Origin of the sequence: Pseudomonas protegens (genome assembly GCF_003363755.1) — a bacterium.
In the GTDB taxonomy this organism is placed as follows: Bacteria; Pseudomonadota; Gammaproteobacteria; order Pseudomonadales; family Pseudomonadaceae; genus Aquipseudomonas; species Aquipseudomonas danubii.
Genome location: NZ_CP031396.1, coordinates 4,066,721 through 4,182,063, shown reverse-complemented (window position 1 = coordinate 4,182,063; position 115,343 = coordinate 4,066,721). Strand labels below are relative to the sequence as shown.

The window sequence follows — 115,343 nt, the reverse complement described above, 5'->3', positions numbered from 1 at the left end:
GGTCGGTTTCCAACTGAGTCTCACCCGGACCACGCAGACCAATACCGCCTTTCTGCCGTTCAAGGTGAGTCCAGCCACGAACCAATCGCGTGCTCATGTGCTCAAGCTGTGCCAGTTCTACCTGGAGCTTGCCCTCATGAGTGCGTGCGCGCTGAGCGAAGATATCGAGAATCAGACCCGTGCGATCAATCACGCGACACTCGAATACACGTTCGAGGTTACGTTCCTGACTGGGCGTGAGGATGTGATTGAAAATCACCAAGTCTACCTGTTCGGCTTTGACCAGATCGCGCAATTCCTCGACCTTGCCGCTGCCAACCAGGTATTTGGCGGTTGGCCGATGACGCGGCACGCTAACAAACGCGACGGTCTCGGCGCCGGCCGATAATGCCAGCTCCTGAAACTCCTGCGGATCTTCGCGCGCCTCAGGGTCCTGACCATCCAAGTGAACGAGAATGGCCCGTTCACCACCACCGTGGCGCTCAAAGAACAAAGGAGACTCCTATCAGGCGTTACCTGGCTCAGCGTCACCCTGTTCGGATTCGGATGCGCTAGGCAGACGAATTGGGCGAACTGGAACCACTGTAGAGATAGCGTGTTTGTAAACCATTTGGCTGACGGTGTTTTTCAGCAGGATAACGAACTGGTCGAAGGACTCGATCGTGCCTTGCAGTTTGATTCCGTTAACCAGATAGATGGAAACCCCAACTTTCTCTTTACGCAATGTATTCAAGTAAGGGTCTTGTAGCGAATGCCCTTTTGACATGTGCCGCACTCCTTTAAGGATCAATAATAAAAATCGGAAAACAGATAGCTCAAACCGTCACACCCCCAAGGATAGACGGCAATTGCAAGGACTCAGCTCAATATGGAGATCGTCCCTAGGTATTTCAAGGCGCGTGGCAGATTGTCGCAATCCAGGCTGTCCAACCATTGCAGGTCAGCCCAACTGCGTAACCAGGTGAACTGCCGTTTCGCCAATTGGCGCGTGGCAATGATGCCCCGCTCCTGCATTTCGGCTGACGTCAGCTTGCCATCCAGATGATCCCAGACTTGGCGGTAACCCACTGCACGTATAGACGGCAACCCGGCATGCAGGTCACTTCTTGAGCGCAGAGCTACGACCTCGTCAATGAATCCCTGTTCCAACATTTGTGTGAATCTTTGTGCAATACGCTGGTGCAGTACCTGACGATTCGCCGGAGCGATGGCCAGATTGGCGACAGTATAGGGCAATTGACCGCGTCCCGATGCGCCTGCCTCAGCACTTTGCGCCAATTGACGCTGACGATGAGCGGTCATTGTCAGACCGCTGACCCGATAGACTTCCAGCGCTCGGGTCAGGCGTTGAGGGTCATTGGGATGAATCCTCGCCGCAGACTCGGGGTCCACAGCCGCCAGTTGATCATGCAGAGCCTGCCAACCAAGGCGTTGAGCCTCGTCTTCGAGTTCGGCGCGGACCTGCGGGTCTGCTGGCGGCATATCCGCCAGGCCTTCAAGCAGCGCCTTGTAATACAGCATGGTGCCCCCCACCAGCAGCGGAATTTTGCCCCGAGCGGTGATATCGGCCATGGCCGCGAGGGCATCGGTGCGAAAATCTGCCGCCGAGTAGCTTTCGGCAGGGTCGAGAATATCGATCAGGCGATGGGGAAACTGCGCCAATAACTCCTTGGAGGGCTTGGCGGTGCCAATATCCATGCCGCGATACACCAGCGCCGAATCGACACTGATCAACTCGCAAGGCAGCACCTTGGTCAGCTCGATGGCCAGGTCGGTCTTGCCCGCAGCGGTCGGGCCCATCAGGAAAATCGCTGGAGGAAGCTGAGTCATCAACGGCCGCGCAAAAAGAGTTTGTCCAGATCGTCCAGACCCAATTGGGTCCAGGTCGGTCGACCGTGGTTGCACTGGCCGCTGCGCTCGGTGTTTTCCATATCCCGCAACAGGCCATTCATTTCCGCCAGGGCCAGGCGCCGGTTGGCGCGAATCGCGCCGTGGCAGGCCATGGTGCCGAGCAGTTCATTGAGATGAGCCTGAATTCGGTCGCTGTTGCCGTATTCCATCAAATCAGCAAGCACATCATGCACCAGTCGATTGGCTTCAGCCTGCTTCAACAGCGCCGGAATCTGCCGGATCGCCAGAGACTCAGGTCCCAGGCGTTGCAACTCGAAGCCCAGACGCTGGAACCAGGCGACATGCTCTTCCGCGCAATCGGCTTCACGCTGGCTGACGGCAATCGATTCCGGCACCAGCAACGGCTGGCCACTCAAGCCTTCGCTGGCCATGGCCACCTTCAAACGCTCGTACATGATCCGCTCATGAGCAGCGTGCATATCCACCAGCACCAGGCCCAGAGCGTTTTCCGCAAGGATATAGATGCCCTTGAGCTGTGCCAGGGCATAGCCCAAAGGCGGAATATCCTCCTGCCCCTCCGGCAGGGCTGTGGCCGCAGCCCCAGGCAAGGGCGCAAAGAACTCGCGATAGACTCCCTGGGACTCCGCAGCCGGCAGCACTGGCTGGGGCCGTGGTGTGTACTGATACTGATAGCCACTACCAGCACCGGTGCCCGGCGCATTGAAGCTCGGCTGGGACTGCGGCTGCTCCAGGGCCAGGTTCGCGGCCAGACGCATTTCACCCTGGGGTCCGAACTCACCGGCTTCGATACCGCTTGGCCGCACAATCCCTGCTACCGCCGCCGGCGCCGCCAACTGGTCCTCGGGGCGCACGTCGCCCAAAGCCCTGTGCAAGGTGCCATAAAGGAAGTCATGCACCATGCGCCCATCACGGAAGCGCACTTCATGCTTGGTCGGGTGCACATTGACGTCGACCACCGAGGGATCGACCTCGAAAAACAGCACAAAAGTCGGATGCCGGCCGTTGAACAGCACATCGCGATAGGCCTGACGCACCGCGTGGGCCACCAGCTTGTCCCGTACCGCACGACCGTTGACATAGAAATACTGCAAGTCCGCCTGGCTGCGGGAGAAGGTTGGCAAGCCCACCCAGCCCCAAAGATGGAGACCGTTGCGCTCGACCTCAATGGGCAGCGCCTGCTCCAAAAAGCCCGAGCCACAGACCGCCGCCACGCGCCGGGCGCGAGCTGCATCATCCTTGGCTTCATGCAGACTGAGGATGCTCTTGCCGTTGTGGCGCAAATGGAAGGCCACGTCGAAACGCGCCAGAGCCAAACGCTTGATCACCTCCTGCAGGTGATCGAACTCGGTTTTCTCCGCCTTGAGAAACTTGCGTCGGGCTGGAGTATTGAAGAACAAGTCACGCACTTCCACCGAGGTGCCTACCGGGTGGGCCGCCGGCTGCACTCGCGGCGCCATGTCGCGACCTTCGGTTTCGACCTGCCAGGCCTGATCGGCATCACGGGTACGGGAGGTCAGGGTCAAGCGCGCCACGGAACTGATGGAGGCCAGGGCTTCACCGCGAAACCCCAGGCTCATCACCCGCTCGAGGTCTTCCAGGTCGCGGATCTTGCTGGTGGCGTGCCGCGCCAGCGCCAGAGGCAGATCGTCGGAGGAAATGCCACTGCCATCATCACGGACCCGCAGCAGCTTGACTCCAGCCTGCTCGACATCCACATCAATGCGCTTGGCGCCAGAGTCCAGGCTGTTTTCCAGCAGCTCCTTGATCACCGAAGCCGGGCGCTCAACCACTTCACCCGCGGCAATCTGGTTAGCCAGGCGCGGACTGAGCAGCTCGATGCGCGCGCCACTGATTACCGAGTCACTCATTCCTTGGCCGCCAATTCAGTGCCGGGGATGGTCAGAACCTGCCCCACTTTCAATTCATCGCTTTTCAGATTGTTGGCACTGCGCAGGGCAGGCGCCGATACCTGGTAGCGCACCGCGATCATCGCCAGGGTTTCCCCCGGGTTGACCCGGTGATCGCGAGGCCCCTGGGCAATCTTCCCGGAATCTCGCAGCCAGGCGATATAGGTGCCCGGTGGCGGGTTCTGCTGGAAGAACTGCCGCACGCCGCTGCTGATGGAGCGAGCCAAGGCCTGCTGATGGCTGACAGTAGCCAGCTTCGAGGCTTCGTTGGAGTTGGAGATAAAGCCTGTTTCCACCAGGATCGATGGAATATCCGGGGACTTGAGCACCATGAACCCAGCCTGTTCCACACGCTGCTTGTGCAACGGTGTGACCCGGCCGATGTTGTTCAGGACTTTCTGCCCGACATTGAGGCTGGAGGTCAGGGATGCGGTCATCGACAGATCCAGCAGCACCCCGGCCAGCATCCGGTCCTTGTCATCCAGGCTGACGTTGCCGGCACCACCGATCAGGTCAGAGCGGTTTTCACTGTCCGCCAGCCAGCGGGCAGTTTCCGATGTGGCGCCGCGCTCGGACAGGGCGAATACCGAGGCGCCAAAGGCTGCGGTCGAAGGCGCGGCATCGGCGTGGATCGAAACGAACAGGTCAGCGCCCTTCTTCCGAGCGATCTCGGTACGACCGCGCAACGGAATGAAGTAGTCGCCAGTACGGGTCAACTCGGCGCGGAACCCCTTGATGCCATTAATCTGGCGCTGCAGTTCACGGGCGATGGCCAGCACCACATCTTTCTCATGCTGGCCACGGGAGCCGGAGGCACCCGGGTCTTCACCGCCGTGACCGGCGTCGATCACCACGATGATGTCGCGCTTGCCCGCCGGGGCCGGCGGCAGCTTGATCGCGGGCTCCGCAGGCGTGACTGGCACGGCGGGAACGGTGGCCACAGCTGGGGGCGGAGCAGCAGGCGGTGCGGCATCAGCAGGGTTGTCGAACAGGTCGACTACCAGGCGATTGCCGTACTGGGCGTTGGGCGCCAGGGTAAAACTCTTGGGGGTGACGGCCTTTTTCAGGTCGATGACCACTCGCAGGTCACTGGGGGTACGCTGCGCCGAGCGCATGGCGGTGATCGGCGTATTGGCCGTGGCGACATTCAGTGGACCGCCGAGGGTTGCGCCATTGATATCGATCACCAGACGATCCGGGGCCGTCAGGGTAAAGACGCTGTGCTGAACCGGACCGGACAGGTCGAAGACCAGTCGCGTGTTATCCGGTGCCCGCCACAGGCGGACGCTGCGAACCTGTGTAGCGGCCACAGCATCGACGGCCAATGCCGTAAGCAACAGTCCTACGACAGCAACCAACGCGCGAATGCGCATACCTAACCCCATCAATTATTTGAATTCCAACGCCAAAGCGGCACACCAGGACTCGCCTCGCGAGCCTTGAGACAATAGATGCACAGAACGCCCATTGTTATGCGGGGTAATGGTAATGGTCAGGTCGGGCTTTGGCAAAAAGCCTGCACCACGCTGGGGCCACTCCAACAGACACAGTGCATCGCCTTCGAAGTAGTCACGAATCCCCAGAAACTCCAGCTCCTCCGGGTCCACAAGACGATACAAGTCGAAGTGAAAAGCCCGCACCGGACCTATCTCGTAGGGCTCCACCAGGGTAAAGGTCGGACTTTTTACCGCCCCGTCATGCCCGAGGCCACGGATGATCCCCCGGGACAGGGTGGTTTTGCCCGCCCCCAGATCGCCCTCAAGAAAAATCACCCCCACGCCTTGAGTGACGCGAGCAATGCGTGCACCAAATTCCACCATGGCCTGCTCGTCGGCCAGATAAAGGGTTAACTCAGACACGGTGACTGCTCCTCCAACAACTGACGAATGGCTGGAATCAGATCACTGGCCGCCAGCCCTCGGCCCAATTTGCCTTGCTGCTCGCCAGCGCGGGCGTGTACCCAGACCGCCAGGCAAGCCGCATCGAACGTCGACAGTCCCTGCGCCAGCAACGCACCGATCAATCCTGCGAGCACGTCCCCCAGCCCCGCCGTGGCCATCGCCGGATGCCCTCCATCACAGCGGGCCACTTGCCCCTCGGGGCTGGCGATCAGGCTGCCAGCCCCCTTGAGCACGGCAACCGCCGAGTATTTTGCGCTCAAGGCCCGGGCCGCCGCCGGACGATCACCCTGAACCTCGGCGATGGAGATCCCCAGCAGACGAGCCGCCTCCCCGGGATGGGGGGTGATCACGCTGGCCGCCGGCAGGTGTAGACCGCCCAGGGCCAGGAGATTCAAGGCATCGGCATCCCATACCTGAGGCAAAGGCGCGTTGGCCGCTGCCGACAACAGGCTGCGCCCCCAGGCGCCCTGCCCCAGTCCGGGACCAACCACCAGTACCGTGGCCCGCACCAACAGCCCCATCAGTTGATTGGCCGAATGGGTGCCCTGGGTCATGACTTCCGGCAGCCGCGCAGCGGCCGCCGCGACGTGCTCATTGCGAGTTGCCAGGGACACCAGCCCCGCACCACTGCGCAAGGCACTTTCCGCACTCAATAACGCGGCGCCAGCAAAGCCGCGGTCGCCACCGATCAGCAACAAATGACCGAATTGCCCCTTATGAGCGTCCAGAGGACGAGCTTCCAATCGCGGCAAATGAGCGTCAGTCAGCAGCTGAACGTCGAGTAAAGGGTGTTTTGTCTGCGGCATGCGTCTTCGGGCTCCGATGTCTGGCAGAATTATACGCACCTCAGCTCCGGTTTCTCTCGCCTCATGCCCGCTATTACCCAGGATCTCCCCGCTCTCGCCCAATCGATCAAGGACTGGGGCCGCGAACTGGGCTTTCAACAAGTCGGTATCAGCGGCCTGGACCTGGCCGAGCATGAGCAGCATCTGGAGCGCTGGCTCGCCGCCGGCTACCACGGCGAAATGGAATACATGGGCGCCCATGGCAGCAAACGCTCCCATCCCGATCAGTTGGTGCCCGGCACGCTACGGGTGGTATCGCTGCGCATGGACTACCTGCCCGGCGACACCCAGATGGCCCAGCGCCTGGCCGAACCGTCCAAGGCTTATGTCTCGCGCTACGCCTTGGGCCGCGACTATCACAAGCTCATCCGCAAACGTGTGCAGCAGTTGGCCGAACGCATCCAGCAAGCCATTGGCCCCTTTGGCTACCGCGCGTTCGTCGACAGCGCACCGGTACTTGAAAAAGCCATCGCCGAGCAGGCCGGGCTCGGCTGGATCGGCAAGAACACCCTGGTGCTCAACCGCAAGGCCGGCAGCTACTTCTTCCTCAGCGAGCTGTTCGTCGACCTGCCGCTGCCCGTGGACGAACCCCACGCCACCGAACATTGCGGACGCTGCACCGCCTGCCTGGACATCTGCCCGACCAATGCCTTCGTCGGCCCCTATGTACTGGATGCCCGGCGCTGTATTTCCTACCTGACCATCGAGCTGAAAAACGCCATTCCCGAAGACCTGCGCCCACTGATCGGCAATCGGGTATTCGGCTGCGATGACTGCCAGATCGTCTGCCCCTGGAACCGCTTCGCCCGCCCCTCGGCAGAAGGCGACTTCAAACCCCGGCACAACCTGGACAATGCCGAACTGGCGGAACTGTTCATGTGGGACGAGGACAAGTTCCTCAGCAGCACCGAAGGCTCGCCCCTGCGCCGTGCCGGCTATGAGCGCTGGCTGCGCAACCTGGCGGTGGGCCTGGGCAACGCGCCCTCAAGCATTCCGGTGCTGGAAGCGCTCAAGGCCCGCCAGGACTATCCCTCGGAACTGGTCCGCGAACACGTGGAATGGGCCCTGGCGCAGCACGCCAACCGTCAATGCTCGTCGTTGTAGACGAACTTGGGCATTTCCCAGTGAAAACGGATCGCCAGCAGGCGCAATAGAAAGCCACCGAACAGGGTGACCAGGATCGACTGCTCGCTGGGCAGCTGCAAATAGATGCACAGCATGTAGCACCAGGCCGCGGCGAAGGACACGCTGGCGTACAGCTCACGGCGGAAGATCAGGGGAATGTCGTTGCAGAAAATATCCCGGAGGATGCCGCCAAAGACCCCGGTGATCACCCCGCTGACCGACGCCACCAGCATGCCGTGGCCCATTTCCAGGGCGGTCATGCAGCCGATCAGGGTAAAGGCCACCAGACCCACGGCGTCGAGCACCAGAAACAGCGAACGCAGGTGACGCATCAGGGGCGCGATAAAGATCGTCACCAACGCCGCCACCGAGGTCAGTACCAGGTATTCCGGGTGCTTGACCCAGGTCAGCGGGTAGTGCCCCAACAGCACATCACGCACCGAACCACCGCCGAGCGCAGTGACACAGGCGATCAGCACCACGCCAAACCAGTCCATGCCACGCCGGCCGGCAGACAGGGCGCCGGTCATGGCTTCGGCGGTAATGGCGATCAGATAAAGCATCAACAGCATGATGGCGGTCCTTACAGGAAGGCGCGCAGTCTACTCAGTTGAGGCGAGCACCAAAAGAGGGCGGGTACGGGCGCCGCTTGCAGCGTGCGCCCGTTCGCCGGCAAGCCGGCTCCTGCAGGTCAGAATTTGATGAAGTGCTTGCGGTAGTGCTGCAGCTCGGCGATGGACTCGCGGATGTCGTCCAGGGCCAGATGGGTGCTGCCTTTCTTGAAGCTGTCGCGCACGTCAGGAGCCCAGCGGGCGGCTAGTTCCTTGAGGGTCGAAACGTCCAGGTTGCGGTAATGGAAGTAGCTTTCCAGAGCCTTCATGTGGCGATAGAGAAAGCGCCGATCCTGGCAGATGCTGTTGCCACAGATGGGCGACTTGCCCTTGGGTACCCACTGTTCCAGAAAGGCAATGGTCTGGGCTTCGGCTTCGGCCATGCTGATGCGGCTTTCGCGAACCCGCTGGGTCAGGCCGGAACCACCGTGCTGGCGAGTGTTCCACTCGTCCATGCCGGCAAGGATCTCGTCGCTCTGGTGGATAGCGATGACCGGCCCTTCAGCCAAGGTGTTCAGATTGCTGTCAGTGACAATGGTCGCCATCTCGATGATGACGTCGGTGTCGGGGTTCAGACCGGTCATTTCCAGATCGATCCAAATCAGGTTCTGTGGGTTTTGCATGGGGGGCTCCTCGGCGTAGTTGCGCAGTTTAGCCTAGAGGGCCTGCCCGGCGTGCTAAACTCGCCGCCGTTTTACCTATCCGCCGTAATTATCAACACGGAACACCAATGGCCAAACGCCAGCTCAATCGTCGCCAAAACTGGCGCATCGAAAAGATTCAGGGTGAGCGCGCTGCCCGCGCCGCCAAACGCGAGTCCTCCGCCGTAGAGGCGCTGGAGGGTGGCGACCTTGGCCCGGAACAGACCGGCCTGGTCATTGCTCACTTCGGCGTGCAGGTCGAGGTTGAAGCCCGGGAAGGTGAGCTGGCCGGCCAGGTGTTCCGCTGCTACCTGCGAGCCAACCTGCCAGCGCTGGTGACCGGCGATCAGGTGGTCTGGCGCGCCGGCAATCAGGGCATCGGGGTGATCGTCGCGCAATTGCCGCGCAGCACCGAGCTGTGCCGACCGGACAGCCGTGGCCAGCTCAAGCCGGTGGCCGCCAACGTCGACATGATCGTGATCGTGTTTGCCCCCATGCCCGAACCCCACGCCAATCTTATCGACCGCTACCTGGTTGCCGCCGAGCACGCTGGGATTCGGCCGCTGCTGCTGCTGAACAAGGCCGACCTGATCGACGAGCAGAACGCTCCGGCACTCAACGCCTTGCTGGCGGTCTATCGCCAACTGGGCTATCCGCTGCTGGAAGTCTCGGCCCACCACGGCGACGGCATGGAGCAACTGCAAGGCTTGCTGGACGGACGCATCAGCGTATTCGTGGGGCAATCGGGGGTGGGCAAGTCATCCTTGGTGAACAGCCTGCTGCCAGAAGTCGAAACCCGAGTCGGCCCGCTGTCGGAGTACTCCGGACAGGGCACCCACACCACCACGACAGCGCGACTGTTCCACTTCCCGGGCGGCGGTGAACTGATCGACTCCCCCGGCATCCGCGAATTCGGCCTGGGGCATGTCAGCCGCGCCGATGTCGAAGCTGGCTTCATCGAGTTCAACGACTTGCTGGGTACCTGCCGCTTCCGTGACTGCAAGCATGATCGCGAGCCGGGCTGTGCATTGCTCAAGGCTTTGGAAGACGGGCGCATCCAGCAGCAACGGATGAACAGCTACCGCTCGATCCTCGCCAGCCTGCCAGACAGCGGCTACTGAGCCGAGCACCGTAGAAACAACAAGGCCGCGATCTTCGCGGCCTTGTTGTTTGTCACCTGACGGTTCCCGGCTTGGGAGCCGGCGCCTGGCCGGCCGATCCCTGCTCATCCATCTTCAATACGCCATCCTCGAAGATGTTCATGCGCTGGCGCACTTCATGAGCGGGCAACGGCTCGCTACCCGGCGGCAAGGCATTCGGGTCCGCCGCCGCACCCGGCACTTCACCTGGCGCCCCAGTGCCCTGGTTGGGCGCAGGAGCGTTTGGATCGGTCTGCTCGCCTTCGATTGCGCGCTGGGCCTTCTTGGTCAGCACCACAATATCGATCCGCCGGTTGACCGGGTTGAGCGGATTCTTGCGGTCGAACAGCGCAGAGGAGGCAAAGCCCACCACCCGCGCCACTTGCGGATCGGGATAACCGCCAGCCACCAGAGCCCGACGCGCAGCGTTGGCACGGTTGGCGGACAGTTCCCAGTTGCCGAACTCACCACTGCCGGCATAAGGCGTGGCATCGGTATGACCGCTGATGCTGATCTTGTTCGGCACCGCCTTGATGGTGTCGGCCATGGCCAGCAGGATGTCTTCGAAATACGGCTTCAGACGTGCGCTGCCAGAGTCGAACATCGGCCGGTTCTCGGCATCCATGATCTGGATCCGCAAGCCGTCCGGAGTGATTTCGAAGAGGATCTGGTCCTTGAACTTCTGCAGTTGGGGATTCTCTTCAACCTTGTTCTGCAACTCTTGTAGCAGCAGTTCGAGACGCTCGCGCTCCACCTGCTCGGCCATGCCCTCCACCTGATCGGCATCCACCGTGACCTTGTCCGGTTGCGGCTGGGACTTGATCTCGGGGTTTAGGGTGTTATCCGGCGCCAGTTCGGGAGAGCCACCCAGATCAATGATGTAGGGTGTGCCGCTTTCCGAGAAGCCGATCGGGTCCTTGAAGTAACCGGCGATGGCGATCTTCTGTTCCGGGGTTGCGGTGGACAAGAGCCACAGCACCAGGAAGAACGCCATCATCGCCGTGGCGAAGTCGGCGAAGGCGATTTTCCAAGCGCCCCCGTGATGCCCGCCAGCGAAGCGCTTGACGCGCTTGATGATAATCGGCTGATTATTTTCCATGACTTAACGACCGCGAACCGCTTGTTCCAGCTCGGCGAAGCTAGGACGGTGCGCTGGGTACAGAACCTTGCGCCCGAACTCCACCGCCAGCGAAGGCGGCATGCCGGAAGCCGAAGCGACCAGGGACGCCTTGATGGCTTCGTAGACGTTCAGCTCTTCCTTCGCATCGTGCGCCAGGGAAGTGGCCAACGGACCAAAGAAACCATAGGCCGCGAGGATACCGAAGAAGGTCCCGACCAACGCCGCACCTACGTGCAAGCCAATGGACGCCTGGTCGCCATCCCCCAGGGACGCCATGGTTACCACGATCCCCAATACCGCCGCCACGATACCGAAACCGGGCATGCCATCGGCGATCCCGGTAACTGCATGGGAGGGATGCTCAAGGTCTTCCTTGAGACTGAACAGTTCCATGTCGAACAACCCTTCCAGCTCGTGAGGAGCCATGTTGCCGGAGGACATGATGCGCAGGTAGTCACAGACAAATGCGGTCATGCGCTCATCTTTGAGCACCGCAGGATACTTGGCGAAAATCGGACTGGCCGCAGCGTCCTCGATGTCACCCTCGATGGCCATCATGCCCTCGCGACGACTTTTGTTGAGGATCTCGTAGATCAGCCCCAGCACTTCCAGATAGAAGGTGTGAGTGAAGCGCGAACCGAACATACCCAGCGACTTTTTGATGACATGCATCGTCATATAGCCTGGGTTGGCCTGGAGGAATGCGCCAAAGGCAGCACCACCAATGATCAAAACCTCGAAAGGCTGGATCAGTGCCGCGATTTTGCCGTGTGAAAGCACGTATCCGCCGAGCACGCTCGCGAATACGACGATGATGCCGATAATTTTAGCCATAGGTAGGAGAGTACTTACTGAGTCGGGTTCAAGGTCATATTCGGAAGTTCTTAAAACTCTTCTTCTACTTATCGGCAAAACTGCGCCAGACTATAGCCAGTTAAGGCGAAAAGCCAGTTTGGCCCGCTCTGGGCGTGTTCACAGCAGACGATGATTGCGCCCGACCATGTCTAATGAAACCAACGTCCCACATTCCCCGCCCACCTCTCTCGACGCCTGGGTAAAGCTCCTCAATGGCGTGCGCTTGCCCGTGCCGCAAGCCAGCCATGATCGAGTGTGCAAAGCCATCGCCAACAATCGCAGTTCGCTGCGGGACATTGCCGAACTGATGCAAAACAGCCCGGCGCTGGCCCTGAGCGTGATCCGCGAAGCCAACCGGCACTCCCACGGCAGCATGAGCGAACCGGCAGAAAACCTGGAGGTCGCGGTCAACCGCCTGGGACTCAAGCGCACCGAAGAACTGCTCGAACAACTGCCCACCCTGCCAGAGGAACAGATTCCGCAGGCTCTGCGTCAGTTGCAACTGATCAGCCAGCACGCCACCCAGCAAGCCAACGGTTTTTTCGCCGGGCGCCTGGCCCGACTGTGGCAGGACATTCACTGGGGCAGCCTGCTGTTCCTCTCGCCACTGTGGGCCATGGCCCTGGTCTACCCCAAGCTCGTGGAAGAATGGGAACTGCGAGTCATCTATAAGCACGAGTCGGCTCGTCAGGTAGAAATGCAACTGTTCGGCGTTCGGCTGATGGAATTGTGCCAGGCCCTGGTCCATGCCTGGCACCTGCCAATCTGGGTTCGGCAGGGTTATCGCCTGCTGACCCAGGAGCAGCGTCAACTGGCCAAGGTCATGCTGATCGCCCGCGACAGCGAACATCCGCTGCGCCAGCAACAGCGCCTGGATGCCGATCCGGACCTGCAGCGCTGGCTGAACCAGCCAGCCAACTGCGTCCTGCTGGCCAACGGCCTGGCCTTGGCGGCGCAGCACTCCTGGAACAACGCTCATGGCCGACGCTGGCAAAACCTTACCGGCCTGTATCTACAAATGCCGGTCGCCCAGGTCCAGCAACAGCTACACCAGCAGGCCGTAACCAGCGCTCGCAATGACAGCCAACCCGATCTCTGGCACCCGGCCCAGGCCCTGATCTGGCCCTGGGATGTCCGGCGCCTGCACAACGGTGAACAGCCGGTACCGGCTCCGACAGCCGAGGAGTTGGCCAAATGGCGCAAGCTCTGCAGCGAACTTCTACTGGAACCCAGCCCCTTCACCAATGCCGTGCACCTCACCAGCTTTGCCCGAGATGCCCTGGTGGCCTGCGGCATGCGTCGAGTGCTGTTACTGATGGTGGACCGCAGCCAGAGCCACCTGCGGGTACAGCAACTCTATGGTCTGCCCAAGGAAACAGCAGGGCTGACACTGCAGGCCAAACAGAGCACGGTCCTGCAACGCCTGCTGGAGAAATCTGCCCAGGTGCGCCTGACGCCGGCCAACAATGGGCAGTTCTCCGCCCACCTGCCAACCTCCTTGCGCCAGTTGTTTCGGGGCGAGCACCTGCTGATGCGTTCCCTATCGTGCAACGGCCGGGTACTGATGCTGGCCGTGGCCGATCAGGGCGGCGTTCCGTTCTCGGAAATCAGCGTCCAGGCGTTCGGCAAGACCGCTCAGTGCATCGAAAAAGCCTTGCATAGCTTTACCAACCGCAGCCAATGACGCTTGCGCTACAATCCTTCCCTTTGTGCCCTGGGGACCTGACATGTCTGACTTCTCTGGCTTGCCGCTGGTCATCGAACCGAGCGACTTGCTCGCCCGCCTCGACGCCCGCGAACTGATCCTGGTCGACCTGACCAGCGCTGCCCGCTATGCAACCGGGCATATTCCCGGGGCGCGCTTCGTCGACCCCAAGCGCACCCAGCTCGGCCAGCCCCCCGCTCCCGGACTGCTACCGCCACAGAACGCACTTGAAGCGCTCTTCGGCGAGCTCGGGCACAACCCGGACGCGGTCTACGTGGTCTATGACGACGAAGGCGGAGGCTGGGCCGGCCGCTTCATCTGGCTGTTGGACGTGATCGGCCACAGTCGCTACCACTATCTGGACGGCGGCCTCACGGCCTGGCTGGCACAAAGCCTGCCAGTGACCACCGAAGTCCCGGCCCCGGCAGGCGGCCCAGTGCCCCTGATCCTGCATGACGAACCCACCGCCACCCGCGAATACCTGCAAAGCCGTCTCGGTGCAGCTGACCTGGCCATCTGGGACGCTCGCGGCCCGCTGGAATACTCCGGGGAGAAAGTCCTGGCCGCCAAGGGCGGACACATTCCCGGTGCGGTGAACTTCGAGTGGACCGCCGGCATGGACCAGGCGCGCCATCTGCGCATCCGCCGCGACATGCCGCAGATCCTCGCGGACCTGGGCATCAGCAAAGACAAAGAAGTGATCACCCACTGCCAGACCCACCACCGCTCGGGCTTCACCTATCTGGTGGCCAAGGCGCTGGGCTACCCACGGGTCAAGGGCTACGCCGGCTCCTGGGGCGAATGGGGCAATCATCCCGATACGCCCGTAGAGATTTAAGGTTTTTAAGGACCCCCAATGAAAAAGCGTTTGTTCATCCTCAGTCAGTACCTGCTGCCTCATCACCTGCTGTCACGCCTGGCCGGCTGCATTGCCGAGTGCCGTGTGCGCTGGTTCAAGAATGCATTCACCAGCTGGTTCGCCAAGCAGTACCAAGTGAACATGTCCGAAGCCCAAGTGGAGGATGTGACGGCCTACGAACATTTCAATGCCTTCTTCACCCGCGCCCTGAAAGAGGGCGCACGCCCGCTGGACCCAACCCCAGGCGCAATCCTCAGCCCCGCCGACGGTGCCATCAGCCAACTGGGGCCGATCGAACACGGCCGGGTATTCCAGGCCAAGGGCCACAGCTACAGCGTGCTGGAACTGCTGGGTGGCGATCCGGCCCTGGCCGCGCCTTTCATGGGCGGTGACTTCGCCACCGTCTACCTGTCGCCCAAGGACTATCACCGAGTGCACATGCCCCTGGCCGGCACCCTACGGGAAATGGTCTACGTGCCCGGGCGGATCTTCTCGGTCAACCAGACCACCGCCGAGAATGTCCCGGAATTGTTCGCCCGCAACGAACGCGTGGTGTGCATTTTCGACACCGAGCGCGGCCCGATGGCGCTGGTACTGGTCGGCGCAATGATCGTCGCTTCGATTGAAACCGTCTGGGCCGGTCTGGTAACGCCACCCAAACGCGAGCTCAAGACCGTGCGCTACGACGAAGCAGCCCGCGCGCCTATCCATCTGGAAAAAGGCGCAGAGATGGGGCGCTTCAAACTGGGCTCCACGGCCATCGTGCTGTTTGGCCCGGATCAGGTGCAGTGGGCTGAAGAACTGGCCGCCGGCTCGCCAGTGCGGATGGGCCAGGGTATGGGTCTGCCCAAGGCTTGAGACCTGAATGCCGGACACAAAAAACGCCGCTGATCAGCGGCGTTTTTTATGGGCGGGGATTTTTCCCGGGACTCAGAGCTGCCCGTCGCGGTCGCGGAAACCCAGCAGATACAGCACGCCGTCCAGACCCAGGGTCGAGATCGCCTGCTTGGCCGATTGCTTGACCAGCGGCTTGGCACGGAACGCCACGCCCAAGCCGGCAATTCCCAGCATCGGCAAATCGTTGGCGCCATCACCCACAGCGATGGTCTGCTCCAGGCGCAGGCCTTCCTTGTGGGCCAGCTCGCGCAGCAGATCGGCCTTGCGCTGAGCGTCGACAATCGGCTCGATGGCGACGCCGGTGACCTTGCCGTCCACCACCTCCAGCTCGTTGGCGAACACGTAATCGATACCCAGCTTGGCCTGCAACTGCTTGGCAAAGTAGGTGAAGCCGCCGGAGAGAATCGCGGTCTTGTAGCCCAGGCGCTTGAGCTCGGCAAACAGGGTTTCGGCGCCCTCGGTCAGGCGCAGGGACGCGCCGATGGAATCCAGCACGCTGACGTCCAGCCCCTTGAGCAACGCCAGGCGCTCCTTGAAACTGGCACGAAAATCCAGCTCGCCGGCCATGGCCCGCTCGGTGATTTCTGCCACCCGCTCACCCACGCCTGCCGCCTTGGCCAGCTCGTCGATGACCTCGGCCTCGATCAGCGTCGAGTCCATGTCAAACACCGCCAGGCGGCGGTTGCGGCGGAACAGCGAATCTTCCTGGAAGGCGATGTCGACGTTCAGCTCCTGGGCCACACTGAGGAATTCGGCTCGCAGGGCTTGCGGATCGGCGGCTTCGCCACGCACCGAAAACTCGATGCAGCCTTTGCCCTGATCGGCTGGCATATCCAGGGGCATGCGCCCGGACAGGCGATCGATGTGATCGATGTTCAGACCATACTTGGCAGTGATCGAACTCACACGCTGCAACTGCTCGGCGGTGACCTTGCGCGTCAGCAGGGTGACGATGTGGCGTTGCTTGCCCTGCCCGTCGACCCACTGCTGGTAGTCCTCCTCGGACACCGGTGTGAAACGCACCTGCTGATCGAGCTTGTAGGCGGTGAACAGAATGTCCTTGAGCACCGACGAACTCTGCTCGTTGCTGGGAATTTCAACCAGGATGCCGAACGACAAGGTGTCGTGGATCACCGCCTGACCGATGTCGAGAATGTTCACACCACCCTGGGCCAGAACACCCGTAATGGCCGCAGTCAGACCGGGACGATCTTCACCGGTGATGTTTATCAGGACAATTTCGCGCAAGGCGCACCCCCGAGGTGGAAAAAAAGCGCATTCTACCCACTTTCGGTGACCATCGGGCACAGCCAGCGCTTTGCCGGTCTAGGGCCTGTCGCTATACTGCGCGTCAACTTCACGGACAAAAGAGCCGAGCTCAGTGAACCGGCCCACGCCAGTTAAAACCGATAATTTCTTCCTGCTGATCTTCCGTGCACTGCGCCACCGCCGTGTGCCGATTGCATTGCGCATTGCCAGCCATAACGTGATCCTGGTCGCCCTGGCCCTGGTGATCTATGCCGGTGTGATGGGCCTGCAGTTCAAGCAAGCCATGCACGAACAAGCCGACGCCCTGGGTCAGAGCCTGACCACCCAGACCGCCACTTCGGCCACCGAGCTGCTGGTGTCCAATGACATCCTCAGCCTCAACGTCCTGCTCAACAACCTGACCAAGAACCCGCTGGTGGCCCATGCGGCGATCTACAGCGTCGACAACCGCATCCTCGCCGAAGCCGGGCAACGCCCCAAGAGCAGCCTGCTGGGTGAAACCGAGGGCGTCTACCAGACCAAGATCACCTTCCAGGACGTGACCGCCGGCAACCTGCGGATCAGCCTGGACATGGCGCAGTTCCAGCAGCCGATGACCATCAGCCTGCAGAGCATGGGCATTCTCAGCGCCATCCTGCTGGCCCTGGCTCTGGCCCTGAGCCTGCGCCTGGGTCGCCACATCTCCACCCCGCTGCTGCAACTGCGGGTCTGGCTGCGGGACCTGGATGAGCACACCCCGGCGACCCAGCGCCAGGACGAAATTGGTGATCTGGCGCGCCAACTGCACGCTCGCCTGGTACCGGAAAAGCCCGAGCCAGAGCCGCAGCCAGAGCTCGAAGAGCAGGATGACGAGGAACACGAAGCCGCATTCGAAGTGCGTAACCTGCGTGACCCAAGCTTTGATGAAAGCACCCCGCTCGCCGGTCTGAAGCCTGCGCCACGGCATCTGGTCAGCGCCGAGGAGGACGAACTGGACGAAGAAGATCCGTTCGCCGACCTGCGTGATCACTCGTCGACTCCCGCCCCCAAACCTGCGCTGCAACCCCAGGTCCCGGCACAGCCTCAGCACAGCGCAGTACTCGCAGTGCAGTTGGGAGCCCAGGAGCAACTGCGCCGCCTGCCCCGCGCGCGGCTGATGGAACTGCTGGAGCGCTATCGTGATTGCCTCGACCAGGCGGCCTCGCTGTACCAGAGCGAACTGCACACCCTGAACGATGGCAGCACGCTGATGCTGTTCCATAGCGAAGACAGCGGCGACGACTACCTCACCAACGCCATTTGCTGCGGCGAGCTGTTGCGTGCTCTGGGCCATGCCCTGCAGATCGAAGTGGCGGACAGCGGCATCACCCTGCAACTGCAATTGGGCCTGACGCTGGGCGAAGGACTGTTCGGCCTGAGCCAGATCGACCTGCTGCTGACCGAAACCGCCCAGGACGCCCTGGCGCTATCCCAGCACAGCCGCAATCTGCTGCTGGTGGAGCGCCAGATCAATGACGACGCGCTGATCCGTCAGCGCGCGCGTATCCGCCCTATCGCCAGCCCGGAAGGAGCTTGCTGTGTCGAACGGCTGATGGAGCCCTATCCGTCAATGCTGGAACGGCAATTGGCGCGCATGCATGAGACACGGGCCAAGCTGTAAGGCTGGCACCGTGCAAGAAACAGCCCGCCAAGTGCGGGCTTTTTTGTGGCCTTCGTGTAGCCACTAACGCAGCTTGCGACAAGCCCCGAAGGAGCTTCAGCGCGAGGCATGATTGCGGCCTGCTCGCAGACCACAAGGATGGTGCTGGCCATATGAAACACCTGCCACAGCCAGTAACGAAAAGGCCCGCGGATTAGGCGGGCCTTGTCTTGCAGCGGCTCAACTCAGAATCTGAACACTTCCATATCCGTACGGATTGGCGTGGCCATTGGGATCTTCGGCTGCTTCTCATGCTCGGCAGGCTTGGGCGCAGGTGCCGGCGGCGCCTTGCGTGGCACTTCTGCCACCGCTGGCTGATTGGCCAAGGGTTTGAGGGCGACCGACAATTGCTCGGCCAGACGCTGCAACAACACGCCCTGGGCCTGGACCTGAGACGCCGTGGTACCCGCATGCTGCTCCTGCAGGTGAACAATGCGGTTGTCCCGCACCTGACCACGACGATCGATCAGGCGCCACTGAGCATCCAGTACCGCCGGTTGCGACTTGCCGGAATCCAGGCGAGTGATCGACAGCAGTACCTGGACATCCGGAGTGAAGCCGCTGGTGGCCGGCGCCAGTACCACGCGCTGGCTGTCCAGATGGCCGGCCACCTGGCGCAGCAGCAACTGGTCGATGTCCGAAGACAAGCTACCGGCCCAACGGCCATCGGTGGAGGCTTGCAGGCTGCCATCGTCCTGGCGTTGCAAGAGGGTTTCCCGTTGCAGGTAGTCAGCGATCAACACCGGCCCCAACAATACCGACATGCCGGCACTGGCCGGCTGGGCTGGACTTCCGCTGTCCAGCTGATACAGCGACACCGGCTGGTGTACGCTGCAACCCGCCAGGCCAAAAACGCCCGCGAGCAAGAAAACAAGAGGAAGGCGCAGAGCAGTCATCATCCCATCCAAGTGGCGGCCACAAGGCTGGCCACAGTGTAAATACTCAAAAAAATTGAATAACGCCCGGCCACGCCAGCGTTTGAAACGCGCATATCATCCGTGAATATGCGCCATGACTCCAGTGTTCTAGCGTTGATCTGGCGCTTAAGTCCAAGATCGAACGCTCTAGCCCGCCCTTAACTGAGCGGCTCTACCAACAACGCATCGACCCGCTGGAAACCGCGAGGCAGTTTGTTGCCACGACGCCCGCGCTCGCCCTTGTAGTGTTCAAGGTCATCGGCCTTCAACGACAAGGTGCGCTTGCCCGCCTGCAACACCAGGGTCGCGCCATCGGGCAGTACCGCGATGTCGGTGACGTACTCTTCGCGGCTGGCCACACGCTCACCGGGAATGCCGATGATCTTGTTGCCCTTGCCTTTGCCCAACTGCGGCAGGTCGCTGATCTTGAACACCAGCAGACGCCCCTCGGTGGTCACCGAGGCCAGCCAGTTCTGCTCGCGGTCGGCCACCGGCCGCGGCGCCAGGACCTTGGCGTTGTTCGGCAGGCTCAACAGCGCCTTGCCCGCCTTGTTCTTGGCCTGCAGATCTTCGCCCTTGACCACGAAGCCATAGCCCGCGTCGGAAGCGATCACATACAAGGCATCGTCATCGGGCAACAGTACGCACTCGAACGTCGCACCCGGTGGCGGCGTCAGACGACCGGTCAACGGCTCGCCCTGACCACGGGCCGATGGCAGCGTGTGGGCCGCCACCGAGTAACTGCGGCCGGTGGAGTCGATGAACACCGCGAACTGGTTGGAACGCCCCGCAGCAGCAGTCTTGTAACCGTCACCGGCCTTGTAGGACAAACCAGTGGCGTCAATATCATGCCCCTTGGCACAGCGAACCCAGCCTTTTTCCGACAGAACGATGGTCACCGGCTCGGTGGGCATCAGCTCGTTTTCCGACAGTGCCTTGGCTTCCGCACGGGCGACGATCGGGGAACGACGGTCGTCGCCGTAGGTTTGTGCGTCTTGCAGCAATTCGGTACGTACCAGCTTCTTGAGCTTGCTCTCGCTGTTGAGCAGGGCTTGCAGCTTGGCCTGCTCCTTGAGCAATTCATCCTGCTCGGCCCGCAGCTTCATCTCTTCCAGACGCGCCAACTGCCGCAGGCGGGTATCGAGGATATAGTCGGCCTGGATTTCGCTGAGGGCGAAACGCTCGATCAGCTTGGCCCGCGGATGCTCCTCGGTACGGATGATGTGAATCACCTCATCCAGGTTGAGGTAAGCGATCAGCAAACCGTCCAACAGATGCAGGCGACGCTCGACCTTGTCCAGGCGGAACTGCAGGCGCCGGCGCACGGTGGCCACCCGGAACTCCAGCCATTCCACCAGCAACGCCCGCAGGTTCTTCAACTGCGGCTTGCCGTCCAGACCGATGATGTTGATGTTGACCCGGTAGGTCGATTCCAGCTCGGTGGTGGCGAACAGGTGCTGCATCAGCTCATCGGGATCGACCCGGTTGGAGCGCGGGATGATCACGATGCGGCAGGGGTTCTCATGGTCCGACTCGTCCCGCAGATCGGCCACCATCGGCAATTTCTTGGCCTGCATCTGCGCGGCAATCTGCTCCAGCACCTTGGCCCCGGAGACCTGGTGCGGCAGCGCGGTGACAATAATGTCGCCATCCTCGATCCGATACACGGCGCGCATGCGCACCGAGCCACGGCCGGTTTCATAGATCTTCAGCAGGTCGGCGCGCGGGGTGATGATTTCCGCTTCGGTGGGGTAATCCGGCCCCTGGATATGCTCGCAGAGCTGCTCCACCGTGGCCTTGGGTTCGTCCAGCAGACGCACGCAGGCCGAAGCCACTTCCCGCAGGTTGTGCGGCGGCACGTCGGTGGCCATGCCCACGGCGATACCGGTGGTGCCGTTGAGCAGGATATTCGGCAGACGCGCCGGCAATACCAGAGGTTCCTGCAAGGTGCCGTCGAAGTTCGGCCCCCAGTCCGCAGTGCCCTGGCCCAGCTCGCTGAGCAGCACTTCGGAATAGCGCGACAGACGCGCCTCGGTGTAACGCATGGCCGCAAAGGACTTGGGATCGTCCGGCGCACCCCAGTTGCCCTGGCCGTCCACCAGCGTGTAGCGATAGCTGAAGGGCTGTGCCATCAGCACCATGGCTTCGTAGCAGGCGGAATCCCCGTGAGGGTGGAACTTACCGAGCACATCACCCACGGTACGCGCGGATTTCTTGTGCTTGGAATCGGCATCCAGCCCCAGCTCACTCATGGCGTAGACGATACGCCGCTGTACCGGTTTCAGGCCGTCGCCGATATGCGGCAAAGCACGGTCCATGATCACGTACATGGAGTAGTTGAGGTAGGCACTTTCGGTGAAGTCAGCCAGTGACCGGCGTTCTACGCCATCCAGGCTGAGATCAAGGGAGTCGCTCATGCGGGCCTCATTGGTTCGTTGTCTGGCGCAGCAGCATAGTGCCGCCGCGCTGAGTAAATTCAAGTTTCTTCAAAGCGCTCATGCCCAGCAAAATCTGGTCGCCGTCGAGCCCCGGGGCCACCAGGGCCCTGACGTCCTGGAGAACGATATCCCCCAGTTGCAAACGCTCTATACGGGTCCGATAACCCTCGCTGCGCCCGTTGGCCGTGCTCAGGGTGACCGGCACCCCGCGCTCCAGGCCCAGGCGCTCGGCCAGCCCGGAAGGAATCGACACCTCGGTGGCGCCGGTATCGAGCATGAATTGCACCGGCTGCCCGTTGATATGGCCGCTGGCGACGAAATGCCCCTGGCCGTTGCCGACCAGTTTCACTTCGATATAACCCTCATGTTGTTGCGAACTGACGACCGTGTTCGGGTTCTCCTGACGGGCCTCCCAATCAGCGAAGAACCGCGTGGCCAGAAACAGCGCAGCGGCCCAGGCCATGATCAGCATCACGCGCCCGGCACTCTTGCCCGGTTGCTGGCTCATGACTTGCTACTCCAGCCACCTTCAGGCGCCGCAAAACGCCAGACGATGGGACGGGCCTCGCCATCGGCGCGGGCTCCATTGTTGTTGTCCACACCGATCCAGGCCCCCTTGGCATCCACCACCAAGGCTTCCGCCAACCCATAGGGCTGTGGATAACGTCGATGCTCCACCAGCGCCTCGGCGGCATAGGACCAGCACTGCTCGACCTTCGCGGTCTGCGCATCCCGGCGACAGATCTGATAGGCGTTACGCTCCAGGGTGAACAACTTGCCGTCGAACAGCGACACGTCGGCAAAATCCCGGGACACCGCCTTGGCATTGGGCACCTGCTCCGGCTGCATTTCCGAGCCTGCCTCACTGAGCAGCACGCAACCACCATCACAGTCCCAAGTGGTCTGCCCGCGCTTGACCAGCAACAGCCCGCGCCGCTCACGCTCCGCCGCCAACCAGATCCGGTCGCCGGCAGGGTTCACCGCCAGGCCTTCGAACAAGGCGTTGAAATGCAGGAGCATGCCACTGGCCCGCGCTTCACGGACCATGATCGGGGAGATCTTCAACCAGGCCGGCGCGCCTTGCGCCGGCACTTGTAGCACCGCGGCATGAGCCTCGCTGATCACATACTTGTTGCCGGCGGCGTCGCAGGAGATGCCTTCGAAATCCAGGTCGCCACCACGCACGAAGGACGCCGCCCAGGTCCGTGACTTCAAGCCCCAGGGCAAGCCGGTATCGGGTACTGCAGGCACCTCCAGCTTGACGGCATCGGCCTGCCAGGCACTGTCGCGGGTATCGAGCTTGTAGATCTGATCGTCATCGCGGTCGGAAACCGTCCACAAATCCTGGCCACAGAGTGCCAGCCCGGACAGATTGCCGCCGCGCATGCCTTCCACAGGATGCTCGGACAACAAGGTCAGTTCGGGCACTGGCGCGGCCACCACCGAGGTTGCCAATAGCGCTAGGGCCAGGGCAAAACCTCTGTGCATCAGGCCAGCACCTCGGCCAGGTTGCCCTTGGACTCCAGCCAGGACTTGCGATCACCGGCGCGCTTCTTCGCCAGCAGCATGTCCATGATTTCTGCGGTGGCCTCGACGTCGTCCAGGGTCAACTGCACCAGGCGCCGAGTGTTCGGGTCCATGGTGGTTTCACGCAGTTGCGGCGGGTTCATCTCACCCAGCCCCTTGAATCGGGTGACCTGGGGCTTGCCGCGCTTCTTCTCGGCCACCAGGCGATCGAGAATGCCGTCGCGCTCGGCATCATCGAGGGCGTAGAAGATGTCCTTGCCCAGGTCGATGCGGTACAGCGGCGGCATGGCCACATAGACGTGACCGGCATTCACCAACGGGCGGAAATGCTGGACGAACAAGGCACAGAGCAAGGTGGCGATGTGCAAACCGTCGGAGTCGGCGTCGGCGAGGATGCAGATCTTGCCGTAGCGCAGTTGGCTCATGTCCTCGGCGCCGGGATCGACGCCGATGGCCACGGCAATGTTGTGCACTTCCTGGCTGGCCAGGACTTCGCTGCCGTCCACTTCCCAGGTGTTGAGGATCTTGCCGCGCAACGGCAGGATCGCCTGGAATTCCTTGTCCCGTGCCTGCTTGGCCGAACCACCCGCGGAATCACCCTCCACCAGGAACAGCTCGGAACGCATCGGGTCCTGGCCAGCGCAGTCCGCCAGCTTGCCGGGCAGCGCCGGGCCCTGGGTAATGCGCTTGCGCTCGACCTTCTTGCTGGCCTTCAAGCGGCGACCGGCGTTGCTGATGGCCAACTCCGCCAGTTGCATGCCCAGCTCGGGATTGGCATTGAGCCACAGGCTGAAGGCGTCCTTGACCACACCGGAAACGAAAGCCGCCGCCTCACGGGACGACAAACGCTCTTTGGTCTGGCCGGAGAACTGGGCGTCTTGCATCTTCATCGACAGGACGAAGGCGATCCGTTCCCAGACGTCTTCCGGAGCCAGCTTCAGGCCACGGGGCAGCAGGTTGCGGAATTCACAGAACTCGCGCATGGCATCCAGCAGGCCCTGGCGCAGGCCGTTGACGTGGGTACCGCCCTGGGCCGTGGGGATCAGGTTGACGTAGCTTTCCTGAACACTGTCGCCACCTTCCGGTAGCCACAGCAGGGCCCAGTCCACCGCTTCCTTGTTACCGGCCAGGCTGCCGCAGAACGGCTCGCTGGGCAGGCGTTCGAATTCGCTGACCGCATCCACCAGATAGGAGCGCAAGCCGTCTTCGTAATGCCACTCCACCTTCTCACCGCTGGACTTGTCCTCGAAGCTCACCAGCAGCCCCGGGCACAGTACCGCCTTGGCCTTGAGCACATGCTTGAGGCGGCTGACGGAGAATTTCGGCGAATCGAAGTATTTCGGGTCCGGGGCAAAGTACACACTGGTACCAGTGTTGCGCTTGCCCACGGTGCCGACCACTTCCAGCTCGGTGGCCTTGTAGCCGTCGGCGAAGGTCATCTGGTATTCGTTGCCGTCGCGCTTGACCCGAACCCGCACCTGGTGCGACAGGGCGTTGACCACGGAAATACCCACCCCGTGCAGACCGCCGGAGAACTGGTAGTTCTTGTTGGAAAACTTGCCGCCGGCATGGAGCTTGGTGAGGATCAGCTCGATCCCGGACACGCCCTCTTCCGGGTGGATGTCCACGGGCATGCCGCGGCCGTCGTCGCAGACTTCCAGGGAATGGTCGGCGTGCAGGATGACCTGTATCGACTTCGCATGGCCGGCCAGGGCTTCGTCGACACTGTTGTCGATGACTTCCTGGGCCAAATGGTTGGGCCGCGTGGTGTCGGTGTACATGCCCGGGCGTTTGCGCACCGGGTCGAGTCCCGAGAGGACTTCGATGGCGTCTGCGTTATAAGAGCTAGCGCTGGGAGTGGCCATGGGTTCTCGTCGTTAGTCGTTCAATGAATATGGGGCGAGGCCTTCACAGTGCCGTGAAGTCGATCGCCTGGTACTGATCGGCAGTGATGCCGGCAAAATTCAACATCGCCGGCAATTGTCCGGCAAAACCTTGGAAACTATGATCGCCGCCGGCCTGAATGCGCAAGGCGCAGGCACGGTAATAGCGCTCGGCGCTGCGATAGTCCAGCGTCTCGTCCCCAGTCTGCAACCACACCTGATAACGCTGTGGGTCCTGAGGCGGCGCGACTTCCAGCGCTGCCAGGGCCGCCACATGGTCATGGGTCAGCTCCCAGGTTTCATCGGTATACAGGTTTTTCTGCGTGCCCAGATAACCGTCGAACATCCGGTGCGGGCTGACAGCAGGGTTGATCAGCAGGGCTTTGAGCCCGTAGCGCTCGGCAAGGTGAGTCGCATAGTAGCCGCCGAGCGAGCTGCCGACCAGCAATGGTCGACCGAGCTCGGCAATCGCCTGCTCCAGCTGGCCAATGGCCTGTCGCGGATGATGATGCAGGGCCGGTACCCGCAATTGTTCAGCCAGCCCCAGCTGCTCCATGACACGCCGCAACTGAGAGGCCTTGGTCGACGCGGGAGCACTGTTGAAGCCGTGGATATAAAGGATCGAACCGGACATGCGAACTCCCTGTGCACCTGGGCAAAAGCCGCAGTTTACAGGGATGACGACAGGTTACGAAGCCGCTTCAGTAGCCGTTGCTACCGTAGTCGATGGTGAATTCGTAGCCCAGGACCCGTTCCACACCGGTTTCCAACCGTCCATCGGGCCACAACCGCAGCCAGCGATAGCCAGGCACCTGCTCCTCGACCTTGAAGTCGTCGCTGCCGGGCTCGAACTGGATGCAGGTCGAGGGTGAGGCCAATAGCCGCATGGCGCCGCGCTGGCGATCGATTTCCTGATGCACATGCCCCCAGAGCAAGGCACGGACCTGAGGGAAAGCATCGAGCACGGCGAACAGTGCCTCGGCGTTGCGCAGGCCAATGGGCTCCATCCAGGTACAGTCAATGGATACCGGGTGATGGTGCAGGCAGATCAGGTGATGGCGCTCAGGCGCCTCGCTCAGGGAGTGAGCCAGCAATTGCAGTTGGTCGTCCTGCAGGTAACCCGGCACCGAGCCGGGCACCGCCGAGTCCAGCAAGGTGATGCGCCAGTTGCCGATATCCATTACCGGCTCCAGCAAGTCACTGTCCTGCGTCGCCAGTTGCATGACCTGCGGCTCGTCATGGTTGCCCGGCAGCCAGCGGCCCGGTGCCGGAATCTGTCGGGTCAACTGACGAAAGCGCTGATAGGACTCCAGGGAACCGTCCTGGGACAGATCACCGGTGGCCAGCATCAGGTCGATCCGCGGCTGCTGCGCCAGCACCTGCTCGATGACTCGCTGCAGACTGTCGGCGGTGTTCATGCCCAGCAAGGTGCCATCAGCGTCGGCAAACAGGTGGCTGTCAGATAGTTGCACCAGCAGTACGGAATCGTCGGCAGTCAGTGCGGATACGCTTGGCACGGCGTTCTCCCGGAGCAAGGGCACAAAGCATGATGAAGGCGGCAATTATGCTGGGGGAAATGCAAAAGAGGAAACCTGGGAAACGGACCCAGTTCACATCTATCGCACGGCTTCGAACTCGTGGCCGCAGGCCAGGCAATGACTCAGCCACTCCCCAAGAAAGACATTCAACTGAGCCTTTTCATCCGGCTGATGCATGAAGGCATTGGGATAGGGATAGATGCTGCGAAAACGCCGGGCATGCTCGGCACTGATGACCTCCGCCATCCGCGCATCGTGATAGACCTGCACTTCCAGTTGCGGCACGGGCAGCCACGGCAAGCTGTGCTCCTGACGCACCTGCAAGGTGGTGGTGTAGGGACAGGCCAGCACCACTTCCAGGGCCAGTACGCCGAGCATCTGGTCGCCCTGGGTCACGGCAATGCGCCGTGCCACAGGCTGATTGCGCATGTCAGGCAACAGGCGCATCAGCCGAGCGTAGTTGGCCTCGCAGGACGCTTGCAGCCCCGCGAGATCAACCCGATAGCGGTCGCGTACCTTGTTTACGACCATAACCCCCTCACTTCAGCGCGATTGAGCGCCAGCCACTGCAAGGCAATGATGCTGGCGGCATTGCAGATCCGCCCGTCACGCATGGCCTGCAACGCATCCTCATAAGCCATCACCGAAACCCGGATGTCTTCCGCCTCCTCTTCCAGCCCATGCAGCCCGCCGGCAGCGCTGCTGTCGCAACGGCCCAGGAACAGGTGGACGAACTCGGTGCTGCCCCCCGGCGACGGAAAATACTGGGTCATCGGCCACAGCGCAGAGATGTCCAGGCCAGCTTCCTCCTGTGCCTCACGCCGAGCAACCTGTTCCGGTTGCTCGTCCTTGTCGATCAGCCCGGCCACCAGTTCCACCAGCCAGGGCGTAGCGGTCTTGCCCATGGCGCCAACGCGGAACTGTTCGATCAGCACCACTTCATCGCGTTGCGGATCGTACGGCAGTACGCAGACCGCATCGTGACGGACAAAGACTTCACGATTGATTTCCCGCCCCATGCCACCGGCGAACAACTCGTGGCGCAATTGCAAGCGATCGAGCCGGTAGAACCCCTGGAAGCAGTTTTCACGCCGGATGATCTCAACGGCACTTGGCGTGGAGTTGGCAAAGTCAGTCATAACAATCCTCGTGTACAGCGTATTCGACCCGAGGATCCCCCTCGACTTCGCGCCATCCTAACGCGCCCGCGGCTGCCGATGCAGCCCCTTTACCCTCAGCGGGATAGACGGCGAGGGGCTAAACCTACTCTAATTGCTTCTATTGAGCTTAGTGGCGAACCGACTGCCTCGCAGACAGTCGAAGCCGGTAACTTTTGCCTCCCCCCTGGTTTATGAAGGACGCCCATGTCGCTTGTCAAAATCGCCTCCGTGGCCTGTATCGCCCTGACCCTGGGCGCCTGCCAAAGCCTGTTTCAGCCAAGCTACAACACCCCACTGGAAACCAAGCGCGAGAAATCCGAACAACTCAAGCCCGGCTGCAGTGGTGCCGACTGCCCACTGGTCAACCTTGACACCGTGCACTTTCCCGCCGAGCCGCAACTGGACGCCATCGTCGAAAAACGCTTGCTGCAAATGACCCGCACCAGCCCCGACGCCCCACTGCCGGCCAGCCTCAGCGCCTACCGCGAACAGTTCCTGCGCAGCGCAGCAGACCGCCACGGCATGTACCTGCAATCCAAGGTACGCGAGCAGCATGACGGACTGGTGATCATCGAACTGGCCAGCTACCTGGACACCGGCGCCGCCAATGGCACCCCGGGACGGGGCTTCGTCAACTACTCGCGCCAGCAACACAAGGCCCTGAACCTGGCAGACATGCTCCTGCCCGGCCAGGAGGACATGTTCTGGAAGGCTGCGCGGGTTGCCCACAACAACTGGCTGATCAGCACCCACCTGGATCGCGAAGCCGAATTCGTCAAGACCTGGCCGTTCCAGAAAACCCCGAACGTGGCCCTGACCCAGAAAGCCGTGACCCTCAAGTACGACGTCACCACCATCGCGCCCTCAGTTCTGGGTCATATCGAATTGCAGATTCCCTACGACCGCCTCAAGGGCGTGCTCAAGCCCGAGCTGTTTCCCGAGAACTGAACGCCCGCCCCAGCAGCCACTGCAACAGCCCTGCCAGTACCAGTGACGGCAGGGTTGCACCGACATCCGGATACAAATTGGCCAGCAGGTGACAGGTGCTCACCCCACCCAACCGGGCCGGCAGCGCCGTCCAGCGCAGGGCTGAGTGCGGGATCTGCCCGCTGCGGCGACGCAGGATGAAGTGATCCACCAGCACCACGCCAAACAACAGCGCAAATGCCGAGCCGATCAACAGCAGGAAGTTCTGGTATCGGGCCAATGGCGCCAAACACGCGCTGGTCGGCCGGCTCCGCGAGATCGGGATAGCAGGTACTTGCCCTGCTCAAGGGATCTATCTCAGAAAGAACAGGAGCAAGCTGCAAGCCTCAAGCATCAAGAAAAAGCACTTCGGCCTTTGCTTTCCGCTTGCAGCTTGCAGCTTGCAGCTTGCAGCTCGTGGCTTAGACCTTCTTGTACAGCTGGCTGCCTTCCTGCTTGAAGCGCGCGGCCTGCTCGGCCAGTCCCTTGGCGACATCCACATCCACCGCTTCGATGCGCTGGTTGGCCGCGTATTCGCGCACTTCCTGGGTGATCTTCATCGAGCAGAACTTCGGCCCGCACATGGAACAGAAATGTGCCACCTTGGCCGAATCCTTAGGCAGGGTTTCGTCGTGGTAGGAACGTGCGGTGTCCGGGTCCAGGCCCAGATTGAACTGGTCTTCCCAACGGAACTCGAAACGCGCCTTGGACAAGGCGTTGTCGCGGATCTGCGCGCCAGGGTGACCTTTGGCCAGGTCGGCAGCATGGGCCGCGATCTTGTAGGTGATGATCCCGGTCTTCACGTCATCCTTGTTCGGCAGGCCCAGGTGCTCCTTGGGCGTGACGTAGCAGAGCATGGCGCAGCCGAACCAGCCGATCATCGCCGCGCCAATACCAGAAGTGATGTGGTCGTAGCCCGGAGCGATGTCGGTGGTCAGCGGGCCCAGGGTGTAGAACGGTGCCTCGTCGCAGCACTCCAGCTGCTTGTCCATGTTCTCCTTGATCAACTGCATCGGCACGTGGCCCGGGCCTTCGATCATGCACTGCACGTCGTGCCTCCAGGCGATCTTGGTCAGCTCGCCGAGGGTTTCCAGCTCACCGAATTGGGCTTCGTCGTTGGCGTCGGCAATCGACCCCGGACGCAGACCATCTCCCAGGGAGAAGCTGACGTCGTAGGCCTTCATGATTTCGCAGATTTCGTCGAAATGGGTGTAGAGGAAGTTCTCTTTATGGTGCGCCAGGCACCACTTGGCCATGATCGAACCGCCCCGGGAGACGATGCCGGTGACGCGCTTGGCGGTCAGCGGTACATAGCGCAGCAACACGCCGGCGTGGATAGTGAAGTAGTCCACGCCCTGCTCGGCCTGCTCGATCAGGGTGTCGCGGAACAGCTCCCAGGTCAGGTCCTCGGCCACGCCGTTGACCTTTTCCAGGGCCTGGTAGATCGGCACGGTACCGATCGGCACCGGCGAGTTGCGGATGATCCACTCGCGGGTTTCATGGATGTGCTTGCCGGTGGACAGGTCCATCACCGTGTCCGAACCCCAGCGGATGCCCCAGGTCAGTTTCGCCACTTCTTCCTCGATGGAAGAACCCAGGGCGCTGTTGCCGATATTGCCGTTGATCTTCACCAGGAAGTTGCGGCCGATGATCATCGGCTCCAGCTCAACGTGGTTGATGTTGGCCGGGATGATGGCGCGGCCGCGGGCGATTTCCTCGCGGACGAACTCTGGGGTGATTTCTTTCGGAATGCTGGCGCCGAAGCTGTGGCCGGCGTGTTGCTGCTTCAGCAGGCCGGCGGCGCGGGCCTCCTGCAGCTTCATGTTTTCGCGGATGGCGACGTATTCCATCTCGGCGGTGATGATGCCTTTGCGCGCGTAGTGCATCTGGCTGACGTTGGCCCCGGCCTTGGCTCGGCGCGGGTTGTTGACGTGGGCAAAACGCAGCTTGGTCAATTCCGGGTCCGCCAGACGCTGCTGACCGAAGTTGGAGCTCAGGCCCGCCAGGCGCTCGGTGTCGCCACGGTCTTCGATCCACGCCGAACGTACATCGCCCAGGCCCTTGCGCACATCGATCACCACGTTCGGATCGGTGTAAGGACCGGAGGTGTCGTACACAGTGACCGGCGCGTTGATCTCGCCGCCGAAATCGGTGGGGGTCACGTCCAGGGTAATTTCGCGCATGGGCACGCGGATGTCCGGGCGGGAACCCTGGACATAGACTTTTTGCGAGCGGGTAAAGGGCTGCACCGATTGTTGGTCGACTTGGGCCGACTCACTGAGGTTGCTAGCGTTTTTTAGTTTTGTCGTCATCACGGGCTCTCCAGACAGCATCCAGGCAGTGGGATTTTGTCGGAGCGAACCTGTAACGGACGGACGCACCCTGTCTAAGCAACTAGTGAGTGCAGTGCTTGGTACTCGAGGGGTGTTCGATTGTCGAACAACATCCCGGACGAAGCACAAGAGGACTCGCCGGGTGACGAGAAATCTTGTTCCCTACGCAGGCGCTAACCTGATCAGGTTCAACGGGATCCGGATTATCCGATCTCAGCCTCATAGCAAGGCACCCCGACAAGAACCGGACCAGTCTAGACAAAGCCGGGACAGAACGCCAACCCCCGTGCAATAAGCAGGATGAATGGCGTAATTAGCGGATTGTTGCGACCTGCCAGCGGCTCTACACTCCTTGCCCTGTGTCGAACCTTGACGCTATATGGGTCGCGCCTTAGCCTTGGCGCCTGGATTATCTCCGTAATATCAACTCTAGGGATCGCCGAATGCTGCGCAAACTCTCACTGGCTGTTGCCGTGTCTTGTGCGTCCAATGGAATGGCCTGGGCAGCAGAAGCGCCTTTGACCACCAAGACCGACCTGGTCAGCGTCTACCAGGAAGCGGTGGACAACAATGCCGATCTGGCCGCTGCACGCGCCCAGTACGGCGCCCAGAAGGAAGTGGTGCCCCAGGCTCGCGCCGGGCTTTTGCCCAACCTCTCTGCCGGCGCGGACATGAGCAATACCCGCACCAGGTTCGATGAGCCTTCCATGACCTCGACCCGCAGCGGCAACGTCTACCAGGCGACCCTGGCCCAGCCGTTATTCCGCGCCGATCGCTGGTTCCAGTTGCAAGCCGCCAAGGACATCAACGAACAGGCCTCGCTGCAACTTTCGGCCACCGAACAGAACCTGATCCTGCAAAGCGCGGAGAACTACTTCGCGGTGCTGCGCGCCCAGGACAACCTGGCCTCGACCAAGGCCGAGGAAGCCGCCTTCAAACGCCAGCTGGATCAGTCCAACGAACGCTTCGATGTGGGCCTGTCGGACAAGACCGACGTACTGCAATCCCAGGCCAGTTACGACACCGCCCGGGCCAACCGCATCCTTGCCCAGCGCCAGGTGGACGACGCCTTCGAGGCCCTGATCACCCTGACCAACCGCGAGTACAACGCGATCCAGGGCATCGTCCATACCCTGCCGGTGCTGGCGCCGACCCCCAACGATGCCAAGGCTTGGGTCGACACCGCCGCCAAGCAGAACCTCAACCTGCTGGCCAGCAACTACGCGGTCAGCGCCGCCGAGGAAACCCTCAAGCAGCGCAAGGCCGGGCACGCCCCGACCCTGGACGCCGTGGCGCAGTACAAGAAAGGCGACAACGACGCCCTGGGCTTCAGCAACCCCAATCCGTTGACGCGCTACGGCAGCGATGTCGAACAGCGCTCCATCGGCCTGCAGTTGAACATCCCGATCTACAGCGGCGGGCTGACCAGCTCCCAGGTTCGCGAGTCCTATTCGCGCCTGAGCCAGACCGAACAGCAGCGTGAATCCCTGCGCCGCCAGGTGGTGGAGAACACCCGCAACCTGCACCGCGCAGTGAATACCGATGTCGAGCAGGTCCAGGCCCGACGCCAGTCGATCATCTCCAACCAGAGCGCGGTGGAAGCCACGGAAATCGGCTATCAGGTGGGGACGCGCAATATCGTCGACGTGCTCGATGCCCAGCGCCAGCTGTACACCTCGGTGCGCAACTACAACAACAGCCGCTACGACTACATCCTCGACAACCTGCGCCTGAAGCAGGCCGCCGGCACCCTCAACCCCGGTGATCTGCAAGACCTGTCGCGCTACCTCAAGGCCGACTACAACCCGGACCGTGACTTCCTGCCGCCCGACCTGGCCAAGGCCGCACAAGAGCAACTCAAGGCTCGCCCCTGAAGCTTGAAGCCATGAAAAAGGCCACCTTTGCGGGTGGCCTTTTTTTGCGGCCGCTACGCAGCCGAACGCAGCCTGCGGCAGCGGCTACAGACGGACGATCAGTGCCTGTTCAAGAGACGATCAAGGCCATCCAATAACCGCTGCAAGGCCCCCTGGTTGGCCTTGAGCACCTTGAGCCCGGCCTCGGCCATCTTCTGCGCATCCCGGGGCAACTCGAACAGGCGCTGCACCGCCACCGCCAGTCCCTCAGCGTCATCCACCTCCTGCAAGGCACCGGCCTCGCGCAGCATCGCGGCGATTTCCAGGAAGTTGAACAGGTGCGGCCCGCTGATCACCGGTTTGGCCAGGGCCGCCGGCTCCAGCAGGTTGTGCCCGCCATTGGCGACCAGACTGCCGCCGACAAAAGCGCTGTCGGCCAGGGCGTAGAGGAACAGCAACTCGCCCATGGTGTCCCCCAGCAACACCGAGGTGGTGGCGCCCACCGGTTCCCCAGCGGAGCGGCGAACCGTCGCGAATCCCTGTTGCTGGCACAACTCGAACACCGAGTTGAAGCGCTCCGGGTGCCGTGGCACCAGGATCAGCAGGGCATTCGGGTAGCTGGCCAGCAGTTGCCGATGGGCGTCGAGCACCACGGCATCTTCACCTTCGTGGGTACTGGCGGCGATCCACACCGGGCGCTCCATGGCCTGCCATTGCTGGCGCAGATCCCGGGCACGCTCCAGCAGTTGCGGGTCAATGCTCAGGTCGAACTTGATCGAGCCTGTGACTTCCACCGTATCGGGACGTGCACCCAATTGACGGAAACGCTCGGCTTCGGCTTCGGTCTGCACCGCGAACAGGCTCATTTGCCCCAGCATGGGCGCGGTCAGGCGGGCAAAACGCCCATAGCCCTTGGCCGAGCGCTCGGACAACCGGGCATTGGCCAGGGCCACCGGAATCCCGCGCCGAGCGCACTGGTCAATGTGATTGGGCCACAGCTCGGTCTCCATGATCACCGCCAGCTTGGGCTGCACCCGATCCAGAAACCGCGCCGCGGCGCAGGGCAGATCGTAAGGCAGGTAGCAATGCTGGATTCGTGGCTCATTGGCGAACAACGCCTGGATACGCTCGGAGCCGGTGGGCGTCATGCAGGTCACGGTGATCGGCAACTGGGGATAACGGGCCAACAGGGCACGAATCATCGGCGCGGCGGCGATGCTCTCGCCCACAGACACCGCATGCACCCAAATGCCGCCAGTCTGCATGGCCGGCAAGCCAAGGGAGAAACGCTCGCCAATGCGCTTGGCATAAGCCGGAGCCTTGCGCGAACGCAGCCACAGGCGAATCGCTACCAATGGCAGCCCCAGGTAAAACAGTGCGGTATAGAGAGTTCTATTCATGGCGGCGGAGTTTATCGGTTTTTTAGCCGATCGCCTTCAGGTGCACGGCAAAACGTTCCGCCAGCCAACGCGCCGCCGGCCCCAGAGGTTCGTCGCGGCGCCAGGCCAACTCCACCACCAGCGCCGGCGGGGTCCATTCGCTGACCAATTCGACCATCTGGTGCTGGTAAGCCGGGTACTGCACCACATGCCGCGGCAGCCAGGCCCAGCCCAGGCCGCGCATCAGCCATTCAGCCATGACATAGAAGCTGTCAGCCCGCCAGACCTGGGGGCTGACCTGCTCGCCACCGGGATAACCGCTGAGTTGAGGAGCGATCAGCAACTGCCGGTGCCGGGCCAGCAGTTGGCGATTGACCCGTTTCTCATGGGCCAGCGGATGCCCCACGGCGCAGACGGTGACCATCTCGACGCTGCCCAGGGCTTGGCGCTCCAGGGTTTCCGGCATCTGCTCATGGTGAAACAGCAGCCCCAAGTCGGCCCGACGCTCCACCAGTTTGCGCGCCACGTCCCCCTGAGCACCGCTGGCCAGTTGCACTTCCAGGCTGGGAAAGCGCTCGGCCAGTGCCTCCAGGCTGTCGAGCACCGGCTGATAGGGCATCGCCTCATCCTGGGCCAGGCGCAACCGCGCCTCCTGGCCCCGCATCAAGGCCAGCGCCCGGCCATTGAGGCGATCACACTGGCGGAGGATTTCCCGGGCCTCCTGCAACAAGGCACTGCCGGCTTCGGTGAGTTTTGGCTGACGGCCGCTGCTGCGCTCGAACAGGCTCACTCCCAGGTCCTCTTCCAGCAGGGCAATGGCGCTGCTGATGGCGGACTGAGCCTTGCGTTGCTGGCGGGCTACTGCAGAAAACGAGCGCAGCTCGGCAACACTGACAAACAGCCGCAACTGCTCCAGGTTCCATTGCATGTTCATAGGGTAACCTATCTCCATAACAGATAGGTAATGACTTTACCCCATCTGAACACTCTCTAGAATGCCGACCTCAGAAAAGCAGTCCCAGACACGAGGAACCCTCCCATGAACGCTTACTACTACCTGGCCATCGCCATCTGCGCGGAAGTAATTGCCACTGTTTCAATGAAAGCGGTCAAGGGCTTGAGCACACCACTGCCCCTGGCGCTGATCATCGTCGGCTACGGCGTGGCGTTCTGGATGCTGACCCTGGTAGTGCGCACCGTCCCGGTAGGCGTGGCCTACGCAGTGTGGGCAGGCATGGGCATCGTCATGGTCAGCATCGCCGCCCTGTTTCTCTACGGCCAGAAGTTGGATATCCCGGCCATGCTGGGCATGGCGCTGATCGTCCTCGGCGTGGTGGTGATCCAGCTGTTCTCTAAAACCGCCGGGCACTGACCCTCTGCTCATGCAGGAGCCGGCTTGCCGGCGAGCAGCCCACCCCGTGACAACCTGTCACGGGGTTCGCCTGGCCGCTCCTACAGATTCACGAGCCTGTATACTGCGCCTCTCGTTTTGAACACTGAGGTCGCTGCATGCCATCCGCTATTTCTACCGATGTGCTGATTGTCGGCGCAGGCGTCGCCGGTCTCTGGCTCAACGCCCGTCTGCGGCGCCAGGGCTTTTCCACTGTACTGGTGGAAAGCGCCAGCCTCGGTGGCGGACAGAGCGTGAAATCCCAGGGGATCATCCACGGCGGCGCCAAATACGCCCTGCACGGCGCCCTCACCGGTGCCTCGGAAGCCATCGCCGACATGCCGCGGCGTTGGCGCGAAGCCCTGGCCGGCACCGGCGAGCTGGACCTGTCCGGCGTGCGCCTGCTGTCCGACGCCCATTACCTCTGGTCTCCCGGCACCCTGGCCGGCAACCTCACCAGCTTCTTTGCCAGTAAGGCCGTGCGCGGCCGGGTCGATCAGGTCAAGGGCGAACAATTGCCCCCGGCCCTGCAAGACAAACGCTTCAAAGGCAAGGTCTATCGCCTGGCCGAGCTGGTGGTGGATGTGCCTAGCGTCATCCAGCGTCTGGCAGACCTCGGCGGCGATAGCCTGCTGGCCGGACAGAAGATCGAACCCCTACTGGAGAATGATCATCTGGTGGGCCTGCGGATCGATGGACGCGAGATCCGCGCGCAACGCATCGTCCTCAGCGCCGGTGCCGGCAATGCCGACCTGCTCAAAGCTATCGGCCTGAGCCAGCCGGCCATGCAGCAACGTCCGCTGCACATGGTGCTGGTCAAGGGGCCAACCCTTAAACCCCTGTACGCCCATTGCCTGGGCGGCGGCCCCAAACCCCGGATCACCGTCACTACTCACCCGGCTGCCGACGGCCAATGGGTCTGGTACCTGGGAGGCGATCTCGCCGAAGCCGAAGGCGTGGCCCGGGAACCGGCGGCGCAGATCGCCGCTGCCCAAAAGGAACTGGGACAGTTGCTGCCTTGGGTCGACCTGAGCCAGGCGCAGTGGGCCACCTTGCGAGTGGATCGGGCCGAGCCGGCGCAATCGGGCCTGACCCGGCCGGATAACGCCTTCCTCGCCGAGCAGGATCGCCTGCTGGTGGGTTGGCCGACCAAACTGGCCCTGGCGCCGGACTTCGCCGACCGCGTTCTCGCGGCTCTGGAGCGCGACGGCATTCGTCCAGGCCACAGTGATCCACTTCCCGCCCTGCCCAAGCCGCCCCTGGCACAACCGGCCTGGGAGCAACTGCTGCCATGAGCCAGCCGTCCCTGCATAACCTGCATCGCCCCATCGGCAGCACCGGCCTGATGGTTTCGCCTCTGGGCCTGGGCACGGTCAAGCTGGGCCGTGATCAGGGGGTGAAGTACCCCAGTGGCTTCCAGATCCCAGATGACCAGGAAGCCCGCATGCTGCTCAAGCTGACCCGCGACCTGGGCATCAACCTGATCGACACCGCCCCCGCCTACGGCCGCAGCGAAGAGCGCCTGGGCCCCCTATTGCGCGGCCAGCGCCAGGAATGGGTGATCGTCAGCAAGGTCGGCGAAGAGTTTGCCGACGGCGTGTCCCGCCACGACTTCAGTGCCGCTCACACCCGACTGTCCGTGGAGCGCAGCCTGCAACGCCTGGAAACCGACTTCATCGACCTGGTGCTGGTGCATTCCGACGGCAACGATCTGGCGATCCTTGAGCAGTACGAGGTCTACCAGACCCTCGCGCAGCTCAAGCAGGAGGGCAAGATCCGTGGCTTCGGCTTCTCCGGCAAGACCGTCGACGGCGGTCTGAAGGCTCTGGAGCAAGGCGATTGCGCCATGGTTACCTACAATCTGAACGAACAGGCCGAGCGGGCGGTCATTGACTATGCCGCCGACCACCACAAGGGCATCCTGGTGAAAAAGGCCCTGGCCAGCGGCCATGTCTGCCTGAGTCCGGGCATCGACCCGGTGCGGGCCAGCTTCGAACTGCTGTTTGAGCGGCCCGGCGTTGCCAGTGCTATCGTCGGGACCATCAACCCGTTGCACCTGGCCCATAACGTGGCGACCGTGGCACAGGTTCTAGGGTCTGTTCCCGCTTGGTGACAGGCCGCGACGGCGGCTCACTGGGCACAGGGCAAGGCGCGAGGAGCGCTGTTTGGTTGTTCCAAATAAGCTCCGAGCAACGCCGCCCTGTGCCCAGTGAGCCCCGTCCCTTCGGGTTGCATGCCAAACGGGAACAGACCCTAGGTACCAACTGATGCCGCCGACGCGGCCGACCCCGACGCAAGAAGGAGCCGAGATGTCGCGACCGCTCATTAGAAAGAACCCCAGCAACTTCAAGACCCTGCCGCTGTTCGTCGAGGCGACTCCCGAAGGCCTCTGCTACCAGAGTGTCGGGAGGCCGCTGAACTTCGCTCAGACCCTGCAGCGCCGACGCGCGGTGACGGTGGCAGACCACGAAAGGTTTGCCTTGGAACTGGCCAACCTCGGGGTTTCTGTACGCCTGACCTTGCACTGGCAGAACCGTGACTACTGGGTGCTGGTGCGCCAGCGACGCCAGGACCGCGGCGACGTGGTGCTCAAGCTGATCTCCGGCTACGTACCCGCCCATGAACTGAACCTGCCGCTGCACACGGCCATCCAGGAAATCGCCGAGGAATGCCTGCTGGAAACCCCGGAAGGCTGGCTCGGCGGACGCTTCAACGACACTTGGCTACCTGCCCCTTACGCCGGGGCCCTGCATTATCGCGAGGCCCTGCCCTTTCGCCTGACTCCACTGTCCGGAGCCGCGCGACCGGTACGCTGCGCCAACCTGCAATTGCTGGAGCGACCCCGAGCCTACGTGCACCTGCCCACCGCCTCGTTGCAACTGATCTACGACCTGCGCCTGGACGTCCCCAAGGAAGCCAAGTCGCTGAGCCTGTTCCACGTCGACGAGCGCCTGGAAGGCGACCAGTTGGTGGCGCGCCTGGACCGCAAGCGGCCGGATCTGTACCTGATGCCCCTGGACAATGGCCAGCCCTGTGCCGAGCTGTACACCTTGAAGAAGGATCAACTGCACCCAGCCAGCACCCGCGGCCTTTACCTGGCCGAAAGCTTCGCCCAGCAGGAAGGCTGGGTGGTGCGTGAGGAGCGGATTCGCTGGAAGGACTGGCTCAGGCAACGAGGCCTGAGCGAACCGGAAAAGGACTCGAAGCTTTCGCGCCTGACCGGCAAGGCCCGGCAGATCCTGCGCAAGATGGTTCCCGCCAAGGCCAGGCGCCAAGGCTGAGGCAAAAAAAACGGCGCCTGGAGCAAGCGCCGTTTTTTCAGACTGCAACCGTTACTGGGCCTTGTCGGTCTTGCGGATCTTCTCGACGATGGCGGTGGTCGAGCTGTTCTCCACCAATCCCAGCACCTTCACCGTGCCGCCATACGCCGTGACGATATCGGCGCCCACCACCTGATCGATGCCGTAGTCGCCACCCTTGACCAGCACGTCCGGGCGGACCTGGGACAGCAGGTTTTCCGGAGTGCCTTCAGAAAAGCTGATCACCCAGTCCACGGCCCCCAGCCCCGCCAGCACCGCCATGCGCCGGTCGACACTGTTGATCGGACGTCCAGGCCCCTTGAGGCGGCTGACCGAAGCATCGTCGTTGATCGCCACGATCAATCGGTCCCCTTGAGCCCGGGCCTGTTCAAGGTAGGTCACATGCCCAGCGTGAAGGATGTCGAAGCAGCCATTGGTGAACACGATCTTCTCGTTGTGCGCCCGGGCATCATCGATGGCCAGCAACAGCTGATCGAGGCTCAGAACACCGCGCTCGGAACCTTCCTCGCGCTGGATCGCCCGACGCAGCTCCGGTGCACTGATGGCCGCCGTCCCCAGCTTGCCGACCACAATGCCCGCGGCCAGATTGGCCAGGCCCACCGCGTGGGGCAGCTCTTCACCGGCGGCAATCGCTGCCGCCAAGGTCGAAATCACGGTATCACCGGCCCCAGTGACGTCGAACACTTCACGGGCACGGGCCGGCAGATGCAGGGCCGGATGATCCGGACGCAACAGGGTCATGCCGTGCTCGCCACGGGTCACCAGCAGCGCCCCCAGCTCCAGATCGTGCATGAGCTTGGCGCCCTTGCTCACCAGTTCGTGCTCGTCGGCGCAGCCGCCGACTATGGTTTCGAACTCGCTGAGGTTCGGCGTGATCAGGCTGGCACCACGGTAGATGGAGAAATCCTTGCCCTTGGGGTCCGCCAGCACCGGAATGCCACGGGCCCGCGCGGCCGCGATCAGCACCTGATGGTTGCGCAGAGCACCTTTGCCATAGTCGGACAGCACCAGCACCTTGATGCCGTCGAGCAAAGCGTCGACCTCGGCCGCCAGGGCCAGGGCGTCGGTGGCAAAGGGTTCTTCAAAGTCGATGCGCAGCAGCTGTTGGTGACGGCTCATGACCCGCAGCTTGACGATGGTCGGCTGGTGGGCAATGCGCTGGAACAGTGCACGTACGCCGGCACCTTGCAGGCTGTTGGCCAGGCTGTCGGCAGCCTCATCGTCACCGGTCACCCCGACCAGGGAGGCGGGCGCACCGAGGGCGGCGATGTTCAGGGCAACGTTGGCGGCACCACCCGGGCGGTCCTCGATCTGCTCGACCTTGACCACCGGCACCGGCGCCTCAGGGGAAATCCGTGAGGTACCACCATGCCAGTAACGGTCGAGCATGACATCGCCGACCACCAAGACAGGGGCTTGATCGAATCGCGGCATGGACAACTTCATGGAGCATCCCACATACAAAATGAACAGGGGCGCGATATTAACACAGGGTTGGCGCCGCCTAGTTCTATGCCTTGAGTGAGGCCGGCGAAGATTTTCTACGATTCATTTGCACGCCAGCAGTTGCAGCAGCCGGCGGATCGCCTCCGGCAACTCCACGCAGGACGTATCGATCTCGCAATCGGCTTGCAACGGCGCTTCATACGGACTGTCGAGCCCGGTGAAATCCTTGATACGGCCCTCCAGGGCCGCCTGATACAGGCCCTTGGGGTCACGCTGGGCACAGGCCTGGAACGGCGTGCTGATGTACACCTCAATAAACTGTCCAGCCCCGAACAGCGCCCGGGCAGCATCACGATCGGCGCGAAACGGTGAAATCGCCGACACGATCACCAACAGCCCAGCCTCCACCATCAGCCGCGCCACCTCGGCCATGCGGCGGATATTTTCCTTGCGTGCCTCGGCCCCCATTCCCAGGTCACGGCACAGCCCACTGCGCACATTGTCGCCATCAAGGACGAAGGTATGCATGCCCAACTCGTTGAGGCGCAGTTCCAGCAGGTTGGCCAGGGTCGACTTACCGCCCCCCGACAGGCCCGTCAGCCATAGACAACAGGGCTTCTGCCGCTTGAGGGCGGCCCGGGCCTCGATGGACAGCGACAGGCTGTAGGGGCGGATCTGCAGTTGCTCCAAAGGCGCACAAGCGAGCTTATTCATAACCCAGCATCTCGTAGTCGCGTTGATAGACACGGCGCACCAGGCGACGGGTGCGTACCGAGCAGAATTCCCTGACAGGGGTAGTGCGGCGTTGAGCAGTGCCGTTGACATGGGGCAGTTGGGCATCGACCCCCAACTGCTGGCACAGCAGCTGGAAGTCACGTTGCAGGTATTCCTGATAGCCGATGAAGTCCAGGGCCAGGCGCCCCAGGGAGTCGGTGAGGAAGTCGCTCTGGGGCGCGAAATGCATCTGCCTGTGGATGTTCTCCGAGCGCAGCCAGCGGCCGACAAAGTCGTCGAAGTCCCGGTAGTGCGTCACCAGGCTCTGGGCCGCCTGATCCCGCCGCCCCAGGCGGTTGCCCCGCAAAAAGGCATAGGCCGAATAGGCGCGTTCCAGGGGATCGCGGACGAAGGCGAACTTGAAGCTGCTGGAAAACGCCCGGGGGAACTGTTGCTCATACCAGTACAACGGCAGGTGCCCCGGCATCCACCCGTCGAACAGGGCCGAACAGACGCTGCTGCCGGCACACTTGGGAACATGGATAAACAGACAGGAATGACGGGCAAAAGCATCAGGGAACCGCACATTGGCGGACATGGACTTGTTCACCACCTGACGATCCACCACCGACAGGCGACCCAACAGGAAATGACGCTGGGTCTTGGGTAATAACTTCCACACAAAACGTTGCAGCATTGCGGTACCCACGCGAGAAGGATGGCCCTCTCGATCCATTCGAAGATTCAGGCGGGAACCATAACAAGCGTGAAACGCAGAATTATTTAGCCTTGGTCAAGACTGTAAGACGGGTCATACAAATGATGCCAAGGTGCCTTGCACACCCTGGAGGCTCCGGGGAACGAGCGGGCTCGCTCCCCGGAAAGACTCAGGCGATCCCGGTGGGTGCGGGCTCTTCCAGCCCCATGGCATGCAACCGCGAGTAGTAGCCATTCTGGGCCAGCAACTGGGCATGAGTGCCGCGCTCGACAATCCGTCCCTGATCCATGACCAGGATCATGTCCGCCTTCTCGATAGTGGACAGACGGTGCGCAATCACCAGGGTGGTACGTCCCTTCATGACCTTGTCCAGGGCAGCCTGGATATGCCGCTCGGACTCGGTGTCCAGGGCCGAGGTGGCCTCGTCGAGAATCAGCAGCGGAGCGTTCTTCAGCAAAGCCCTGGCAATCGCCAGGCGCTGACGCTGGCCACCCGAAAGCAGCACGCCGTTCTCCCCCACCTGAGTGTCGAGGCCTTCTGGCAACTGGGCGATGAAGTCCATGGCGTAGGCGTCGGCCGCGGCCTTTTCGATGTCAGCCCGCGGTGCCCCGGCCAGGTCGCCATAGGCAATGTTGTTGGCCACGGTGTCGCTGAACAGGGTGACGTGCTGGGTAACCTGGGCGATATGCCGACGCAGGTTCAGCAGGCGGTAATCTTCAACCTCGGTGCCGTCCAGAAGGATCTGGCCCTTGTCATGGTGATAGAAGCGCGGGATCAGGTTGGCCAGGGTCGACTTGCCGCTGCCGGAACGCCCCACCAGGGCGACCATTTTTCCGGGCTCGACGCTGAAGCTGATGTCGTCCAGCACCTGACGCTCGGTACCTGGATAGGTGAAGCTCAGGTTACGCACTTCCAGGTGTCCGCTGATGCTGGCGTGTTCCACCGTGCCATGATCGACCTCGGGCTCGACGTCCAACTGTTCGAAGATGCTTTCCGCGCCGGCCACGCCTTTCTGGATGGTGGAACTGACTTCCGACAGCTGACGAATGGGCTTGGGCAGCAACCCGGCCATGGTGATGTAGGCCACCATTTCCCCCGCCGACGCATCGCCACGCAGGTACAGGACCAGGAACATCAGCACCGCCATGGCGCTGTAGATCACCAGTTGCAGCAGCGGCGTGTAGATCGCGCCGGTGCGGGTCATGCGCAGTTGCTTGTCGGTGTTGCCCTGGCTGGCCGCCAGAAAGCGCTGCTGCTCATAGGTCTCGCCGCCAAAGCTGCGCACCACGCGATAGCCCTGGATGGTTTCCGAGGCAACGTGAGTCACGTCGCCCATGGCCACCTGGATCTTCTTGCTTTGCTTGCGGAATTTCTTGCTGGCGGTACGCACCATGATCGCAATCAGCGGCAGGATGGCAATCATCACCAGGGTCAGGCGCCAGTTCATCCACAACAACGAGGCAAACAGGAAGATCACCGTCATGCCTTCGCGGATCACCACCTTGATCGCATCGGTCGCGGCCCCCGTCACCATGGTCACGTTGAACGTGATGCGCGAGATCAGGTGTCCCGAGTTGTGCTTGTCGAAGTAGCGGTTGGGCAAGGTCAACAGGTTGTTGAACAACTGCACCCGCAGGTCATGCACCAAGCCCAGGGAAACCTTGGCCAGGAAGTAGTTGCCCAGGTAGGAACCCAGGCCCTGCCAGGCAGCGATCAGCACGATCAACAGTGGCACCGCCTGCAGCAGCCGCATGTCTCGCAGGTAGGGCACAGTGGGAAACAGCGCAGCCTCGGGATTGGACAGGCCATCGACGAAATACTTGAGGATGTAGCCGAGCATGGGCTGGGTCGAAGCGAAGATCAGGAACCCGACGATGCTGATGAGAAACAGACCAATATAGGGCCGCACATAGCCAAGCAGACGGAAGTAGATTTTCAAGCTCGAAGGGCTTGCGCTGGGACTGGAGTCGGTCATATCACGGGAATGTCGTCAAAAAGGAGGCTGACTTTAGCACAGCTTGTTCGAGGTACCGGCACTCCCAAGGGACCGAGATTGTTCAGCTGACCAACGACACCACTCGGTATTAATCGCTATGATTGCCGGCTTAACTTCCGGGATGAACGTCTAAGCATGCAACCCAACGCTCTTCGCAACACGTCGAATCGAGTATTCGATTTCATTTGCCTGTGGATTCTGCCGCTAGGGTATCTATTGCTGCTCTGCGCGCTGTTTTTCCTCCCCGGCCGCAGTCAGTTGCACAAGCTGTACTACGGCCTGTTCAGCATCCCGACGCTGATTGCCCTGTGTGCACGCCCCAGCGAACTGAAAGGACTGCTGCGCGAACCTATCTTCATCGCCATGCTGCTGTTCTGTACCTGGGCCATCGTCAGTCTGGCCTGGAGCCCGGCTGTCGACAGCGTGATGGGAGAGATCAAGACCCCTTTGCATACGCTGATGCTGTTCGCCGGCTGTACCCTGCTGGTGCGCTATCGCAATGACATAGTGCAGCCACTGATCTTCTGCGCGGCGATCGTTGCCCTGCTCGCCTCGATCTTCAATCTGTACGTCTTCGTTCGCTACCACACCCCCGATCTGCGCATGGTGGGTGCCGGAGCCTTTGACAATCCGCTGCTGAGCTCCCACGTCTTCGGTTTCTTCTGCGTCTACTGGCTGAGCCTGAGCATGACCTGTCGCCGCTACCAGATGCTCTGGCTGAGCATTCCGGCAATGGCCATCATGTTTGCCGCACTGATTGCCACCGGCTCCAGGACGCCCTTGGTGGCGCTGACCCTGGCCGCTCTCTGGCTGAGCCTCATCAGCTGGAACCGCCGCTCGTTGATGTTGCTTGCGGGCATGGCAGTAGGCGGCGCGGCGGTCCTGCTCCTGTTCTCGCAGATGCTTCTGGAGCGTGGCAGCTCTTCGCGCTTCGACCTCTGGCGCCTGGCGCTGGAGCAGATCGTCAATCATCCCTGGATCGGTCATGGCTATAACGCCAGCCTGTCCCTGGACCCGGGTATCGGCTTCCTCCTGGAAGAGCCACACAACTTCGCCCTGGGGGTTCTCTACTATGTGGGCATCTTCGGCCTGCTGCCGTGGCTGTTCATGCAGGTCTGGGCCCTGCTCAAGAGCTGGCAGCTTCGCACCACACCCTTGCTGATCCTGGCTTCCAGCTGGTTGGTCTTTGGCATTGGCGCCGGCCTGACAGAAGGCGGCGGGATTCTTTCGCGTCCAAAGGAGCACTGGTTCCTGCTGTGGATCCCCCTGGCCATGATCGCCGCCCTGTGCATTCACCAGCGCGCCAGACGTTCGCCGCCCCTGCAGGTAGCCTCGCTGACCCCGGCCGCAGCCGAACAACTGCTCGCCAATGCCCAGGTCATCGAAGCCGATGGCCTGGGGCCCAAGGTCCTGCGTCTGGAGGATGGCAGTTTCTTCAAGCTGTTCCGCCCTCGTCGCTGGTACACCTCGGGAGGGTTCAACCCCTACTCCGAGCGCTTTGCCGCAAACAGCGAGCAACTGCGTGATCTGGGCATTACCACCCCGGTCATCCTGGGCCTGTACCGACTTGCCGACGGCAGCAACGCCGTGCGCTACCAGCCACTGCCTGGGCAGACCCTACGCCAGCGCCTGCAATTGGCAGGCTCGGCAGAAGAGCGTGCCCAACTGATCAAGGACTTCGGTACGTTCATGGCTCGACTGCATGAACAGGGGGTGTACTTTCGCTCGCTTCACCTGGCCAATGTGCTGGTCCTGGAGAACGGCGAATTCGGCCTGATCGATCTTGCCGATCTGCGGGTTTACCCCTCCTCGCTGAGAACTTCACTGCGCCAGCGCAATCTGCGGCACATGCAGCGCTATAGCGAAGACAGTAACTGGCTGTTCCAGGAGCACCTGAATGCACTACAGGCGGGGTATGCGCTGCCTACCTCGATGTCCCGTGCAACCGGCCTGCTGAAGCAACTGCCTGCGAGCGACGAGCGCCAAGGCGCTCACTGAAACCCTGCACCCACATCTGCACCCTGACAGTCGCACAAGGCTGTCAGGGAATCAGGTCACAGGGAATTGAGCCGCTGAACGTCAGGCCTGACGCTGCCGGGCATAAGCCAGGAAGCCTTCGATATCATCACTGCACAGCTTGTCGGCAAGCCCGTGCAACTCGGCTTCCGGCCAGTCCCACCAGGCACTCTGCAACAACTGCTGGCGCTGTTCTTCGGGGAAGCGCCACCGCAGGAAGCGCGCCGGATTGCCACCGACCACCGCATAGGGTTCCACATCCTTGGTGACCAGAGCCCCCGCCGCGACAATCGCGCCATGGCCGATGGTCACACCGGACAACAGTGTGCTGTTGGAGCACAGCCATACATCACTGCCCACCCGCACATCGCCATTGGTGCCGGCGTAACCGCTGATATGCGCGGCCTGGGGCAGCATTGCGGGAAAGGGGTAGGTGCTGACCCAATCCGCACGGTGGTGACCACCAAGAAAAATCTGCACGCCTTCGGCGATCGAGCAGTAAGCACCGATGCTCAGGGTCGAACCTTCCTGCCAGTCATGCACCTCAGGCACGCCATAACTGCCGCGGCCAATGCTGTACCCCGGATAACGCTGTTGGAAGCGCACCACGCCGCGTTCGATTTTCGGCAGTTTGCGGATCGCACGCTTGGCGCGCTTTTCAAGAAAGCGTTGAATCCAGCCCATGCTCCGGCGCCCCTTCAGTCTTTTTCCAGCGGCGAAAAATACAAGCGGCCCAACCCACGCCAGGTTTTCTTGTTCCAGGCCTTGAACGGAATCTGTGCCAACAATTCGCGAGCCAGTTTCCGATCGCGATTGGACACCTTGAGGAACATCGAACTGAGGAACTTGTAGCGAACCTCCTCGTACAGCGGATGCTCACTGAACAGAGCGTAGGTGCGCAGGATGTTGTCGATCATGAAGCGGTTGTTCTTGTAGGAGTTGGTGGCGTGCTTGCGATAACGCGCCATCACTACGTTCAAGCCGTCGATAAAGTAGCCCGCATGGGTGATCTTCAGCTCGATCAACAAGTCCTCAAGGCGGATATTCGGGTCGAAACCACCGACCTTCTCCAGTGCCTCGCGGCGAATCATCAACGTCGGCGCAGGCGGGTAAGGCTTGCGCTCAAGGAACATGTCATCGAAATCCAGACGCCGGAACGGTACATCACGGCGCTGGCGATTTTCGGGAAACGGGTTGCCATCGCTGTCGATCAACTCGATATTGCCGGCGCAGATCCCGACCTCCGGCTTGCCGTCCAGGTAGGCCACCTGAGTCGCGATACGTTCGGGCAGCATAATGTCGTCGGAGCCGAAGGGCACGATCAGGCTGCCCTTGGCCCGAGCGATGGCGCCATTGAGGGTATTGGTCAGCCCCTGATTCTGCTGGACGCGGAAGTCGAAACCATGCAAAGCCTGCAAACGCCGGATACGCTCGACGCTGTCATCGCTGGAACCGTCATCCACCACCAGCAGTTCGATGTTCGAATAGGTCTGGTTGAGCACGCTGAGAATGCTCTGCTCGATATAGGGTGCGTGGTTGTAGGAGGCGATGATTACCGTCACCACAGGTTGCTGGTCTGTCATTGCTGCCTCTTGCCCGCCTGACTCAATCCCGAGTCGATCAATTGCCGGTATTCCTCGCGGAACACCTCGATATCATGTTCTTTTTGTAGATAGCGATACGCTTGCTGGCCCTTGTCGGCCAACGCCTCATCGGAGAGCCCCAGGTAATTGTCCAGTGCCGCCGTCAGCGCCGGCACATTGGCCGGCTCAACCGCCAGGCCACCGGCCCCTTCAATCAGCGGCAGCATGGCCGGTACATTGGAAGCGATCACCGGCAACTGCCCGCTCATGCCTTCCAGCAACGCCAGGCCCAAGCCTTCGGCCAATGACGGCATGGTCCAGATATCGAAGGCACGCACATACTGCAGTGCGTTCTCCTTGAAGCCCAGCAGGTGGGCCCGGCCCTGCAGGCCCAGACGCTCGATCTCGGCGCGCAGATTGGCCTCTTCGCGCCCGGCGCCAATGATCGCCAACTGAGTCTGTGGGTACTTGTCCTTGAGCTGAGCAAATGCCTGCAGCAGGTAAGTGTGGCCCTTGACCGGCACCAGGCGCCCCAGAGCACCGATCAGGCGCACGGAAGGGTCCAGCCCCAACAACTCACGAGAGCGCTCGCGGGAGTGCTGCAAGGCTTCGGCCTGTTCGATATCGATGGCGTTGGTGATCGCCCAGGTGTTCTGGTCGGTGAAACCGCACCGGCAATCCAGCAGGTACTGCTTGACCGCGGGCGATACACCGACAAAACGCCAGTGCCGGTCGATCAGGCGCTGGGTCTGGCGCCGCCGGTAAAGCCGGTCGTACTCACCGAAACCATGGGAGATGCCAATGCACAGGGGGACCTTCAACCAACGGTTGAGGGTCAGCATCATGTTCACCGGCTTGAAGCGATTGCAGATCACCACATCGAACTTTTCCTTGCGGCAGAATTGATACAACCGCCACATGGCCCGCAGACGCATGCCTTTCAGGGCCTTGTCGGAAAACTCGAAATACACCGAATGATCGGCCCGGCTGACCGGATCAGCCGGCCCGGGTCGCCCACGCAGGAAGGCCGCCGTCATCTCGTACCGGTCAGCCGGCAAGGCCTTGACGATCTGCTCCGCCAGGTCGGCGAAGTCGTGGGATTTGACGTTGTAGTCCGGCTGCAATTGCAGGACCTTGAAGCGCTGACTCATAACTCTCCCCGGTGGAAGCCTGTGGCATCGATGACCCAGGAAGACTCGCTGGCCAGGGCCTGGACCACCTTGGCATCCTGCTCAGGCAAATCCGACCACTCATTGCGCTTCCAACACACAAAGTGGAAATACGGAAAACTGCGGTCGCCGTCGCGGTCATTGGTCAGATGCCCCTCCTTCCAGTACCAGCGCGTTGGAAAATCACGACTGCCGTCATGCCAGTCGATCACTCCGCCCGGCGTGCTGAACGCCTCAGTGAACTCGCTGCGACGACGCCATGGATTGAACTTGCCCACCAGCTTGAACAGCGGCTTCGGGAAATTCTTGCGCCAGAGAAAAATTCGACTGAACGCCCCTTCATCCAGTGCATGATGCTGCTGGTCGGTAAAGCGCGTCTGCCAATCCTTGATCTGCCTGAACAATTCAAGCTGGCGGGCGCTGTTGCGTATCAGGCACAAGTGCCCAGCGACGCGACGCTCGTGGGTGGAGAACAGGTCATACTTCGCCAAACGATCTGCGGTGAAGTAGGCCCGCAGGTCACCGTAGACCAGATCGATATCGCCGAAAGCCCAAAAGTCGTAGCCCTGCAGCCGATCAATATGGATATAACCCATTGCAGGCCTGATATCACAGAGCTTGTAAGCTGCATTGGGCGCAAAATCGATGTTCAGGCGCTGCGACACCAAGGCGCAATAATCAGCAAAGCTGATGCTTTCAAACTGGACGTTCGGCGGCAGATTCTCCGGAATCCCACAATCGCTGAAAAACAACCAGTCGATGTCCGGATTGCGTCGGCAGCTTTCGAGAAAAAACGGCAGCCAGAATGGCCAGCGCCCGAAATAGGGCATGAGAAACAGGATTCGCGGGCGTGGATTGATCACAAAAGACTCGCTGTCAGGTTAGGGGCACAACAGATTCCTGTGTTTATGCCGGTTTTATCGCTGCCGCAACAGCCAGAACAGTTCATGCCGCCGCACTGCCTTGCGAAAGAACTCATTCTCTCCCAGGGTCGAAGGCACTCTACTAGCCAGAAGCCATTGTATCGACCTGCGCAGACGCCGCTTGAACGGCATTCTCGGCTGCAGGTCATGCATCATGCCCAAGGCCATGGCCTTGTCATATTGCTCTACCTGGGACAGTGGCAAACACCAGGGACGCAACTCTGTCGTCGAATCGAACACCGGCGGCAAAGCAATGCCCGCCCCCGAATCACCCATTGGCCAGCGGTCGTTGTCATGCAGGTGATTGGCATAGCCAAGCACGGTGGTCGGCTGCCAGTCCAACCCCTCCAGCGCCTGCATCACCGCCGCCTGGGCACAGATATGGTCAGGATGAGGGTCCAGTGACGGATGGGGCAGCACCAGCACTTCGGGCCGCGCCTTGAGCAGCAGCTCGCGCAGATCAGCCAACAGGTTGTCCCAGGTCGGCAGCCCATCCCGATCGGCTGGTAGCGGGAACGGATTGAACTGGCGGAACAGGCGGATATCGCTCAACTGCGCCTCACGCGAGGCCACCGGCTGTTGCGGCGCGGCCTGCATGGCAGGCAGTTGCAGACAGAAGTACCCCAGCTGTACGCAGTGCGCTTCAGGCACTCCCGCCCAACGCGGCACAGCGATACTGTCCCAGGCTCGCAAACGGCCCTTGATTCGCGCTGCCTCGGCAGCGTTCATACCCATGGCCTGATAATGCTCGGCCTCGATTTCCCCCGCTGTCAGGGTCACGATCCAGGCTTCGTCAGCCTGGCTGTACAAGCCAAAGGCTGCCAGTTCAGCATCGTCGGCATGGGGCGCAATCACCATCACTCGCTGGCGTCGGTAGTCGGGGTCGCGCCAGGCCATCAACTGCGGCTGGACCTGAATCCGACAGAATCGCCCACGCAGCTGCAGCTCGCCGCCGAGCAGCGGGCCAGTCAGGCCGCTAAGGTTGAGATAACGCAGGCCATCGACGCCCCGCTCGAACGCCTGGCGGTCGAGCGTCGGGCCGCCCAGCACCTCAATGGCCGGATCGAGAAAACGTCCGATCCAGGAACTCTTGACCTGCACCCCAAGAATCAGTGTCTCGTCCGCCGCCAGTTCCGGCACCGAGTCCAGCAGCAGGCGCCCCGCCTCCAGGCGCACTGCGAGCTGCCGAGCATCGCTGCCAAAGTCATAGCAGTAGTCGTCCTTGGGCGAGTAGAACAGGTGATCGGCAAACCAGGCCTCATGGGCCAGCCAGCCAAGAACGGCCAGCAGCAGCGGCAACCACCAGGCCACCAGCACGCCAATCAGCAGCAACAGCACCAGCCCCACCAACAGGGCGATTCGTTTATTGCGCCGGTGGCGCTTGAGCAGTTGCTGTTTGCGACTCATGGACGGCCTCACACCTGAAAAACCGGCACCGGATTGCACCAACGGTCCTTGTACTCACGGTCGGCGCGGCCAAAGGAGAAACGCAGCGGTTTGTCCAGGGCCCGAGCCTGTTCCCAGGCACTCTGGGTGTTGAGGAAGCTCAGCACGCTCCCCGGACTGAACTCACGCGTCTGTGGGTCAACACCACCGTTTACATACTCCACGCTGATCCACTGCGGCGCTTCGACCCGGTAGATCAACTGCACGGCAATCGGCGCATCGTTGAGGAAAATCACCGAGCCGATCAGCAGCTCGCGCAAGCGTTCCAACACCTCGGCCATGCGCTCGGCGCCAGTGGCCGCAAAGCCCCAGCGGCGCTGGAACAGGTCACAGTAGATGGCCGCCAGTTCAGCGCTGGTGAAATCACTGACCGCACGCACCACCCCGCCCGCCTCCTCCAGCAGACGCAGTTCACGGCGCTGGTTGTAGCGAAACTTCTTCGACAACTCTTCGGGGGTACGGGCCATGGCCAATTGTTCGGCCTGAGGCTTGAGGGTGCTGAAGCGCCCTTCGTTAAGCGCAGACAGGTAGCGCCCACGATGACGCAGTGGCACCTGAGCATCGGCCGCTGCCGGAAGGATCAACTCGGCATTGCCGATATCAAACAGGCCCTTCTTGCCGGCTCGCTTGAGCACGTCCTTGGACAGCGCCAGGTCCCGCCCCCAGGTGGCAATGGCCGCCTGCAGATGGCCGTCCTGTTCCCAGGCCAGATAACGCACGGGAATCTGCGCCAGGTCCGCCAGTTGCTCCACCACCAACGGATGGGTCGCCACACTGCCACCAAAGCGCTGCCAGGCATCGGCATAGGTCGACGCGTCAATGACTGACCAGCCACGTTCGCGCCAGCCTTGAAATCGATTGAGCATCAGCCCCTCGCGGTCAGATCGGTGACTTGCGGCAAACGCCAGAATACGTCCCGTACAGCACGGTCGGAGAAACGCTCGCGCAAGCGATCGAGCATCAACTCGGCACAGACCCGGCGCTGATGGTCATCCATCGCGGCCAGGTGCTGCAGGCCTTGAGCCATGTGCTCGGCGTCTCCCAGGGGGAACAGAATGCCCACACCCTCTACCACTTCCTTTGCACCGCCGCAGGCGGTGGCCAGCAAGGGCACACCGGCCGCCATGGCTTCCAGCAGGACCATGCCGAAGGGTTCGTGATCGGAGCTCAAGGCAAATACGTCGAACGCACGGAAATAGCGCCGAGCGTCCGGCACCTGCCCGAGGAACAGCACGCGATCAGCCACGCCCAGTTCACGGGCCAGGGATTTCAGATCCTTCTCCAGGCGCCCGGTCCCCAGGATCGCCAACTGACTCTGCTGCGGCAATTGCGGCACGGCGGCGGCAAAGCCCCGCAGCAAAGTGGCCTGATCCTTGTCCGGGTGCAGGCGTCCGACGTTGCCGACAATCCAGGCATCCGCGGACAGGCCCAGCTCGCTGCGGGCCTGGGCTGCGTCCAGCTGGCTGGCCTGCAAGGCTTCCAGGTCGATGCGGTTGTACAGGGTCTGGATACGCGCCGCAGGCCATTTGGGCAGGCAGGCACGCATGTCGTCGCGCACCGCATCAGAGACCCCCAACAGGCTCAGGCGCTTGCGAAACAGTCCAGCGAAGATCTGCCGGCTTCGGCGCTTGTAGTCGGAAAAGGCGTGATGGACACCCACTACCGGCAAGCGGGTGCCCAACAAAGCGATGTAGATCGGCTTGAAACGATGAGCGATGCAAAAGCTGAAATTGCGCGAGGCGGCAATCTTGCGCAGGTCACGAATGGCACCCAGCTTGAGGCCACGAATGGCCTTGGAGCTGTATTCCATGAACAGCACTTCATCGGACGCACAACCGGCAGCCACTTCGGCATCGGCGGCCCCGGTGAGAAACACCGTGGTCACCCGATAGCCGCTGCCCGCGAACAAGTTGGCGTATTGCCGGGCGCAGTCCAGGAACGGCCCGTCATAGCCGTGGCAAAACTGCAGCACATGGCGTTCAGCCGAGCGTGTCATAAGGGTCCACGCCGTCTTTGACCACCAGAATGTCTTCCATGATCAGGTACTGCAGATCGGAACCGTAGAACATGTTCAGGGCGTCGGTCGGCGAGCAGATCATCGGCTCGCCACGACGGTTCAACGAGGTGTTCAGCGACACGCCGTTACCGGTCAGGACTTCCAGGGCCTTCATCATGTCGTAGTAGCGCGGGTTGTATTCGCGCTTGAGCACCTGGGCCCGGGATGTACCGTCTTCGTGAACCACTTCCGGCACCCGGGTCTTCCACTCTTCAGCCACTTCGAAGGTGAAGGTCATGAACGGCGCCGGGTGGTCGACCTTGATCATCTGCGGACCGACGGTGTCGAGCATCGACGGGCAGAAAGGCCTCCAGCGCTCGCGAAACTTGATCTGCTCGTTGATCCGGTCGGCAACGCCCACGGCGCTCGGGCAACCGATGATCGAACGACCGCCCAGGGCCCGTGGACCGAACTCCATGCGGCCTTGGAACCAGGCCACCGGGTTGCCATCGACCATGATCTTGGCGATGCGTTCCGGGGTGTTGTCGATCTGCCGCCAGGCCGGTTTGTTCGGGTGACGGGCACAGGCGGCGATCACGTCTTCGTTGCTGTAGGACGGGCCGAGATAGACGTGTTCCATCTTCTCTACCGGCACCCCACGGGCATGGGAAACGTACGCAGCAGCGCCCACGGCGGTGCCGGCGTCGCCGGAAGCCGGCTGCACGAACAGCTCTTTGACTTCAGGACGGGCAATGATCTTCTGGTTCAGCTTGACGTTCAGCGCGCAGCCGCCGGCGAAAGCCAGCTTGCCGGTTTCCTTGAGGACGTCGCCCAGGTAGTGGTCGATCATCTGCAGGGCCAGTTTCTCGAACAGCGCCTGCATGCTCGCGGCGTAGTGGATGTAAGGCTCGTCGGCGATGTCGCCTTCGCGCTTGGGACCCAGCCACTCGATGAGTTTTGGCGAGAAGTAGAAACCCTTGCCCTTCTCTTTGTAGCGACGCAGGCCAATGACGTTGGCGTAGTCGGTGTTGATCACCAGTTCGCCGTTTTCAAAGCTGGCCAGGCGCGAGAAATCGTACTTGCTGGCGTCGCCATAAGGCGCCATGCCCATGACCTTGAACTCGCCGTCGAGCATTTCGAAGCCGAGAAACTCGGTGATCGCGCCATAGAGGCCGCCCAGGGAGTCCGGATCGAAGAACTCCTTGATCTTGTGGATCTTGCCGTTTTCGCCGTAGCCGAAGAAGGTAGTGGCGTATTCGCCCTTGCCGTCGATCCCGAGGATCGCGGTCTTCTCCTTGAAGCCCGAGCAGTGGTAGGCACTGGAGGCGTGGGCCAGGTGGTGCTCCACCGGCTCGATCTTGACCTTTTTCGGGTCAAAACCCAGTTGCTCCAGGCACCAGACGATCTTCTTGCGATAGCGCTTGTAGCGACGGTTGCCCATCAGGATCGCGTCCAGGGCGCGGTCCGGGGCATACCAGTAGCGCTTGGCGTAATGCCAGCGAGCCTTGCCGAACAGGCTGATCGGAGCAAACGGAATCGCTACCACGTCAACGTCGGAAGGCTTGATCCCGGCCTGTTCCAGGCAGAACTTCGCCGACTCGTAGGGCATGCGGTTCTTTGCATGCTTGTCGCGCACGAAACGCTCTTCTTCAGCGGCGGCAATCAGTTTGCCGTCGATATACAGGGCTGCTGAAGGATCATGGCTAAGGGCGCCGGACAGGCCAAGAATCGTCAATGCCACAGGGGTCTAGCCTCGTTTAGTCTGCATGCGGGCGCAGTGCGCCTTGAAAATAAAGTGTGCTCGCAAAGGGGCGAGAAACAACGAAAGGGCGGGATTATAACGTAAAAGCAGGAGCAAGCCTCTAGCGGCAAGCGCCAAGCCCGGGCGCCGCATACGCCACGGCCCGCAGCCGCTGCCAGCTGCAGCGGCCATAGGTCGCAGGTCAGGCCTCGGCGCTCTGGACGGTCTTGGGCAGCCGCCGATCAATCACTTGATACAAATTGCTGCTTTCGGGCCAGTTGCGCATGAAACGTGCCCGATCCCGGGCAAATGCCGGAGCAAAGCTGCTCAGACTGGAGTGCTGACACATGGAATCCAGATCGATCAGGGCCCAGCGATCTTCCTGCCAGAACAGATTGTGGCCCTTGAAGTCGCCATGACTGATGCGCTCCCTGATCAACTGGGCAAACAGCCGATCCAGCGCCAGCAACTCCGATTCAGGCGCCTCGCCACTGTCCACGAACGGCGCAAAACGCTCAATGATGTCAGGCCCAGGCAAGTACTCGGTCACCAGGTAGGCGCGATGGCGCAACCAGAGAAAACGCTGCTCCAGTACCGCCAGGGGCCTGGGCGTGGCAATCCCCAGGAACTCCAGGCGATTGCCTTCACGCCAGGAGTGCCAGGCCCGGCTCGGGCGCCAGAAACGCTTGAGCCAATGAGCCAAGCCCTTGATGTTGTAGCGCTTGACCACCAGGGTCCGCCCCGCGGCCTCAACCCGGCCGACACTGGCGGCGCCACCAGTCTTGTACAGATGCCCCTTATCCAACAGGGCATCGGCCTGCGCCAACACTGGCAGCATCGCGGCCTCTTCCTCACGGCGAATCGCACGCAAGGCGAAAGGTCCACGCTGCACGCTGAACAGCGTGCACTCACGGCCAACCTTGTTGAGAAAGTCCCGCAGGCGCCAGCCACGCACCTTGTTCACCTGCTTCTCCAGGGCCTCCAGAGGCAAGGCGTGCTCGGCATTGCTCAGCAGGTAATGCACCAGCAACTCTTCAGTGAAGGGTTCCAGGCTCTTGGGTAGCTGGGCGAAGAACACTCCCAGGTTTTCCAGGACCTTTTGCCGGGACAGGGGCTTGCCAGCCTCTTCGACACAGATCCCCGCGCCATCGATCAGGTGCAGCTTGCCGTCATGGCGCAACAGGTTGTCCAGGTGCAGGTCTTCCTGCCACAGACCCTTGGCGTGCAACTGGGCAATAGCCCCGAGGGCCTCAGCCAACACCGAGGTCTGCTCATCGGCCAGCACCGGCAGCTTTTCCACCTGCTTCCAGGCGTCGCCGAGGCTTGGCGCCCCTTCCAGGAACTCGAAGAGCAACCAGCCGCCCTCGCCTTCCTGCAAGCCGTCCGCCAGCAGCACCGGCGTGGTCAGCCCCTGCTCCGCCAGCAGGCGCACACCCTGCAATTCCCGCTGAAAATGCCGCGCTGCCTTGGGCCCCACCAGCAACTTGGCCAGCACCGGACGCCCACGCCAGACACCGGCACCGACATAGCGCTGCCCCGGCAGCACGCGCAACAGGGTCAGCAACTGCAACTGCGCCGGGCCGGCAGCGTCCGCCAGCTCCATGCTCAGGGGCAGGGTCGGGCTGCGCCCGCTGTTTTTCAGCTCGGACAAACGCATCAGCGAGATTCCTTATGACTGCTGCGAGCACTGAGACGAGCGGCCCAGGCGCCCACCAGGGAACTGTCCAGGGGTTGGTCCAGATAGGCCGCCAACAGGCCGCGCACTTCGTCGGCATTCCACACCGAAGCCCGGCGCAGTAAAGGTTCCAGATCCTTGACCCGGTCGCGCTGACCGAACAGCAAGGGCCGAGTTTTCTCCAGGTCGATCAACTGCGCCCGGTAACCCTCGCCATGGCCTTGCAGGAAAATATGCTTGGGATAGAAGCAGCCATGGACCTGACGCAAGCTGTGCAGTTGCCGGGCCAGTTGCCCACAGGCCTTGAGTACCGCCTGGCGCTGAAGCTCACTGAGCTCATCCCAACGCGACAGCAGCGCATCCAGATCGTCCCAACCATCCAGGGCCCGGGTCAGGAGTATGGCTCGAGACTCGCCATTGACCTTGCGCATGCCAAAGAACACCGCCTGCAGCGCGGGAATACCCAACTGCTGATAACGCCGGATGTTGCGAAACTCCCGGGCGAAACTCGGTTCGCCGAAAGGCCGATGCAGGGTCCGGGTCTGGTAGTTGGTCTGCCGCTTGAGATAGAACCCCTGCCCTTCCACATCCAGGCGAAAGACGCTGCTGCTGCCGCCGCGACTGGTATTGGGCTCATCCACCGCATCCAATTGCGTAGCCCACAACTGGTCAAAAGTGCCGAGACCGTTACGCTCCAGTAGCGCACGCTCCTCGGACGCCAGGAAATCAGTCATTCGCGCCCCTCGAAAAATCTCACCACGTGGCGAATACGCGCCTTGTCGGCGGCACTCAAGCGATCGCGCTGGCGATACTGCAGATAGAAACGCAGGCGCTGAGTGGCCGACAGATGATATTTGGCCACCTTGTCCAGGCAGGCCAGATCCTTGGTGATCCGGTACTTGAGCCAGAACCCACGCCAGAAATCGCCGTTCGGACAGTCGATCAGGTACAACCGGTCCTGATCGTCGATCAGCAGGTTGCGCCACTTCAAATCATTGTGGGTAAAGCGATGGTCATGCATGACCCGGGTATAAGCGGCCAACTGACGACTCACCCCATCGACCCAGCGCCGATCCTTGAGCCGCGGATCGTTGCGCTCGGCCAGCACCGACAGGTCCTCGGTCCGCGGCAGCTCGCGAGTGATCATCGCGCCCCGGGAGTAGGCCAGGCAGCGACGCTCCAGGCCCCAGGCCACCACATCGGCAGTGGGAATGCCCCACTTGGCGAAGCGCTTGAGGTTCTGCCATTCGAACTTGACCCGGGGCTTGCCCAGGTAGCGCCGCAGGTTCTTGCCGGCGCCGGTATAGCGCTTGACGTAGTAATTGACACCGCCGCGCTCGACCCGAATTACCTCCGACAGAGGGTCCCGGGTCAGATGCTCGCCCTGCAGGGCAAATACCGCGTCCAGACTGCCAAAATCTTGCGTCAACTCCTGATAAGCGGGGTCCAGGTTCCAACTCGCCATCAGAGTGCATCTCCGTACCGCTGCTTACGTGCGTAGAGTTTTTCCGCCTTGCCTTCGAGCCAGGACAGCAGCGCCGCTTCTTCGGCCAGGATCTGCCGCAACGGCTGCTGGAAATAGCCCTTGAGGAAGCGCAACTTGTCGCGGCGCGTCAGGCCGATATCCAGGGCGGAGAAATACAGGGCGGCCAGGTCCTTGTTGCGCCAGCGCAGGGTGATCTTCGGCCGGGTCTGGGCACGATGCAGGTCGATCACCGAGAGTTTCAGCTCCGCAGGCGTGATGGGACGATCGGTGTGCAACAGGAAATGGCAGATGTAGCAGTCGCGGTGGTTGACCCCGGCGCGGTGCATCATGCCGGTCATGCGCGCCACTTCGGCGATCAGCGCGCGCTTGAGGGCCGGTGCAGGCGGCTGCTTGACCCAGTCGATGCTGAAGTCTTCAAGGCTGACGGTGGGCGCCAGCTCCTCGGTGACGATGAACGAGTGCTGGTCCGCCGGGTTGCGGCCGCGCTCGCCGTAGGCCACGGCGGTCATGGTCGGCACGCCCACCTGATGCAGACGCTCCAGCGCCCGCCATTCCTGACCGGCGCCAAGCACCGGCAGCTTGGCGGTGATCAGGTTCTTGACGATCTCGCCCCAGCCAATGCCGCGATGGATCTTCACGAAATAACCGCGACCGTCGACTTCCGTACGCAAGGTACGGCGCGCTTCCAGCTCACGGTAGACCTGGCCCTTCAGGCCCTCGACAGCGTCGAACGCATCGCGTCCGGCCCAGAGGCTCTTGAAGGGTTCGGCAAGCATCAACTTCATCGGTGTTGCTCCGCCAGAATCACATCCGCAGCGTGCTGCGGCATGCTGTAAAGGTCGGCCGTCTCGGCGAACGCCAGGCCATTACGGCTCCAGGTCGCGCGTGCAGCGTCGTCGGTCAACAAGGTGGTGAGGTATTGATTGAGCTGCGCCTGCTCGAACGGCTCATCCAGCACCAGACCGCATTCGGCCTCGGCGATGTAATGGGCGTAGCCGCAGACCGCGCTCACCAGCACCGGCAGCCCAGCCACCAGGGCTTCGAGCAACACGGTGCCGGTATTTTCGTTGTAGGCCGGATGAATCAGCAGGTCGGCTCCCAGCAGGAAACGCGGAATATCACTGCGCCCCTTCATGAACTGCACCTGGTCGCTGAGCCCCAATGCGGCACTTTGTACCTGGAATACCTTGGGGTCGTCCTGGCCGATTACAAACAGTCGGGTGCGTTTTTTCAGCGCCGAAGGCAGGGCCGCCAGCGCCTTGAGGCTGCGGTCCACGCCCTTGGTCTTGAACCCGGAGCCAATCTGCACCAGCAGCAGCTCGTCGTCCTTCAAGGCGAACTCACGACGGAAATCGGCGCGGATCTCGGCCGCGTTGGACGGTGCGCGGCGATCCTGGGCAATGCCCGGCGGCAGCAGGTGAAAGCGCTCCAGCGGGGTGTCGTAATGCTTGATGAACAGCGGCTGCTGAACCTCGGAGATCATCAGGATCTCGGTCTTGGCATCCTTGGCGAACACCGCCCGCTCGTACTCGGCGAAATGCCGGTAGCGACCCCAGCGACGGTACAGGGAGTGCCGCAGATTCTGCGCCTTGTCCTCGAAGCAGCCATCGGCGGCGTAGTACACGTCCAGCCCCGGCATCTTGTTGAAACCGATCAGCCGATCCACCGGACGCTTGGCCAGGTCGGCCGCCATCCAGGCGCTGAGCTTTTCGTTGCGACGATGGTTGAACAGCGCCTTGACCGGCGCCACCAGCACTTCAAAGCCAGGAGGCACATCACCTTCCCAGATCAGGGTGTAGACGCGGATCTGGTGCCCGCGGCGCTGACACTCCAGGGCAATGCGCATGAAGTCGCGCTGCAGGCCGCCAAAGGGAAAATACTTATAAAGGACAAAAGCCAATTGCATCAGCGCGGCTCCTCAGCCAGTAACAAGGTGCTCAGTCGGCTGGCGACACGCTCGGGGTTAAGGCGCGTGAAGCACAATGGCCACTCGCGCTTGATGTCATAGCGTTGCTGATCCACAGCAGTGGGCTGGTAGGTGCATTTCTTCTGCAGGCACGGCGCACAGGGGAAGTTGCTCCCCAGGTGAATCTGCACCTTGCCATAGGCACCGGTCAGGCCCGGATTGGTCGGGCCAAACAAGGATATGGTCGGCACATCCAGGGCCGCGGCCAGGTGGCCCAACCCGGTGTCCACGGCCACACAGGCCTGGGCATCGGCCAGCACCTTGGCGACCCCGGCCAGGTTCAGCTTGGGCAGAACCGTGGCGTTTTTCAGGCCACTGGCAATACGCTCCGCCCGGGCCTTCTCGACAGCATTGCCCCAGGGCAGCTTGACCTCGACCCCGAGCATGCCCATGCGCTCGGTCAGCTCGCGCCAATAGGCCTCAGGCCAGTGCTTGGTGTCCCAGGTGGTGCCGTGCAGGAACAGCACGAAGGGATTCTTGCGCGGCAGCTCCACCAGCTTTTCGACATTCAGGCCGTAGTCGCCCAGGCCCTGTGGCAGGTCGTAGCCCAGGGCCACGGCGAACAGCTGGCGCACCCGCTCCACGGCGTGCTGCCCACGGGCCACCGCCAGGCGTCGCGAGTAGAAACGCGAAGCCAGGGGCTCACGGGCCGAGTGCTTGTCCAGCCCCGCCACCGGGGCGCGCACGTAACGGGTCAGCCAGGCGCTTTTCAGCAGGCCCTGGGCATCGATCACCAGGTCGTACTTGGTCGAGCGCACGCTCTGCTTGAAGCGGCGCCACTCGCCGCTCTTGATGGTCTGCCAGATATTCTTGCGCCAGCGGCGGATCGCCACTGGAATTACCTTGCCTACCGCCGGATGCCAGGAAGGAATCTCGGCGAAGCCTTCTTCCACCACCCAGTCGAACGTGATCCCCGGGATCGCTCGCGCGGCATCGGTCAGCGCCGGCAATGCATGAATCACATCACCCAGGGATGAGGTCTTGATCAACAGTACCCGCAACTTACTGGACCTCTACCACAGTGCCCTGCAACCGCTGCAGGGCTTCGTTCACCGGCTGCGGCAGGAGTTGGCGCAGGCAGTTGTAATGACCGAAGCGACAAGTGCGATCGAAACACGGACTGCACTCGATCCCCAGGCGCACCACTTCGACCTGATCCGCCAGGGGCGGGGTGAAACCCGGGGAGGTGGAGCCGTACACCGCCACCAGCGGACGATTCAGCGCGGCCGCCACGTGCATCAGCCCGGAGTCGTTGGACACCACCGAATCGGCGCAGGACAGGAGGTCGATGGCCTCGGCCAGGGAGGTTTCGCCGCTGAGATTGGTCGACTCCTCGCGCAAGCCGGGAATCAGTCGCCCGCGAATCTCTTCACCCACGGCATGATCGTTCTTCGAACCGAACAGCCAGACCTGCCAGCCCTCGCGGATCTTCGCCTCAGCCACTTGTGCGTAATGCTCGGACGGCCAGCGCTTGGCCTCGCCGAACTCCGCTCCCGGGCACAGCGCCAGCACCGGGCGATCCAGGCTCAGGCCAAACTTGGCCAGGGCCGCCTCGCGGCTGTGCGGATCGATCTGCAGGCTCGGGCGCGGATACGGCTGGGGTAATTCGGCGCCCGGCTCATAGGCCAGAGCCATGAAGCGCTCGATCATCAGCGGGTAACGCTCTTTGTCGAGCTTGCGCACGTCATTGAGCAAGCCGTAGCGGAACTCGCCGCGCCAGCCGGTGCGCTTGGGGATGCCTGCGAAGAACGGCACCAGGGCCGACTTCAGCGAATTGGGCAGCAGGATCGCCTGATCGTACTGGCCGGCCAGGGACTTGCCGATCCGCCGGCGGGTCGCCAGTTCCAGGACACCGTGGCCAAGAGGAAAGCTCAAGGCCCGACGCACCTGGGGCATGCGCTCCAGGATCGGCCGGCTCCACTCGGGGGCCAGCACGTCGATCTCGCATTGTGGATGACGCTGTTTCAGGCACTCCAAGAGTGTCTGCGCCATCACCATGTCACCGACCCAACTGGGCCCAACGATCAGAATATTCATGTGGTTTCCATAAACGAGCCGGGGAGGCATACGCCTCCCCGCCTCGAGAATCCAGCACCGCGGCCTTCACCGTCGGTTCAGTTGGGGCGAGCCTCGCAGCTCGCCGAATACAATTGCGGCTGCATTATGCCGACTAGCTTAGCCCCAGCTCGCGCCAAATTCGTAACACTTCCCGTCGTTCGGTCACGAATTGATCACCGTTAATGATTCCGGCCTCATTCTGCAACGCCTGCCGGTGAGCCGCGGAACGGTAGGCCTTGTAGACCTCGCGCAGCAGGCTGGCATCGCTCGCCGGCATCAGCCCAACCTGCTCCAGCCCTTCCAGAATGCGGATGTTATCGGTGTAGCGCAGCAATGACGGGTGCTCTTCGGACCACGCCAGGGCCGCGTATTGCACCATAAATTCGATATCGACGATACCTCCGGCGTCCTGCTTGAGGTCGAACGGCGCCGAGGCTTCAAAGGCGTTGGCCGCGGTTCCGGCGGCGGTCAGGCGGCTGCCCAGGTTGTCACGCATCTTGGCCCGCATTTCACTGACTTCCTGGCGCAACTTGGGCAGGTCGCGGGATTTACCCAGCACGGCGGCACGGACCTTTTCAAAGGCCTGGCCCACATCCTGGCTGCCCACCAGCACCCGGGCCCGGACCAGCGCCTGATGCTCCCAGGTCCAGGCTTCGTTTTCCTGATAGCGGGCAAAAGCCCCCAGGGAACTCACCAGCAGCCCCGAAGCACCGGACGGCCGCAGGCGCATATCCACCTCATACAACTGGCCGGAGTTGGTCTGGGTGGTCAGCAGATGGATGATGCGCTGCCCCAGCCGGGTGAAGAACTGTGCACCGTCTATGGGTTTGGGCCCATCGGTTTCAGCTTGCGGATCGCCATCATGGATAAAGACCAGATCCAGGTCGGAACCGTGGCCCAGCTCGATGCCGCCGACCTTGCCGTAGCCGACGATAATGAAACCCGGGTCACACAAGGTGCCGTCAGTGCGCTGTGGTGCCCCGTACTTGGCCACGGTCTGGCGCCAGGCCAGGGCCAGCACCTGCTCCAGAATCGCCTCGGCGAGCCAGGTCAGGTAATCGCTGACCTTCATTAAAGGCAGGCTGCCAGCGATCTCCGAGGCGGCCACCCGCAAACGGTGGGCCAGTTTGAAGTGGCGCAGGGCCTCCATCTGCTGTTCCAGGTCGTCCTCAGGAATCCGCGTCAGGCGCTCGCGCAGCTCAGCCGCCAGCTCCGGCGCCAGGGGCGGCTTGAACAGGCGTCCTTCGTTGAGCAATTCGTCCAGCAACAGAGGGAAGCGGGTGATTTGTTCGGCAATCCACGGACTGGCCGCGCACAGGGTCAGCAAGCGGCGCAAGGCGCCCGGGTTTTCGGTAAGCAACACCAGATAGGCCGAACGCCGCGCCACCGCCTCGACCAGCGGCAAGACCCGCTCCAGGACCAGATCCGGATTGGCGTGTTCGACGGCCTGAGCCAGCAGGCGTGGAATAAAGGCATCCAGACGCTCACGCCCCAGGCGCTGCATGGCCCGCAATTGCGGACTACCGCGCAGGCTGGCGAGTGCCCGCAGGGCCTTGGGCGCATCGACGAAACCACCCTCCTGCAACTGCCGGCAGGCGGCCTCCTCGTCCTGGGCTTCCTCCCATAACGGCAGCCACTCGCCCCCCACCACCACTTCGCTTTCGGCGCCTTCATCTTCATCAGGATCGGCAATCACCTGGCGGAAGTGCCACTCCACCCGCCCACGCCAATACATCAGTTGCTCATGGAAGGCGCTCCAGTCGGCAAAGCCGAGCATGAAGGCGATTCGCGCCTGATCCTGGGGGTTGTCCGGCAGCATCTGCGTCTGCCGATCGGCAATGGCCTGGATCGCGTGCTCGGTATAACGCAGGAACTCGTAGCCCTCACGCAGTTCGCTGATCACTGCAGCCGGCAAATAACCCTGCCCCTCCAGCGTACCCAGCACCTTTAATAAAGGACGCTGCTGCAGGCTCAGGTCGCGCCCGCCGTGAATCAGCTGGAAGGCCTGGGCGATGAACTCCACCTCGCGAATGCCCCCCGAACCCAGCTTGATATTGTCGGCCATGCCCTTGCGCCGCACCTCCTGCTGGATCAATTGCTTCATGGTGCGCAGCGCCTCGATGGCGGAGAAGTCCAGGTACCGGCGATAAACGAAGGGCCGCAGCATCTCCAGCAATTGCGCCCCGGCCACCTGATCCCCGGCCACCACCCGGGCCTTGATCATGGCGTAGCGTTCCCAGTCGCGCCCCTGGTCCTGGTAGTACTGCTCCAGGGCATTGAAACTCAGCACCAGGGCACCGGCTGAGCCGTAAGGCCGCAGGCGCATGTCGACCCGGAACACGAAACCGTCGACGGTCATGGGGTCCAGGGCCTTGATCAGGCGCTGCCCCAGACGGATGAAGAACTCCTGGTTATCCAGGGCACGCTTGACCCCCACCGTCTCGCCGCCTTCGGGGTACGCGAAGATCAGGTCGATGTCCGACGACAGGTTGAGCTCCACCGCTCCCAGCTTGCCCATGCCGAGGATGACCATCTGCTGCGGCTCGCCGCTGCGGCCGCCGGTAGGCACGCCAAATTGCTGGGTATGTCGCAGATACAGCCATTGATAGGCCTGGTCGATGCAGGCGTCGGCCAGGTCGGAAAGGTCACGGCAGGTTTGCACCAGATTCGCCTGGCGGGTCAGGTCGCGCCAGATGATCCGCACCTGCTGGCGGGTGCGCTGGCGGCGCAGTACGCGGCCCAGTTGATCATCGGTCTCGGCCGCTTGCACCGCCGCCGCAATCTGCGCGCACAACTCACCCGGCGCAAAAGCCCGGTCCAACTCACCGGAGCGCACCAGCTCCAGCAACATCAAAGGGTCACGCAGACTCTGTTCAATGACGAAGTCACTGGCGGCACTGACCCGGGCAAACTCGGCCCAGCGCTCGGTGCTCCAATCCGCAACATCGGGACCGCCTTCAAGGGTCGCCACCGCAGCGCGGAACGACTGCTCTGCACGGCTGACCAATGGCAGGAGAATCGCGGGGACTGGGGCAAGCGCGGGCAGACTCATGGGCTATCCTTGATCGGCGTGGAAAAGGCAGGCGGAGAGGAATATCGAGGGCAAGCAGTCTGATGGACTGTCGAACAAAAGTTAGAAATAGCTGAAAATAGGTTTTTTTTAGCAGCCGGCATTAATTTATTACCTATTCCCGTTAGTCAGCGACCAACAGTAACGATTATTCTCACAACGCAGCAGGAGGCCATAAGCAGCTCTTCTGTAGTTTTACTACTCGTATATACATTCGAAAGGCTGAAATGGCCGACGATTTGTAGTAAAACTACACGCCGCCGGATCAACCTCCGGCAATCCAAGAATTTATAATCGTCTGCCCACAAGGCCAGTCGCAAACTCAGGCAACCGATTCTGGAAGCCTTTCCGCCCTGGAGCAAGCCATGCAAGACCTCGATCCCGTCGAAACCCAGGAATGGCTGGACGCCCTGGAATCGGTTCTCGACAAAGAAGGCGAAGACCGTGCTCACTATCTGATGACCCGTATGGGCGAACTCGCGACCCGCAGCGGCTCGCAACTGCCCTACGCCATCACCACGCCATACCGCAACACGATTCCCGTCACCCACGAAGCACGCATGCCTGGCGACCTGTTCATGGAACGCCGCATTCGCTCGCTGGTACGTTGGAACGCGTTGGCCATGGTCATGCGTACGAACCTGAAAGATTCTGACCTGGGCGGTCACATCTCCAGCTTCGCCTCCAGCGCCACCCTGTATGACATCGGCTTCAACTACTTCTTCCAGGCCCCGACCGACGAACACGGCGGCGACCTGATCTACTTCCAGGGTCACGCATCGCCAGGCGTCTACGCCCGTGCGTTCATGGAAGGCCGCATCACCGAAGAGCAAATGAACAACTTCCGCCAGGAAGTGGATGGCAACGGCCTGTCGTCCTATCCACACCCTTGGCTGATGCCTGATTTCTGGCAGTTCCCCACCGTTTCCATGGGGCTGGGTCCGATCCAGGCGATCTACCAGGCACGCTTCATGAAGTACCTGGAAGCCCGCGGCTTCATCCCGGCCGGCAAGCAGAAAGTCTGGTGCTTCATGGGCGACGGCGAGTGCGACGAGCCGGAATCCCTGGGCGCGATCTCCCTGGCCGGCCGCGAGAAGCTGGACAACCTGATCTTCGTCATCAACTGCAACCTGCAGCGCCTCGACGGCCCGGTTCGCGGCAACGGCAAGATCATCCAGGAACTCGAAGGCGTGTTCCGTGGTGCCCAATGGAACGTCAACAAGGTGGTCTGGGGCCGTTTCTGGGACCCACTGCTGGCCAAGGACGTCGACGGCATCCTGCAACGTCGCATGGACGAAGTCATCGACGGCGAGTACCAGAACTACAAGGCCAAGGACGGCGCGTTCGTCCGTGAGCACTTCTTCAACACCCCTGAACTCAAGGCGATGGTTGCCGATCTGTCCGACGACGAGATCTGGAAACTCAACCGTGGCGGCCACGACCCGTACAAGGTCTATGCGGCCTACCACGAGGCGGTCAACCACAAAGAGCAGCCGACCGTCATCCTGGCCAAGACCATCAAGGGTTATGGCACCGGCGCCGGCGAAGCGAAGAACACCGCGCACAACACCAAGAAAGTCGACGTCGACAGCCTGAAGCTGTTCCGCGACCGTTTCGACATTCCGGTGAAAGACGACGACATCGAAAACCTGCCGTTCTTCAAGCCTGAAGAAGGCAGCGCCGAAGCCCGTTACCTGAGCGAGCGTCGTGCTGCGCTGGGCGGTTTCGTGCCTCAGCGTCGCGCCAAGAGCTTCAGCATCCCGACTCCGCCACTGGATACCCTCAAGGCCATCCTCGACGGTTCCGGCGATCGCGAAATCTCCACCACCATGGCCTTCGTGCGGATCCTCGCGCAGTTGGTCAAGGACAAGGAAATCGGCCAGCGCATCGTGCCGATCATCCCGGACGAAGCCCGTACCTTCGGTATGGAAGGCATGTTCCGCCAGTTGGGCATCTACTCCTCCGTCGGCCAGCTCTACGAGCCAGTCGATAAAGACCAGGTGATGTTCTACCGCGAAGACAAGAAGGGCCAGATCCTCGAAGAAGGCATCAACGAAGCGGGCGCCATGAGCTCCTTCATCGCGGCCGGTACTTCGTACTCCAGCCACAACCAGCCGATGCTACCGTTCTACATCTTCTATTCGATGTTCGGCTTCCAGCGTATTGGCGACCTGGCCTGGGCTGCCGGCGACAGCCGCACCCGCGGCTTCCTGATCGGCGGTACCGCCGGCCGTACCACCCTCAACGGTGAAGGCCTGCAGCACGAAGACGGTCACAGCCACATGCTGGCCGGGACCATCCCGAACTGCCGCACCTTTGATCCAACCTACGGCTACGAGCTGGCGGTGATCATCCAGGACGGCATGAAGAAGATGACCGAAGAGCAACAGGACGTCTTCTACTACATCACCGTGATGAACGAGTCCTACCAGCAGCCAGCCATGCCTGAAGGTGTCGAAGAAGGCATCATCAAGGGCATGTACCTGCTGGAAGAAGACACCCGCGAAGCCGCGCACCACGTACAGCTGATGGGCTCCGGCACCATCCTGCGCGAAGTCCGCGAAGCGGCGAAGATCCTGCGTGACGAGTTCAACGTCGCCGCCGACGTGTGGAGCGTGACCAGCTTCAACGAACTGCGTCGCGATGGCCTGGCCGTAGAGCGCAGCAACCGTCTGCACCCTGGCCAGAAGCCGAAGCTGAGCTACGTGGAAGAGTGCCTGAGTGGCCGTAAGGGTCCGGTCATCGCCTCTACCGACTACATGAAGCTGTTTGCCGAACAGATCCGCCAGTGGGTGCCGTCCAAGGAATTCAAAGTCCTGGGCACCGACGGTTTCGGCCGCAGCGACAGCCGCAAGAAACTGCGTCACTTCTTCGAAGTAGACCGTCACTTCGTGGTGTTGGCAGCCCTGGAAGCCTTGGCTGACCGTGGCGACATCGAACCCAAGGTCGTGGCTGAAGCCATCACCAAGTTCGGTATCGACCCGGAAAAACGCAACCCACTGGACTGCTGAGGAGACTTTCTGTGAGCGAACTCATTCGCGTACCTGACATCGGCAGCGGTGAAGGTGAAGTAATCGAACTGATGGTCAAGGTCGGCGATCGCATCGAAGCCGACCAGAGCATCCTGACCCTCGAGTCGGACAAGGCCAGCATGGAAATCCCTGCGCCGAAGGCCGGCGTGGTCAAAAGCCTGAAAGTGAAGCTGGGCGACCGCCTGAAAGAAGGCGACGAACTGCTGGAACTGGAAGTCGAGGGCGCCGCTGCTGCGGCCCCTGCGCCTGCAGCCGCTGCACCTGCACAGCCGGCCGCAGCGCCAGCTGCTGCCGCTGCAACTGCCGCTCCTGCCGCTGCCTCGGTACAGCAGGTGCACGTGCCGGATATCGGCTCGTCGGGCAAGGCCCAGATCATCGAGATCCAGGTCAAGGTCGGCGACACCGTCGAGGCCGATCAGTCGCTGATCACCCTCGAATCCGACAAGGCCAGCATGGAAATCCCGTCGCCGGCTGCCGGCGTGGTCGAGAGCATCAGCGTCAAGCTCAACGATGAAGTGGGCACTGGCGACCTGATCCTGGCCCTGAAAGTGGCCGGTGCTGCGGCTCCTGCCACTGCCGCACCAGCCCAAGCCGCCGCTCCGGCTGCCGCCGCGCCTGCACCAGCCGCTGCTGCAGCTGCGCCAGTGGCCGACAGCGTCCAGGACATTCACGTTCCGGACATCGGCTCGGCCGGCAAGGCCAAGATCATCGAAGTGCTGGTCAAGGCCGGCGACAGCGTGGTTGCCGACCAGTCGCTGATCACCCTCGAATCCGACAAGGCCAGCATGGAAATCCCATCGCCAGCCGCCGGCATCGTGGAAAGCGTGTCGATCAAGCTGGACGACGAAGTCGGTACCGGTGATCTGATCCTCAAGCTCAAGGTCAAGGGCGCAGCCCCGGCAGCCGCTCCGGCACCTGCCGCGGCCCCTGCCACGGCGAAAGCTGAAGCTGCTCCTGCCGCCGCCGCGCCTGCCGCTGCCGCTCCAGTTGCCGCACCGGCCAAACCAGGCGCGAAAGTTCACGCTGGCCCGGCTGTACGCCAACTGGCCCGCGAATTCGGTGTCGAGCTGAGCGCCGTGAGCGCCAGCGGTCCGCACGGCCGCATCCTCAAGGAAGACGTGCAGGTCTACGTCAAGGCGATGATGCAGAAGGCCAAGGAAGCACCGGCTGCCGGCGCAACCGGTGGCGCGGGCATCCCGCCAATCCCGGTCGTGGACTTCAGCCGCTTCGGTGAAATCGAAGAAGTGCCGATGACCCGCCTGATGCAGGCCGGCGCCGCCAACCTGCACCGCAGCTGGCTGAACGTGCCGCACGTGACGCAGTTCGACTCGGCCGATATCACCGAGCTGGAAGCGTTCCGCGTTGCACAGAAAGCCGTGGCCGAGAAGGCCGGCGTCAAGCTGACCATCCTGCCGCTGCTGCTCAAGTCCTGTGCGCACCTGCTCAAGGAACTGCCGGACTTCAACAGTTCCCTGGCACCAAGCGGCAAGGCGATCATCCGCAAGAAGTACGTGAACATCGGCTTCGCCGTGGACACCCCGGATGGCCTGCTGGTACCGGTGATCAAGAACGTCGACCAGAAGAGCCTGCTGCAACTGGCGGCCGAGGCGGCTTCCCTGGCGGAAAAAGCCCGGACCAAGAAGCTCTCTGCAGACGAGATGCAAGGCGCCTGCTTCACCATCTCCAGCCTCGGGCACATTGGCGGCACCGGCTTCACGCCGATCGTCAACGCGCCGGAAGTGGCGATCCTCGGTGTTTCCAAGGCCACCATCCAGCCCGTCTGGGACGGCAAGGCCTTCCAGCCGAAGCTGATGCTGCCACTGTCCCTGTCCTACGATCACCGTGTGATCAACGGCGCGGCCGCCGCACGCTTCACCAAGCGTCTGAGCGACCTGCTGGCCGACATCCGCACCATCCTGCTGTAACTCGCGAACCGGCCTTCCCGTCATGGGTGGGCCGGTACCGCACGTTTTCCGAGCGCCACGCTCGTACCTCAACCCCGTCAATTTGGCGGGGCTTTTTTTTGCCGGAAAAACGTCGCCAATTGCCCGTCATTGCTCGAGCCCAAACCGCAAAAAAGTTACTTTGCAGAAATCCTTCTGCCTGCCGATACAGGTTTATAGCACTTAGCCTTCATCTTACTTGTCAGTCGATGCCGCATGATGCAACCTTGCCGCAGGCAACAGTAAAGAGGGCGCGAGCCCGGCGCGATCAGCAATTTCGAAGCGAGTTTCCCCATGAAAAGCCAACCCGATGCCGCCAGCCGTATGGCGGCCGAGGTAGTGACGCAGTTGCCTGTGCCCTCGCGGCTCGGCATGTTGCGTTTCGAACGGCTGAATGAAGCGAGCTGGGCGCTGCTGTTTCTCGATCCCAACTGCGAACGTCAGTTCGGCCTGCCCGCCGTCGAACTCTGCGCTCTGGTCGGTTCCCCCTATGCCAGCCTGATGGAGCCTGAGGCGCGTTATCAGTTGCACGACGCCATCCAGCAGCAACTGAGTAACAGCCCCCATTACCTGATCCGCTACACCTTGCACACCGGCCAAGGCCCCTTGAGCATCCTGGAGCTGGGGGAAGCCTACAAACAACACAACCGGCACTTGCTGCGCGGCTACCTGCTGGTGGTCGAAGGGCTGTTCAGCGATGCCTCGCCAATGCCCACCGTGGATCTGGAAACCCAAAACACCCGCCTGCAGATCGCCCTGGAACTCAACCAGCGGGCCCAGCAGGAACAGCTGCAGCATCTGGAACGGGTACGTGCGCAGCAGGACCTGATCCTGCTCCTGACCCGCCAGCGCTACAGCACCAGCAACTCCCTGAAGGAAGCTGCCGAGCTGATCACCCGCAGTGCCTGCGACATCTACCAGATCGACTGCGCCAGCATCTGGAACCTGGAAGACCAGCGACTGGTGCCGATTGCCGCCTACCACCGCGGCCCCCAGGAATACCGCATGCCGGAGTCCATCGACGCCAGCAGCTTTCCCGATTACCTGGAAGCCCTGCACAGCTGCCGCGCCATCGACGCCCAGAACGCCATGCGCGACCCGCGCACCCGAGAGATGGCCGAAAGCCTGCGGCCACGGGATGTGAATGCCATGCTCGACGCCAGTATCCGCATCGACGGCCAGGTAGTCGGCGTGCTGTGCCTGGAACAGACCGGCATGACCCGAGCCTGGCAGTCCGACGAGATCGCCTTTGCTGGCGAGCTGGCAGACCAGTTCGCCCAAGTCATCAACAATCACAACCGACGCGCCGCCACCAGCGCCCTGCACCTGTTCCAGCGCGCCGTGGAACAGAGCGCCAACGCTTTCCTGCTGGTCAACTGCGACGGCGTGGTGGAGTACGTCAACCCAAGCTTTACCGCGATCACCCAATACAGCACCGAAGAGGTGCACGGTCACCGCCTGTCCGAACTGCCGGCCCTGGAAAACCTCAGCGAACTGTTGTTCGACGCCCCTTCCAGCCTGGCCAAGAGCAACAGCTGGCAAGGCGAGTTCAAGAGCCGACGCAAGAACCTCGAGCCCTACTGGGGCCAGCTGTCGATCTCCAAGGTCTACGGCGACAATCGTGAGCTGACCCACTACATCGGCATCTACGAAGACATCACCCAGACCAAGCTCGCCCAGCAACGCATCGAGCGCCTGGCCTACACCGACAACCTGACCAACCTGGGCAACCGCCCCGCGTTCATCCGCAACCTGGATGAACGCTTCGCCCGAGACAGCGATACCCCGATCAGCCTGCTGCTGGTAGACATCGACAACTTCAAGCGGATCAACGACAGCCTCGGCCACCAGACCGGCGACAAGCTGCTGATCAGCCTGGCCCGACGCCTGCGCAACAGCCTGAGCCCCAGCGGCAGCCTGGCGCGTTTTGCCAGTAACGAATTCGCCGTACTGCTGGACAACACCGACCTGGAAACCGGGCAACAGATCGCCAGCCAACTGCTGATGACCCTGGACAAGCCGATGTTCGTCGACAACCAGCTGATCAGCGTCACCGGCTCCGTAGGGCTGGCCAGCGCGCCACTGCATGGCCGCGACCCGCAGACCCTGATGCGCAACGCCGGCCTGGCGCTGCACAAGGCCAAGGCCAACGGCAAGCACCAGGTGCAGGTCTTCACCGAAGCCCTCAACGCCGAAGCCAGCTACAAGCTGTTCGTCGAAAACAACCTGCGCCGGGCCCTGACCCAGAACGAGCTGGACGTGTTCTATCAGCCCAAGCTGTGCCTGCGCAGCGGCCGCCTGCTGGGCATGGAAGCGCTGCTGCGCTGGAACCACCCGGAAAAGGGCATGATCCGCCCGGACCAGTTCATCAGCGTGGCGGAAGAAACCGGCCTGATCATCCCCATCGGCAAGTGGATCGCCCGCCAGGCCTGCCGCATGAGCAAGCAACTGACCGCCGCCGGCCTGGGCAACCTGCACGTAGCCATCAACCTGTCGCCCAAGCAGTTCTCCGACCCGGACCTGGTTGCGTCCATCGCCAGCATCCTCAAGGAAGAACAACTGCCCTCCTCGCTGCTGGAACTTGAGTTGACAGAGGGCTTGCTGCTGGAAGCCACCGACGACACTCACCAACAGCTAGAACAGCTGAAAAAACTTGGCCTGACCCTGGCCATGGACGACTTCGGCACCGGCTATTCGTCCCTGAGCTACCTGAAGAAATTCCCCATCGATATCATCAAGATCGATCGCAGCTTCATCCACGAGATCCCCGACAACCAGGACGACATGGAAATCACCTCGGCGGTGATCGCCATGGCCCACAACCTGAAGATCAAGGTGGTCGCCGAAGGCATCGAAACCGCCGAGCAACTGGCGTTCCTGCGCCGTCATCGCTGCGACGTCGGCCAGGGCTACTTGTTCGACCGACCGATCCCCGGCACCGAACTGATCGCCAAGCTCAAGCGCTATCCCCGCGGTCCAATTGCCTGACAGCGCTGTAACACTCGGGCAAACTGCGTGTCTGATTAATTACTCGATCCCACCCTGACTGAGAGGACTGATCATGGTTCTGCGCTCGGAAATTCTGGTGAAAAAAAACGTGCTACCTACCAAAGAACAAGCTCTGCCTGGCCGCGAAACCCCGATGACACTGCCTGAAAAGCACTTTGTCTTCGAAGACACCCCGCTGCTGGGTCCGTTCTTCCAGGACGTCGACTTCGCGATCTTCGGCCTGGGCTGTTTCTGGGGCGCCGAACGTCGCTTCTGGCAGCGCGAGGGCGTGGTCAGCACCGTGGTCGGTTACGCCGGCGGCTTCACACCGAACCCGACATATGAAGAAGTCTGCTCGGGCTTAACCGGCCACACCGAAGTGGTGCTGGTGGTGTATGACAAGGCCAAGGTCAGCTACAAAGAACTGCTGGCGATGTTCTGGGAACTGCACAACCCGACCCAGGGCATGCGCCAGGGCAATGACATCGGCACCCAGTACCGCTCGGTGATCTACACCACCAATCCGGCCCAGCTGGAGCAGGCGCTGCACAGCAGGGATGTGTTCCAGGCGGAACTGACCAAGGCCGGCCTGGGCACCATCACCACGGAAATCGAAGAAGCGCCGACTGTGTACTTCGCCGAGGCTTACCACCAGCAGTACCTGGCGAAGAACCCTGAAGGCTACTGCGGGATCGGCGGCACCGGAGTGACTTGCCCAATCTGAAGCAGCTACAAGCTGCAAGCCTCAAGCTCCAGACGCTGTGTTTTCAGCTTGAGGCTTGAGGCTTGAAATTTAGCGCTGTTACTCGGCGATCAACCAGTCCATCTGCCAGCCGCCCTGGGTCTGGCCAAGCTTCTTCGACAGCCACGGCAGCAGCTCGCGCAACTCCTCCTCCAGCCCCCAAGGCGGATTGGCAATCGCCAAGCCTGAACCGTTGAGGCTGTTGGGCGTATCCAGCGGATGCACCAGCAACTCCACCCGCAGCAACTTCGGCGCACCGGTGCCGGCCAGGTCCTGGTAGAAGCGCCGCAGGGCCCGCTGGTCCTTGACCGGGTACCAGATGGCCGCCACGGTCTGACGCATGCGGCCAATGGCCTCCTTCAACGACGCAGCACAGCGCTGCATCTCGTCGAGCTGCTCGAAAGGCGGGTCGATCAGCATCACCGCACGTTTTTCAGCCACCGGCAGCAACGCCCGGGCCACATGCCAGCCTTCCCCCAGGTGCACCGCCACCCGACGATCACCCTTCATGTTGTCCTTGAGCAGCAGGCCGTCTTCCGGGTGCTTTTCGTTGAGCAGCACCCGGTCCTGGGAACGGGTCAGGCGTCGCGCCAATTCCGGTGACCCCGGGTAGTAACGCAACTCGCCATCGGGGTTCATCTTGTGCAGCACCTGCATGTAGTCGGCGGTCAGCGCCGGAAGATCCTGTTCGCCCCACAAGCGGGCGATGCCTTCCAAATACTCGCCGGTACGGTTTGCCTGGTCGCCCTTGAGGTCATACAGACCGATGCCGGCGTGGCTGTCGAGGTAGGCGAACGGCTGCTCCTTGCGCGACATCAGGGCGATGAGGCGGGTCAAGGTCAGGTGTTTGAAGACGTCGGCGTGATTGCCGGCGTGGAAGGCGTGACGATAGTTCATGGTTGCTCCTGCGCAGGCGGGCAAGTTTACCTTGTGCGCAGGCTGTCGTCAGTTCGAACGGCGGCCGTACCCGGCGCAGGCGACAATGGGTACGGCCCGGGACTCAGGCAAATTCGTGGCGGACCTCGGACCACAGGCTGACCCGCCGCCCGGACGATTCGAAGACCTCGATCTCGCGCTTGATCCCGCCGCTGTCCTTCCAGCCCGGCAGGTCGAGCACGATCAACTCTTCCATCATCGCCATGTACAACGCATCCACCGGTGCCCAGAGCCTGCCGATGGCAGCGTTGTCCTTGCCGGCCAGGCACAGGTTGATCGGATGGGACATGCTCACCTGGCTGAACACGGCGTGCCCGGCCTCGAGTATCTGCGCCGCAACGCGATTGCACTGAAGAAAACGCTCATTGATGACCTCAGCGTCGGAGTGGCTGTAGGGACAGGCCAGGAAAATCTTGCGCATCGTTACCTCGACTTCAGGGATAGGTGGAGCGGACCCTCAGGTCCGCGCAGGTTGCAGGGCAAAGGCCGCGGCCTGTTCCTGCTCTTGCAGCTCATAACGCTGGGCGGCCGGCACCGAGATACGGATGGCAATCGCCACCGCCAGCAAGCCGCCGAACAGTTTGCCGATGAGCACAGGCAGGATCAGGCTCGGCTGGAAGTTCGCGGTGAACGCCAGGTGATCGCCGATCAGCGCCTGGGCACAGACCCCCAGGGCCACGCACAGCACTTTGTCGCGAGCGGTCATGTGCTTGAACAAGTGGTAGGTGGCGATGATGTTGGCGAACACCATGACAAAGCCCGCAGCACCGGTGCTGGACAGGTTCAACTGGCGTCCCAGCAGCTCCATGGGCTTTTTGCAGTAGCGCTGGAACAGGTAGCAGATGGGGAAAGTGCCGGCGAGCATGATGCCGATGTAACCGGCGATCTCGATGGCCCGGAACAGCTCCTTTTCATCGGCGAACATCGGGTCGAAGCCCCAGCCGCCGAAGTTGATGCTGAAGAACTTGGTGAAGTGCTCGACGATGCTCAGGGCCAGGATCAGCTTGATCGCCGCGTCCATGATCTTGCCGAACACCAGGAAGCCGCCAACCATCATGCGCGGCCGGTAACGCAGTCCCGCCGCCAGCAGGAAGCAGAACACGAACAGCGGCGCCAGCAGCTTGAGCATGTCGACAAACCCCAGGGACAGGTAGTACAGCGCCTCGGAGTTGGTGGAGACGATATCGCGCACCGGCAACTGGGTAGCGGTGATGATCAGCAACGACATCAGCACGGCGAAGGGAATGCTGATCAGCCCGGCCATGGCGCCCAGGGCCAGGTACTTGTGGTCCTTGCGCTCAAGCATGGTCAGGCCCACCGGGATCAGGTAGACGATGGTCGCCCCCGAGGTGTAGCCCACCAGCATCGCGGTGATCCACAGGTCGCGATTGGCGGTCAGGGCATTGGCCAGCTGATAGCCGCCCATGTCCACGGCGATGATCGACAACGCCGCGATCGACACATCCGAACCCAGGGCATTGAAAAACGGCCCCAGCGCATGGGAGATGCCCTGGGACAGGTAGGGAATCGCCACCATGATCCCGGCCTGGGCCAGAAAGACCGGACCAATGGAGTGGATACCGTTGACGAACTCCTTACCCAGGCCACTGTCGGGCTTGATGATGGATGACAGGGCGCCGACCACGGCGCCGAGCATGATCAGGTAAATGACGTAGTTTCCAAATTCAGCCATGTGGGTTCATCTCTCTGCGCGTCATTTATAGGTTTCCCCCACCGGGGAGGTTTTTGTTGAGGCCAGCGCTGGTCATCTCTTCGCCAAGGCGGGCGATGACCCGGTGTGCAAACACAGGGCATTTCCTATGCCACAATGTGTATTAGTTGTGGCTTTTACCTACAAACACTCAATTATCGGTCATAATATCTGTCACCATAGTCTTCATGTGCTGATCTGGCCTGGCTAAGCGGGTGACCGGTCACGATTGTGAAACCTGCAGTTAAATGCTTAACTTCGCCATCGAACCTGACCGAATATGCATGCAAATGTGCAAAATGTGTGCGTAAGTAACAAAAACTGCCCATTTGTGTGGCGAAGTACCACTAACGGAAAGCCCCATGCGCCCCAACGAACGACGACAGCAGATTCTCGAACTCCTGCGCCAGCGGGAGCGAATTTCCGTGGAGGAACTGGCCCGCATTACCGCCACTTCCCAGGAAACCATTCGCCGCGACCTCAGCGAACTGGCGGAAAACGGCCTGGTTACCAAGTTCCACGGCGGCGCGGCCCTGCCGCCTACCGGTGAACACGAAAACACCTTCCAGACCCGCATGAACGAACACGCCCAGGAGAAGCGCGCCATTGCCCGCTACGCCGCCGGCCTGTTCTGCGCCGGGGACAGCATCTTTATCGATACCGGGACCACCACCCTGTTCTTCGCCCGGGAACTGGCCCAGCTCACGCGCCTGACGGTCATCACCAACTCCCTGCCAATCGCCGGCTGCCTGGGCGAATCCGGCAACCGGGTGTTCATGATCGGCGGCGAATACCGCCCCGACTCGACGCAGAACGTCGGCACCCTGGCCCTGGAGCAGATCACCCGCTTCAACGCCGAACACGCGGTGATCACCATCGGCGCACTGAATGAAGACGGCGCCATGGACTTCTCCATCGAAGAGGCCGAAGTCGCTCGCGCCATGATTGCCCAGGCCCGCCAGCTGACCGTAATCGCCGACTCCTCGAAGCTGGAACGCCGTGGCCTGTTCAAGGTATTTCCACTGGAGCGCATCGACCGCCTGGTGATTGATCGCCAGCCCGGACCAGCACTACAGGCAGCGCTGGAAAAAGCCGGTGTGGAGGTGCATCTGGTGGCGCAGGCTTGAGCCCGCCCGGTGTGGCAGGCGGTCGCCCAGCGCCTTAAACCCACACATAACTGACCGATATATGACCGAATAAGAAATAAAAACAACAATAATGGCCCACAATATGCTTTGATTCCTGCACACGACCTTGGTGTTACCGCAGGAAACAGGCATTCATATGACCGAGCTTTATCCGAACAGTGTGACTTTCGACGTGGCCATCGTCGGTGGCGGCGTCGTCGGTTGCGCCATGGCCAGGCGCTTTGCCCTGGAGGGTGCACGGGTGGTGCTGCTGGAAAAGGGCAGCGACATTCTTTCCGGCGCCAGCAAGGCCAACAGCGCCATCCTGCACACCGGCTTCGATGCCCCCAGCGGCAGCCTGGAGCTGCAGTGCATGCAGGCCGGGTACCAGGAATACCTGGAGATTCACTCGGCCATGAACTTGCCGCTGCTCAAGAGTGGCGCCCTGGTGGTGGCCTGGAACGCCGAGGACCAGGCCCGCCTGCCAGGGATTCTCGACCAGGCCCAGGCCAATGGGGTCAATAACGTGCGCCTGCTGGAACGCAGCGAGATCCTCGCCCTGGAACCCCATCTGGCCAATCACGCGGTGGGCGCGGTGCTGGTGCCCGACGAACACCTGATCGACCCCTGGTCAGCGCCCCTGGGTTACCTGCAGCAGGCCATGGCCCATGGCGCCCGGGTGCAGCTGCGGTGCGAGGTGCAGCAAGGCCAATTCGATGGTGATGCCTGGACCCTGCATACCAACCAGGGCACCTTGCGCAGCGCCCAGGTGATCAACTGCGCGGGGCTGTTCGGTGACACCCTGGAGCACAACCTGCTGGGCCGCAGCGAATTTCGCATCATGCCGCGCAAGGGCCAGTTCGTGGTCTTCGACAAGGCCGCGGCCAAACTGCTGGAGCGCATCGTCCTGCCGGTGCCCAACGAACGCACCAAAGGCATCGTCCTGACCCGCACCGTCTACGGCAACCTGCTGGTGGGCCCCACCGCCGAAGAACAGGAGGACCGGGTGCATGCCGGGCTCGACGGCCCGACCCTGCAAAGCCTGATCGACGCTGCCGTGGAGCGGATTCCCGGCCTCGCCGGAATGCCGGTCACCGCGACCTACGCGGGGCTGCGCCCGGCCAGCGACAAGAAGGAGTACCGGATCCAGGCCGATCACTCCCGGCACTGGATCACCGTCGGCGGCATCCGCTCCACCGGGCTCACTGCCGCCCTGGGCATTGCCCGGCACGTCTACAGCCTGTACAGCCAGCGTCGCCAGCATCACCCGGTGCGCGAGCCGGTCTGGCCGCAGATGCCCAACCTCGCGGAGCACTTGCCCCGGGACTGGCAACGCCCCGGCTATGGCGAAATCGTCTGCCATTGCGAACTGGTGACCCGTCGCGAAATCGAGACCGCCCTGCACAGCCCCCTGCCCCCCGGCGATCTGGGTGGGCTCAAGCGTCGCACCCGTGCCTGCATGGGGCGCTGCCAGGGTTTCTATTGCTCGGCCCAAGTCGCCGAACTCAGTGCCAGTCAACTGGCCGTCCCACTTGCCACAGGTCGTTGCCATGAACAGCACTGAACTCCTTCAGGCCGAAGCAGCCATTATCGGCAGCGGCCCGGCGGGCCTCGCGGCCGCCATTGAACTGCGGCGCCAGGGCATCGGCCCGGTGATTGTCATCGAGCGTGAAAGCGAAGCTGGCGGCATTCCCCGGCACTGCGCTCACCCGCCCTTCGGCATGCGCGAGTATCAACGCATTCTCAGCGGCCCGGCCTATGCCCGGCGCAACGTCGAAGCCGCGCTGAAAGCCGGCGTGATCCTGCTGCTGCGCCACACGGTAGTCAGCCTGGAACCCGGCGGCCTGCTGCGCCTGGCGAGCACCGACGGGCCGCGACAGATCCAGGCAAAAAAGGTCCTGATCGCCACCGGCGCCCGGGAAACCCCGCGCTCGGCACGCCTGCTGTCCGGCGACCGCCCGGTGGGCGTGATCAACACCGGAGCCTTGCAGAACTTCCTCTATATGCAGCACCTCAAGCCCTTTGAGCGGCCGCTGATCGTCGGCACCGAGCTGGTCAGCCTGTCCGCCGTGCTCAGTTGCCGGCGCGCAGGAATCCGCCCGGTAGCGGTGCTCGAAGCCAACAACCGGGCAACCGCACGCTGGCCGCTGTCGCTGTTTCCACGCTTGCTGGGCATTCCCATGCATTTCGGCGCGCAATTGCTGGCGATCAACGGCACCGGCCGGGTGGAATCGGCCCAGGTGCGCCTGGGCGACGGTCAGGTGCGCGAGATTGCCTGCGACGGCGTGTTGCTCACGGGCCAGTTCACCCCGGAGTCGAGCCTGGTGCGCCAGAGCCACCTGCAGCTGGACAGCGGTAGCAACGGGCCGAAGATCGACCAGTACGGGCGCTGCTCGGACCCGGCCTACTTCGCCGCCGGCAACCTGCTGCGACCGATCGAGACCGCCGGCTGGTCCTACCGTGAAGGGCGGCGTATCGGCAGCCTGATGGCACTGGCCCTGTGCAACCAGCTACCCGCTCCCCATGACGCGCTGACCCTGAAGTACGCAGCCCCAATCAAGCTCGGCGTACCGGGCCGGCTGGTGCGCGGCGAGCTGGCGGGCCTGCAGCACATCCAACTGCGGGTCAGCCGAGCGGTCAGCGGCACCTTGCGGGTCCGCGCCCAGGGCCTGGACCTCTGGAGCCGCCCGGTCTCGGCACTGCCGGAACGGCGCCTGCTGATTCCCCTCAAGGAGCTGCAACTGCCGGAACACCTTGACCAACTGGACATCTGCATCGACTAGGCCCGTCCCACAACAAGAGAAAAGACCATGCGAATAGCCGCACTTGACCAGGGCACCACCAGCACCCGCGTACTGGTTGTGGACATGCAAGGCCGTGCCGACATCCAACTGGCGCTGCGCCACCAGCAGCATCACCCTCGTCCGGGCTGGGTCGAGCACGACCCGCTGGAACTGCTGGCCAACCTGCAACGCTGCCTGGAAGCCACCGGCCGGGTCGACGCCATCGGCTTGGCCAATCAGGGCGAAAGCTGCCTGGCCTGGGACGCCATCAGTGGCGCACCGCTGTCTCCGGTAATCGTCTGGCAGGACAACCGCAGCGCCGCACGTATCGAGGAACTGCGGGCCAACGGAGCCGAAGCCCTGACCCTGGAGCGGGCCGGATTGCCTCTGGACGCCTATTTTTCCGCCAGCAAGCTGGCCTGGATCGTGGAGAACCTGCCGGCGGCACAAGCGGCCCTGAGTGCCGGCCGCCTGCGCCTGGGCACCACCGATGCCTACTTCCTCGACCGCCTGGCCGGGGTCTATGCCACCGACATCACCACCGCGTCGCGCACCTCGCTGATGAACCTCGCCACCGGCCAGTGGGACCCGCAGTTGTGTGCACTGTTCGGCGTCCCGCTAGAGGCCCTGCCACCGATCCGCGCCACGGTCGGCGACTTCGGGCGTATCGGCCAGACGCCCATCAGCGCCTCAGTGGTGGACCAGCAAGCCTCGCTCTACGGCCACGGCTGCCGGCAGCCGGGGGACGCCAAGATCACCTTCGGCACCGGCGCCTTCGCCCTGACCGTCACCGGCGATCAGATCATCCGCGCACCGGAGAAAGGCCTGCTGGCCACCATTGCCTGGCAGGTCGATGGCAAGCCGGTGTATGCCATGGACGGTGGCGTGTACGACGCCAGCGCCGCGGTGGAGTGGGCCGGGCGGCTGGGCCTGTTCAGCGACTTCTCGGAGCTGGCGGCCTTCGATCAGCCACCGGCCATTTCCCGCGAACTGGCCTTTGTCCCGGCGTTGTCGGGGCTGGCCTGCCCGCACTGGGACCGCAGCGCCGGAGCGGTGTGGATCGGCATGAACGCCGCCACCAGCCGCCAGGACCTGTGCCAGGCGGTGCTGGAAGGCGTGGCCCTGCGCAGCGCCGAAGTGATCACCGCGATGGACGATCACCTGCGTGTCACCGACCAGCTGTCGATCGACGGCGGGCTGGCCCGCAGCCCGTATTTCGCCCAGTTCCTTGCCGATATCCTGCAACGCACCATCGTCACCCAGCGTTTCGACGAACTCACTGCCCTGGGCTGCGCCGCCCTGGCTGCCCGTGGCCTGGGCCTGGAGCTGCCGGAGTTGGACAACACCCGCACCCACTATCAGCCCCGTGTCGACCGGACCACGGCCGAAGCCTGGCGCCGCACCTTCAGCGCCGCCGTCAGCCGCTCCCAGGGCTGGTCCCAGCCGCGCTGAAACCGCCATTGGCCAAGGACGGCCGCCCCGCTCCCGGCAAGCCAGCGCCCCCTTGCCCATCCGCCGCGCCTATTGGACACTGACGCGCCCGCTCGCGGCCAAGCGGCGGGCACCTCAAGCGGTTGCTGGCGACTCAGACACACGGGACCACTGACTGCTGCGCGGGCACACGACCTGCCTGGCTGTGCTCATAAAACGGATTGCTACTGAGTCGAGGATTTATGAAAGACGCAACGATTGCGCTGCACCATGGATTCAAGTCGGACCCGACCACCAAGGCCGTGGCCGTGCCCATCTACCAGAACGTCGCCTTCGAATTCGACAACGCCCAGCACGGGGCGGACCTGTTCAACCTGGATGTGCCCGGCAACATTTACACCCGCATCATGAACCCCACCAACGATGTGCTGGAACAGCGCATGGCCGCCCTGGAAGGCGGGATCGCCGGGCTGGCGGTGGCGGCTGGCAGCGCGGCGATCCACTACGCGATCCAGACGCTGACCCAGGCCGGGGACAATATTGTCTCCACACCCCAGCTGTACGGCGGTACCTACACCCTGTTCGCCCACCTGCTGCCCAGCTTCGGGGTCGAAGTGCGCTTCGCCCGGGACGATTCGCCAGAGGCCATCGCCGAGCTGATCGACGACAAGACCAAGCTGGTGTACTGCGAAAGCATCGGCAACCCGGCGGGCAACATCGTCGACATCGAGGGCCTGGCCCAGGCCGCCCACGCCCGCAACGTACCGCTGATGGTGGACAACACCGTGGCCACGCCAATCCTGTGCAAGCCGATCCAGTTCGGCGCCGACATCGTGGTGCACTCGGTGACCAAGTACGTCGGCGGCCACGGCAACTCCCTGGGCGGGGTGATCGTCGACAGCGGCAACTTCCCCTGGGCCGAGCATCCGCAGAAGTTCGCCAGCCTCAACACCCCGGAGCCGGCCTACCACGGCGTGGTCTACACCGAAAAGTTCGGCCCGGCTGCCTTTATCGCCCGGGCCCGCACCGTACCACTGCGCAACACCGGCGCGGCGCTGGCGCCGATGAACGCCTTCCTCCTGCTGCAAGGCCTGGAAACCCTGGCCCTGCGCATGGAGCGCCACACCGACAACGCGATCCGGGTCGCGCAGTTCCTCAAGGACCACCCGCTGGTGGCCTGGGTCAGCTACGCCGGCCTGGCCGATCACCCGCACCATGAACTGGCGCGCAAGTACATGCAGGGCAAGCCGTCGGCGATCCTGTCCTTCGGCCTAAAAGGCGGCTATGCCGCAGGCGTGCGCTTCTACGACGCCCTGCAGATCTTCAAGCGCCTGGTAAACATCGGCGACGCCAAGTCCCTGGCCTGCCACCCGGCGTCCACCACCCACCGGCAAATGAACGAACAAGAGCAGGCCAAGGCCGGCGTCAAGCCGGAGATGATCCGCCTTTCGGTCGGCATCGAGGCCATCGAGGACCTGCTCGAGGACCTTGACCAGGCGCTGAAACAAGCCTGATTCATCGGCCCTGGCAGCAGACGCCAGGGCCATCCCCCCAAATCCCCCCAGCGCGTTGGCACCGACGCATCCACCCCCAACCAGCCCCCAGGATCATTACTCACCCTCAAAGGAACCCAACATGATTGTGCGTTACGTAAAAATCACCATGACCCTGGCAGTGGCGGCGTTCGCCTTGCTGGTGGCTTACAACAACATCAGCGACTACGACTCCAACTTCGCCTTTGTCCAGCACGTACTGAGCATGGACAGCGTCTTCCCCGGCAACACCGCCACCGACCGCGCCCTGACCCTGCCTCTGCTGTGGAATGTCGGCTACTGGCTGATCATTACCGGCGAGGCCCTGACCGGGGTATTGCTGGCCGTTGGCGCCTTGCGCCTGTGGCTGGCGCGACACGGTGTCGCCAGCTACTTCAACCGGCGCAAAGGCTGGGCCATTGCCGGCTTCTGCCTGGGCTTCTGCGTCTGGTTCTTCGGCTTCATGGTGGTGGGTGGCGAGTGGTTCATGATGTGGCAATCCCAGACCTGGAATGGCCAGGACGCGGCCTTCAAGTTCTACATGGCGATCCTTGGCGTGTTGATCTTCCTCAACCAGCCGGACGCAGAACTGCACTGACCCTACCGCTGCCGAGCCTGCAAGGCCTTGCCTGGCGATCCCCCGTCGGAGCTCATCGGCCTTGAGAGCGCCGCGGCCCTACGGGCCGTTCGCAGCCTGCGGCAGCGGCTACACCACTCCCGGACCGGCATTGGTCTGTAGCCGCTGCCGAGCCATGGCGAGGCTGCGCAAAGGCCTGCAAGGCCTTGCCTGGCGATTGCCAGACGAGCCCTTGGCGTTCTTCAGAGCGCCGCCAACGCTGCGCCGGAATGCTGCCCATCTGGTTCGCAGCCTGCGGCAGCAGCTACCCGAACCGCAAAAAAAAACGGCCCGCTGCGGTGACGCAGCGGGCCGTTTTCATTGCCCCGAACGATCAGGGCAGGATTTGCGCACTCAGTGGTTGAGCTTGAAATCCTTCTCGGCCGCTTCAAAACGCTGAACCATGCCAGCGCTTGGAGCACCCATCTTGCTCACCAGCACGATTGCCAGGCTGGCGAAGATGAAGCCCGGGATGATTTCGTACAGACCCAGCAGAGCGAAGTGTTTCCACAGGATCACGGTGACGGCACCGACGATGATCCCGGCCAGCGCGCCGTCACGGGTCATGCCCTTCCAGAGCACCGAGATCAGCACCACAGGACCGAACGCCGCACCGAAGCCGGCCCAGGCGTAGCTCACCAGGCCCAGCACGCGGTTTTCCGGGTTGGCGGCCATGGCGATGGCGACCAGCGCCACCACCAGCACCATGGCGCGACCGACCCATACCAGCTCAACTTGAGAGGCGTGCTTGCGCAGGAAGGCTTTATAGAAGTCTTCGGTCAGGGCGCTGGAGCACACCAGCAACTGGCAGCTCAGGGTACTCATCACCGCCGCCAGAATGGCCGACAGCAACACGCCGGCTACCCACGGGTTGAACAGCAGCTTGGCCAGTTCGATGAACACACGCTCAGGGTTCTCGGTCACCGGACCGGCCACTTCAGGATGGGCCGAGAAGTAGGCGATACCGAAGAAGCCCACGGCCACGGTGCCGCCCAGGCACAGGATCATCCAGGTCATGGAGATACGACGGGCATTGGCGATCGACTTCACCGAATCCGCCGCCATGAAACGCGCCAGGATGTGTGGCTGACCAAAGTAGCCCAGGCCCCAGCCCATCAGCGAGATCACGCCGATAAAGGTGGTGTTCTTGAGCATGTCGAAGCTGGTCGGGTCCTTGGCTTCGATCGCCAGGAAGGTGGTATCGACGCCACCGGTGGCCAACAGCACGATGATCGGGGTCAGGATCAACGCGAAGATCATCAGCGTGGCCTGCACGGTATCGGTCCAGCTCACCGCCAGGAAGCCACCAACAAAGGTGTAAGCAATGGTCGCCGCCGCGCCAGCCCACAGCGCCGTCTCGTAAGGCATGCCGAAGGTGCTTTCGAACAGACGGGCACCGGCCACGATGCCGGAGGCACAGTAGATGGTGAAGAACACCAGGATCACCACTGCGGAGATGATGCGCAGCAGGCCGCTTTTATCTTCGAAACGGCTGGAGAAGTAGTCCGGCAAGGTCAGAGCATCACCGTTGTGCTCGGTCTGCACCCGCAGACGACCGGCAACGAACAGCCAGTTCAGGTAGGCACCGACGATCAGTCCGATGGCGATCCAGCTCTCCGACAGACCCGACATGTAGATAGCGCCCGGAAGGCCCATCAGCAGCCAGCCACTCATGTCGGAAGCACCAGCGGAAAGCGCGGTCACCACGCTGCCCAGGCTGCGGCCGCCAAGAATGTAGTCGGAAAGGTTGTTGGTGGAGCGATAGGCCATGAAGCCGATCAGCACCATTGCTGCGATGTAGATCACGAACGTGATCAAGGTTGGATTGCTTGCACTCATTTGAGTTACGCCCTGGCTTTGTTTTTATGTAGCGGCGGTCAGCAGTACCGTCACCCAGCTTTTACAGTTTGGAAGACGATCGGCCATCGCGCACGTTTTATGACCAATGTTTCCCCAGGAAAGCCATTGGCCGATGAACCGAGTCGCAAAAGACAGGTTGCACCTTGGGCGCGAATCCTATTCAACAAATTAAACAAGGTGCAACCAGTTTCATCCAATTAAGTTGCACCTTGTCGCATTTACCGACGACGACAACTTTTTTGCTCCTTTTTGGAGCAAGAAATCCACCCGCCAGAATTAAATGCACCAAGGCAATACGGGAGCCAGGAGGCAATATTGATTTCCTGACGAGCTGCTATTTATTCCAGCGAAAAAAGGGTTGCACCCGGTTGCACCTATTTCGGCGCACGGATAATCTTGCCGCCAGCTGATGCCACACGTGCGTGGCAAACATGAGGATAAAAATATGGCTACCACCACCCTCGGGGTCAAACTCGACGACCCAACCCGCGAGCGCCTCAAGGCCGCTGCGACCTCGATCGATCGTACGCCGCACTGGCTGATCAAGCAGGCGATTTTCAATTACCTGGAAAAACTCGAGGGTGGTGCAACCCTGACCGAGCTGAGCAGTGTCACCACCAAGGACGGCGACGACGCCGGCGATGTGCTGACCGATCACGCTCACCAATGCTTCCTCGAATTTGCCGAGAGCATCCTCCCGCAATCGGTGCTGCGCGCCTCGATCACCGCTGCCTACCGCCGCCCGGAACCGGAAGTGGTGCCGATGCTGCTGGAGCAGGCGCGTCTGCCGGCCGCCACCGCCGAAGCCGCCAACAAGCTGGCCGCCTCGATCGCCGAGAAGCTGCGTAACCAGAAGAGTGCCGGTGGCCGTGCCGGTATCGTCCAGGGCCTGCTGCAGGAGTTCTCCCTGTCGTCCCAGGAAGGCGTGGCACTGATGTGCCTGGCCGAGGCCCTGCTGCGCATCCCCGACAAGGGCACCCGTGACGCACTGATCCGCGACAAGATCAGCACCGGCAACTGGCAGCCGCACCTGGGCAACAGCCCGTCGCTGTTCGTCAACGCCGCCACTTGGGGCCTGTTGCTCACCGGCAAGCTGGTGTCGACCCACAACGAGGCCGGCCTGACCTCCTCCCTGAGCCGCATCATCGGCAAGAGCGGCGAGCCGATGATCCGCAAGGGCGTGGACATGGCCATGCGTTTGATGGGCGAGCAGTTCGTCACCGGCGAAACCATCGCCGAAGCCCTGGCCAATGCCAGCAAGTTCGAAGCCAAGGGCTTCCGCTACTCCTACGACATGCTCGGTGAAGCGGCACTGACCGAGCACGACGCGCAGAAATACCTGGCGTCCTACGAGCAGGCCATCCACTCCATCGGCAAGGCCTCCCACGGTCGCGGCATCTATGAAGGCCCGGGCATCTCCATCAAGCTCTCGGCGCTGCACCCGCGCTACAGCCGCGCCCAGTACGAACGCGTAATGGAAGAGCTGTACCCGCGCCTGCTGTCGCTGACCCTGCTGGCCAAGCAGTACGACATCGGCCTGAACATCGACGCCGAGGAAGCAGACCGCCTGGAGCTGTCCCTGGACCTGCTGGAGCGCCTGTGCTTCGAGCCGCAGCTGACCGGCTGGAACGGCATCGGCTTCGTGATCCAGGCCTACCAGAAGCGCTGCCCGTACGTCATCGACTACGTCATCGATCTGGCCCGCCGCAGCCGTCACCGCCTGATGATCCGCCTGGTGAAGGGCGCCTACTGGGACAGCGAGATCAAGCGCGCCCAGGTCGAAGGCCTGGAAGGCTATCCGGTCTACACCCGCAAGGTGTACACCGACGTTTCCTACATCGCCTGCGCACGCAAGCTGCTGTCGGTGCCGGAAGTCATCTACCCGCAGTTCGCCACCCACAACGCCCACACCCTGTCGGCGATCTACCACATTGCCGGTCAGAACTATTACCCCGGCCAGTACGAGTTCCAGTGCCTGCACGGCATGGGCGAACCGCTGTACGAGCAAGTGGTGGGCAAGGTTGCCGATGGCAAGCTGAACCGTCCGTGCCGCGTGTACGCACCGGTCGGCACCCACGAAACCCTGCTGGCCTACCTGGTACGCCGCCTGCTGGAAAACGGCGCCAACACCTCCTTCGTCAACCGCATCGCCGACCAGTCGATCTCGATTCAAGAGCTGGTGGCCGACCCGGTGGCGCAGATCGAGCAGATGGCCACCCTGGAAGGCGGCTTCGGCCTGCCGCACCCACGCATTCCGCTGCCGCGTGACCTGTATGGCAGCGAGCGCGCCAACTCCGCCGGCATCGACATGGCCAACGAACACCGCCTGGCGTCGTTGTCCTGCGCCCTGCTGGCCAGCGCTCACAACCACTGGAAAGCCGCGCCAATGCTCGGTTGCGCCGCCAGCAGCGAAACCCCGGCGCCGGTCCTCAACCCGTCGGATCATCGCGATGTGGTCGGTCACGTCCAGGAAGCCACGATCGAAGACGTCGACAACGCCATCCAGTGCGCGCTGAACGCCGCGCCGATCTGGCAGGCCACGCCGCCGGCCGAACGCGCCGCGATCCTGGAACGCGCCGCCGACCTGATGGAAGCCGAGATCCAGCCGCTGATGGGCCTGTTGGCCCGCGAGGCCGGCAAGACCTTCGCCAACGCCATCGCCGAAGTGCGTGAAGCCGTGGACTTCCTGCGTTATTACGCGGTGCAGGCCCGCAATGACTTCAGCAACGACGCCCACCGTCCGCTGGGTCCTGTGGTGTGCATCAGCCCGTGGAACTTCCCGCTGGCGATCTTCAGCGGCCAGGTCGCCGCCGCCCTCGCCGCCGGCAACCCGGTACTGGCCAAGCCGGCCGAACAGACCCCGCTGGTGGCGGCCCAGGCCGTGCGCCTGCTGCTCGAAGCCGGGATTCCTGAAGGCGTGCTGCAACTGCTGCCGGGCCAGGGCGAAAGCGTCGGTGCCCGCCTGGTCGGTGACGAGCGCGTCAAGGGCGTGATGTTCACCGGTTCCACCGAAGTCGCGCGCCTGCTGCAGCGCAACATCGCCGGGCGCCTGGACAACCAGGGTCGGCCGATCCCGCTGATCGCCGAAACCGGTGGCCAGAACGCCATGATCGTCGACTCCTCGGCCCTGACCGAACAAGTGGTCATCGATGTGGTGTCCTCGGCCTTCGACAGTGCCGGCCAGCGTTGCTCGGCCCTGCGCGTGCTGTGCCTGCAGGAAGATTCCGCCGACCGCGTGATCGAAATGCTCAAGGGCGCCATGGCCGAAAACCGCCTGGGCAACCCGGAGCGCCTGTCGGTGGACATCGGCCCGGTAATCGACGCCGAAGCCAAGGCCGGCATCGAGAAGCACATCCAGGCCATGCGCGACAAAGGTCGCAGCGTGTACCAGATGGCCATCGCCGACAGCGAAGAATGCAAGCGTGGCACCTTTGTCATGCCGACCCTGATCGAACTGGAAAGCTTCGATGAACTGCAGCGCGAGATCTTCGGTCCGGTGTTGCACGTGGTGCGCTACAAGCGCAAAGACATCGACCAACTGATCGCCCAGATCAACGCTTCCGGCTACGGCCTGACCCTGGGTGTGCACACCCGGATCGACGAAACCATTGCCAAGGTGGTGGACAACGTCAACGCCGGTAACGTCTACGTCAACCGCAACATCGTCGGTGCCGTGGTCGGCGTGCAGCCGTTCGGCGGCGAAGGCCTGTCGGGCACCGGCCCGAAAGCCGGCGGTCCGTTGTACCTGTACCGCCTGCTGTCGACCCGTCCGGTGGATGCCATCGAGCAATCCTTCGTTCGCGCCGATGCGGCCAACGCCCCGGACCTGCGCCTGCGCGAAGCCCTCGGCAAGCCGCTCAACGCCCTGCAAGCCTGGGCCGAGAGCAGCAAACTGGTGGAACTGGCGACCCTGTGCAAACAGTTCGCCAGCCAGTCGCAAAGCGGTATCACCCGCCAGCTGAACGGCCCGACCGGCGAGCGCAACAGCTACGCCATCCTGCCCCGCGAGCACGTCCTGTGCCTGGCGGAGGTCGAGGGCGACCTGCTGACCCAACTGGCGGCCGTACTGGCCGTCGGCGGTTCGGCAGTCTGGCCGGAAAGCGACCTCAGCAAGGCGCTGTTCGCCCGTCTGCCCAAGGACGTGCAAGCACGCATCCAGCGGGTGGCGGATTGGACCAAGGACGACGTGGTATTCGACGCGGTCCTGCATCACGGCGACTCTGACCAACTGCGCGGCGTTTGCCAGCAAGTGGCCCAGCGTGCCGGCGCCATCGTCGGCGTCCAGGGCCTGTCCCAGGGCGAGACGGCGATTGCCCTGGAACGCCTGGTGATCGAGCGCGCCCTGAGCGTCAACACCGCAGCGGCCGGCGGCAACGCCAGCCTGATGACCATCGGCTGAAGCCGATAGTCAGCACCATGAAAAAGAGCGCCCTCAGCGGCGCTCTTTTTTTGCCCGATGCAATGTCCTGTAGCCGCTGCCGCAGGCTGCGATCGGCCGCAACGGCCGTAGCGACTTCATTGCAGCCAAAGTCCCGGCGGGACTTATCGCAGCCTTCGGCAGCGGCGACAGGGGCTGCGCCTGTTTGGCATCTTTATCACCCAGATCAATCTTGCTATTCAGCCTTTATTCACGCGCCTAGACTCGGCCCATTCCCCAGCCAACAGGTATGCCGCCATGTCCGAGACGCTGCTCAGTTCCCGCAATCTGGCTTTCGAACTGTATGAGGTGCTCGACGCCGAAGGTCTGATCCAGCGCGAGCGGTTTGCCGAGCACAATCGCGAAACCTTCGATGCCGCCCTGGGCACCGCGCGCAACATCGCCGAGAAGTACTTCGCCCCGCACAACCGCAAGGGCGATGAACACGAGCCGCGCTACGAGGATGGCCAGGCGGTGCTGATCCCTGAAGTGAAACCGGCGGTGGACGCCTTCCTCGAAGCCGGCTTCCTCAACGCCGCGCGCAGTTTCGACGCGGGCGGCATGCAGCTGCCGACCCTGTTGTCCCAGGCCTGCTTCGCCCACTTCCAGGCGGCCAACGCGGCCACGACTTCCTACCCGTTCCTGACCATGGGCGCGGCCAACCTGATCGAGAGCTTCGGCACCGACGAACAGAAACACCGCTTCCTGCAGCCCATGATCGATGGCCGCTTCTTCGGCACCATGGCCCTGACCGAGCCCCATGCCGGTTCGTCGCTGTCTGATATCCGCACCCGCGCCGAACCGGCTGCCGACGGCAGCTACCGGCTCAAGGGCAACAAGATCTTCATCTCCGGCGGCGACCACCCGCTGTCGGAAAACATCGTGCACATGGTCCTGGCCAAGCTGCCGGACGCGCCGCCCGGGGTGAAGGGCATTTCCCTGTTTATCGTGCCCAAGTTCCTGGTCAACGATGACGGCAGCCTGGGGCCGCGCAACGACGTGCTGCTGGCCGGGCTGTTCCACAAGATGGGCTGGCGCGGCACCACTTCCACCGCGCTGAACTTCGGCGATAACGGTAATTGCGTGGGCTATCTGGTGGGCAAGCCCCATCACGGCCTGAGCTACATGTTCCAGATGATGAACGAAGCACGGATCGGCGTCGGCATGGGCGCGGTGATGCTGGGTTATGCCGGCTATCTGTATTCATTGGAATACGCTCGCGAGCGTCCGCAAGGTCGCCTGCCGGACAGCAAGGACCCGACCACCGCACCGGTTGCCATCATCCAGCACGCCGATGTGCGCCGCATGCTGCTGACCCAGAAGGCCTATGTTGAAGGCGCCTTCGACCTGGGGCTGTATGCGGCGCGGCTGTTCGATGACACCACCACCCTGGCCAGCGAGGCCGAGCGCCAGCAGGCCCATGAACTGCTGGACCTGCTGACGCCCATCGTCAAGTCCTGGCCTTCGGAGTTCTGCCTCAAGGCCAACGAGCTGGCGATCCAGATCCTCGGTGGCCACGGCTACACCCGGGAATACCCGGTGGAGCAGTACTACCGCGACAATCGCCTGAATCCGATCCATGAAGGCACCCACGGCATCCAGTCCCTGGACCTGCTGGGGCGCAAGCTGGCGCAGAACGGCGGCGCCGGGCTCAAGCGCCTGATCCGCCTGATCGCCGAGACGGGCGAGCGGGCCCGCGCCCATGCGTCGCTGGATGCCCTGCGCCTGCCTCTGGAGCAGCTGGTGACGCGCCTGCAGAGCGTGACCCTGGGTCTGCTGGGCGACCTGGCCAGCGGCAAGGTCACGGCGACCCTGGCCAACTCGGCGCTGTATCTGAAGGCCTTCGGCCACGCGGTGATCGGCTGGCGCTGGCTGGAACAGGCCATCAGGGCCGAAGAAGGACTGGCGCGAGGCCATGCCGGGGACCGGGATTTCTATCACGGCAAACTGCAGGCCGCGCGCTACTTCCTGACCTGGGAAGTGCCGGGCTGCCAGCATGAACTGACCCTGCTGGAAGCACGGGACGCCACCTGCCTGGAGATGCAGGACGCCTGGTTCTGAGGCCGAGGCGGCCTGTCACACCGCAGCGCTATTCGCTGGCAAGCCAGCTTCTAGCAGAAGGCTCATTCCACACCTGTAGGAGCCGGCTTGCCGGCGCAAGCCTCAGGCCTGGCACAGCGCACAGGCGGTTCGCTGCCAGGCCCGCGCCCCTTCGCTCAGTGCAGCTTGAAACCACCCACCTGGCGCGCCAGGTCTTCGGCCAGGCGCTGCAGGGTCTGGCAATCCTCACGACAGGTGTGCACTTCAGCCGCGGTGGCCCGGGCCAGTTCGGAAATGCCCTGAACATTGCGGTTGATCTCTTCGGTCACCGCCGACTGTTCTTCCGTGGCAGTGGCGACCTGCTGATTCATGTCGCTGATACGCTCCACCTGCCCGGTGATCGCCGTCAGTGAGGCCCCGGTCTGCTGGCTGGACTGAACCCCGGTGCCGGTGGCCGATTGCCCCGCATGCATCGAGGACACGGCGTTCTCCGCCCCCTGCTTGAGGCCCTGGATCATCTGCTGGATCTCATCGGTGGAGGTCTGGGTACGCTGGGCCAGGGTCCGGACTTCATCGGCCACCACCGCAAAGCCACGGCCCATTTCCCCGGCCCGAGCCGCCTCGATGGCAGCGTTGAGGGCCAGCAGGTTGGTCTGTTCGGAAACCCCGCGGATCACCGCCAGCACCTGATCGATGGAGGCCACCTGTTCCGCCAGTTCGCCCACGGCACCGGCGGCCAGAGCGATTTCACCGGACATGCTCTCGATATGCCGAATCGAACCGCCTACCACGTCCTGGGCCTGCTGGGCTTCATCCCGGGCCGCCTGGGAAGCGTCCGCCGCCTGCCCGGCATTGCGCGCAATGTCCTGCACGGTAAGCCCCATCTCATGTACCGCAGTGGCCACCATGTCGGTCATTTCCTGCTGCCGGCCGGAGCGCTCGGCGGTGTTCTCCACCACCGCCGCCACCTGGCTCACTGAGGAACGCAGGCGTTCGGTGGTGGCCAACACCTCACCGATCATGCCGCGCTGGCTGTCGAGAAAACGGTTGAAACCCCGGGCCAGATCCCCCAGCTCGTCGGCACGGCTGGCATCCAGGCGCAGGGTCAGGTCGCCACCGCCGCTGCCGATGGCCACCAGCCCTTCGGTCACCTGTCGCACCGGACGTACCAGGCCACGGGCCAGCAGTACAACCAGCAGTAGGCAGACGCCGGCGATGCCCAGGCCGATCAGACTGGTGAGCCAGATCGCCCGGTGCGCCTCGGCGTAAATCTGCGCCTGCGGTACCTCGGCCACCAGGCTCCAGCCAAAGCCGCGCAGCGGCAGGCTCAGGGCCAGGTAGTCTTCGCCGTCACGCTCGAAATGACTGCTGGTCAGCCCCTCGTGTCCCATCAGCGCCTCGGCGGCGCTCGCGCCGATCTGCTCGGACAACTGTCGCTTGCCACTGAATTCAGCGTCCGGATGCACCTGGATCAAACCATCGTTGCGCACCAGGAACACCCGGCCACGCTCGCCAAAGCTGTAGTCGTGAATCAGTTGCGACAGCTCGGTCATGCGCAAGCCCAGGCCGGTGACCCCCACCAGCTCACCGTCTTTCTCGACCCGGTAGTTGATGAACAGCGCCAGCTCGCCACTGGCAACATCGACATCGATGTTCAGCACCCGCGGCTTGCCGCTGTCGATAAAGCGATAGAACCAGACATCCTTCGGATTATCCCGACTCAGGGTCCGGTCCAGGCCTTTCTGGTTGTAATAGTGATGGCTGAGCGGGCTGGCCATCATGGTGGTGAAGGCCTGGTTCTCGGCGCGGATGTCTTCCAGGTAGCTGATGAAGCTCTGCGCCCGGGCCGGGTCTTCGCCTGCCGCCAGCCAGTCGCGCAGCATGCCGTTGCCGGCCAGGTCACGGGCGGCGGTCAGAGGTTGGGTCAGAATGCGCTCGATATCGTTGCGCATGGCTTCGATGCTCGAAGGTAGCGCCCTGTCCACCAGGTAGCTCTGGGTCAGGTGATTGATCAGCACCGTGTAGATCGCTACGACCACCAGCAGACTGACCAGCAGGGCCGAACCCATGCTGAGGATCAGTTGCCATTGAATACTGCGTCGCCAGAATTGCATGGAACACCTCTTTCTTATGGTTATAAGAGGCTGAGATACCGCGCCAGCCGCGGGAAGTTGTATACAAACAATGCTTCTGCTTGTCCAACCCATTACCCGTCAGCTGTGTGCACTTCCATCAATTCTGTTGAATGGTCTTGGCGATCACCTCGACGGTGGCGCTCACCTGCTCCTGATAACGCTCAAGCGCCTGGGCGTGCTGCTTTTTCATTTCGATCTGCTGCGAACACAGGTTCATCGCTGCCAGCACCAGCAGGCGCTCGCCAATCAGCGTCGGGTATTTTTTCTTGGTGTCGGCCAGGGCCGCCTTGAGCATCAGCGCGGCGTCCATGAGGGTCTGTTCCTCACCGGCCGGCGCCTTGATCGAGTAATCCTCGCCCAGGATCGAGACCACCTTCACCCCATCGATGTGATGTCTCATGGGTTGGCCGGGCTCGCACTGACGCGCTCAACCAGAGCCTGGATGCGGGCGGCGGTAGCGCCCTGTTTTTCTTCCTGTTCCATGAGGCTCAACTGCAGGCTTTCGTTTTCATCCTTGGCCTGGGCCAGTTGCTCCTTGAGGGTTTCGTTCGTGCCGAGCAGCTCCTGGTTCTGTACCACCAGGTCACTGACCAACTGTTCCAATTGGCTGAGGGATGCTTCCAACATTTTGATCTTCCGGGCTGTTTGCAAAGGGCGCGTACGATAAAGAAAAGTCACCTTGGATACCAGGGATATCCAGGCGCAAGGCCTTGATTTTACTGGCGATGACCCTCACGCGAGAGCTGTTAGAGACTGTCATTCGCGCCTCGGGTTCCTGACGTTCGGTCGGATGCTTCGGACTTTTACGAATTATCCCAACAGGTGATCAGACTTTTCTGAAATCACTCCCGGCGATTCAAGAAGCGTTTTTTCAACGCGATAGCACAGGTACTTCCCAGACCCAATCGCGCAAGCCGCGCACATCCGAGGTAGGTTCAATGTCCCTGCGCACCCTGAATATCGCTCCGAGAGCATTCCTCGGCTTTGCCGTGATCGGTTGCTTGATGCTGTTTCTCGGGATCTTCGCTCTGAGTCAAATGAGCAAGATCCGCGCAGCCACCGAACGCATCACCCAGGACACCATTCCCAGCATCAAGAGCGTCGACGATTTCACCCAACTGAGCCTGCGCCTGCGGGTCCAGGCCTACCGGCTGCTGCTCAACCGCGACCCCGAGGAACAGCAAAAGACCCTGGACTCCATCCGCCAGCGCAACCAGAAAATCGATGAAACCCGGGCCCGCTACCAGGAGCTCATCAGCAGCCCGGAGGAGCAGGCCGCTTACGATCAGTACATGGAACTGCTGACCCACCACCGCCAACTGGAAGGTCAGTTGATCGAGCTGTCGCACAACAACCAGCTCGAAAGCATGCAGCAGCTGCTGAACACCGAGCTGATGGCCAGCGCCGAAAAGATCAACGCCCTTCTCAATCAACTGGTGGACATCAACACCCACTACTCCAGCGCCGCCGATCAAGAGGCGGCCGAGCAATACGCCACCGCCTTCAATCTGGTGGTGACGCTGCTGGTAATGGCCACCGCCCTGACCCTGGTGTTTGCCTGGCGGCTGATTCGCAGCATTACCCTGCCGATCGACAACGCCCTGCATGCGGCCGAAGCGATCGCCGAAGGCAACCTGACCCAGCCGATCACCGTGGATGGCCGCGACGAAGCCGGCCGCCTGCTGCAGGCCATGTTGACCATGCAGGAAAAACTGCGGGACACCCTGCAGCGCATTTCCGGTTCCGCCGGCCAACTGGCCTCGGCCGCCGAGGAGCTCAACAGCGTCACCGACGAAAGTGCTCGTGGCCTGACTCGACAGGACAATGAAATCGAGCAGGCGGCTACCGCGGTCAATGAAATGACCAGCGCCGTGGAAGAAGTCGCGCGCAATGCAGTGAGCACTTCCGAAGCTTCGCAAAACGCCACCCAATCCGCCGGGGACGGACGGGACAAGGTGCAAGAAACCGTCTCGGCCATCGAACGCATGACCGGTGACGTGCAAGACACTGCCAGCCTGATCGGCGAGCTGGCCAACGAGTCGCGGGACATCGGCAAGGTACTGGACGTGATTCGCGGCCTGGCCGACCAGACCAACCTGCTGGCCCTCAACGCCGCCATCGAAGCCGCCCGTGCCGGCGAGGCCGGCCGCGGCTTTGCCGTGGTCGCCGACGAAGTCCGTGCCCTGGCGCACCGCACCCAACAGTCCACCAGTGAAATCGAACGCATGATCGGCAGCATCCAGAGCGGCACCGAGCAGGCGGTGGAGTCGATGCGCAACAGCACCGAACGTGCCGACTCGACCCTGAACATCGCCCGCAGCGCCGGCCAGTCCCTGGACACCATCAACAGCGCCATCAACGAAATCAACCAGCGCAACCTGGTCATTGCCAGCGCCGCCGAAGAACAGGCCCAGGTGGCTCGGGAAGTGGATCGCAATCTGGTGAACATCCGTGACCTGTCGGTGCAGTCCACCACGGGTGCCAACCAGACCCGCTCCGCCAGCAGTGAACTGTCGATCCTGGCCGCTGACCTGAACAATCTGGTGACCCGCTTCCAGCTGTAAACGCCCTTCTCCCGGCTCCAGGGCTCTATTACGGGCCTGGGGCCGATGCAGTCAGCCGTTGACACTCCCGGCCCGATGCATAGCCAAAAGGCTAAATCCACGGCGCGACTCAAGACTTTAGTCGTACGACCGATAAGTCACGGTAGATCAGTCTCAAGCCCCCGCACGGATGCGCCCTTTTTGGTACTCACCATGTCCCTACGCAATATGAATATCGCTCCGCGGGCCTTCCTCGGCTTTGCCATGATCGGCGGCTTGATGCTGATCCTGGGGGTGTTCGCCCTGAACCAGATGAGCAAGATCCGCGGCGCCGCCGAGGACATCACCCAGAACAGCGTGCCGAGCATCAAGAGCCTCGACGAGTTCACCCAGCTGACCCTGCGTCTGCGGGTGCTGTCCTATCGTTTGCTGGTCAACCGTGAACCCGATGTCCAGCAAAAGACCATCGAACTGCTGGACATGCGCAACCAGCAGATCCGCGCCGCCCAGGTCACCTACGAGAAGTTCATCACGAGCCCCGAGGAAAAGACCGCCTACGAGCAGTACGTCCAGTTGCTGACACAGTACCGGCAGATCGAAGAGCGGATGAGGTCCCTGTCCCGCGGCAATCAGGTGGAAGAGCTGCGCAACCTGCTCAACACCGACCTGCTGAACAACTCGGAAGCCATGAACACCGTGCTCAACCGCCTGATGGAGATCAACACCCAGCAGACCGTCGACACCAACCAGCAGGCCGCCGAACAGTACTCCTCGGCCTTCAACCTGGTGGTGGCCCTGCTGGTGCTGGCCACCGGCCTGACCCTGCTGTTCGCCTGGTTGCTGACCCGCAGCATCACCGTACCGATCGCCAACGCCCTGAGTGCCGCCGAAGAAATCGCCGAAGGCAACCTGACCCGGCCGATCAAGGTCGACGGCAATGACGAAGCCGGACGCCTGCTGCGCGCCATGGCCAAGATGCAGGAAAAACTGCGGGACACCCTGCAGCGCATTTCCGGCTCCGCCACCCAACTGGCATCGGCAGCCGAAGAGCTCAATTGCGTCACCGAGGAAAGTGCCCGTGGCCTGACCCAGCAGAACAACGAAATCGAGCAAGCCGCCACCGCAGTCAATGAAATGACCAGCGCCGTGGAAGAAGTGGCACGCAACGCCGTGAGCACCTCGGAAGCCTCGAAGAACGCCACCTCCTCCGCCGGCGACGGTCGCGATCTGGTGCAGGAAACCGTGTCCGCCATCGAGCGCATGAGTTCCGACGTGCAAGGCACCGCCAGCCTGATCGGCGACCTGGCCAACGAGTCGCGGGACATCGGCAAGGTACTGGACGTGATTCGCGGCCTGGCCGACCAGACCAACCTGCTGGCCCTCAACGCCGCCATCGAAGCCGCCCGTGCTGGTGAGGCCGGTCGTGGCTTTGCCGTGGTCGCCGACGAAGTGCGTGCCCTGGCGCACCGTACCCAGCAGTCCACCAGCGAAATCGAACGCATGATCGGCAGCATCCAGAGCGGCACCGAGCACGCGGTGGACTCCATGCGCAACAGCACCGAGCGCGCCGAGTCGACCCTGAACATCGCCCGTGGCGCCGGCCTGTCGCTGGACACCATCAACAGCGCCATCATCGAGATCAACGAACGCAACCTGGTGATCGCCAGCGCCGCCGAAGAACAGGCCCAGGTGGCCCGGGAAGTGGACCGCAACCTGGTGAACATCCGCGACTTGTCGGTGCAGTCGGCCACCGGCGCCAACCAGACCAGTGCAGCCAGCAACGAGCTGTCGCGACTGGCCGTGGACCTCAACAGCATGGTCGCGCGCTTCAGCCTCTGAAGCCGCTCGCCAGCCCCGCAACACGCCGGTAAATCGGCGCCGGAATTCACACCAGAAAAATCCGCCACTGTCATCAAAAGCTTTTTGACAGTGGCGCATTTCAACAGGTTAGAATCGCTGGCACGCAGACTGCATGGTCAGTTTGCGCCCGCCTTTTTCGCTCTGGAGTACTGCCTTTGAATGCGACGACCATCAACAGCCTGTTCTTGATCGGCGCGTTGCTGGTAGGTGCGAGCATTCTGGTGAGCTCACTTTCATCCCGTCTCGGCATCCCGATCCTGGTGATCATCCTCGCCGTGGGCATGAGCGCCGGAGTCGACGGCGGCGGCATCATCTTCAACAACTACCCGACCGCCTACCTGGTGGGCAACCTGGCCCTGGCCGTGATCCTGCTGGACGGCGGCCTGCGCACCCGGGTCGCGAGTTTCCGCGTGGCCCTGTGGCCGGCGCTGTCCCTGGCCACGGTGGGGGTGTTGATCACCACTGGGCTGACCGGCATGGCTGCCGCCTGGCTGTTCGACCTGAACCTGATCCAGGGGCTGCTGATCGGTGCCATCGTCGGCTCCACCGACGCCGCGGCGGTGTTCTCCCTGCTGGGGGGCAAGGGCCTCAACGAGCGGGTCACCGCCACCCTGGAGATTGAGTCCGGCAGTAACGACCCGATGGCGGTGTTTCTCACCGTGACCCTGATCGACATGCTCGCCAAGGGCCACACCGGCTTGCACTGGAGCCTGCTGGGGGACCTGATCCGCGAATTCGGTATCGGCGCGTTAATCGGCCTGGGGGGCGGCTGGCTGATGCTGCAACTGGTCAATCGCATTCATCTGGCCAACGGCCTGTACCCGATCCTGGTGGTGGCCGGCGGTCTGGTGGTGTTCGCCCTGACCAACGCCCTGCACGGTAGCGGTTTCCTCGCCGTGTACCTGTGCGGCCTGGTGATCGGCAACCGCCCGGTGCGCAGCCGCCACGGCATCCTGCACATGCTCGACGGCATGGCCTGGCTGGCACAGATCGGCATGTTCCTGGTGCTGGGGCTGCTGGTCACCCCACACGATCTGCTGCCCATCGCCCTGCCGGCCCTGGGCCTGGCGCTGTGGATGATCCTGTTCGCCCGGCCGCTGTCGGTGCTGGTGGGGCTGGCGCCGTTCAAGGCCTTCCACGGCCGGGAAAAGGCCTTTATCTCCTGGGTCGGCCTGCGTGGCGCGGTGCCGATCATTCTCGCGGTGTTCCCGTTGATGGCCGGGCTGCCCAACGCCCAGCTGTACTTCAACCTGGCGTTCTTTATCGTGCTGATCTCGCTGCTGGTCCAGGGCACCAGCCTGCCGTGGGTGGCCAAGTGGCTCAAGGTCACGGTGCCGCCGGAGCCAGCACCGATTTCCCGGGCGGCCCTGGAGGTTCACGTCACCAGCGAGTGGGAACTGTTCGTCTACCGCCTGGGGGCGGAAAAATGGTGCATCGGCGCCGCCCTGCGGGAGCTGAAAATGCCCGAAGGCACACGGATAGCGGCCCTGTTTCGCGGCCAGCAACTGCTCCATCCGTCGGGTAGTACCGTGCTTGAGGCCGATGACTTGCTGTGCGTGATCGGCCATGAACACAACCTTCCGGCCCTGGGCAAACTCTTCAGCCAGGCGCCGGAGCGCGGGCTGGACCTGCGCTTCTTCGGCGACTTCGTCCTCGAAGGCGACGCCCAGCTGGGCGCGGTGTCGGCGCTCTACGGGCTCAAGCTCGACGGCCAGGACGCGGACATGCCGCTGGGGGCGTTCATCGCCCAGAAGGTCGGCGGTGCACCGGTGGTCGGCGACCAGGTGGAGTGGAACAACACCATCTGGACCGTGGCGGTGATGGACGGGAACAAGATCGGCAAAGTGGGCGTCAGATTCCCCGAAGGAAGTCGCCCCGGCCCCGGCCTCTTCCTCTAAACTGCGGAGCGCGTCAGACCTGGTCGCGACGCGTCCCCCCCATTTCTAGTTGCTTGACCGACTTCTATGCCTAACTTGCGTAAATTTTTCGCTGTTGCCCTGCTGGGCCTGAGTCTCTCTGTCGGCGCCGCACAGGGCGGCGATCCGCCCAGTGCCGAGTCGGTCCAGCAAAGCCTGGACAAGATCGCCGAACGCAAATTGCCGGAAGCCGATCAGAAGGCGCTGCAGACCCTGCTGCAAAACACCCTGAATCACCTGAACAACAAGCAGGACTACGAGCGGCGCCTCAACGACCTGCGCCAGCAATTGAGCAACGCGCCGCGCCAGACCACGGAAAACCAGCGCGAGCTGGCACGCCTGAAGGCCAGTAAAGTCGTACCGGTGGCCCAGCGCTATGGCTCGCTGGCGGTGTCGCAACTGGAGCAACTGCTGAGCGAACGCACCACCTTGCAAGGCGAGCTGCAAAAGGCCCTGGCCGACGCCAACACCCTGACCATCACCGCCCAGACCCGTCCCGAACGGGCCCAGGCGGAAATCAGCAGCAGCCAGACCCGCATCCTGCAGATCAACGCCGCACTCAAGTCCGGCAAGGACGGCGGCAAGCTGCTCGGCGCCGATCAACGCAATCTGCTGAATGCCGAACTGGCGGCGATCAACGCCCTGATTCCCCTGCGCCGCCAGGAACTGGCGGGCAACAGCCAGTTGCAGGACCTGGGCAGCAGCCAGCATGACCTGCTGATGGAAAAGACCGCGCGCCTGGAGCAGGAAATCCAGGACCTGCAAACCCTGATCAACCAGAAGCGCCTGGCCCAGTCCCAGGAAACCGTGACCCAGCAGTCCATCGAGGCGCAGAAGGCCGGCAGCAGCAGCCTGCTGACCACCGAAAGCGCCACCAACCTCAAGCTCTCCGACTACCTGCTCAAGAGCACCGACCGCCTCAATGAACTGACCCAGCAGAACCTGCAGACCCGACAGCAACTGGACAGCGTGACCCAAAGCGACGCGGCCCTGGACGAGCAGATCAACGTGCTCAAGGGCAGCCTGCTGCTGTCGAAGATTCTCTACAAGCAGAAACAGGCCTTGCCACGCCTGAAGCTGGATCGCGACCTGGCGGACGAAATCGCCGATATCCGCCTTTATCAATTCGAGGTCAACCAGCAGCGCGAATTGCTGGGCAGCCCCAGCACCTACGTCGACAACCTGCTCAAGAGCCAGCCGCCGGAGCAGGTCACGCCGCAACTGCGCCGGACCCTGATCGAGCTGGCCATGACCCGCGTCGATCTGCTGGAGCGCCTGAACCGCGAGCTCAGCGCCCTGCTCAATGAATCCATCACCCTGCAACTGAACCAGAAACAACTGTTGAGCACGTCCCAGAGCCTGCGGGCGACCCTCGACGAGCAGATGTTCTGGATTCCCAGCAACAAGCCTCTGGACGCCGAGTGGCTGCAGGACGTCCCTCAGCGCCTGGAGAAACAGGTCACCACCCTGCCCTGGGCCTCCAGCCTCAGTGAGCTGACCGACGGTCTGGCGCAGCGGCCGCTGCTGTTCCTGCCCCTGGCGCTGCTGATCGGCGCCCTGCTGTGGCGGCGCAAGAACCTCTATGCGCGCCTGAACAAGGTGCACAAGGACATCGGCCACTTCAAACGCGACAGCCAGTGGCACACGCCCCTGGCGATCCTGGTGAACATTCTTCTGGCGATGCCGGTCACCCTGGCCCTGGCGCTGTGCGGCTATGCCCTGCAGATCGATGCCCGGGGGCAGAACGCCAACCTCGGTGCGGCGCTGCTGCAGATCGCCCAGGCCTGGCTGGTGTTCTACACCGCCTATCGGATACTCGCCCCCGGCGGCGTGGCCGAACTGCATTTCCGCTGGGAAAAACCCCAGGTGGAATTCCTCCAGGGCTGGGTCCGGCGCCTGGGGCTGGTGGTCCTGGCGCTGGTGGCCGTGGTGGCGGTGGCCGAGCACCAGCCCGCAGCCCTGGCCGATGACGTGCTCGGCATCGCCGTGGTGCTGACCTGCTACGGGCTGATGGCCTGGCTGCTGAGCCGCCTGTTGCTGAGCAGCCCGGCCCACGAGAATGCCTCGCTGTTCCGCAAGGCGTTGGGCCTGCTATTCACCCTGCTGCCAATCGCCTTGTTCATCGCCGTGTGCTTCGGCTACTACTACACCGCGCTGAAGCTCAGCGACCGCCTGATCAACACCCTGTACCTGCTGATGTTCTGGCTGGTGATCGAGGCTACCTTCGTCCGCGGACTCGGCGTTGCAGCACGGCGCCTGGCCTACCAGCGGGCCCTGAGCAAACGCCAGGCGGCCAAGGAAGCCGGGGAAAGCGGCGACGCAGTGGTCGAAGAGCCGACCATGGACATCGAGAAGGTCAACGAACAATCCCTGCGCCTGATCCGCCTGGCCCTGCTGGGCGGCTTCATCGCCGCGCTGTACTGGGTCTGGTCGGACCTGATCACGGTGTTCTCCTACCTGGACAACATCACCCTCTACGAATACACCAGCGGCACCGGCGCCAACATGAGCATGGTGCCCATCAGCATTGGCGACGTGATCGGTGCGCTGATCATTGTCGGCATCACCCTAGCCCTGGCGCGCAACCTGCCAGGCCTCTTGGAAGTGCTGGTGCTGTCCAAGCTGAATCTGGCCCAGGGCAGCGCCTACGCCACCACCACCCTGCTGTCCTACGCCATTGCCGGAATAGGTTTCGTCTCGACCCTGGCCACCCTCGGCGTCAGTTGGGACAAGCTGCAGTGGCTGGTGGCGGCCTTGTCGGTGGGTTTGGGTTTCGGCATGCAGGCGATCTTCGCCAACTTCATCTCCGGCATCATCATCCTGTTCGAGCGGCCGGTGCGCATCGGCGACACCATCACCATCGGCAACCTGTCGGGCACGGTGAGCAAGATCCGCATCCGCGCCACCACCATCACCGACTTCGACCGCAAGGACATCATCGTCCCCAACCAGACCTTCATCACCGGGCAACTGATCAACTGGTCGCTGACCGACACCGTGACCCGGGTGACCCTCAAGCTCGGCGTCGACTACGGTTCGGACCTGGACCTGGTCAAGGAGCTGCTGCTCAAGGCCGCCCGGGACAACCCGCGGGTGCTCAAGGAACCGGAGCCTCAGGTGTACTTCCTCAACTTCGGTGAAAGCACCCTGGACCACGAACTGCGCATGCACGTGCGCGAGCTGGGGGACCGCAACCCGGTGGTGGACGAGGTCAACCGCTTCATCAACCGCGAGTTCAAGAAGCAGCACATCAACATCTCGTTCCGGCAGATGGAGGTCTACCTGAAAAACCTCCACGGCCAGGAATACAAGATGGTGCCCATCGAGCCGGAGGCCAAGACCATCGTCCCGGTGCCCGGGGGCAAGCCGCTGCAGGAACCGCCGCCCGGCAAACTCGACTAAGGCCCCTATCCCTAGCAGAATGCTCGGACATTCTGCTGGGAGATGGCCGTTGAAAGCCCTCGACGAACTGACCTTCGACAACCGCTTCGCCCGCCTGGGCGACGCCTTCTCGACCCACGTACTGCCCGAACCCCTCGACAACCCCAGGCTGGTGGCCGCCAGCCCGGCGGCCATGGCGCTGCTGGACCTGGACCCGGCCGTGGCCGAAAGCCCGGTGTTCGCCGAACTGTTCGGCGGGCACAAGCTGTGGGCCGAGGCCGAGCCCCGGGCCATGGTCTATTCCGGGCATCAGTTCGGTTCCTACAACCCGCAACTGGGGGACGGTCGCGGACTGCTACTGGGCGAGGTCTACAACCAGGCGGGAGAACACTGGGACCTGCACCTGAAGGGCGCCGGGCAGACGCCGTATTCCCGCATGGGCGATGGACGTGCCGTATTGCGCTCGTCGATCCGTGAATTCCTCGCCTCCGAGGCCCTGCATGCCCTGGGCATCCCCAGCAGCCGCGCCCTGTGCGTGATCGGCTCGGACACCCCGGTATGGCGCGAGAAACAGGAACGCGGGGCGATGGTCCTGCGCCTGGCGCCGAGCCATGTCCGCTTCGGGCATTTCGAGTACTTCTACTACACCAAGAAACCCGAACAGCAGAAGCAGTTGGGAGAGCATGTGCTGGCCCTGCATTTCCCCGAGTGCCTGGAGCAGCCTGAACCCTATCTGGCGATGTTCCGCGAGATCGTCGAACGCAACGCCGAACTGATCGCCAAATGGCAGGCCTACGGTTTCTGCCACGGAGTGATGAACACCGACAACATGTCGATCCTGGGCATCACCTTCGACTTCGGCCCGTTCGCCTTTCTCGATGATTTCGACGCCCACTTCATCTGCAACCACTCCGATGACCAGGGCCGCTACTCCTTCAGCAACCAGGTACCCGTCGGCCAGTGGAACCTCAGCGCCCTGGCCCAGGCCCTGACGCCATTCATCAGCGTCGAGGCGCTGCGTGAGGCCCTGGGCCTGTTCCTGCCGCTGTACCAGGCCCATTACCTGGACCTTATGCGTCGGCGCCTGGGCTTCACTCAGGCCGAGGACGACGACCAGAAGCTGGTGGAACGCCTGCTGCAACTGATGCAGAACAGCGGCGTCGACTACAGCCTGTTCTTCCGCCGCCTGGGGGAGCAAGCGCCGGACCAGGCGCTGGCCCGGCTGCGGGACGATTTCGTCGACCGCGACGGCTTCGATGCCTGGGCCGAGCAATATCGGCAACGGGTCGCCCGCGATCCGATCCAGGGCCAGGACCTGCGCCGGGAGCGCATGCACGCGGTCAACCCGCTGTACATCCTGCGCAACTATCTGGCGCAGAAGGCCATCGACGCCGCCGAGTCAGGCGATTACTCGGAGGTGCGTCGCCTGCATCAGGTGCTGAGCCGGCCTTTTGAGGAGCAAGAGGGCATGCAAGGCTATGCCGAACGTCCGCCAGAGTGGGGCAAGCACCTGGAAATCAGCTGCTCGTCCTGACTCAGGCGAAGGTCTCCATCGACAGCTTGAAGCGCTCGGCCAGCCAGCGGATCTGCCGCAGGTTGAGCTGGCGCTTGCCGCTGAGCACTTCCGAGACCACCGACTGCGCGCCCACCCCGGGCAGGTCGCTTTGAGTCAGGCCATGTTCACGCATCAACGAACGTAGAACCTCCACTGCGCTGACCGCCGGCATCGGATGGTGCTCTTCGTCGTAGGCCTCGATCCAGTCACCCATGATGTCCACCAGCGAAGCCAGTGGGTGCGATTCGTCTTCGCCCATGATGTCCAACAGCTCATCGAGTACCAGGGCCAGCGCGTCGTAATCGGCCTCGCTCTTGGGTTTGCGCAATATGGGCGCAACGAACGGCCAGTGCTCCGCCGCTTGCTTAACCTGAAGACTCATTGTGATTCCTCCTTCCACAGCCCCTTGTCCTATTCGCCGTGATCCAGCACATGCCTGATATAGAGGCGCTGCCCCCCATAGCGCACGATTGCGATCAGCCTCAGTTTGTTGCCGCCAAGGTCGAAAACATGAAAGCCCCCGACCTTGTCTAGCGCCGGGAACAAGGCCTTCATATCGGCGAAATCAGCCGGCCTGGCGCCTTTGGCCTTGCGATACCAGGTATCCAGCGCCCGCGCGACTTGCGGCCATTGCTCCTTGGCCTGCCGGATACGTTTTGCGGTGACGATGTGCATGCAATGTCCCTATCGCATAGTGCTATTAACGTTAGATGCGAGCATTAGATATCTCAAGATGCTATATCCGCGGCCAGTCCAGCGGTGCTCACGTGCTTCAAGCCTAGACAGCCAACGAACGGGCTTGCCGAGCAGTGTGTGAGCGATTGCGACGGACTCATGAGCTTCGACCAACGCCTCAGCCGTCGTGCACAAAAACGCCAAACACAAGATTGCGCATGGACCCGTCGACAGCGGATACGGATAATGCGCAACCCTGATTTCCAGTACCTGCAAGGATGCGCATGAACCTGTTCCTGACCCTGGTCGCCGGAGTCTTCACCGCCATTGGCCTGGTGTCGGCGATCATCTACCTGAGCCGCCGCGCCAAGTACCGCATGAACCTGCAGGACCTGCGCCTGCACGGCAAACCGCACCGCACCATCACCCAGGTCGAACTGGACGAACTGGCCAAACAGACCGCCAGCCTGCAGCGAATCCAGGGCCGCGGCGGCATGTCTTACCAGCCGGTCAGCGACCACGTCTACCTGATTGGCGGCGGCGCCGGGAGCGACAGCATCGAGCTGCAGTCCCAGACGCTGAAGCACATGTCGATCGGCGGCATCCCCGTGGAATTCCCCTACCCGATGGAAAATTTCCTGACCACCAAGAACCAGGCCGAAGTGGTGATCGCCAAGAAGTTCGCCGTGGTCATCGCCCTCAACGGGCATCGCCTGGCCCAATGACACACAGAAGGCCTGGCTGCCACTTTCACCGCTCGCCCCTGCCACTAACCCCGTCGATGCCCTGCAAGAGTCCACCATGAAAACTCGCTACCTGCTGCTGTTACCCCTGCTGCTCTGGCTGACCGGGTGCAAGGAAGACTTCGCCACCCTGCACTTCCAGGACTCGGTGCGCTCCGATCCCAAGGCCGGCCCGCAATTCTCCGACCAGTTGGTGCACGAGGCGTACAAGCAGAGTATTTACACGGCGCTCAGCGCCCAGGGCCTGGACCCGGATGCCATCGCCCTGGAGCGCGACAAGGAGGATGACAAAGTGATCCACCTGCGCCTGCTGGACTACTCCCTGAGCCCGGAACAACGGGGCCGCCTCAAGGCCGTCTTCGAGCAGGTCACCCGCGCGCGCAATGCCAGCTCCATGAACCTGCACCTGGAGTTGGACAACGCCCAGGCCAGCGTTACCCCATCCGGCCCCAGCGGCCTGCCGGACAGCATCGATGCCACCCTCAAGTTCGACCCGACGTTCGAGATGCTGCTGGACCGCAGCTACGACGACAGCCTGCGTGCCATCGTCAACCGCAGCGAAATCGAAGGCCCGGTCAGTTGCAAGATCACCGCACACCTGACAATGCCCACGCGCTTGAAATTGATCGGCTACGAAGCCCTTGAACAGGACAACAGCGAGCGCGGCCTGATCTCCTTGCTGACCCGCAGCGGCAGCATCGCCAAGGTACCGCTCAAGGTGCATTTCGATGACCCGGACCTGAACCGGCACATGCAGCAAAAAACTATCCAGGCCTGGCCTTCCAGCTCGAAAAGCACCCAGCCCGCGCCGGTGCCCCTTGACGAATTCGCCATCGTCATCGGTTCCATCGGTGTCCAGACCCTGACCTCAGCCCTGCCCTTCGACACCCGCAAGGACGAGCTGCAAGCGCTGTGCGATCAAAAGATGCAGGCCCTGGGTCGGCCATTCACCTTTCAAATAGGCCGGACCCTGGATCGCTTGACCCGCGTCGACTACCGCTAAGCGCCATTGCGCAACAAGGACCTCCATTGAACCGACGCCTCTACACCGCAGCCCTGCTGCTGATGCTGCTGACCGGCTGCAAGCAGACCTACCTCACCCTGCACTTCCAGGACACCGTGGGTAACCCCAAGCAGGCCCAGATCGTGCCGTACTTCGCCGAAACCATCACTCAGATGGCCGCCGGGATCGGCATCGAGCCTGACCAGATCGGCCTGGAGATGGACCGCAAGGACGACAAGACCCTGCATATCAGCCTGGACAGCGCCGTGCCCGAAACCCAGCGCCAACGCCTGCAGGAGCTGTTCAGCGAGATTGTCGAGGCGCGCGCAGCCGGCACCTTCGAAGCCGTTCTGGAGATCGCCCCGGAAATCGGGAAATACACCAACCCCGAGTACCGCAAAAGAGCCATGGCCTTGCCGCGGCGCTTCTCGCTGGCGCTGGAGCCGGTGAAATACGCCGATGTGCTGTTTCATTACTCGATGGAGGAATTGATCAGCGGCAAGCTCTCGGCCACCGGCACGCCCAACGAGGCGTTTTGCCAATACCAGGCCACCCTCCAGGCACCGGGCATGCCGTTCAGCCAGATGGGCAGCAAGGCCGGGAGCGGACCAGGGGATTACAACGTGTATCTGGAGTGGAAAGACAACAAGCGCGAACCGGCGCAGTTCTTGTTCGGCAACATCAGGTTCGCCAACCCCACGCTCAACCAGATGCTGTTCGACAAACGCATCCAACTGTCCGCGATCAAGACCTCCTGGGGCACGCGAGTGGATCGCCGGGCCGACCGCGTCGGCTTCAGTGTCGGTTCCCTGGGCTTGCAGTACCACGAGGATGGAGAGATTTCTCCGTTGCAACACATAGGCTTCATGGGCAAGTGCGAGGGCATGGCCATGGACCTGGGCCGGCCCTTTACCTTTTACATCGGCCGCTCCATGGATCGTCTGGTCAGCGTCGAGCTGGCCCCGCCCAGCACGTGAAGCCATGGCGGCGCCGACTTGATATTCACCCTGGGCGCCGCCATTTAAGGCGCTCTACCCTGTTTGCGGAGCCCAACCATGTCCGAGCCACTGCTGATTCCCTGCCCGCACTGCAACGGTCTGAACCGTATCCCCGGCGAGCGCCTGGGCGATCAGCCCAAGTGCGGGCGCTGCAAGGGTGAGGTGTTGCTGAGCAAACCCTTTGACTTGCAACAGGGCGACTACGCCAGCCAGATCAAGGGCGACCTGCCGTTGCTGGTGGATGTGTGGGCTGACTGGTGCGGACCGTGCAAATCCTTTGCGCCGATCTTTGCGCAGGCCGCCGCGCAACTGAGTGGCAAGTGCCGGCTGGCCAAGCTGGACAGTGAAGCCAACCCTCAGCTCTCGGGGCAATTGGGCATTCGCTCGATTCCCAGCCTGATCCTGTTCAAGAACGGCCGGGAAGTGGCCCGCCAGAGCGGCGCCCTGCCCTTGCCGCAACTCTTGGGCTGGTTGCGCAGCCAGGGCATCTGAACACGCCCTGACAGGAGACTTGCACTCCTGCCACCGCGGCGCCGAGTTCAGGCGTTTTCCAGCAGGTTGTGCAGATCGACGAATTGCTGGGTCAGCTTGTGTCGCGAATCGAGATAGATCAGCGGCAGGCTGGCCTGGTGGGATTCACGCATGCGCACCGAGCTGGCCAGGTACACCGGCAGCACCGGCAACCCCTCGCTGATCAGTTCGTCGAGCATCTGTTGCGGCAGGCTGGCCCGCGCCTGGAACTGATTGACCACGATCCCCTCGACCTGCAGGTCCTCGTTGTGGTCTTCCTTCAACTCTTCGATCTCCGCCAGCAGGCCGTACAGCGCCTGACGGGAGAAGCTGTCGCAGTCGAAAGGAATCAATACCCGATCAGCGGCGATCAACGCCGAAACCGCATAGAAATTCAGGGCCGGCGGGGTGTCGAGATAGATCCGGTCATAGTCCTCGGCCAATTCGTCCAGCAACTTACGCAGCTTGTTGATCTTGTGCTTGGCCTCAAGCTTGGGCTGCAGATCCGCCAACTCGGCGGTGGCGGTCACCACATGCAGGTTGTCGAACGGCGTCTCGTAGATATCCACCTGGTTCTTTTTCGAGAAGGGCCCGGAAGACAGGGTCTGCTTGAAGAAATCGGCAATGCCCATGGGAATGTCATCGCCGGTCAGGCCGGTGAGGTACTGGGTCGAGTTGGCCTGGGCATCCAGATCCACCAGCAAGGTGCGATACCCCTCGCTGGCGCTGACCGCCGCCAGATTGCAGGCAATACTGGACTTGCCCACGCCACCTTTCTGATTGAACACCACTCGCCGCATGTCTAAACCTCCGTGTATCAAAGATCACCGAGTGTAGTAGTCCTGCGCGCCCGTTAGCTACCTCGGCAACACAAGAGTTTCCCAACCTCCGCCACCCCTGGAACAGGCGACGCAAAGCCTCGGCGCCGAGGGATCGGGGCGCAAAGGAAACTCGATAGTGGCAAATAGACACCCATGATCGCGGCAGATTCGACGCTTTTGCGACCAACAGCCCAAGCAGCATTTGCTACAAGCCAGTCGCACCGGGATAATGCGCGCCACTGACGCCTTCGCGTCATCCAGGTCAATCGCCAATCGAAGCGATACACCGCGTCAAGGAAGCCCGCAGGGGCGGGATGAAATCAAGTGATCAAGTTCAACATCGCTCAATGGCGTGCATGGGCCCCTGGGCTCGAAAGCGTGGACGCCTGGCAGGCCTGGAGCCGTCAGCCGACCCTGCCCGAGAGCAGCGATGCCGCTCCCGATGTGTCTTTTCTGCCCGCCATGCAGCGCCGCCGTCTCAGTCGCCTGGCGCGCATGGCTTTCAGCGTTGGCTGGCCCCTGGCCGAAGGCCTCGAGCAATTGCCGCTGGTGTTCATTTCCCGGCACGGCGAAACCCCGCGAACCTTCGAGATCCTCAGCGACCTGGCCGCCGAGCAGCCGCTGTCGCCCACCCAGTTCAGCCTCTCGGTGCACAACGCGGTGATCGGCCTGTGGTCGATCATGCGCGGCGAAACCAGTGAAATGACTGCCCTGGCCGCCGCCGGCGACGGCCTGGAACACGGCCTGCTGGAAGCCGCCACCCTGCTGGCGGACGGCGCTCCCCATGTACTGCTGGTGATCACCGAGGAACAGCCGCCCGAGGCCTACGCCAGCTGGATCGACGACGTGCCGTTTCCCTATGCCCTGGGCCTGTTGCTGACCCCAGGCGACGACTGGCAACTGTCCCTGGACAGCCACGACAGTCAAATCCCCAAGACCCAGTGGCCCCATGCCCTGAACCTGCTGCGAACCCTGCTCGGCTCGCAGACCTTTTGCCAACATGCCTGGATGAATCGTGTATGGACCTGGCAACGCAACCACTGAGCGCCAAGGGCCGCAATGCCTACTACTGGCGCCTGCTGGCCACCGGTCTGAGCTTTGCACTGTTCGGAATAGGTGGTTTGTGCCTGCGCCTGGTGATTTTCCCGCTCCTGGCCTGCCTGCCCGGCGACGCCGCGAGCCATAGCCGGCGCGCACGCCGGACCGTCAGTCGGCTGTTCTGGCTGTTCATCCGTTTCATGGCCAAGAGCGGCGTGCTCACCTACGAAGTCCAGGGCGCCCACCTGCTCGGCCGTCCGGGGCAGATGATCATTGCCAATCACCCGTCGCTGATCGACGTGGTGTTCCTGATCGGCCTGGTGCGCGATGCCAACTGCGTGGTGAAGCAAAGCCTGTGGGACAACCCCTTCACCCGCAGCCCGGTGCGCGCCACCCAGTACATCAGCAACGACGGCAGCATGGACATGCTCGACAGCGCCTCCGGGGCGCTGCAAGCAGGCCAGACCCTGATCGTCTTTCCCGAAGGCACCCGTACCCAGCCGGGCGCCGCTCCCGCCTTTCATCGGGGGGCCGCGGCGATTGCCCTGCGGGGTGCGAAAATCATTACCCCGGTGGTGATCAAGGTCAGCCCCACCACCCTGACCAAGGCCGAGCCCTGGTATCGCATTCCGCAACGCCGTGTGCACTTCAGTTTTCACGTCGGTGCCGATATAGACCCACAGACCTTTGCCGCCCAAGGCCCCGCGCCTCAGGCGTCGCGCAAGCTCAATGAGCACTTGCACCACTATTTCATCAAGGAGCTCGCCAGAGATGAGCGATACACACCCGGATCTGATGCTTGAAATCAAACTGCTGATCATCGACGCCCTGGGCCTCGAAGACATCAGTGCCCAGGACATCGGCAACGATCAGACCCTGTTCGGCGAAGGCCTCGGCCTGGACTCGGTGGACGCCCTGGAACTGGGGCTGGCGATCCAGAAAAAGTACGGCATCAAGATCGATGCCGACGCCAAGGACACCCGCAACCACTTCAGTAACGTGGCGAGCCTTGCGGCGTTCGTCACTGCAAAACAGGCAGCTTGAGAACCGACCATGCAAACCCGTGACGACATCTTCAACACCCTGCGCGATGCCCTGGTCGAACTCTTCGAGCTTGAGCCTGACAGCATCAGCCTGGATTCCAACCTGTATCAGGACCTGGAAATCGACAGCATCGACGCCGTCGACCTGATCGACCACATCAAGCGTCAGACCGGCAAGAAAATCGCCGCCGAGGAATTCAAGTCGGTGCGTACCGTCAATGACGTGGTCGAGGCGGTCTACCGCCTGGTCCAGCCGGCCGCATGAGCCGGCTGATCGGCCTGGGCTTGTTGCTGGCCGGCCTGCTTTACCCCTTTGCGGTGTATTTCGGTATGGAGCACTTCGCTCCGTGGCAATTCGGCCTGCTGCTGGGCGGCCTGTGGCTGGCCCGGGCGCTGACCGGGGAACGTCGTCCCGGCAGCTTGTGGATGGCAGCCGCGGCGCTCGTCTTCTGCCTGCTGCTGGCGTGGTTCGACCACCCGGCGCTGCTGCGCTGGTACCCGGTGCTGATCAGCAGCTTCATGCTCGGCCTGTTCGGCCTGAGCCTGAAGTACGGCCCGCCGGTGGCGGAGCGCCTGGCGCGCCTTGGCGAGCCGGACCTGCCGGAAAAAGCCATACGTTATACCCGCCAGGTGACCATCGCCTGGAGTGTGTTTTTCCTTTGTAACGGAGTAATCGCCGCGGCCCTGACCCTCTGGGCGCCGCTGAGCTGGTGGACGTTGTACAACGGCCTGATCGCCTACGGGCTGATGGGTTTGCTGTTTGCCATTGAGTGGCTTTTACGACAACGGGTACGAGGCCGTAGATGAACTGGATTGCCCTTGAGCGGCTATTGCTCAGGACCCAAGCACCGCGGGTGGTCAGCGCCCATCCCGATATCCACCTGGAAGGCTTGCAGACCCGGGCCCTGGGCCTGGCCGCGGCCTTGCAAGCGCGCGGCGTGCGACGCCTGGCGCTGCACCTGGAAGATGCCGTCGACCTGGCCGTAGCCCTGCTGGGTGCCTGGCGCGCCGGGGTCAGTGTGTTGCTGCCCGCCGACCTGCAGGCCCAGACCCGCCAGCGCTGGGCGACGGACGTCGACCTGTGGCTGACCGACCAGGACCCGCCCTTGCAGCCACTGCAGGCTGCGCCGCTGGAACCGGCGGAGCTGGACCTGGACGCCTGCCAACTGAGCCTGTGCACCTCAGGCTCCAGCGGCGAACCCAAGCGCATCGAGAAAAACCTGCGCCAGCTGGCCAACGAGGTCAGCGCCCTGGAACAGCTCTGGGGCACCGACCTGGGCCCGGCCTGGATCATCGGCAGCGTCGCCACCCAGCACATCTATGGCCTGCTGTTCCGCGTGCTCTGGCCGCTGTGCGCCGGGCGTCCCTTCGTGCGCCGTCAATTGCCGTTCCCCGAAGACCTGCAACGGGCCAGCCGCGAATGCCCGGCATTCGCCTGGGTGGCCAGCCCGGCCCTGCTCAAGCGCATGGGCGACAACCTCGATTGGCCGGCCCTGAGCCCGGTGCGCCGGGTGTTCTCCTCCGGCGGCGCCTTGCCTGCCGAGGCCGCCAGCGGGCTGCAACAGCGCCTGCAGCAATGGCCGACGGAGATCCTCGGCAGTTCGGAAACCGGTGGTATCGCCTGGCGCCAAGGGCCAGAGCTGTGGCAGCCCTTTGCCGAGGTGCACCTGAGCCAGGACAGCGACGGCGCACTGCTGATCGCCTCGCCCTACCTGCCGCCCGGGCATGTCGAACACACGGCCGATGCCGCGCGCATCGCCGCCGACGGCCGTTTCGAGCTGTTGGGCCGCCTGGACCGCATCGTCAAGCTGGAAGAAAAACGCATCTCCCTGCCCATGCTCGAACAGGCCCTGGAGCAGCACGACTGGGTCGCGGAAGCACGCCTGGGGGTGATTGAAGACAACCGCGCCTACCTTGGCGCCCTGCTGGTACTCAGTGAGTCCGGCCTGCATGCCCTGCGCAACCAGGGCCGACGCCACCTGACCCAGGCCCTGCGCCAGCACCTGGCCGGGCATTGCGAAGCCCTGGCCCTGCCCCGGCGCTGGCGCCTGCTGCGGCAGATGCCCCTGAACAACCAGGGCAAGCTGCCCCAGGCCGAAGTGCAGGCCCTGCTGCTGGCGCCACGCCCACAAGCCCCGGAAGTGCTGGAGCAAGTGCAGCACGCCGACGAATGGCAACTGCAACTGGCAATTCCACCAGACCTGGCCTACTTCAGCGGGCACTTCCCCGCCACACCGGTGCTGCCGGGGGTGGTGCAAGTGGACTGGGCCCTGGCCCTGGGTCAGCAGTTGCTCGATCTGCCGGGCCGCTTCGCCGGCATGGAAGTGCTGAAGTTCCAGCAACTGGTGCGCCCCGGCGACTGCATCCAGCTCAACCTGCGCTTCGACGTCCAGCGCCAGAAACTGTATTTCGCCTTCCTGAATGACGGCGCCCCCTGCTCCAGCGGGCGGATCATCCTGGAGGCCAGCTGTGGATAACGCTTCCCACTTCGCGGTTGTAGGCGCTGGCTTGCCAGCCAAGGGTCCAGCGCCGACCCACAAGCCCTGCGCCGTCATTCCGGTCTACAACCATGAAACTGCCGTGCCCGCCGTGGTCGACGCGCTCCTGGCGCGGGGCCTGCCCTGCGTATTGGTGGACGACGCCAGCAGCCCGGCCTGTGCGGCGGTGCTGGAACAACTGGCCGAGCGCGAGCAGGTATTCCTGATTCGCCTGGCCATCAACCAGGGCAAGGGCGGCGCGGTCATGGCCGGCCTGCGCGAAGCCGCTCAGTTGGGCTTCAGCCACGCCTTGCAGGTCGATGCCGACGGCCAGCACGACCTGGCGGATGTGGATC

95 protein-coding genes, 3 pseudogenes and 1 riboswitch (2 of these 99 running past the window's edge) are annotated in these 115,343 nt (G+C 62.6%); of the genes and pseudogenes, 42 read left to right on the top strand and 56 right to left on the bottom strand.

Annotated features, from left to right (window positions below; translation table 11 throughout):
• From hflX to DWF74_RS18845, 7 genes are all read right to left on the bottom strand, one after another.
• A protein-coding gene (gene hflX, locus DWF74_RS18875; protein ID WP_102862910.1) for a ribosome rescue GTPase HflX crosses the window boundary here: on the bottom strand, positions 1–493 show its beginning. It extends 809 nt beyond the left edge of the window; the window shows 493 of its 1,302 coding nt (coding positions 1–493); the start codon lies at positions 491–493; its stop codon lies off the left edge, out of view.
• 12 nt (positions 494–505) lie between these two features.
• On the bottom strand, positions 506–766 hold the full coding sequence (gene hfq / locus DWF74_RS18870; RefSeq protein WP_007921378.1) for an RNA chaperone Hfq: 261 nt from the start codon (positions 764–766) through the stop codon (positions 506–508).
• Positions 767–858: 92 nt separating this feature from the next.
• On the bottom strand, positions 859–1,830 hold the full coding sequence (gene miaA, locus DWF74_RS18865) for a tRNA (adenosine(37)-N6)-dimethylallyltransferase MiaA (protein WP_102862909.1): 972 nt from the start codon (positions 1,828–1,830) through the stop codon (positions 859–861).
• Positions 1,830–3,740: a DNA mismatch repair endonuclease MutL gene (gene mutL / locus DWF74_RS18860; protein ID WP_115581480.1), complete on the bottom strand. Its 1,911-nt coding sequence runs from the start codon at positions 3,738–3,740 to the stop codon at positions 1,830–1,832. Before mutL ends, miaA begins: the two co-directional genes overlap by 1 nt.
• The gene (locus DWF74_RS18855; RefSeq protein ID WP_205413457.1) at positions 3,737–5,164 is read right to left on the bottom strand and encodes an N-acetylmuramoyl-L-alanine amidase; all 1,428 of its coding nucleotides are present in this window, start codon (positions 5,162–5,164) and stop codon (positions 3,737–3,739) included. Before DWF74_RS18855 ends, mutL begins: the two co-directional genes overlap by 4 nt.
• A 3-nt stretch (positions 5,165–5,167) precedes the next feature.
• Entirely contained in the window at positions 5,168–5,638 is a 471-nt protein-coding gene (tsaE, locus tag DWF74_RS18850; RefSeq protein WP_102862906.1) for a tRNA (adenosine(37)-N6)-threonylcarbamoyltransferase complex ATPase subunit type 1 TsaE, read from the bottom strand.
• The gene (locus tag DWF74_RS18845; protein WP_115581479.1) at positions 5,626–6,486 is read right to left on the bottom strand and encodes an NAD(P)H-hydrate dehydratase; all 861 of its coding nucleotides are present in this window, start codon (positions 6,484–6,486) and stop codon (positions 5,626–5,628) included. The genes tsaE and DWF74_RS18845 overlap by 13 nt, the downstream gene beginning before the upstream one ends.
• Positions 6,487–6,549: 63 nt before the next feature.
• Here DWF74_RS18845 and queG point away from each other — a divergent pair, with 63 nt between their 5' ends.
• Positions 6,550–7,629 (top strand): tRNA epoxyqueuosine(34) reductase QueG, encoded by a 1,080-nt coding sequence (gene queG, locus DWF74_RS18840; protein WP_115581478.1) that lies wholly within the window; start codon positions 6,550–6,552, stop codon positions 7,627–7,629.
• Here queG and DWF74_RS18835 read toward each other — a convergent pair.
• Both DWF74_RS18835 and orn read right to left on the bottom strand, forming a co-directional pair.
• Positions 7,611–8,225, bottom strand: coding sequence for a trimeric intracellular cation channel family protein (locus tag DWF74_RS18835; protein WP_169893104.1), 615 nt, complete (start codon positions 8,223–8,225; stop codon positions 7,611–7,613). The genes queG and DWF74_RS18835 overlap by 19 nt on opposite strands.
• A 116-nt stretch (positions 8,226–8,341) precedes the next feature.
• Positions 8,342–8,884 (bottom strand): oligoribonuclease, encoded by a 543-nt coding sequence (gene orn, locus DWF74_RS18830; RefSeq protein WP_011058931.1) that lies wholly within the window; start codon positions 8,882–8,884, stop codon positions 8,342–8,344.
• Between the two features lie 107 nt (positions 8,885–8,991).
• On the opposite strand from orn, the gene rsgA reads away from it, so the two are divergent.
• On the top strand, positions 8,992–10,023 hold the full coding sequence (rsgA, locus tag DWF74_RS18825) for a small ribosomal subunit biogenesis GTPase RsgA (RefSeq protein ID WP_110595440.1): 1,032 nt from the start codon (positions 8,992–8,994) through the stop codon (positions 10,021–10,023).
• Positions 10,024–10,075: 52 nt separating this feature from the next.
• On the opposite strand, the gene motB is transcribed toward rsgA, so the two are convergent.
• Both motB and motA read right to left on the bottom strand, forming a co-directional pair.
• A complete protein-coding gene (gene motB, locus DWF74_RS18820) occupies positions 10,076–11,140 on the bottom strand; it encodes a flagellar motor protein MotB (protein WP_102862902.1) in 1,065 nt (354 codons plus the stop codon).
• A gap of 3 nt (positions 11,141–11,143) precedes the next feature.
• Complete coding sequence (motA, locus tag DWF74_RS18815) at positions 11,144–11,995, bottom strand: flagellar motor stator protein MotA (RefSeq protein WP_102862901.1); 852 nt, start codon at positions 11,993–11,995, stop codon at positions 11,144–11,146.
• A gap of 166 nt (positions 11,996–12,161) precedes the next feature.
• Between motA and DWF74_RS18810 the strand changes: the two genes are divergently transcribed.
• The 3 genes from DWF74_RS18810 to asd are packed head-to-tail and all read left to right on the top strand — an operon-like array spanning position 12,162 to position 15,438.
• Positions 12,162–13,700 carry an HDOD domain-containing protein gene (locus DWF74_RS18810; protein WP_115581477.1) on the top strand — a complete coding sequence of 513 codons (1,539 nt, stop codon included), beginning with the start codon at positions 12,162–12,164 and terminating at the stop codon, positions 13,698–13,700.
• A gap of 43 nt (positions 13,701–13,743) precedes the next feature.
• Positions 13,744–14,559: a thiosulfate sulfurtransferase gene (gene rhdA, locus DWF74_RS18805; RefSeq protein ID WP_115581476.1), complete on the top strand. Its 816-nt coding sequence runs from the start codon at positions 13,744–13,746 to the stop codon at positions 14,557–14,559.
• Between the two features lie 18 nt (positions 14,560–14,577).
• A complete protein-coding gene (gene asd, locus DWF74_RS18800) occupies positions 14,578–15,438 on the top strand; it encodes an archaetidylserine decarboxylase (RefSeq protein WP_102862898.1) in 861 nt (286 codons plus the stop codon).
• 72 nt (positions 15,439–15,510) lie between these two features.
• Here the strand turns inward: asd and serB are convergent, their stop codons facing one another.
• Positions 15,511–16,725, bottom strand: coding sequence for a phosphoserine phosphatase SerB (gene serB / locus DWF74_RS18795; protein ID WP_102862897.1), 1,215 nt, complete (start codon positions 16,723–16,725; stop codon positions 15,511–15,513).
• A gap of 133 nt (positions 16,726–16,858) precedes the next feature.
• Here serB and DWF74_RS18790 point away from each other — a divergent pair, with 133 nt between their 5' ends.
• A complete protein-coding gene (locus DWF74_RS18790; protein ID WP_102862896.1) occupies positions 16,859–18,385 on the top strand; it encodes an AhpA/YtjB family protein in 1,527 nt (508 codons plus the stop codon).
• Positions 18,386–18,609: 224 nt separating this feature from the next.
• On the opposite strand, the gene DWF74_RS18785 is transcribed toward DWF74_RS18790, so the two are convergent.
• From DWF74_RS18785 to DWF74_RS18745, 9 genes are all read right to left on the bottom strand, one after another.
• Positions 18,610–19,320 (bottom strand): PqiC family protein, encoded by a 711-nt coding sequence (locus tag DWF74_RS18785; protein WP_102882020.1) that lies wholly within the window; start codon positions 19,318–19,320, stop codon positions 18,610–18,612.
• A gap of 179 nt (positions 19,321–19,499) precedes the next feature.
• Positions 19,500–21,758: a DNA topoisomerase IV subunit A gene (parC, locus tag DWF74_RS18780; protein WP_102862894.1), complete on the bottom strand. Its 2,259-nt coding sequence runs from the start codon at positions 21,756–21,758 to the stop codon at positions 19,500–19,502.
• 7 nt (positions 21,759–21,765) lie between these two features.
• Positions 21,766–22,287 carry a retropepsin-like aspartic protease family protein gene (locus tag DWF74_RS18775; protein WP_102862893.1) on the bottom strand — a complete coding sequence of 174 codons (522 nt, stop codon included), beginning with the start codon at positions 22,285–22,287 and terminating at the stop codon, positions 21,766–21,768.
• On the bottom strand, positions 22,284–23,267 hold the full coding sequence (locus DWF74_RS18770; protein ID WP_115581475.1) for an esterase-like activity of phytase family protein: 984 nt from the start codon (positions 23,265–23,267) through the stop codon (positions 22,284–22,286). The genes DWF74_RS18775 and DWF74_RS18770 overlap by 4 nt, the downstream gene beginning before the upstream one ends.
• Positions 23,267–25,171, bottom strand: coding sequence for a DNA topoisomerase IV subunit B (parE, locus tag DWF74_RS18765; protein ID WP_102862891.1), 1,905 nt, complete (start codon positions 25,169–25,171; stop codon positions 23,267–23,269). Before parE ends, DWF74_RS18770 begins: the two co-directional genes overlap by 1 nt.
• A 43-nt stretch (positions 25,172–25,214) precedes the next feature.
• On the bottom strand, positions 25,215–25,823 hold the full coding sequence (locus tag DWF74_RS18760) for a YqiA/YcfP family alpha/beta fold hydrolase (protein ID WP_102862890.1): 609 nt from the start codon (positions 25,821–25,823) through the stop codon (positions 25,215–25,217).
• A gap of 67 nt (positions 25,824–25,890) precedes the next feature.
• On the bottom strand, positions 25,891–26,706 hold the full coding sequence (cpdA, locus tag DWF74_RS18755) for a 3',5'-cyclic-AMP phosphodiesterase (RefSeq protein WP_115581474.1): 816 nt from the start codon (positions 26,704–26,706) through the stop codon (positions 25,891–25,893).
• Positions 26,707–26,805: 99 nt separating this feature from the next.
• Complete coding sequence (locus tag DWF74_RS18750) at positions 26,806–27,258, bottom strand: DUF1249 domain-containing protein (protein ID WP_011058915.1); 453 nt, start codon at positions 27,256–27,258, stop codon at positions 26,806–26,808.
• Positions 27,249–27,866 (bottom strand): NUDIX domain-containing protein, encoded by a 618-nt coding sequence (locus tag DWF74_RS18745; RefSeq protein WP_102862888.1) that lies wholly within the window; start codon positions 27,864–27,866, stop codon positions 27,249–27,251. The genes DWF74_RS18750 and DWF74_RS18745 overlap by 10 nt, the downstream gene beginning before the upstream one ends.
• Before the next feature lie 225 nt (positions 27,867–28,091).
• Between DWF74_RS18745 and DWF74_RS18740 the strand changes: the two genes are divergently transcribed.
• On the top strand, positions 28,092–28,835 hold the full coding sequence (locus tag DWF74_RS18740; protein WP_102862887.1) for an RsiV family protein: 744 nt from the start codon (positions 28,092–28,094) through the stop codon (positions 28,833–28,835).
• Here DWF74_RS18740 and DWF74_RS18735 read toward each other — a convergent pair.
• Both DWF74_RS18735 and thiC read right to left on the bottom strand, forming a co-directional pair.
• Positions 28,807–29,109: pseudogene (locus tag DWF74_RS18735) on the bottom strand (putative hydroxymethylpyrimidine transporter CytX); the annotation flags it as partial. The gene DWF74_RS18740 and the pseudogene DWF74_RS18735 sit on opposite strands and share 29 nt — an antisense overlap.
• A 166-nt stretch (positions 29,110–29,275) precedes the next feature.
• Entirely contained in the window at positions 29,276–31,165 is a 1,890-nt protein-coding gene (gene thiC / locus DWF74_RS18730; protein WP_115581473.1) for a phosphomethylpyrimidine synthase ThiC, read from the bottom strand.
• 163 nt (positions 31,166–31,328) lie between these two features.
• A riboswitch (TPP riboswitch) is annotated at positions 31,329–31,433 on the bottom strand.
• A gap of 196 nt (positions 31,434–31,629) precedes the next feature.
• Here thiC and DWF74_RS18725 point away from each other — a divergent pair.
• Positions 31,630–33,060, top strand: coding sequence for a TolC family outer membrane protein (locus tag DWF74_RS18725; protein WP_102862885.1), 1,431 nt, complete (start codon positions 31,630–31,632; stop codon positions 33,058–33,060).
• Between the two features lie 98 nt (positions 33,061–33,158).
• On the opposite strand, the gene waaA is transcribed toward DWF74_RS18725, so the two are convergent.
• A complete protein-coding gene (gene waaA / locus DWF74_RS18720) occupies positions 33,159–34,439 on the bottom strand; it encodes a lipid IV(A) 3-deoxy-D-manno-octulosonic acid transferase (protein WP_115581472.1) in 1,281 nt (426 codons plus the stop codon).
• A gap of 22 nt (positions 34,440–34,461) precedes the next feature.
• The gene (locus DWF74_RS18715; protein ID WP_162884166.1) at positions 34,462–35,346 is read right to left on the bottom strand and encodes a LysR family transcriptional regulator; all 885 of its coding nucleotides are present in this window, start codon (positions 35,344–35,346) and stop codon (positions 34,462–34,464) included.
• 111 nt (positions 35,347–35,457) lie between these two features.
• Here DWF74_RS18715 and DWF74_RS18710 point away from each other — a divergent pair, with 111 nt between their 5' ends.
• The 4 genes from DWF74_RS18710 to DWF74_RS18695 all read left to right on the top strand — a co-directional run bounded on the left by DWF74_RS18710 (position 35,458) and on the right by DWF74_RS18695 (position 39,089).
• Positions 35,458–35,790: a DMT family transporter gene (locus tag DWF74_RS18710; protein ID WP_011058907.1), complete on the top strand. Its 333-nt coding sequence runs from the start codon at positions 35,458–35,460 to the stop codon at positions 35,788–35,790.
• A gap of 137 nt (positions 35,791–35,927) precedes the next feature.
• Complete coding sequence (locus DWF74_RS18705) at positions 35,928–37,103, top strand: NAD(P)/FAD-dependent oxidoreductase (RefSeq protein WP_102862882.1); 1,176 nt, start codon at positions 35,928–35,930, stop codon at positions 37,101–37,103.
• Entirely contained in the window at positions 37,100–37,921 is an 822-nt protein-coding gene (locus DWF74_RS18700; protein WP_115581471.1) for an aldo/keto reductase, read from the top strand. Before DWF74_RS18705 ends, DWF74_RS18700 begins: the two co-directional genes overlap by 4 nt.
• 196 nt (positions 37,922–38,117) lie before the next feature.
• Entirely contained in the window at positions 38,118–39,089 is a 972-nt protein-coding gene (locus DWF74_RS18695; RefSeq protein WP_102862880.1) for a metal ABC transporter ATPase, read from the top strand.
• Between the two features lie 51 nt (positions 39,090–39,140).
• Here DWF74_RS18695 and hldE read toward each other — a convergent pair whose 3' ends face one another.
• The 4 genes from hldE to msbA form a co-directional block, all read right to left on the bottom strand.
• The gene (gene hldE, locus DWF74_RS18690; protein ID WP_102863061.1) at positions 39,141–40,574 is read right to left on the bottom strand and encodes a bifunctional D-glycero-beta-D-manno-heptose-7-phosphate kinase/D-glycero-beta-D-manno-heptose 1-phosphate adenylyltransferase HldE; all 1,434 of its coding nucleotides are present in this window, start codon (positions 40,572–40,574) and stop codon (positions 39,141–39,143) included.
• Between the two features lie 102 nt (positions 40,575–40,676).
• Entirely contained in the window at positions 40,677–41,288 is a 612-nt protein-coding gene (gene cysC, locus DWF74_RS18685) for an adenylyl-sulfate kinase (RefSeq protein ID WP_115581470.1), read from the bottom strand.
• On the bottom strand, positions 41,281–41,985 hold the full coding sequence (locus tag DWF74_RS18680; RefSeq protein ID WP_115581469.1) for a sulfotransferase family 2 domain-containing protein: 705 nt from the start codon (positions 41,983–41,985) through the stop codon (positions 41,281–41,283). The genes cysC and DWF74_RS18680 overlap by 8 nt, the downstream gene beginning before the upstream one ends.
• 190 nt (positions 41,986–42,175) lie before the next feature.
• Positions 42,176–43,981 (bottom strand): lipid A export permease/ATP-binding protein MsbA, encoded by a 1,806-nt coding sequence (gene msbA, locus DWF74_RS18675; RefSeq protein ID WP_102862877.1) that lies wholly within the window; start codon positions 43,979–43,981, stop codon positions 42,176–42,178.
• Positions 43,982–44,137: 156 nt separating this feature from the next.
• Here msbA and DWF74_RS18670 point away from each other — a divergent pair, with 156 nt between their 5' ends.
• A complete protein-coding gene (locus DWF74_RS18670) occupies positions 44,138–46,000 on the top strand; it encodes an O-antigen ligase family protein (RefSeq protein ID WP_102862876.1) in 1,863 nt (620 codons plus the stop codon).
• Between the two features lie 81 nt (positions 46,001–46,081).
• Here the strand turns inward: DWF74_RS18670 and DWF74_RS18665 are convergent, their stop codons facing one another.
• The 16 genes from DWF74_RS18665 to glnE all read right to left on the bottom strand — a co-directional run bounded on the left by DWF74_RS18665 (position 46,082) and on the right by glnE (position 65,113).
• The gene (locus DWF74_RS18665) at positions 46,082–46,702 is read right to left on the bottom strand and encodes a CatB-related O-acetyltransferase (RefSeq protein WP_115581468.1); all 621 of its coding nucleotides are present in this window, start codon (positions 46,700–46,702) and stop codon (positions 46,082–46,084) included.
• Between the two features lie 14 nt (positions 46,703–46,716).
• Complete coding sequence (locus DWF74_RS18660; RefSeq protein WP_102862874.1) at positions 46,717–47,601, bottom strand: glycosyltransferase; 885 nt, start codon at positions 47,599–47,601, stop codon at positions 46,717–46,719.
• Positions 47,598–48,752, bottom strand: coding sequence for a glycosyltransferase (locus tag DWF74_RS18655; protein WP_102862873.1), 1,155 nt, complete (start codon positions 48,750–48,752; stop codon positions 47,598–47,600). The genes DWF74_RS18660 and DWF74_RS18655 overlap by 4 nt, the downstream gene beginning before the upstream one ends.
• Positions 48,749–49,633, bottom strand: a complete 885-nt coding sequence (locus tag DWF74_RS18650; protein WP_102862872.1) for a DUF6625 family protein — start codon at positions 49,631–49,633, stop codon at positions 48,749–48,751. The genes DWF74_RS18655 and DWF74_RS18650 overlap by 4 nt, the downstream gene beginning before the upstream one ends.
• A 54-nt stretch (positions 49,634–49,687) precedes the next feature.
• On the bottom strand, positions 49,688–51,100 hold the full coding sequence (locus DWF74_RS18645; RefSeq protein ID WP_115581467.1) for a PIG-L deacetylase family protein: 1,413 nt from the start codon (positions 51,098–51,100) through the stop codon (positions 49,688–49,690).
• A gap of 8 nt (positions 51,101–51,108) precedes the next feature.
• Positions 51,109–52,005 (bottom strand): antimicrobial resistance protein Mig-14, encoded by an 897-nt coding sequence (locus DWF74_RS18640; RefSeq protein ID WP_102862870.1) that lies wholly within the window; start codon positions 52,003–52,005, stop codon positions 51,109–51,111.
• Entirely contained in the window at positions 52,005–53,135 is a 1,131-nt protein-coding gene (locus DWF74_RS18635) for a glycosyltransferase (protein WP_102862869.1), read from the bottom strand. Before DWF74_RS18635 ends, DWF74_RS18640 begins: the two co-directional genes overlap by 1 nt.
• Positions 53,119–54,876 carry a carbamoyltransferase family protein gene (locus DWF74_RS18630; RefSeq protein WP_102862868.1) on the bottom strand — a complete coding sequence of 586 codons (1,758 nt, stop codon included), beginning with the start codon at positions 54,874–54,876 and terminating at the stop codon, positions 53,119–53,121. The genes DWF74_RS18635 and DWF74_RS18630 overlap by 17 nt, the downstream gene beginning before the upstream one ends.
• Positions 54,877–55,078: 202 nt before the next feature.
• Entirely contained in the window at positions 55,079–56,533 is a 1,455-nt protein-coding gene (locus tag DWF74_RS18625; RefSeq protein ID WP_115581466.1) for a lipopolysaccharide kinase InaA family protein, read from the bottom strand.
• A complete protein-coding gene (locus DWF74_RS18620) occupies positions 56,533–57,285 on the bottom strand; it encodes a lipopolysaccharide kinase InaA family protein (RefSeq protein ID WP_102862866.1) in 753 nt (250 codons plus the stop codon). The genes DWF74_RS18625 and DWF74_RS18620 overlap by 1 nt, the downstream gene beginning before the upstream one ends.
• The gene (locus tag DWF74_RS18615; RefSeq protein ID WP_102862865.1) at positions 57,282–58,016 is read right to left on the bottom strand and encodes a lipopolysaccharide kinase InaA family protein; all 735 of its coding nucleotides are present in this window, start codon (positions 58,014–58,016) and stop codon (positions 57,282–57,284) included. The genes DWF74_RS18620 and DWF74_RS18615 overlap by 4 nt, the downstream gene beginning before the upstream one ends.
• Positions 58,016–58,822: a lipopolysaccharide core heptose(I) kinase RfaP gene (gene rfaP, locus DWF74_RS18610; RefSeq protein WP_115581465.1), complete on the bottom strand. Its 807-nt coding sequence runs from the start codon at positions 58,820–58,822 to the stop codon at positions 58,016–58,018. The genes DWF74_RS18615 and rfaP overlap by 1 nt, the downstream gene beginning before the upstream one ends.
• Positions 58,819–59,943 (bottom strand): glycosyltransferase family 4 protein, encoded by a 1,125-nt coding sequence (locus DWF74_RS18605; RefSeq protein WP_102862863.1) that lies wholly within the window; start codon positions 59,941–59,943, stop codon positions 58,819–58,821. Before DWF74_RS18605 ends, rfaP begins: the two co-directional genes overlap by 4 nt.
• A complete protein-coding gene (gene waaC, locus DWF74_RS18600) occupies positions 59,943–61,004 on the bottom strand; it encodes a lipopolysaccharide heptosyltransferase I (RefSeq protein WP_102862862.1) in 1,062 nt (353 codons plus the stop codon). Before waaC ends, DWF74_RS18605 begins: the two co-directional genes overlap by 1 nt.
• 1 nt (position 61,005) lies before the next feature.
• Entirely contained in the window at positions 61,006–62,040 is a 1,035-nt protein-coding gene (gene waaF / locus DWF74_RS18595; RefSeq protein ID WP_115581464.1) for a lipopolysaccharide heptosyltransferase II, read from the bottom strand.
• Positions 62,041–62,173: 133 nt separating this feature from the next.
• Positions 62,174–65,113: a bifunctional [glutamate--ammonia ligase]-adenylyl-L-tyrosine phosphorylase/[glutamate--ammonia-ligase] adenylyltransferase gene (gene glnE / locus DWF74_RS18590; RefSeq protein ID WP_115581463.1), complete on the bottom strand. Its 2,940-nt coding sequence runs from the start codon at positions 65,111–65,113 to the stop codon at positions 62,174–62,176.
• A 383-nt stretch (positions 65,114–65,496) separates the two neighbouring features.
• On the opposite strand from glnE, the gene aceE reads away from it, so the two are divergent.
• The 4 genes from aceE to msrA all read left to right on the top strand — a co-directional run bounded on the left by aceE (position 65,497) and on the right by msrA (position 73,818).
• Positions 65,497–68,142 carry a pyruvate dehydrogenase (acetyl-transferring), homodimeric type gene (gene aceE, locus DWF74_RS18585; RefSeq protein WP_102862859.1) on the top strand — a complete coding sequence of 882 codons (2,646 nt, stop codon included), beginning with the start codon at positions 65,497–65,499 and terminating at the stop codon, positions 68,140–68,142.
• An 11-nt stretch (positions 68,143–68,153) separates the two neighbouring features.
• Positions 68,154–70,088, top strand: a complete 1,935-nt coding sequence (aceF, locus tag DWF74_RS18580; protein WP_115581462.1) for a dihydrolipoyllysine-residue acetyltransferase — start codon at positions 68,154–68,156, stop codon at positions 70,086–70,088.
• Between the two features lie 312 nt (positions 70,089–70,400).
• Positions 70,401–73,094 (top strand): sensor domain-containing phosphodiesterase, encoded by a 2,694-nt coding sequence (locus DWF74_RS18575; protein WP_102862857.1) that lies wholly within the window; start codon positions 70,401–70,403, stop codon positions 73,092–73,094.
• 73 nt (positions 73,095–73,167) lie between these two features.
• Positions 73,168–73,818, top strand: coding sequence for a peptide-methionine (S)-S-oxide reductase MsrA (msrA, locus tag DWF74_RS18570; protein WP_060837213.1), 651 nt, complete (start codon positions 73,168–73,170; stop codon positions 73,816–73,818).
• A 78-nt stretch (positions 73,819–73,896) separates the two neighbouring features.
• Here the strand turns inward: msrA and DWF74_RS18565 are convergent, their stop codons facing one another.
• From DWF74_RS18565 to eutH, 3 genes are all read right to left on the bottom strand, one after another.
• Positions 73,897–74,733 carry a 23S rRNA (adenine(2030)-N(6))-methyltransferase RlmJ gene (locus DWF74_RS18565; RefSeq protein ID WP_102862856.1) on the bottom strand — a complete coding sequence of 279 codons (837 nt, stop codon included), beginning with the start codon at positions 74,731–74,733 and terminating at the stop codon, positions 73,897–73,899.
• A gap of 103 nt (positions 74,734–74,836) precedes the next feature.
• Positions 74,837–75,193 (bottom strand): DUF1937 family protein, encoded by a 357-nt coding sequence (locus tag DWF74_RS18560; protein WP_102862855.1) that lies wholly within the window; start codon positions 75,191–75,193, stop codon positions 74,837–74,839.
• A 36-nt stretch (positions 75,194–75,229) separates the two neighbouring features.
• Positions 75,230–76,465 carry an ethanolamine utilization protein EutH gene (gene eutH / locus DWF74_RS18555; protein ID WP_102862854.1) on the bottom strand — a complete coding sequence of 412 codons (1,236 nt, stop codon included), beginning with the start codon at positions 76,463–76,465 and terminating at the stop codon, positions 75,230–75,232.
• Between the two features lie 380 nt (positions 76,466–76,845).
• Between eutH and DWF74_RS18550 the strand changes: the two genes are divergently transcribed.
• The 6 genes from DWF74_RS18550 (at position 76,846) to DWF74_RS18525 (ending at position 83,954) form a co-directional block, all read left to right on the top strand.
• Positions 76,846–77,610 (top strand): DeoR/GlpR family DNA-binding transcription regulator, encoded by a 765-nt coding sequence (locus DWF74_RS18550; protein WP_102862853.1) that lies wholly within the window; start codon positions 76,846–76,848, stop codon positions 77,608–77,610.
• Positions 77,611–77,767: 157 nt separating this feature from the next.
• Positions 77,768–79,174, top strand: a complete 1,407-nt coding sequence (locus DWF74_RS18545) for an NAD(P)/FAD-dependent oxidoreductase (RefSeq protein ID WP_115581461.1) — start codon at positions 77,768–77,770, stop codon at positions 79,172–79,174.
• Positions 79,161–80,393, top strand: coding sequence for an NAD(P)/FAD-dependent oxidoreductase (locus DWF74_RS18540; RefSeq protein ID WP_115581460.1), 1,233 nt, complete (start codon positions 79,161–79,163; stop codon positions 80,391–80,393). The genes DWF74_RS18545 and DWF74_RS18540 overlap by 14 nt, the downstream gene beginning before the upstream one ends.
• A gap of 27 nt (positions 80,394–80,420) precedes the next feature.
• Complete coding sequence (locus DWF74_RS18535; RefSeq protein ID WP_115581459.1) at positions 80,421–81,845, top strand: glycerol kinase; 1,425 nt, start codon at positions 80,421–80,423, stop codon at positions 81,843–81,845.
• A gap of 221 nt (positions 81,846–82,066) precedes the next feature.
• A complete protein-coding gene (locus DWF74_RS18530) occupies positions 82,067–83,338 on the top strand; it encodes an O-acetylhomoserine aminocarboxypropyltransferase/cysteine synthase family protein (protein ID WP_102862849.1) in 1,272 nt (423 codons plus the stop codon).
• Between the two features lie 121 nt (positions 83,339–83,459).
• The gene (locus DWF74_RS18525) at positions 83,460–83,954 is read left to right on the top strand and encodes a DUF2165 family protein (protein ID WP_102862848.1); all 495 of its coding nucleotides are present in this window, start codon (positions 83,460–83,462) and stop codon (positions 83,952–83,954) included.
• 372 nt (positions 83,955–84,326) lie between these two features.
• Here the strand turns inward: DWF74_RS18525 and putP are convergent, their stop codons facing one another.
• Positions 84,327–85,811 (bottom strand): sodium/proline symporter PutP, encoded by a 1,485-nt coding sequence (gene putP / locus DWF74_RS18520; RefSeq protein ID WP_102862847.1) that lies wholly within the window; start codon positions 85,809–85,811, stop codon positions 84,327–84,329.
• A 466-nt stretch (positions 85,812–86,277) separates the two neighbouring features.
• On the opposite strand from putP, the gene putA reads away from it, so the two are divergent.
• Both putA and DWF74_RS18510 read left to right on the top strand, forming a co-directional pair.
• Entirely contained in the window at positions 86,278–90,231 is a 3,954-nt protein-coding gene (gene putA / locus DWF74_RS18515; protein ID WP_102882051.1) for a trifunctional transcriptional regulator/proline dehydrogenase/L-glutamate gamma-semialdehyde dehydrogenase, read from the top strand.
• 276 nt (positions 90,232–90,507) lie between these two features.
• Entirely contained in the window at positions 90,508–92,310 is a 1,803-nt protein-coding gene (locus tag DWF74_RS18510; RefSeq protein ID WP_115581458.1) for an acyl-CoA dehydrogenase, read from the top strand.
• Between the two features lie 155 nt (positions 92,311–92,465).
• Here DWF74_RS18510 and DWF74_RS31050 read toward each other — a convergent pair whose 3' ends face one another.
• The 4 genes and pseudogenes from DWF74_RS31050 to DWF74_RS18495 all read right to left on the bottom strand — a co-directional run bounded on the left by DWF74_RS31050 (position 92,466) and on the right by DWF74_RS18495 (position 95,051).
• The gene (locus tag DWF74_RS31050) at positions 92,466–93,173 is read right to left on the bottom strand and encodes a methyl-accepting chemotaxis protein (RefSeq protein ID WP_394304650.1); all 708 of its coding nucleotides are present in this window, start codon (positions 93,171–93,173) and stop codon (positions 92,466–92,468) included.
• A gap of 207 nt (positions 93,174–93,380) precedes the next feature.
• A pseudogene (locus DWF74_RS31045) lies at positions 93,381–94,241 on the bottom strand (cache domain-containing protein); the annotation flags it as partial.
• 280 nt (positions 94,242–94,521) lie between these two features.
• The gene (locus tag DWF74_RS18500; RefSeq protein ID WP_102862843.1) at positions 94,522–94,824 is read right to left on the bottom strand and encodes a cell division protein ZapA; all 303 of its coding nucleotides are present in this window, start codon (positions 94,822–94,824) and stop codon (positions 94,522–94,524) included.
• Entirely contained in the window at positions 94,821–95,051 is a 231-nt protein-coding gene (locus tag DWF74_RS18495; RefSeq protein WP_102862842.1) for a hypothetical protein, read from the bottom strand. Before DWF74_RS18495 ends, DWF74_RS18500 begins: the two co-directional genes overlap by 4 nt.
• Positions 95,052–95,362: 311 nt before the next feature.
• Between DWF74_RS18495 and DWF74_RS18490 the strand changes: the two genes are divergently transcribed.
• From DWF74_RS18490 to selO, 6 genes and pseudogenes are all read left to right on the top strand, one after another.
• On the top strand, positions 95,363–96,988 hold the full coding sequence (locus DWF74_RS18490; RefSeq protein WP_102862841.1) for a methyl-accepting chemotaxis protein: 1,626 nt from the start codon (positions 95,363–95,365) through the stop codon (positions 96,986–96,988).
• 45 nt (positions 96,989–97,033) lie between these two features.
• Positions 97,034–97,903 (top strand): annotated as a pseudogene (locus DWF74_RS31040) (MCP four helix bundle domain-containing protein); the annotation flags it as partial.
• A 30-nt stretch (positions 97,904–97,933) separates the two neighbouring features.
• The gene (locus tag DWF74_RS31035) at positions 97,934–98,806 is read left to right on the top strand and encodes a methyl-accepting chemotaxis protein (protein WP_371826195.1); all 873 of its coding nucleotides are present in this window, start codon (positions 97,934–97,936) and stop codon (positions 98,804–98,806) included.
• A gap of 176 nt (positions 98,807–98,982) precedes the next feature.
• Entirely contained in the window at positions 98,983–100,725 is a 1,743-nt protein-coding gene (locus DWF74_RS18480) for a potassium/proton antiporter (protein WP_102862839.1), read from the top strand.
• Positions 100,726–100,791: 66 nt separating this feature from the next.
• Positions 100,792–104,145, top strand: coding sequence for a mechanosensitive channel MscK (gene mscK / locus DWF74_RS18475; RefSeq protein ID WP_102862838.1), 3,354 nt, complete (start codon positions 100,792–100,794; stop codon positions 104,143–104,145).
• Positions 104,146–104,194: 49 nt separating this feature from the next.
• Positions 104,195–105,658, top strand: a complete 1,464-nt coding sequence (gene selO / locus DWF74_RS18470; RefSeq protein ID WP_102862837.1) for a protein adenylyltransferase SelO — start codon at positions 104,195–104,197, stop codon at positions 105,656–105,658.
• Between the two features lies 1 nt (position 105,659).
• On the opposite strand, the gene DWF74_RS18465 is transcribed toward selO, so the two are convergent.
• Together DWF74_RS18465 and DWF74_RS18460 are read right to left on the bottom strand one after the other, a co-directional pair.
• A complete protein-coding gene (locus tag DWF74_RS18465) occupies positions 105,660–106,061 on the bottom strand; it encodes a helix-turn-helix domain-containing protein (protein ID WP_115581456.1) in 402 nt (133 codons plus the stop codon).
• 29 nt (positions 106,062–106,090) lie between these two features.
• Positions 106,091–106,354 (bottom strand): type II toxin-antitoxin system HigB family toxin, encoded by a 264-nt coding sequence (locus DWF74_RS18460; RefSeq protein WP_115581455.1) that lies wholly within the window; start codon positions 106,352–106,354, stop codon positions 106,091–106,093.
• A gap of 284 nt (positions 106,355–106,638) precedes the next feature.
• On the opposite strand from DWF74_RS18460, the gene DWF74_RS18455 reads away from it, so the two are divergent.
• The 4 genes from DWF74_RS18455 (at position 106,639) to trxC (ending at position 109,590) form a co-directional block, all read left to right on the top strand.
• The gene (locus tag DWF74_RS18455; RefSeq protein WP_115581454.1) at positions 106,639–107,079 is read left to right on the top strand and encodes an IgaA/UmoB family intracellular growth attenuator; all 441 of its coding nucleotides are present in this window, start codon (positions 106,639–106,641) and stop codon (positions 107,077–107,079) included.
• Positions 107,080–107,155: 76 nt separating this feature from the next.
• The gene (locus DWF74_RS18450) at positions 107,156–108,100 is read left to right on the top strand and encodes a hypothetical protein (RefSeq protein WP_102862833.1); all 945 of its coding nucleotides are present in this window, start codon (positions 107,156–107,158) and stop codon (positions 108,098–108,100) included.
• Positions 108,101–108,126: 26 nt separating this feature from the next.
• Entirely contained in the window at positions 108,127–109,077 is a 951-nt protein-coding gene (locus tag DWF74_RS18445) for a hypothetical protein (RefSeq protein ID WP_115581453.1), read from the top strand.
• 78 nt (positions 109,078–109,155) lie between these two features.
• Entirely contained in the window at positions 109,156–109,590 is a 435-nt protein-coding gene (trxC, locus tag DWF74_RS18440) for a thioredoxin TrxC (RefSeq protein ID WP_102862831.1), read from the top strand.
• Positions 109,591–109,637: 47 nt separating this feature from the next.
• On the opposite strand, the gene DWF74_RS18435 is transcribed toward trxC, so the two are convergent.
• On the bottom strand, positions 109,638–110,408 hold the full coding sequence (locus tag DWF74_RS18435; RefSeq protein WP_102862830.1) for a ParA family protein: 771 nt from the start codon (positions 110,406–110,408) through the stop codon (positions 109,638–109,640).
• A 345-nt stretch (positions 110,409–110,753) separates the two neighbouring features.
• Between DWF74_RS18435 and DWF74_RS18430 the strand changes: the two genes are divergently transcribed.
• The 7 genes in view from DWF74_RS18430 to DWF74_RS18400 are tightly spaced (at most 31 nt apart) and all read left to right on the top strand, a layout consistent with a single transcriptional unit that may run on beyond the window.
• Positions 110,754–111,473 (top strand): beta-ketoacyl synthase chain length factor, encoded by a 720-nt coding sequence (locus DWF74_RS18430; RefSeq protein WP_115581452.1) that lies wholly within the window; start codon positions 110,754–110,756, stop codon positions 111,471–111,473.
• A complete protein-coding gene (locus tag DWF74_RS18425; RefSeq protein WP_102862828.1) occupies positions 111,449–112,270 on the top strand; it encodes a lysophospholipid acyltransferase family protein in 822 nt (273 codons plus the stop codon). The genes DWF74_RS18430 and DWF74_RS18425 overlap by 25 nt, the downstream gene beginning before the upstream one ends.
• Positions 112,239–112,511, top strand: a complete 273-nt coding sequence (locus DWF74_RS18420; protein ID WP_011058851.1) for a phosphopantetheine-binding protein — start codon at positions 112,239–112,241, stop codon at positions 112,509–112,511. Before DWF74_RS18425 ends, DWF74_RS18420 begins: the two co-directional genes overlap by 32 nt.
• A gap of 9 nt (positions 112,512–112,520) precedes the next feature.
• Positions 112,521–112,775 (top strand): acyl carrier protein, encoded by a 255-nt coding sequence (locus tag DWF74_RS18415; RefSeq protein ID WP_016962653.1) that lies wholly within the window; start codon positions 112,521–112,523, stop codon positions 112,773–112,775.
• Positions 112,772–113,317: a hypothetical protein gene (locus tag DWF74_RS18410; RefSeq protein ID WP_102862827.1), complete on the top strand. Its 546-nt coding sequence runs from the start codon at positions 112,772–112,774 to the stop codon at positions 113,315–113,317. The genes DWF74_RS18415 and DWF74_RS18410 overlap by 4 nt, the downstream gene beginning before the upstream one ends.
• Positions 113,314–114,987, top strand: a complete 1,674-nt coding sequence (locus tag DWF74_RS18405; RefSeq protein WP_115581451.1) for an AMP-binding protein — start codon at positions 113,314–113,316, stop codon at positions 114,985–114,987. The genes DWF74_RS18410 and DWF74_RS18405 overlap by 4 nt, the downstream gene beginning before the upstream one ends.
• Positions 114,988–115,018: 31 nt before the next feature.
• Positions 115,019–115,343 carry the beginning of a glycosyltransferase family 2 protein gene (locus tag DWF74_RS18400; RefSeq protein ID WP_102882201.1) on the top strand. Its footprint extends 434 nt past the window's final position, so 325 of the gene's 759 nt are visible here — the first part of the coding sequence; it begins with the start codon at positions 115,019–115,021; the stop codon falls past the right edge of the window.

Bases quoted from the DNA above. Each gene is read 5' to 3' on its own strand.
- DWF74_RS18640 (WP_102862870.1), bottom strand. From the start codon at position 52,005: ATGCTCAATCGATTTCAAGGCTGGCGCGAACGTGGCTGGTCAGTCATT.
- thiC (WP_115581473.1), bottom strand. From the start codon at position 31,165: ATGACGACAAAACTAAAAAACGCTAGCAACCTCAGTGAGTCGGCCCAA.
- DWF74_RS18770 (WP_115581475.1), bottom strand. From the start codon at position 23,267: ATGCACAGAGGTTTTGCCCTGGCCCTAGCGCTATTGGCAACCTCGGTG.
- DWF74_RS18550 (WP_102862853.1), top strand. From the start codon at position 76,846: ATGCGCCCCAACGAACGACGACAGCAGATTCTCGAACTCCTGCGCCAG.
- glnE (WP_115581463.1), bottom strand. From the start codon at position 65,113: ATGAGTCTGCCCGCGCTTGCCCCAGTCCCCGCGATTCTCCTGCCATTG.
- DWF74_RS18460 (WP_115581455.1), bottom strand. From the start codon at position 106,354: ATGCACATCGTCACCGCAAAACGTATCCGGCAGGCCAAGGAGCAATGG.
- DWF74_RS18525 (WP_102862848.1), top strand. From the start codon at position 83,460: ATGATTGTGCGTTACGTAAAAATCACCATGACCCTGGCAGTGGCGGCG.
- DWF74_RS18510 (WP_115581458.1), top strand. From the start codon at position 90,508: ATGTCCGAGACGCTGCTCAGTTCCCGCAATCTGGCTTTCGAACTGTAT.
- DWF74_RS18465 (WP_115581456.1), bottom strand. From the start codon at position 106,061: ATGAGTCTTCAGGTTAAGCAAGCGGCGGAGCACTGGCCGTTCGTTGCG.
- DWF74_RS18495 (WP_102862842.1), bottom strand. From the start codon at position 95,051: ATGTTGGAAGCATCCCTCAGCCAATTGGAACAGTTGGTCAGTGACCTG.
- DWF74_RS18785 (WP_102882020.1), bottom strand. From the start codon at position 19,320: ATGACTGCTCTGCGCCTTCCTCTTGTTTTCTTGCTCGCGGGCGTTTTT.
- DWF74_RS18535 (WP_115581459.1), top strand. From the start codon at position 80,421: ATGCGAATAGCCGCACTTGACCAGGGCACCACCAGCACCCGCGTACTG.
- DWF74_RS18615 (WP_102862865.1), bottom strand. From the start codon at position 58,016: ATGGCGAGTTGGAACCTGGACCCCGCTTATCAGGAGTTGACGCAAGAT.
- waaF (WP_115581464.1), bottom strand. From the start codon at position 62,040: ATGAATATTCTGATCGTTGGGCCCAGTTGGGTCGGTGACATGGTGATG.
- DWF74_RS31050 (WP_394304650.1), bottom strand. From the start codon at position 93,173: ATGGGGCTTACCGTGCAGGACATTGCGCGCAATGCCGGGCAGGCGGCG.
- DWF74_RS18530 (WP_102862849.1), top strand. From the start codon at position 82,067: ATGAAAGACGCAACGATTGCGCTGCACCATGGATTCAAGTCGGACCCG.
- motA (WP_102862901.1), bottom strand. From the start codon at position 11,995: ATGGCTAAAATTATCGGCATCATCGTCGTATTCGCGAGCGTGCTCGGC.
- waaA (WP_115581472.1), bottom strand. From the start codon at position 34,439: ATGAATAGAACTCTCTATACCGCACTGTTTTACCTGGGGCTGCCATTG.
- orn (WP_011058931.1), bottom strand. From the start codon at position 8,884: ATGCAAAACCCACAGAACCTGATTTGGATCGATCTGGAAATGACCGGT.
- DWF74_RS18450 (WP_102862833.1), top strand. From the start codon at position 107,156: ATGAAAACTCGCTACCTGCTGCTGTTACCCCTGCTGCTCTGGCTGACC.
- DWF74_RS18425 (WP_102862828.1), top strand. From the start codon at position 111,449: ATGGACCTGGCAACGCAACCACTGAGCGCCAAGGGCCGCAATGCCTAC.
- DWF74_RS18740 (WP_102862887.1), top strand. From the start codon at position 28,092: ATGTCGCTTGTCAAAATCGCCTCCGTGGCCTGTATCGCCCTGACCCTG.
- putA (WP_102882051.1), top strand. From the start codon at position 86,278: ATGGCTACCACCACCCTCGGGGTCAAACTCGACGACCCAACCCGCGAG.
- hldE (WP_102863061.1), bottom strand. From the start codon at position 40,574: ATGAAGTTGTCCATGCCGCGATTCGATCAAGCCCCTGTCTTGGTGGTC.
- rsgA (WP_110595440.1), top strand. From the start codon at position 8,992: ATGGCCAAACGCCAGCTCAATCGTCGCCAAAACTGGCGCATCGAAAAG.
- DWF74_RS18455 (WP_115581454.1), top strand. From the start codon at position 106,639: ATGAACCTGTTCCTGACCCTGGTCGCCGGAGTCTTCACCGCCATTGGC.
- DWF74_RS18405 (WP_115581451.1), top strand. From the start codon at position 113,314: ATGAACTGGATTGCCCTTGAGCGGCTATTGCTCAGGACCCAAGCACCG.
- DWF74_RS18410 (WP_102862827.1), top strand. From the start codon at position 112,772: ATGAGCCGGCTGATCGGCCTGGGCTTGTTGCTGGCCGGCCTGCTTTAC.
- DWF74_RS18620 (WP_102862866.1), bottom strand. From the start codon at position 57,285: ATGACTGATTTCCTGGCGTCCGAGGAGCGTGCGCTACTGGAGCGTAAC.
- DWF74_RS18750 (WP_011058915.1), bottom strand. From the start codon at position 27,258: ATGGTCGTAAACAAGGTACGCGACCGCTATCGGGTTGATCTCGCGGGG.
- DWF74_RS18575 (WP_102862857.1), top strand. From the start codon at position 70,401: ATGAAAAGCCAACCCGATGCCGCCAGCCGTATGGCGGCCGAGGTAGTG.
- DWF74_RS18500 (WP_102862843.1), bottom strand. From the start codon at position 94,824: ATGAGACATCACATCGATGGGGTGAAGGTGGTCTCGATCCTGGGCGAG.
- DWF74_RS18665 (WP_115581468.1), bottom strand. From the start codon at position 46,702: ATGGGCTGGATTCAACGCTTTCTTGAAAAGCGCGCCAAGCGTGCGATC.
- parC (WP_102862894.1), bottom strand. From the start codon at position 21,758: ATGAGCGACTCCCTTGATCTCAGCCTGGATGGCGTAGAACGCCGGTCA.
- DWF74_RS18760 (WP_102862890.1), bottom strand. From the start codon at position 25,823: ATGTCCGGTTCGATCCTTTATATCCACGGCTTCAACAGTGCTCCCGCG.
- miaA (WP_102862909.1), bottom strand. From the start codon at position 1,830: ATGACTCAGCTTCCTCCAGCGATTTTCCTGATGGGCCCGACCGCTGCG.
- DWF74_RS18420 (WP_011058851.1), top strand. From the start codon at position 112,239: ATGAGCGATACACACCCGGATCTGATGCTTGAAATCAAACTGCTGATC.
- msrA (WP_060837213.1), top strand. From the start codon at position 73,168: ATGGTTCTGCGCTCGGAAATTCTGGTGAAAAAAAACGTGCTACCTACC.
- DWF74_RS18635 (WP_102862869.1), bottom strand. From the start codon at position 53,135: ATGACACGCTCGGCTGAACGCCATGTGCTGCAGTTTTGCCACGGCTAT.
- asd (WP_102862898.1), top strand. From the start codon at position 14,578: ATGAAAAAGCGTTTGTTCATCCTCAGTCAGTACCTGCTGCCTCATCAC.
- DWF74_RS18625 (WP_115581466.1), bottom strand. From the start codon at position 56,533: ATGCGTTTGTCCGAGCTGAAAAACAGCGGGCGCAGCCCGACCCTGCCC.
- DWF74_RS18670 (WP_102862876.1), top strand. From the start codon at position 44,138: ATGCAACCCAACGCTCTTCGCAACACGTCGAATCGAGTATTCGATTTC.
- DWF74_RS18745 (WP_102862888.1), bottom strand. From the start codon at position 27,866: ATGACTGACTTTGCCAACTCCACGCCAAGTGCCGTTGAGATCATCCGG.
- DWF74_RS18700 (WP_115581471.1), top strand. From the start codon at position 37,100: ATGAGCCAGCCGTCCCTGCATAACCTGCATCGCCCCATCGGCAGCACC.
- DWF74_RS18565 (WP_102862856.1), bottom strand. From the start codon at position 74,733: ATGAACTATCGTCACGCCTTCCACGCCGGCAATCACGCCGACGTCTTC.
- hfq (WP_007921378.1), bottom strand. From the start codon at position 766: ATGTCAAAAGGGCATTCGCTACAAGACCCTTACTTGAATACATTGCGT.
- rfaP (WP_115581465.1), bottom strand. From the start codon at position 58,822: ATGAAGTTGATGCTTGCCGAACCCTTCAAGAGCCTCTGGGCCGGACGC.
- DWF74_RS18810 (WP_115581477.1), top strand. From the start codon at position 12,162: ATGTCTAATGAAACCAACGTCCCACATTCCCCGCCCACCTCTCTCGAC.
- DWF74_RS18725 (WP_102862885.1), top strand. From the start codon at position 31,630: ATGCTGCGCAAACTCTCACTGGCTGTTGCCGTGTCTTGTGCGTCCAAT.
- DWF74_RS18680 (WP_115581469.1), bottom strand. From the start codon at position 41,985: ATGCTGCAACGTTTTGTGTGGAAGTTATTACCCAAGACCCAGCGTCAT.
- aceE (WP_102862859.1), top strand. From the start codon at position 65,497: ATGCAAGACCTCGATCCCGTCGAAACCCAGGAATGGCTGGACGCCCTG.
- DWF74_RS18695 (WP_102862880.1), top strand. From the start codon at position 38,118: ATGTCGCGACCGCTCATTAGAAAGAACCCCAGCAACTTCAAGACCCTG.
- DWF74_RS18435 (WP_102862830.1), bottom strand. From the start codon at position 110,408: ATGCGGCGAGTGGTGTTCAATCAGAAAGGTGGCGTGGGCAAGTCCAGT.
- DWF74_RS18540 (WP_115581460.1), top strand. From the start codon at position 79,161: ATGAACAGCACTGAACTCCTTCAGGCCGAAGCAGCCATTATCGGCAGC.
- DWF74_RS18715 (WP_162884166.1), bottom strand. From the start codon at position 35,346: ATGCAATGGAACCTGGAGCAGTTGCGGCTGTTTGTCAGTGTTGCCGAG.
- rhdA (WP_115581476.1), top strand. From the start codon at position 13,744: ATGTCTGACTTCTCTGGCTTGCCGCTGGTCATCGAACCGAGCGACTTG.
- DWF74_RS18415 (WP_016962653.1), top strand. From the start codon at position 112,521: ATGCAAACCCGTGACGACATCTTCAACACCCTGCGCGATGCCCTGGTC.
- motB (WP_102862902.1), bottom strand. From the start codon at position 11,140: ATGGAAAATAATCAGCCGATTATCATCAAGCGCGTCAAGCGCTTCGCT.
- DWF74_RS18705 (WP_102862882.1), top strand. From the start codon at position 35,928: ATGCCATCCGCTATTTCTACCGATGTGCTGATTGTCGGCGCAGGCGTC.
- eutH (WP_102862854.1), bottom strand. From the start codon at position 76,465: ATGGCTGAATTTGGAAACTACGTCATTTACCTGATCATGCTCGGCGCC.
- mscK (WP_102862838.1), top strand. From the start codon at position 100,792: ATGCCTAACTTGCGTAAATTTTTCGCTGTTGCCCTGCTGGGCCTGAGT.
- parE (WP_102862891.1), bottom strand. From the start codon at position 25,171: ATGGCCACTCCCAGCGCTAGCTCTTATAACGCAGACGCCATCGAAGTC.
- DWF74_RS18660 (WP_102862874.1), bottom strand. From the start codon at position 47,601: ATGACAGACCAGCAACCTGTGGTGACGGTAATCATCGCCTCCTACAAC.
- putP (WP_102862847.1), bottom strand. From the start codon at position 85,811: ATGAGTGCAAGCAATCCAACCTTGATCACGTTCGTGATCTACATCGCA.
- DWF74_RS31035 (WP_371826195.1), top strand. From the start codon at position 97,934: ATGGCCAAGATGCAGGAAAAACTGCGGGACACCCTGCAGCGCATTTCC.
- mutL (WP_115581480.1), bottom strand. From the start codon at position 3,740: ATGAGTGACTCGGTAATCAGTGGCGCGCGCATCGAGCTGCTCAGTCCG.
- DWF74_RS18560 (WP_102862855.1), bottom strand. From the start codon at position 75,193: ATGCGCAAGATTTTCCTGGCCTGTCCCTACAGCCACTCCGACGCTGAG.
- DWF74_RS18545 (WP_115581461.1), top strand. From the start codon at position 77,768: ATGACCGAGCTTTATCCGAACAGTGTGACTTTCGACGTGGCCATCGTC.
- DWF74_RS18845 (WP_115581479.1), bottom strand. From the start codon at position 6,486: ATGCCGCAGACAAAACACCCTTTACTCGACGTTCAGCTGCTGACTGAC.
- DWF74_RS18710 (WP_011058907.1), top strand. From the start codon at position 35,458: ATGAACGCTTACTACTACCTGGCCATCGCCATCTGCGCGGAAGTAATT.
- DWF74_RS18645 (WP_115581467.1), bottom strand. From the start codon at position 51,100: ATGAGTCGCAAACAGCAACTGCTCAAGCGCCACCGGCGCAATAAACGA.
- DWF74_RS18855 (WP_205413457.1), bottom strand. From the start codon at position 5,164: ATGGGGTTAGGTATGCGCATTCGCGCGTTGGTTGCTGTCGTAGGACTG.
- queG (WP_115581478.1), top strand. From the start codon at position 6,550: ATGCCCGCTATTACCCAGGATCTCCCCGCTCTCGCCCAATCGATCAAG.
- cysC (WP_115581470.1), bottom strand. From the start codon at position 41,288: ATGAATAAGCTCGCTTGTGCGCCTTTGGAGCAACTGCAGATCCGCCCC.
- DWF74_RS18490 (WP_102862841.1), top strand. From the start codon at position 95,363: ATGTCCCTGCGCACCCTGAATATCGCTCCGAGAGCATTCCTCGGCTTT.
- DWF74_RS18655 (WP_102862873.1), bottom strand. From the start codon at position 48,752: ATGAGTCAGCGCTTCAAGGTCCTGCAATTGCAGCCGGACTACAACGTC.
- DWF74_RS18775 (WP_102862893.1), bottom strand. From the start codon at position 22,287: ATGAGCCAGCAACCGGGCAAGAGTGCCGGGCGCGTGATGCTGATCATG.
- msbA (WP_102862877.1), bottom strand. From the start codon at position 43,981: ATGACCGACTCCAGTCCCAGCGCAAGCCCTTCGAGCTTGAAAATCTAC.
- DWF74_RS18605 (WP_102862863.1), bottom strand. From the start codon at position 59,943: ATGCAATTGGCTTTTGTCCTTTATAAGTATTTTCCCTTTGGCGGCCTG.
- trxC (WP_102862831.1), top strand. From the start codon at position 109,156: ATGTCCGAGCCACTGCTGATTCCCTGCCCGCACTGCAACGGTCTGAAC.